Genomic DNA, 102150 nt, shown 5'->3' on the forward strand with positions numbered 1-102150 from the left:
GCGAGCAGGTCGGTGCCGGGCTCGACGCCGATGGTCAGCTCGGCCTGCCACGGCTGGCCGGAAGAGTCGTGGGAGTCGGTGAAGTCGACCGCGAGGCCGGGCAGTGTGCCGCGGCCTTGGGCTTCGTCGACGAACGCGGTCAGGATGTCGCCCGGGGACGCGGTCTCGAACCGGCGCCTGCCGTCGACCATGAACGCGTTGGGGTAGAGCAGCAGCTTGCGCAGCTGCCACGCCCACCCGGGGCAGTCGTAGGAGCGCGACTTGGCCCGGTCGATGGAGTCGCCGGACCGCTTGATGCGCAGGAACCGGCCGTTCAGCGGCTCGGTCCACGAGGTGCCGTCGACGGCGTACTCGACCGCGATCTCGCAGTGCTGCGCCAGCCGGTCAGCGCCGAGCGCGTTGCCGGAGTAGGACAGCTGCAGCGACGGCACGTCGTTGAGCGGCAGGCCTGCGTCGAACCCGAGGTGGCCGGGCAGCAGGCCGAGCCGTGCGCCATTCGGGGCGTAGGCGACCAGGCGCAGCCCGTACCGGGGCCGGTCAGGCGGGATGATCACCTGCATGGCTGCCCTCCTCCCCCGCGTGCATCTGGTCGACGGCGGCCTGCAGCATGGCGTTCTCGTAGATGAGCTGGTCGATCCTGCGCCGCAGGGCCGCGATGATCGCCTCGTTGGAAATCGGCAGCTCGCGCACAGGCCCCCTCTACGCGGGCCGCCAGGCCCAGATCGTGAACGTGATCGTCGGCGGAGTGCCCGACGCCGCGGCGGTCGGCGAGTAGAACTGCGCGTTGACCGTGTTGCGCGTGTACAGGTGCAGGTCCGTGGGCGCCTGCGCGAACGGAGCCGCCGCGCCGACGCGCGCCGACCACACCATGTGCGGGGTGGACGCCATCGTCGCGGGCCACGACACCACGTAGTAGGTCGCGCCGCGCGTCACCGTCGCCTCGAACATGATCAGCCCGGCGTTGCTGTTGGAGGCGTGCGTCCACCTGCCCAGGTGGGAGGTCGACGCCTCCGAGATGCGCAGCTGCTGGGTGCCGTTCGTCGGGTGCGTCCAGCCCAGCAGCGCCTGGCCCTCATCGAGCCTCAGGTATGCGCCGCGCTGGGCGTGGTCGGACGGGCGCAGCACCCACACCCGGTACTCCGAGGCGGCGTGCACGACCTGCGTGACCGCCGTGCCCCCGGTGTTCACGCCGGACTCCATGACCATGGTCGCCTCGCCGGGGTAGGTGAGCGCGTTGGAGTAGATCTTGGAGTAGTTGGTCGTCGCCGATGACGGGATGAACCGGATCTCCGGGAACGGCGAGCCGGGCGGGTTGATCAGGACACGGTCACCGGCCACGCCCGAGGCCAGGCTGCCGACGATCGACACCTGCCCGGTGGAGGAGATGTCGACGGTCTGCATGCCGCCCGCGTCGAAGGCCTCCAGGCCGCCCGCGTTCAGCTCGACCCGCGCGGCGCCCGGGTCGCCGGCGACCAGGCGCGTGGTGAGCGTCATCACGGCTTCGAGCTTGGCGGCGGTCACCTGCCCTGCGGCGATCTTGTCGGCGGTGACGGCGTTGGCCGCCAGGTGCCCGGTCTGGATCGAGGAGGCTGCCGCGTCGCCGGACACCAGCTGCACCGCGGCGATCGTCGCGACGGCCGAGGCCGCTGAGGTGTTGCCGGAGTGGTCCACGCTGATCAGTCGGAAGTCGCGGTCGGAGCCGTACGGCAGGCCGGGCACCACCAGCGCGCCCGCGGCCGGGAGCGTCCCGACCGGCGCCCAGCCGGGCGCGAGTGGGTCCTGCATCTCCACGATCACGTGCGAGAAGTCGGCCGGCATGCCCTCGCCGAGCGAGCCGAGCCCGTCCCATGCGACGTGCACGACGCCGAGCCGTGACTCGAGGCCGGGCGTCGACGGCGTGGGCGGCGCGTCCGGGTCGTCGGGGATGGCCACGGTCACCACGGACGAGAACGCCGACTTCTTGCCCAGGTAGACGGCGCGCACCTTGAACGCCCACGACTCCCCCACCGGCAGCGGGCCGCGCGCGGCGTCGGTGTCGCCTGCCTGCGTGGCCGCCAGCAGAAACCACGGCTGTCCGGGCACGTCGCGGCGGGCGAACAGCTCGTAGCCGTCCGGGTCCAGCGCCACCCCGCCGATGTCCTGCGTGACCGCGCCCCACGTCGCCACCACGAGGCCGCGGGCGTAGCCGTGCTCATCCAGGTAGGCGTCGGCGTCGACGACCAGGCCGGTCGGAGCGGCCGGGGTGCGCGGCGCGGGCGCGGGCGGCGCAGGCCTCGCTCCGGTTCCTCCGGACGCGGTCGACCCGCCGAGGATGCCCTGCGTGCGCCGGGCGAGCCGTACCGCGCGGTCGAGAAAGCGGTCGTGCAGGACGACGGAGCCGCCGAGCACGCCCTTGTCGTCGCGGGTCACGGTGACCTGGCGGACGCGCAGCGCCTGCTGCAGGCCGGCCTCGCCGGGCGCCGACAGGGTGTCACCGGGCCGGAAGTCGCGCCACGGCGCGAACCGGGCCTGCGGTCCGAGGAGGAGCCCGCGGGTGCGCTGCACCTTCTCCCGCGCGGAGCGGGCCAGCGTCGCCTGGGCGAGCACGCCCATGGTGACCGGGTCGGACACGCCACCCTGGCCGACGTGGATCTCCCACCGGCCCCACGGCGACGGGTTACCAGCGTCGACCCACTGCTGGGCGATGCCCTGGTCGCCGGTCACCAGCACGGCGTTGGCGGTGTCCTCCCACGTGCCTTCGTCCGGCGCTTCGACGACCTCGCGGCCCAGGCGCAGGTCGACGGCCGGGTCGAGCGTGGTCAGGTTGCGGTTGAGCATGCTGTCGGCGTTGAACACCTGCAGGGTGCGGCCGGTCATGCGGAAGTCGAGGACGCCCTGCTCGGCGAGGTTGATGAGCATGGTGAGGGCATCGATGCCGGGCTCGTAGTAGATGGTGAGCACCTTGGCCCAGGCCAGGCCGCCCGAGTCGAGGGTGGGCGAGAAGTCCCAGTCGAGCTCGGGCAGCACGCCGCGCGCCTGCCCTTCCTGCAACATCGTCTGCAGGATCGACCCAGGCGTGGCCGACAGGAACGGACGCTTGCCATCGACGAGGTCGGCGCTGCCCAGGTAGAGCAGCATCTTGCGCAGCAGCCACACGTAGCCGGGCAACTCCAGCGCCTGCACGGCGGCGCGGTCGGCGAGCTCGGAGCGCCGCTTGATGGACACGAACCGGCCGTCGTAGGCCTCGGTCCAGGTCTGGCCGTCGTCGTCGCTCCACTCGACACCGACCTCGCACGGCCCGCCCGCCAGCTGCGTCCCGGCCGCCGCCGAGAACGTCAGGCGGAGCGCGGGCACGTCGTTGAGCGGCTGCGCCACCTGCAGCCCGAGCGGGTACGGCAGCACGCCGGTCCGGGTGCCGTTCGGCTCGTAGATCGCCAACCGCAACACAAGCATCGAGACAGTACCCCCTTCATGCCTCTGGGCGATCAAGGGGCCTACGTCAGGTCAGCGCCATTGACCCGTGCCGCCTGCGCAGAACTGCCCGTATTAGTGATCTCCGCGTCCGAGCGAATTCGGCCGAAGAGGCCCGGCAGGTTGCAGGCGATGAAAAGAAAGGTAGGGTTATTTGCTACGGCCGCGCATGTGATCAACAAGCGGTCGAGAAGGGGGGTGATTGAAGATGGGGTCCAAGATGGAGTTACCCAGTGACGATGGAGCTGACCGTCTGCTGCTCTGCCAGCTGCTGCTGCTCGTCCTTGAATGGATCATGAGGAACGGGCCCCTCACCTAAGCGTAAGCCCAGGTGAGGGTACCGCCAACATAGAGACCTCCGCGTGAAGCTGACCGGCAAACGCGGGGGTCTCTCCTATTTCCCGTCCAGTCTATCAAGACTGCTGGATTCCACGAAGTTAACCGTGACTGGTTTCTTCCTTAGGATATCGCCGTCTGCATTCTTACGAACCTAACGTTCTAGATTATGTTCCTGCTGTTAGCAATCCCAGTTAGATTCCTAAGCGTCTTTCTCGTTAGCTAGTTAGCCGCCTAGGCGTGTGACTAGGCGGTCGCCTAGGTGTCTCAGTCGAGGGCGATGAGCGGGAGCAGTGCGTTGCTACCCAGCCATCCGGCCTCGGAGCCGAGCTCCAGCAGGGCCGGGGCATCCTTCATCCCGACGTTGACCCAGGAGTACATGAACTCGTACTCGTTGCTGGGCTTGTACATCTTCACCGCCGCGTACTCCACGTTGGCGACGACCACCACCGCGTACACCCTGCGCGGCTCCTCGGCGGGTTCGAGAGGCCGCACCAGCGCGGCGGTGGCCCAGGTCTGACCGTTTCCGACCGGGGCGCGGCCGGTGACGGCCACCGGCGTCAGCCGACCCTCGATCTTCTCGTAGAGGGCGCCGCGCCACCAGCCGGTGCTGTTGGGCATCGTCCGCAACGCCACCGCCATCGACGAACACACGCGGCCCGCCGGGATCGTCATCTCGACGGCGTACGCCGAGTAGGTGTCGCCGGGCGGGGTGATTGTTTCGAGGTTGATGAGCCAGGTGGGGAAGGTCTGGCAGATGCCGCGCTGGCCGAAGGGCGGGAGCTCGTTGGTGCTGGTCATCATGCTCCTGTCGTCAATTCTGAATGCGGGGGCCTGCAGTGGAGGCGGCGTTCACCACGCTGCCGCGCGATGGACGGCCGCCCTGGACAAGGTGGCGCGGTGCCCAAGGCCGTCGACGGCGGCGAGGACCTCCACCGCGCAGGTCGCCCAGCGGGTGCTCGTCGACACGCCGCCCGTCTGGATGTTGAAGCTCACCGCCGTGCCCGCTGAGGCGGTCGCGGAGGCCTTGCGCATCGCCATGCCGGACAGGTAGCCGGCGCCCGACTGGTTGAACGGCTCGTTGACGTCGGTGGAGGTCGGGGTGGCGGTCTGGTAGTCGTCGGCTGCGGCGCAGAACCCCCACGAATCGGCCTTGGTGGAGGTGTAGGCGTTGAACGTCCAGTTCTGCACGCCCAAGCTGGTCACGTCGCCGGTCGCGCCGATGGGGTTGCTGATGTCGACGCCGCCCAGCACGTTGACCTTGAGCGCGATGCCTTGCGAGTTGCCGGGACTGCCGATGAAGTCCATGGTGCCGGTGACGGTCATGGACTGGGCGATGGCGGGCGCGGTGTAGATGGCTGCGATGCCATTGGAGTTGATCGACTGGGCTCGCATGGTCCACGAAAGCGCCGACCCGGTGTTGGTCAGCGCCACCGACGCGTCGTACTTGCTCATCACGCACGCCACCAGGAACGCCCCTTCGGGAGGAGCGAAGGAGGCCGTGCTCACGCCGGTGGTGGTCATGGCGGAGACCAGGGACGGCGACGTCAGCATCGTGATCATTCGCGCTCCAGATCACAGGTAGGCGCGGCGCGCGCGGACCTCGACCTTGGATGCGCCCGTGGTCGAAGTGGCCGACGTCGTCAGCAGGACGGCGCGCGAGTGCGGGTCGCCCACGGCCATCGCCGGGGTGAGGTTCAGCCAGCGGAACGCCGAGCCGGGGCCGGTGGCGATGATGGAGCCGGTCACGTCCGTACCGGCGTTGATGTCCCAGGTGTCGGTGGTGACCTTGCTGGCGCGCATCGCGGCGCAGTCGATGATGAGCCGTTCGGAGGCGAGCAGGCCCGAGGCGCGGCTGATGGTGTCGCCGGTGGCCACGTCGACCAGCGTGGGCGTCACGGCCGGGCCGGTGTAGCGGATCAGCGCGTCCGTGACCGGCGCCGTACTGCCGGCGAGAGTTGTCACCGGCTGGTCGGCGGTGTTCGCGCTGCCGGTCCAGGTGGATTCGATCTCGTCGCGCCAGTAGACGCCGGGGACGCGGACGACGGCGGTCAGGCGGGCGCGCAGCGCTCCGATCTTCAGGTCGGGCTCGGAGGTGGCGGTGACGGTCACCTGGGCGACCCGGGTGAGGGTGCCCGCCACGTACTCCAGGGTCATCAGCCGGTGGCGGACCCCGAGCAGCGCCGACAGCGCCTCCAGGTTGGCCTCCAGCTGCTCGAACCCGCCGTCGCCCCCGGACGGGGTCCGCGACGTGATCTTGAACTCCAGGGCGAACTGGGTGGTCTCGTGGTCCAGGCCCATGATGGGCACCTCGCCCGCCCTGCCGGGCAGGGTGAGCTCGACTGAGCGCACGCCCGGCAGCGGGCGACGCCGGGTGCCGGGGGCGAGCTTCCAGCAGCCTGACGGGTGGTCGAGCTCGACGCCGTCGAGGATGTACGTCGGCACAACCACCCCCAGGGTGAAAGATGTCTGCGAGTAGACAGGTATGGCCCCGGGCATCTAACGTGTACGCCGTCAGACACCTTCGTGGAGGCGGGCATGCAACCCCGGCACATCACCGGCCCCGACGACCTGTACGGCGACAGCGACTCGGTGAGCTGGGTCGAAGAACCGATCTTCGACTTCCCCGACGAGGCCGCCGCGCTGGAGGTCCTCCGGCTGCTCGGCGACGACCTCGAGGCCGCCCGCCGCCAGGAGCAGGAGGTCATGCGCTGGCTGAAGGCCGCCGCCGAAGCCGCTCACCGCACGCCCGGCACGGCGGGCCGCGGCAAGGGGCCCACGGTGTCGAAGGAGGCGATCATCGCCAACTCCGGGTTGTCGCGCGACCTCATCTACCGGTGGCTCGGGCCGGCTGACGGCGCCCGCCCGGTTAGGCGACGCCGAGAGCCCCGGCCATCTGCAGGCCTCGATTGACCGTCTCGGACGTGGTCTCCGGCAGCGGGTTGACCGCCGTCACGTGAAAGATCATCGTCGGGCCGCGGCCCGGCGCCGACAGCCGTGCGCCCGTGGAGGCGACCGATCCCGACAGGTCGGGCGAGAACGAGCCCGACAGCCGGTCGGAGATGCGCTGCGCCGCCTGCAGGACCGGGCGCTGCCCGGCCAGCATGCCGTCACGCAGGCCGAGCATCGTGTACCGGCCGATCTGGGCGAACACGCGGCTCGGCGACTGGATGCCGAGCGCCTGCCGGACCCAGTCCGGCAGGATCGAGGAGAAGAAGCCGATGATCTGCGACTTGATCCAGTCATAGCCTGCGACCAGCCCGTTCCACAGGCCGGTCAGCAGCGCCCAGCCGAGATTGTCGACGACGCGCAGGAAGCCGAGCACGGCCTGGTCGGCGAAGCCGAGCGCTGAGGCGAAGTCGCCGCGCAGCAGCGTCGCGATCGAGCGCAGCAGGTCCAGCATCGGCGGCAACACCATGGTCACCAGGTCCAGCAGCGGCGGCAGGAGCGGAGCGACCGACAGCAGCAGATCCGCCAGCACGCTGGCCAGGTCGACCACGTACGGGGCGAGCTGGGTGACGATCAGGGCCGCGAGGTCGGCCAGCGTGGGCAGCAGCGGAGCCAGCTCCACCATGATCTGCGCCAAGGCGGTGCCGACCGGCTCCAGGGCGGGCGCAAGCGCCGCGAACACCTGGCCGACGTTGACGACGACCGCGATCAGGCCGGGCATCAGCGCGACGATCGCGGCGGCCAGCTCGTCGACGAACGGCGACGCGGCCACCATCGCCGCGGCGACGGCCTCACCGAGCAGCGTCAGCGACGGGCCGAGGACCTCCACCGCGCGCCCGACCGCCGACAAGATCGCGACGATGCCGGGCTCCAGCGACGCCAGCGCAGGCACCACAGCCTGAATCGCCGAGGTCAGGATCGGGCCGACAATCAAGGCAAGGCCGCCCAGGGCGGGCGCGAGCTGGCCGACCCCGACCACGAGCGCGGCCAGCACCGGCCCGAGCGCCTGACCGGCCTGGGCCAGGGCGACGAACACGGCGACGAGCGCCTGCTGCCCGGCGTCGGAGGTGACGAAGTCGGCCACCGACGACACCAGCGCCCCGAGCACGCCGAGGGCGTCACCGCCTGCCGTACGCATCGCCTCAAACAGCCCCGACAGGATCTGCCACACGTCGAGCGCGATACGGCCGAGCTGCCGCAGCGTCTCCACCGCGGCGACCATCCACGCCCACGCCCGGCCGTCAGCCGAAGCCTGCGACAGGAACACCCCGACGCGGGCAAGCGCCTGAGCGATCTCTGGGGCGAGCGACGCGGTGAACTGTGCGCCTACCACGGTCAGGTCGCGAAAACCGCCCAGAAGCGGCCACAGCGCCTGAGACAGGGCGATGATCGTGTGCCTGGTCGAGGCGAAAACCTGCTCGACCGCGCGCACCGAGTCGGAGGAGCGGACGAAGTCGACCACCGAGCGCGCCGCCGCCCCCAGGTCGGAGGCGACCCCCGACAGCCCGGCATGCAGCGGCCCCAGCAGCGCGGCGGCGAGCGCGGTCACCGCGCCGGCGAGCTGGCCGAAGAACGCCTCCTGCGAGGCGAGCCGTACGCCGTCGAGCGCGGGCCGCAGCTCGCGCACCTCCAGGATGGCCGCCCGGGCGGACTGCGACAGCTTCGCCAGCGCCTTGTCGAGCTTGTCCTGGTCGTCACCGAACGCGGCCGAGGTCGCATCCGCGATGCCGTACAGGGCCAGGCCGAGCGCCCCGAACCCGGCGACGCTGAGCGCGACCGCGCCCGGCACCGCCGCCAGGCCGCCCGCGAGCGGAGCCAGCCCGGCGCCGAGCGCGAGCACCGCGTGCGTCGCCCCGGCCGCCGCCGCTCCGAACAGCGACACCTTCGCGGCCGAGCTGGCCAGCCCCACCCCGATCCGCGCGGCCGAGGCGGTGATGCCGACCGCCATGGCCGCGCCCGAGGCGGTGACTGAGGCGGCCAGGCGCACGAACTGGTTGTCGATGCGGCTGGTGCGCCGCCCGATCGTGGACTCGGCGCGGCGCAGGCCCAGCAGGGTGGCCGCGAGCCGCAGCGTGAGCTGGTCGCGCAGCTCGATGGTGGCGAACAGCTGGCCCACGTTGATCGCCACGCCTCGACCTCCCCTTCAGCACGGGACGGGTCGAGAGGGTTTGGTATGGCTGCTCGGGGGCAAATCACCACGTACAGCACGCTGTTGGGAGTAGCTGCACTCTCATGGCTTCGGCGGCTGAGGTCGCCCTTCGGGGTGTCCGAGGATGGGACCCAAGCAGCAGGGAAAACTCAACATCGCGGCAGTCGCCAAGCCGGTCACGGTTGGGGCTGCCACTCTCGCGCCGACGGGGCTGGCCCTCCTGCACCCGATCGGCGTAGTTGTCGTGTGCGTCGAACTCGCCCTGGTGATCGTGATCATCGGGTGCCTGCTGTTCGGCTCCGACGAGACTGTCGAGCGGATCTTCCGGCTGTTGCGCTGGATCGCGAATCGGCCGGAGCCGCCCGCCCCCCGCGGTGGGAAGCGGTGAGCGGGCGGTCAGGTCAGGCCGAGGATCGCCGCGTACTGCAGGCCCTTGTTCACCGTCTTGCTGGTCGGCTCGGCCTGCGGGTAGTGGTTGGTGACGTTCACCGTGACCGGCGCGGACCCGCCCTTCGGCGTCACCCGGTAACCGGTGCTGCCGACGCCGAGGTCGGAGGCCATCGCCCCGGGAAGCGCGGTGGCCACCGAGCGGGCGGCGGCCAGAACCGGCGCCGTCCCGGCGATGAGTCCGCGCTGGAGTCCGGCCATCGCCTGCACGCCCAGCCCGGCCATCACCTGCGACGGCGACTTGATCTTCAGGCCCTTCTTGATGGCCGCGACCATCGACTTGGCGATGTCGAGCATCGCCTTCTCGATGTCCTTCTTGTTGTTCAGCAGACCCTTCAAAAAGCCCGCGCCGCCGTTCTTGCCCGCCTCGAACAGGGCGGCGGCGGCGTTCTTCCCGGCCTGCTTGGCGGCCTTGTCGATGGAGGCCTGCGTGTTGTTGATCGACTTGAAGGTGGAGGCGTCGGCCTCCAGCAGCGCCCGGCCGAGCTCCGTGCCGGCCTCGGGCCCGGCCTCGATGATCTGGGCGAGCAGCGCCTTGTTGAGGCCGCGCTTGGCGAGCTTCTTGATGACGGAGGCGAAGGCGCGGACCTGGGCGAGCTTGGCCTGCAGCCCGGCCTGGATGCCGCCCGCCGTGGGCGCGTTCTTCTGCCCCTGCTCGTTGGTGCCGAAGTCGAGGCTGGTCAGGTTCGCGAACGACTTCATCGCGTCGGCGACGGACTTCATCCGCTCGACGAACTTCTCCCGCTCGGCGGCCAGCGCGAGCAGGTCACGGTTGCCTGCCCGGATCATCTCGACCAGGCCGTCCTTGACGCCCTTGCTGATCTTGCCGTCCTTGAACGCGGCCAGGACGGTGTCGGCGAGCCTCTTCGTGGTGTCGCGGATCGTGGACTCTTCGCCGGTCATGCCAACGATGAGGCCCTTGATGACGTTGCCGCCGATGTCGGCCATCACCTTCGACGGCGACGCGATGCCGAAGATGTCCTTGACCCACTGGGGCAGCTGGCCGAACTTCTCCTTCACCCACGCCATAAAGCCGTTCCACAGCTTGGCGATGCCGTTCTTGATCCCGTTGACCAGCTCGGAGCCGAGGTCGAGGAGCTTGTTGAAGTTCTCCTTGATGCCGGTCACGAAGGTGGAGACAGCCTTCTTGATCGTCTCGAAGGCTCCGGACACGTCGCCGGACAGCAGCTTCACGAAAGCGTCGAGGACGCCCATGATCAGCGGCAGGACGCTCGTGCCGAGCTTGACCAGCGGCGGCAGGAACGGCGTCACCGCGCCGACGACCTTGGCGAAGACGTTCGCGAGCATGGTCAGGATCGGGGTCAGCGACTTGACCAGGGTGACCACGACCGGCAGCAGCGACGTGATCAGCTGCGAGATCGGCGGCAGGATCGGCATCAAAGCCATGACGACCTGCGAAAACACTTCGCCGAGGGCGGCCAGGACCGGCTGCAGCGCCACCAGGATGGGCTGCAGGGCGGTAGCCAGCGCCTGGACGATCAACGTCAGGACCGGCATGAGCGCGCTGGCCAGGGTGGCGGCCAACTGCAGGAAGGGCGGCAGCAGCGGGATCAAGGCGACGGCGATCTGCGCGAACTGGCCGATCAGCTGACCGATCAGCGGACCGAGCTGGACCAGCACCGGCGCCAGGTGCGTCGACAACGCCGCGGCGATCTGCTGCAGCCCGGCGAACAGCGGCCCGGCGACCTGCCCGGCCAGCTGCAGGAACGCGGCCAGCAGCGGTCCGAGCGCGGCGAGGAGTCCGCCGATGCCGGTGATCAAGGTGGCGATGAGGCCGCTGTTGGACGCCATCGCGGCCGACAGCGGAGCCAGGAAGGCGGCCAGCTGGCCACCGAAGACGCCCATGCTTCCCGCCAGCTGGGAGAACATCGGCACGACCGCGCCGACGATGCCCTGGATGGCGGGCAGCATCGGCCCCAGGAAGTCGCCGAGACCGGCCGTGAACTCGCCGATCAGCGGAGCGATCGAGGTGAACATGCCCTGCAGGGCGGGCGCGATCTGCGAGGAGAACAGGCCCTTCACCGACCCGGCCGCCTGCGCGAGCGGCTGCTCCAGCACCGACGCCGCGTTCGCCAGGTCGGCCTGGATGGAGGCCTTCATGTCGGCGAAGGCCGCCTTCACCTGCGCCGACTGGGCGGCGGCCTTGATGCCGATCATGGCGATTCCGGCGACCGCACCGGCGAACGCCATCGACAGCAGGCCGCCCGCGGCCACACCGGCCGCGCCGATCCCGGCCAGGAGCGCGCCGGACTTCGCGCCCGCAGAGGCGATCTTCGCGCCTGCGGACACCATCGCCCCGCCCGCGCGGACGGCGCCGGAGGCCAGGCTGCCCAGCGCCTTCACGGCGGTGATGCCGACCATGGCCATGGCGGCGTGGATGCCGGTCGCCTGCACCTTGACGCCTGCGACGGCCTTGCCCAGCGGGGTGGTCAGCTGGTTGCGCAGCTCCAGCGTCGCGTACAGCTCGCCGATCTTCAGCGCCACGGCTCACCTCCGGAGTGCTTGCGGTCGTCGGGAGTGAGCGCGCGGGAGATGCTCGAATCGCGGGCGAGCAGGCCGAGGATGCGGGTGCGCAGCCACCGCCAGCGGCGCTGCTGCAGCAGGCCGGGCTCGTCCAGGTCGATGCCGTACTCGGCGTGCAGGTCGCACTCGATCAGCGACCAGCGCTCCAGCAGCGCACCCCAGGTGACGGCGGTCCCGTCGACGGTCAAGCCGTCGTCGGGGTCGTACCAGTCGCGGAGCCCCGTCAGCTCGTCGAGCTCGCCGCCCGACCCTTCGTCGCTTCCGGGGCTGCTGCTTCCGGGCCTCGCTCCCAGAAGGTCGCGGCGGCCTCGTCGTTACCGGCGATCCAGAAGAACGCGGTGATCGCGGCGTGCTTGATGCGCGGCCACGAGACGCCGTCCGCGACCATCTCGTCCAGGACCGGGCCCAGGCACTTGCGGTACAGCTCCGACTCGCGGGCGTCGTCGAGCTCGGCCGCGCCTTCGTCCTGCTGGCCCTTGGCGGCGGCCATGCCGACCTCGGCCAGCCGCTGGCAGTACAGGCCCACCTCGGCGGAGGCGGGCGGCACCAGGTACGTCTTGCCCTTGATCGGCAGCTCAAGGCCGTCGTCAAGGAAGTCGTCGAGTTCCTTCAGCTTCACCATCAGGTCAGGCCGCCGGGTTCGTGATCGCGACGGGCTTGCCCTGGCCGGACAGCTCGGCCTCGAACGGCTCGAGGTCGGTCGTCTCGCCGCCGCCGCCCTTGTACTGGACGGCGACGGTGCCGGTGAAGGCGTCCGGGGAGCCGTCCTTGCGGTACCAGCGCACCTCGGCGGAGGCCTCCAGGCCGACCACGAGTCCCGCGGTCCGCAGCGCCTCCTGGCCGGCGTCGGGGACGAACCCGGCGCTGGCGGCGTCGCGCTTGCGGCGGCCTTCGACGGTCAGCTTGTACTTGCGCTGGGTGACGACGTCGGAGCCCCAGCCGTCGCTGTCGAAGTCGGAGTCGTCCTCGGTCTCCGACTCGATCTCGAAGCCCATCTTGGTGAGGCCCTTGACGGTGGTCCACGTCGGCGACGCCGTGGTGCCGGTGTTGATCTCCAGGGTCCAGTCCTTGGCGAGCATGCTGCGCAGCGCCATACGTGCCTCCTGTGGCATGCGGGATCAGTTCGCAGCGGGACCGCTACGAACTGGATTGGTGTGGGGTCAGGCGGGCCGGTGCGGGCTGGGCCGGTGCACCAGCAGCTCGTAGGAGTCGGCGCGCAGGTGGCGGCCGTTGGAGTCCTTGTCGAGCGGGGCGACGATCTTGCGGGAGGCGAGCAGCAGCAGCACGCCCGTGGGCAGGACCACGTCGGATGCGCCGTGCAGCGTGTCGAACAGCCCGTCCGCCAGGTCGTCGACGGTGCGTGGGTCGCCGGTGCCGCGGATGCGGAACTGCACCTGCATGCTGGAGTCGGGTTCGGCGATGTCGTCACCGGCCCGGCCCGTGCCGTACACCGCCGCTGAGATCGCCCGGTCCGGGCTGGGCGGCAGGCCGCCGATCGTGAGACCGACCTGGTTGGCGGTGTAGATCCCGGACGGGTTCCAGTGGCCGACGCCTGCGTCGGCCAGCACCTCGTGCAGGCCGGTGAGCAGGTCCAGGGAGAAGCTCACAGGCCCCCCTTTCCGAACAGCACCTTCTTGAGCTGGGCGGCGATGATGTCGCGCATCACCGTCGCCTGCTCGCGGTGCGGCTCCTCCAGGTACTTCCAGGTGCGGCCGGGGTCGTGGGTGTAGCTGCGGCCCTTCTCGTCGGTGTCCGGAGGTGGCGGCACCTCGTGCTGGATCAGCGCGTACGGCGTGTCGGCCGACACCGCGCCGATCAGCCGGGTCTCGTCCACCGACTCCTTGATCGAGCGCTCCAGGGTGCCTTGGTCGAGCGGCACCCGGTCACGGGCCGCCTTCACCAGGTGCTTGCCTGCCAGGCGCAGCCCGCGCACCGCCGCCGCCTTCACCGCGGCGTTGATCTGCGCGGCCGGGACGCCCTCCTTGAAGGTGCGCTTCACCATGCGGGCATCACTGGCACACCACCTCCAGATGGTCCGGGGTGGGCAGGCCGCCGCCGTCGCGCACGTAGGAGGCGATGACCGTGGTGGTGCGCCCGTTCACGGTCACCTCCGACCCTGCCGGGCACACCACGCCGGGCCGCATGTAGAGCGTGATCTCCGAGACGACCTCGGCGCCCTTCTCGTCGCGGACCATGCGCCGCTCGTCGTCGGCCAGGCACGGCTCCGTCGACGCGTCGCCGAAGACCGGCCCATAGGCGCCCGCCCCGAGGTGGGGGCGGATGACGGCGGTGTGACGCAGCAGCCAGTCAGGCAGCAGCATCACCACCACCCGCCCGTGTCCATGACGAAGCCCGGCAGCAGCCCGGCCGAGCGCAGGATCGAGTGCGCGTCCGGCGCATGCCGGGAGGTGCCGCCTTCGTTGGAGCCGCCGCGCGACAGCTTCACCGACCCGATGGCGACGTCCTTGAACGCCGACGCGACGCCGTACTCGTCGCCGTGCGCCGACGTCCACGCCGCCTGAGCGCACGTGGCCCGCCGTACCGCCTCGCGCACGGCGGGTTCGGTCGGCATGCCCGTGTCGTCGGTGCGGTAGTAGGCGGTCAGCAGCAGCTCGTCGATCCGCTCGGACGCCCGCTCCAGCCGCCTGTCGATGTCGGCGGGCAGGTCGGCCTGCCCGGTGTAGTCGGTGTAGTCGGCTGCGGATGCGTAGACGAGCACGACTCACCTCCTCCTGTTACGGGTGCTCGATGAGCTGCACGGTCAGGCCGGTCGGCGCGCTGTAGTCGAGGTGGACCTTGCCGTTGGGCTGCCGGTACACCGACGTGAACGGGCCGATGGTGACATCGCCGGTGTTGGCCGGGATGACGACCTCGCGATCGTCGACGGGCAGGCCGTCGACGGTGCCGGTCGTCGGGATCGTCACCGTCGCCGCCGAGGTGTGCGCGTTCTTGATGCGCACCAGCCGCTTGCCGTTGTCGGCGAACATGTGGCCGTCCGCGATGGCGGGAGTGCCCGTCCAGGCGAGGCCGGCGCGAGACGTGGCCGCAGGGACCAGGTCAGTGCGGGCCATCAGGCCCCCTTCCCGAAGGTGTCGATGAGGGCCTGCTTGGACAGGGCTCGTGCCTGCGCCTCAGGCATGCCGCGGGAGATGGCGTAGTCCGTCCACTCCTTCTTGGGCTCGTGGTCGGCCGGTCGGGTGACCGGCACCGCCACGGGGACGACCGGGTCGTCGGCCTCGGCCGCCTTGCCCTTCGGCGGAGGCGGCGAGGCGACGAGCTCCCAGTTGTCGAGCGCGTCGAGACGAGAGGACCGCTGCGCGTACTCCACCACCTGGCCGGTGTTCCGGTTGTAGTAGGAGTACGTGCCTGCCACGTCGGACGCGATGGTCTTGACCGCGCCGGTCGCGCCCATCGCGTTGACGTTCTCGGCTGCGGTCATCGCGCCCATGTGATCCACAGGGGTGCGCGGGCCGGGCATCAGAAGTTGGCGTCCTTCTGGATGTCGACCTGGATGATCAGGTCGGTAGGCGCGGTGCCGCCCGCCGTGACGACCTGCACCGCCAGGGTGTCGCCCTCGACGAAGCGGCGGGCGGCCACGGCGGCGAGCGAGGCGGCGGTCCAGGTCGTGGCGGTGGCCACCGACAGGTCGCCGGTGAGCATGGTCACGCCGTTCTTGTGGGCGTTGACGGTGGGGGCGGCGCCGGAGCCGCCGATGCGGTAGGCGCGGACGGCGACGACACGGCACGGGACCGGGGCCCGCCACAGGACGTGGGTGCCCGCGGCGACGTCGGCGCCCTTGAGCGTGATGGTCTTCTCAGTGATGCGGGGCTTGTAGCCCATCAAGGTCTCCTTGCAGGAAAGGAGCGGAACCGCTTCACAGCGGTTCCGCTAGGAATCGACTAGGCGACGTCGGCGTCCTTCACCAGGACCGCGCGGTTGGGGTCGAGCGTCTTGGTGCCGTACAGCGTGTCGATCGAGCACACGTCCTGCTTGAGGTCGATGTCGTAGTCGATCACGACGCGCAGCGAGAAGCCCTTGTAGTTGGCGACGGTCGCGCGGGCCGCGCCCTGCGGCAGCACCAGCGGCCGAGTGACGAGGCAGAACGCCGTCCGGTGGAAGGCGACGCCGACCTCGGACTTGGAGTTGCCGGAGACCTGCGCGGGCCGCTTGATGTTCTGCGTCGAGTACGGGTCGAACCCGAAGACGCGGCGGCCGAGCGAGGCCTCGCGCAGGCCGTCCGTGGTGCCCGAGGTGTCCACCTGGTGGAACAGCGGGTCGGACAGCCAGTTCGCCTTGATCTGCGGGCCGATCACCGCCGAGCGCTGCGTCGGGGCGACGTTGCGCTCGTTCAGGACGCGGTCGGCGTCGATGAGGACCTGCGGCTTGTCCCAGGTGTGGATGTTCGGGTCCAGGACGACGCCGACCTCCTGGGTGATGTCGTCGCGCAGCGCGAGCAGGTCGCGGTCGATCTTCTGCGCGATGGCCTCCATCGCCGGGGTGAGCAGCTGGGTCGCGAAGTCCTCGATCTCCAGCGTCAGCTCCTCCGTGGTGACGGCGAAGGAGACGTCGGCGAAGTGGTTCAGCGTGACCGGGATCGCCGTCTCGGTCGCGTTCTGGATCTGGATGCCCTGGCTGCGGTCGTACTCGTAGGCGTCGAACGTCGCGGGCTTGCGGACGTTCACGGTGTCGCCCTGCTTGCCCGCGAAGTCCTGGTCGAGGTCGCGGTGCACGAGCTGCGCCATGACGCAGGTCTCGTACAGCGTCGCCAGCGCGGCGCTGGCGATCTTCTGCGGGGTGAGGAACGTGTTAGCCATGTCGGCTACTCCTTCTTGGCGCGCCGCTTGGCGCGGAAGTCATCGACGGACGGTTCGTCCGATTCGCTGCGTCCGCCGGGCCCGCCGCCGAACTCGCCTCCGGATCGCTGAGCGGCCGGCGCCTGGGCGGCCGCGAACTTGGGGTTGTCGTTGACGGCCTGCGTGATCGCGGCGGTCAACGTGTCGTTGAAGCCAGCGGCGTCGGGGTCGAGGCCGTGGATGTTGCTCAGGAAGGACCGGGAGTCCAGGAGAGCGTCAGGGTCGGCGCCGGTCCGCGTGGAGATGCGGTGCACGGCCAGCTCGACCAGCGCCATGCGGTGCCGCTCGGCCGACTGCCGGGCCTGCGTGTCGGAGGCCTGCTTGTCGGCGGTCAGCTGCGCGATGACCTGCTCGGGGTCGGGCGGCGGAGCTTCCTCGCTGGTCGTGATGCCCAGGGCGTCGGCGATCTGCTTGGCGACGTCGTTGCGGACCTGGCTGGAGATCTCCTCCACGGAGGGGCCAGCAGGCGGCGTCTCGGCCTGCCGCTTCACGTCCGCCAGCTGGGTGCGGAAGTCCGCAGCCTCGGTGCGCAGGTCCTTGACGAGCTTCTGCGCCCACGTGGGCAGCTCGTCGACGCGCTTGGCGTTGGGGTTGGCAGGCGGATCATCCTCGACGGCGGGGCCCGCCGTACCAGCGGACGAAGCGCCAGCACCGGCAGCACCGGCAGGATCACCTGCGCCGCCCGCGCCGCCCTCGGGCGCACCTTCTGAACCTCCGCCGATCAGGCGGATCGGAGCGCCGCTCTTGCGGTATCCGATGATCGCGCCCGGCGTCATCGTCATCAGATCAGACATCGTGTGGCCCTCCTGGAGCCGGACATGCGAAAGGCCCGCCGCCAGGACGGGCCTTCAGGGGTTTGTGGGAGGACAGTCAGGGTGACTGGCCCGGACATGCGAAAGGCCCGCGCCAGGCGGGCCTTTCAAGAGTGATCAGGGTCTGGCTACGGGGCTGCGACCTCGAAACGCAGCACACCGTCCGACCACGGGCCGTTGTTACTGGGCCAGGTCTCGCCCAGCTCGCCGGCGAAGTAGGCGAACGTGTCGGCGTCGGTCCAGGAGAACAGCCGCTGCTTGCCGCGGACCAGCCGGTCGACGTGCGGCGACGATGACGACAGGACTCCGTCGTCGCTGAGGGACAGGACGCCGATGTCGTCGCCCTCGCCGATGTCCACGAGACGCATCGCTCTCATGGGGCCACGATAGAGGTCGTGCCGGTGGCGCGCCGCCCCACCTGGTTAAGCCAGTGCAGGCTGTAGTCCAGCCACTGTTCCCGGCCGAGCAGGGCGAAGTCGGGGCGCAACGCTTCCAGCCGTGTTCGCAGCACAGCGATGTCCTCCGGCGTGAATCGGTTGGTGTTCTTCAGCTCGAACGTGCGCCAGCTGAACAGCTGGCTCGCGAACGGGCCGCTGGGGTTGAGGTGGCTCAGCGGCAGCGGATCGTCGCCGAAGCCGCCTTCCCAGGCGAGGCCGTGGTCGATGCCCGCCAGCTCGCCGTTCTTGCCGATCATCCAGTTGTTGAGATGCCGGTCCGTGTTGGCGGTCAGGACGTCCAGCAGGCCGAGGAGCAGCCCTTCGCGGGAGGCGATAAGCCGCTCGCTCACTCCGTCTGGGTCAGGCCCGGTGTACTCGGCCGCGGTGTCGCCTTCCACCCAGTCGGTGTAGTACTCGGCCTCTCCTGTTCGGTAGACGCGAGGGACCGGAGCTCCGATGGCGCGCCCGAGCAGCGAGGACAGCTGCTCAGCGTCGGTGTCGCGGCGCCCACTCGTCTTCTTGCCTCGATCGTCCGTCGCCATCTGCTTGTGGAAGCCTTCGGTCCCGTTGACGAACTGCACCTTCGCCTTGACGCCTTGGATGCCCTTGGCGATGTTGCGGCGGCTCGCTTCGCCCGAATCCACGTTGGTCTTGATTGCGGACACCTCGCCCAGCCGGTGGTGCCAGGGTGTGTCGGGCCCTTCCTCGCGGGTGGGCTCTGCCTCTGCCACGTCGGAGGGGGTGTCGGAGCGGGCCGGCTCTGGCTGAGACGGAGGCTCGGTTCGCGCAGGAGGCGTCGCGGGCGGCGCTGCAGGAGACGGTGTCGCAGGAGACGGCGCTGCAGGGGGCGGCGCAGCCTCGGCGCGGTCAGCGGCCGGACTCTTCGGCTCTGCCGCCTGAGGCTTGGGCGGCTTCTTCTCGTACGGCGCGGGCATCGTCTCGTTGGCCATGAGCCGTTCCCGGCCGCGCTTGCGCCTCAACCCTTCGTCGGCCACGTGCGCGGCCAACGCCTGCTGCCAGGCCTCCACCTTGGCCTTGGCGACCTGCTTGGAGTGGTCGTCGACGGCGACGGCCTGCTTCTTCTTCCACTCGCGGACCTTGCGCTCCAGGGCGCGCTGTTTCTGCGTCGCCTCGTACGACGGCGCGTCCACGACCGGCGCGGGCGTGGTCACCCCGGGCAGGTACGCCGTCAGCGAGTGTCGGCAGTTCGGGTGCAGCAGCCCTGCGGCGCGGGCCTCGGACACCGTCGCCGCCACCTCGACGGTCACCATCTGGTCGGGGTCGAGGACGCTCTCCACCTGGCGCTGCCCGGCCGCCCCGCGGTGCGCCAGGACCTTGTTCTCCCAGCGGTCGCACACCGAGCACGACGACGGAGCCCGCGACACGATCACCAGCTCCAGGCCGGCGTCGCCCAGCGTGGCCAGCTCGCCCTCTACGGCCGCGCGGGCGGTCGCGGTGCGGGTGGCCATCTCGGCGTACTCGCGCATCCCCCAAGCGCGGCCTGCGGCGTCGACGAAGCCCTTGATGCCGCCCGCGGCGAACTGGTTCAGCGCGTCCTGGACGGCGTCGCGCAGCGTCCGCGACCCGGCCAGTACCGGCCCGGCCACCTGGCCGATCACCTTGCGGTAGATGTCGTCGGTGACGCGCAGCACGGCCAGGTGCAGCACGTCGAACTTGCCGACGATGTCCCCCGTGAGGTGCTCGGCCAGCTCCAGCACGCCCTGCCCCTGGTTGACCAGGCCTGAGGAGCCGAGCTTGCGGGCGTCGCGCATGACGCGCGCCAGCCGCTTCTTCAGCTTCTCGTCGTGGACCTGCTCGACAGCGCCGACGATCGCCTTGTCGACCCCGGCCTGCCACGCGGTGTTGACGGCGCCCTTCGCGGCGGCCTTGGCGGCCTTGTCGAGCCGGGCGACGATCCGCGCCGCCTCCTTGCGCAGCTGCTGGATGTCGGCCAGCCGCTTGGACGCCCAGAAGTCGGCGTCGTCGCTGCTGGTGTCCTTGGCGGCGTGCTTGGCGATCGCCTCCAGCAGGTCCAGCTCGGCCTGCTCGTAGATGCGGGCGACCTGCTCGGCCTGGGCCAGAGCTGCGGCGACCTGCTCGGTGACGGTGGCCACCCGCTACCCCCTTCGTGGAGGGGCGGCCGGGTCAGGCTGCCTTGGGAGCGTCGGGGATGTAGGTTTCGCGCAGCTTGGCCGGGTCTTCGACGAGCACGCCGAGCTCGGCGCGCAGCCGCTTGGTCTCCTCGCGCACCTGCGTGTCGTCCCACTCGGGGTGCAGCATGCGGATCTTCGTCTCCAGGGAGGCGACCTGTGCCCGGTTCAGGAAGTCGAGCGTGCGGGCCATCGCCTCCGGGTCCGGCATGACGCCGTCCGGCCATTCGACCTGGGCGCGGGCGGCGACGACCTTCGAGTTGAACACCTTCTGGTCGACCGTCAGCAGGCAGTCCGTCAGCCACGCCAGCGTCGGCGTCCAGTAGCCGGTCTTCCGGCCGCGGGTCGTGTACGACTTGTGGCGGCGCATGTGCATCTCGGTCGCGGTCGCCGCCTGCCCGGCGTTGTCGTCCTCGCCGAACGACTGCATCGAGTACCCGGCGCCGCGCAGGATCTGCGCCAGCAGCGACTTGGCCGACTCCTTGTGCTCGGCCACGCGGATGTCGAACTGCGAGATCGTGATCATGCTGCCCGCGTTGTTCGGCGACGGCAGCATGCCCAACCCGGAGAAGAACTCGCGGTCCGGGTCGAACGACGCGCCCTGGCCGCGGCCCCGGTTCTCCAGGTACACCTCGGGCAGGAAGACGCGGCCCTTGCCGAGCCGGATGTCGCGCATCCAGGACGTGTAGACCTCGTCGAGGCTGTCCATGAGCTGCTCAACCCCGGCGTAGTCGGAGCGGCCCAAACTGGTGCCGCGCAGCGTCCGGTGAGGACGCATGTTCGGCACGTAGGAGACGAGCAGCCCCTTGTATCCGGTGTCGAACCCGCCCGCCGCGTCGACCAGCTTGGCGAAGTCAGCGGTCTCCGGATGGTCGGCGAGCGGCTGCGCGTCACCGAGACGGTCCTCAGTGCCCTTGTACAGGCCGTGGAAGACGCGACCAGACTCGTGCCGCTCCAGGTGCCGCCAGACCGTCTTGTGGTCGTCTTCCAGCACCCGCCAGAACGTGACCGCCTTCAGCCGGCCGTTGGCGAACTCGGGCACGCCGGCGTCGGCGGGCACGAGGTCGACGATCGGGTAGTCGGCGACGTCGGTGTTGTAGCCGACGCGCACGTACACGCCGCCGTACCCGGCGCCGAGCTCGGCCCCTTCGAGCAGGACGCCGTACACGCCGCCCTCTTCGAGGATCTTCTCCAGGCGGGTCTGCGAGTCCTCACCCTGCACGCGCAGCGTCGGCGGCTCGGCGAACAGCAGGTCGGCGCTGGTGGAGGCGATGTCTCCGGCGACCGGGACGTGCAGCTTCGGGGTGAACGTCTGGCCGGGCAGCTGCTTGCGCGCCCAGAACATCGACGTGACCCGCCCCCACAGGCCGAGCGGGTTGACCTGCGGACGGTCCCAGCCCTTGGCGTCCAGGCCGTAGGCCGGGCTGCCGAATGCTCCGCCGTACACCTTCGCGAGCCGTTCAGGGTCTCCCGAGTACCACGCGCCGTGGATCTCGTACTGGTGCATCTCGGGCTTGATCTTCGGAGGCGGCCACTCCATGTCACGCTCAGGCAGCGGCATGGCATCCCTCCCCCGTGGGCAGTGCGTTGAACTGGGCGGACACGTCGGCCCTCTCGATGGTCAGATGATGGGGACGAGGCCGGACGGCAGGACGGGCTCGATGTCGGGGCGGGTGACGCGCACCCACGCCTGCCAGGTGCCTTCGGCCAAGGCGACAGCGTCAGGGCCTGGGCCGACCCGGACGCGGGCGTGCGCGCCCTCCAGAGTTCGGCCGCTCCACTCGGCGTCATGCCACTGGCCTTCGGCCGGCTCGACGCCGGGCACGGTGAAGGCGACCTCGACCGGCTCAGCGCCGGAGGCCCCCTCGACGTACAGCCACACGTACTCCCGAGACAGGCTGCTGATCGGCTGCACGCCACCGGCTCCTCTCGCATGAAGGCGGGCCGCCCACGAGCGCCTGGGCCGCCCGACACGCAGCAGCGGCCAGACGCGCCCGATACGGCCTGCAAGGGTGATCTCGTCGGCGCGGCCGACGACGACAACGAGGGACGCGCCCACGAAGATCGAGGCGCCGGAGGAGTGCTCGACGGCCAAGCCGACGAAGGCGGACTTGTTCGCCTCGATCGGCCAGCTGGCCGCAGACTCGGCCGCCGTTCGGACCAGCTGCTGCTTGGCGGCCCGGATGGGGCGCGGCAGCGTCATGTCGATGGCGCGGCCGATCGTCTGCGCCTTGACCGGGGTGATCGGCAACGCCATGTCGGCCTGCACCGCGGTGTAGAGGCGGGCCTTGGCCCGGATGATGCCGGCGCTGTCGTGCTCGTCGGCGCGGCCGACCAGAACCCGCTTGCGGGCGTCGGTGGTGGAGGCGGTGTCGGTCTCGCTGGCCTGCTTGACCAGGCCCGCCTTGACGGGCGAGACGTGGCCGGGCTCCGTCGACTCCAACGCCTTGCCGACCGGCACGACCTTGGCCGCCGCGATCGGGTGAGCGGTGTCGTGCTCTTCCACCTGGTGCGCGTACCGGCCGCGGGCGAAGGTGAAGGCGGTGGCCGAGTCGGTCTCGACGGCTTGTCGCGCCACCGGTGCGGCGAGGGGTCGGACGATGACGGGCCGGTTGGGATAGCTACGCCCTGGGCGGGCCATCGCTCACCTCCGCTACCAACTCGATGCTCGGTGCGTTGCAGCGCGGGCCGCGTGCACGATGCGCGGCGGCGAGGGCGCGTCGGGCGCGTTGAGGATTTCGATCGCGGCCCAATGCCAGTCGGCAGCGGCCGTGCCGGGGGCGTTCAGGTTGAACGTGACCGCCTGCCCGGCCGCCGTCGCAGGCGCCGCCTTGTGCAGGAACAGAGCCGACCCGGGGACACCCGGGCCGTGAAGGTCAGATTTGTAGTAGCGGTCGAAGATGTCGGTGGAGGTGGTTGGCGTCGCGGTCTCGGCGACTTGGTCGTCCTCGTAGCCAACGGCCAGGCCGAGCGTTCCGGCCCTGCTGCTGTTGTAGCCGGTGACGGTCGCGTTGTTGGTCGTCAGCGACCCGCTGCCGCCCTGGCCCACGGCCACCGGGGAGGCCTGGCCGGTCACGACCCATACCTTCATCCCGCCGACCATCTCCGCTGCGGGCATCTCGATCTCGAGCCCGGTCCGTGCTGCGGTCAGCGGAGCCGTCCAGAGCTGGGCGTACGTCCACAGCGGGGACTCTTGCTGGAGGGTGAAGGTGACGCCGTCGGCCAGCGGGGTCGACGACCCGTACCCGGCGAACCCCACGACGAGGAGAGCCCCCGCGGGGGTGTTGAACGGCCCGACCGACAGGGCGTCGTACGCGGTGGCCACGAGCGGCAGCGACGGATCAACCTCGACGGGCACCGTAACCTCCTCAGATGAACAGCGAGGCTCGGGGCTGGTCGAAGAAGGCGTCGGTGCGTCTGGTGAAGGAGCCGGTCATCGTGGCCTGCGCCCCCCGGTCAGGGTCCACGCTGCTGCGTGCCGTACTCGGCGGCCACAGCCGCCTGCACGCCCCGCACGAGATCCCGCTGGCCAAGATTTCCGCCGCCGCGTCCCCGCCCGCGCGGCTGGCGCTCGGCGACCTCGGCGGACAGGACGAGCTGGACTACCTGCTGTGGGACCAGCTGGCGCACCAGCTGCTCGCCCGGTCGGGCAAGGCCACGCTGGTGCACAAGAGCCCCACGGACGTGCCGCACTGGCGGCGGCTGGCCTCCTGCTGGCCCGATGCCCGCTGGATCTTCCTGCTGCGGCACCCGGGCAGCGTGCTCACCTCGTGGCTGGAAGCCACCCGGCACGGCCCCGCCGCCTCTGCCCGATACCTGCGCGGCTGCATGGACGCCGTCTCCGACGCCCGCGCCGCCCTGCCAGGCTGGACAGTCCGGTACGAGCAGCTGACCGCAGATCCGGAAGCGGTGCTGCAGGACGTGTGCGGCTTCCTCGGCGTCGACTTCGAGCCGGCCATGCTCCACTACGGGCCGCGCCACAGCGAGTGGCCGCGCGGCCTGGGAGACTGGCGCGACAAGATCCGCACCGGCGCTGTCCAGCCGCCTCGCCCGCTACCGGCCCCTGACCTTGTGCCGGAGCTGCTGCGGCCGGTCGCACGCGACTGGGGCTATCTGCCCTAGATGCGCTCGACCCACAGAGTGACCATCGCCGACACCGCCGCCGGGAACGTCGCGCGGATACCGAAGATCGACGACGGGGCGAAGTCGGGGCTGTCGCCGAGCGGCCAGTCGTACAGGACCAGGCCGCCGTTCGGCGAGAGCGGCCACGGGTCCAGCACGCTGATGCCGGTCGGCTCGCCCGTCAGCGTGTGCTGGGCGGTCAGTCCGTGCGCGATGGTCCTGCCGTACACCTGCTGCACGGTCGCGCTGGTGACGCTCGCCCCCGCCGCGGTCGCGGCGATGAGGTCGATGATGCCGGGCACCGCCGTGGCCGAGGTGCCGTTGAGCCCGACCCGGATCTTCTTGATCTCCAGCCCGAACGAGGACGGGAGCGTCACCTGCAGCAGCGTCTTACCGGCGCCACCGGCAGGGACGGCCGTCCACGGCGCCTGGATCGTGTAACCCGCCTTGGCCATGTCAGGCCGCCCGGTAGAAGCCGGTGGCGTCGATCTGCGCCACCACGTTGGTGCCGTCCGGCGAGACGACGAAGTCGTGGCCTGAGACGGGCACGATGTCGGCGTCGGCCGCGCCGGCCGTGGGCCGGTAGCAGACGAGCAGCTTGCCCCACGAGTCGCCTGTGGCGACGCTGTTCCACGTCTGGTCGGGGATGTCCAGGTCGGTGCGGTGGTTGGTGTCGTCCGGAGCCCAGGCGGCCAGGTCGGCCGCCACGAGCACCTTGCGGGCGTAGCCGACGTTGGTCACCTCGTTGGAGGAGCCGCCGAGGATGGCCGACAGCGTGTCGGCGATCCGCAGGTCGGCGTCGGTGGCGAGGCCGGTCTGCGCCAGCGCCACCACCACGAGCGCCGTACCGGCCGGGTCGGATGACTTGACGCGGTGGTAGAGCTCCACCCCGCGCCCCTTGGAGATGTTGAAAACGAAGTCCACGTGGCTCCTCACGCTGTTCCGATGGGTGGGGCTTGCGTTGTGGCCGCGCGCCGCCCCTCAACGGCGCGCGGCCACAGCCGCGCTCGACGCGCCCACGGGGACGGGGGCGCGGAGCGGGCCCGCCCCGCGGAGTAGGCGGGGCGGACGATCAGGGAGGTCAGGCGGGGAGGCGTTCCATCAGCGGCAGCCACGCCGCCTGCGTGGTGTGCAGCAGGTAGCGGCCGGCGTCGAGCGCGTGGTCGTCAAGCTTGATCGGCGAGTCTTCGCCCTTGTCGGCCTTGCGGTCGTCCCACGCGTACGAGCCGACCTCGTCCAGCCAGCCCTTGCAGGAGGCGTGGACGCGCAGCTGGTCGGCCGAGATGAGGTTCGCGACCGTGCGGATGCCGTCGTTGACGGAGTTGTCGGCCGGGACCGGCGACCAGCCGTCGCGGTACAGCTGCGTGATGAACGAGGCCGCGGACGGGTCGACGACCGTCCACTGCGGCTTCACCCCGTAGGTGCCGGGCCCGTACGTGTCCGGGATCTTGGCCAGCCACGCCGACAGCGCCTTGGAGTACTCGCCGTCCGTCAGCTGGCGGCGCTGCGCGCGAGCGTCCCACCGCCACTCGGCGGCGAAGTAGATGCGGCGCTGCCCCATCCGGTCCGGCACCGACACCCCGGCCAGCAGGGCGTTGAACGGGTTGGTGGTGCCGTAGTCGATGCCCAGGCCCAGCCACTTCTCCATGGGCGGCAGCGAGGTGACGACGTGGATGTCGGGGTCCCACATGTCGTAGATGGCGCCCTCGGCCATGACCCACAGGCCCTCGATGAAGCGCTTGTACCAAAGGCCGGTGAACTCGGCCTTCAGCGCCTTCACGTAGGCGGGGTCGAGGAACGGGTTGTCGTCGAGGGTGAAGTGCCAGTGCTTCAGGTCCAGCTCGTGAGAGCGGTCCAGGAAGTCCTTCTTGAACCAGTGGTTGGGCGCGTCCGGGTTCGTCGTGCAGAACAGCTGGGCGCCCTTCACCGACAGACGCGACAGCAGCATGTCCCAGAAGGGCCGCTCGATCAGCGTCGCCTCGTCGACGTACGCCCCGGCGCACGTCATGCCGCGCAGCCGGTTCTCCGAGCGGGCGTCGTTGGAGGAGATGATCTCGACGCGGCGGCCCATGATGTTCGCGGTCGGCGCCCCGCGCGTGTAGATGATGCGGCGCGAAATCGGCCCCATGATCGCCGGGTCCATGAGCACGTCGAAGATGTTGCGGCTGATCGTGTCCGCCGTCTTGCCGACGATCACCAGGGAGCCGCCGCGCGGCGCGTTGGCGATGTAGGCGACCCACCTGATCAGCGAGGCGACGGTCTTGCCGGAGCGGATGGCGCCGTGGAAGCAGTTCAGGCGGGCGGTGGAGTCGGCGATGGCGAACTCCTGCTTGGGCGACAGCAGCGGCCCGTCGACGACCGCTGTCACGCCTCGATCTCCGCGATCACCTCGGCCTCGATAATGGCGTCCACGTTCGGCTGCGCGGGCAGGTGCTTGGCCTGCAGCTGGGCGAGCATGTTGCCGAGCAGCGAGGCCATGTCGGTGTCGCCGACGCCGTTGCGGTTGATCAGGTCGAGGCCGAGCAGGGAGCTGCGCCGGTTGATCGTCTTCAAGATCGTCTCGCAGGACTGGACGTCGCCCTTGAGCGCCTTGGGCCACAGCGCGGCCATGACCCGGTCGAGCCGGTCGATCTCCAGCTTCAGCAGGTGCTCGGAGGCCATGTGCTCCTGCGCGGCGGCCCTCTGCAAAGACCGATCGATGTCCTTCGACACCGACGCGGGCCCGGAGTAGCCGAGACGCTCGGAGATGATGGCGAGCGGCACCCCGGCGATGCGCATCTGCACCGCCTGGTAGCGGCGCTGGGCGAGCTCCACCTCGCGGGCCTTGTTGACCTTCGGCATGAGGGGATGTCCTTCCTAGCGATTCCGCTACGTTCTGGCGTGCGTGCGCAGCGCCGCGAGCACCAGCTGAGGCAACGACAGGTCGCCGTCCCGCTCACGGATGACGGCCATGAGCTGGAACGCTTCGGCGTGCTCGTCGGCGGTGAGCGGCACGATCAGCTCAGCGGTCTGTCCGCTTCTGGGCCGTGGCGGCTCGGCGGGGGCTGGCTCGTCCCCGTCGTCCAGGGCCTCGTCGAGATCGTCATCGTCGTCCTCCTCGGACTCGGCGTCGTCCTCGGCGTGAGCCGGTCGAGGAGGAGGCGAGGAGGATCGGCCCGTGCCCGGCTCGTCGGCGACGATCTCGATCTCGTCGTCGAGGGAGTCGAGCAGGTCGGCCAGGTCGTCGTCGGTCCAGCCGGTGCCGTCCAGGCCAGGCAGCGACTGCAGCAGCGCGACCAGCTGCTCCTCGTCGTACTCGCTGTGCTCGCTGGTCCTGTTGTCGGCCAGCATGATCCGCTTGGCGGTCTCGTCGTCGACGTCCACCACCACGGCGGGAAACTCGGCCAGGCCCTTGGCGCGGGCGCCGCGCCACCGGTGCTCGCCGGCGATGACCCGCATGCGGGACTTCTGCACGACGACGACGCCGTAGAAGCCGTTCGTCTCGATCGACTCGGCGATGAGGTCGACGTTGCCCCGGTTGGCGTTGTCCGGGTGCGGGGTGACCGCATCCACCGGCAGCAGCACGTACTCCTGGTCATTGATGCGCGCCATCACCACCCCCGCTTCTGATCGGTGTAGGCCAGCGGCCGGAAGGTGAACTCCCAGATGACGAGCCCGCTCATCGCCTGGTTGGAGCGCTGGACCCGGGCGAGCGCGTACGCGTCGCTCTTCGAGCGGTTCATGATCGCCCACGAGTGGCGGAGGGAGGCCTTCAGCAGCCAGTGCGGCGCCCACGTCCGCGCGGAGAACCGCATCACGATCGGCGTGTTCACCATGTTGCCGGACCGGCTCGACAGGCTGCGGACGACGCCGCGACGGTGCGCAGCGTTGAGGAGCCAGGCAGGGATGTTCACGCCTGCCTCCGGTAGTCGCTGCGGTCGCGGCGCTCGTTGATCTGGTGTGCGGCGCGCGCCGCGGCGGTCAGGTCCCACATGCCGTTCTCGACCGACACCTCGGGCACGTCCACCCAGCCGTTGCTGAGCGTCTTGCCGTCGCCGACCGGGATGGGCGCGTCGGCCTTCCACTCCACCGTCCAGCTGTACTTCGCCCGCCACTCCAGCCGGGGCCGGCCGAGCCGCTGCTTGTGGAGCTTCAGCTGCACCTGGTGGAGCTCGCCGTGATTGAGGCGCACCCACTGGTAGGTGGGACCTTCGACCGGCTTGTAGGAGTAGCGCTTCGGGCCGAACAGCTTCTGCGCCAGGTCGAGGGAGATGAAGCCCTGCATCCAGCGCGGCTCGCCGGCCGACCAGGCGTCGCGGCGGGCCCACAGCTTCCAGCCGATCCGCCACTCGCCGACGTTGAGGCTGATCACGCGCGACTCGTATCCGTCCGGGTTCAGGCGGCGCTGCAGCCAGGTGCCGTGCGAGCCGAAGCCGAGGTAGATGGCACCGATCGGCCACATCCGCAGGTGCGCCCCGATCTTGTTGTCACTGCCGCAGTTGCCGACCTTCAGCTCGGCCGAGAAGACGCCCCACGTCTGGCCGACGACCACTTCGGCGTGCATGTCGCCGGTCGGCTTCACCGGCCACGGACCCGGCGGGCGCCGGTGGCCGCCGGACTCGCGGAACTCCGTGATGAAGACCACGTTGTCGAGTCGCCCGGTGTACGGCTCGCCGATCGCGTACCGCTCGGGGTCGAGGCTGCCCTGTGGGTCAGGCCGGACACCGCACCGGTCGCACACCACCCATCGGGCCGCGCTGAGCGCCTCGCCGATCGGGCCGTGCCCGTCCACGACGGGCTTGTGGCCGAAGAGGCGGCAGCGCAGCATCAGCCTCGGTGTCTCGTACAGGGAGTAGCGGCGGTGCGCCAGCATGCCCTTGGTCGGGCCGTCCTGCTTCAGGTAGTTGGTCGAGTGCCACCACATGGCGAACTCCAGAGGGTGAGGGGAATCCCGCTCGCGCGAGGGGCGCGCGGTGGGAGCATGAGGCCGTGAGCGAGCGACAGTGCGAGTGCGACGAGCACGTCCGTCAGCGTGACGAGCAGCAGGAGACCGGCAAGCAGCGGAGCCTGATCCAGGAGATGATCGACGAGCGGCACGAACGGCTCGTCGGGCTGCTACGACACGGAATCGCTTCACCTCGCTACATCGCGCCCGGCTGCGAGTTTCAGCAGCAGGTGGAGCGGGCTCGCTGGTTCAGCGGTTGACCCACACCGACTCGACGGCATGCCGCCGCTCGTCGGAGGCGGCGTTCCGCACCCGGAAGTCGATGCGCCGCCACCCGGGCAGCATGTCGTCGTACAGGTCGGACCGGTAGCCGGACAGCACCACCGCGCCCTCGCACGCGGCGAGGATCTTCAGCAGCGGAACGTGCTGGTGCTCCTTGTCCATCTCCTTGACGTAGTGGCCCGACCCGAACTCGTTGCGGGTGGAGCGCAGGTACGGCGGGTCGACGTAGAACGCCGTCGTCGGCGAGTCCATACGCTGGATCAGCTCCAGCGCGTCGCACTGCTCGATGAACGCCTCCCGCAGCCGCGCCGCATGCCAGCGCAGCGACGTTGACGCCCGCTTCGCCCCGGCCGGGTTGTTCACCCGCGTCCTCGAGGTCGGCCGGCGCCAGGACGCGCCGGCTTCGCCGGAGCGGGACTGGGTGCATTGGATCCACCAGCGGCGGGCGCGCTCCAGGTCGGTCGCGGTGGCGTCGCCGAGCTTGGCCTGTTGGTGCTCGGCGCGGGCGTACGGCGTGAACTGCACCGCCCGGATCAGCGCCTTGGGCTGGTCGCGCAGGGTGCGCATGAACGCGATCAGGTCGCCGTTGAGGTCGTTGATCGTCTCGATCTTGGCGGGCTTCTTCGCGAAGAACACCGCGGCGGACCCGGCGAACGGCTCGACATACACCTCGTGCGGCGGCAGTAGGCTCGCCAGGAACGGGGCCAGCTTGCCCTTCGCGCCGTAGTACTGGAACGGAGGGCGCAGCCCCATGGCGGTCCCCGATCGATCGTGAGGAGTGATGTGAACGACGAACCGACCAGCGAATACAAGGCGTTCGCCAAGGCCATGGCGGACATGCAGAAGGCCTTCGTGACGGTGGGCCGCACCTTCGCCGCGCAGGGCGCGATGGGGTGGGCGTACCGGGGCGACGTGCAGGGCCTGACGGCCACGCTCGACGCGATGGACGCCGAGCTGCTCACCGAGCTGTCGGCCGCCGCGCAGCTGCTCGGCTCCGAAGCCGACCAGGCGCTTGCCAGGAAAGCAGCCTGAAGTAGAGCCGCTCGTTTGGGGCCCATGACACGTTTCTTACGGGGACCCCAAGTACGCGGTGACGATTGCGCAACTTAAGGCTCTTGGTGTCCTTTTCCCGAGCGTGGCCCCAGCCCCAAAGTGGAGGACCACCGCAGGTCACGGGGCATGCGTGCCGGACAGCGCAGGTTCTGAGTGGTCAAGGGCTACCCGGCGGCTGGGGCCACGCTCGGCAGAATGACGCCGATGGGCCGCGTGATCCGGCTCACACTCCCGCGACCCGCGTCACGGTCCGGTTGCTGGATTCCTCTCATGGCTGACAGCAATATCCGCGAAGGGAATCACCATGCGACGTCATGTCACCGCGCTGCTCAGCGCACTAACGCTGGGAGCGGCCGGGCTCATCGGAACCGGATCACCCGCGCTCGCCGACACGGCGGGAACCGCTGCCACTCGCTCCTTCAGCTGTGAGTGGGAGCCGGGAAGCATCAACTTCTCGTGGGAACGTGGACTGACCAACACCCGGATCTACGTCAACAACCACTGCAGTGCCGTCAGATACTTCACGGTGACGCTCACCGACGCAGTCGGTGGCTGGAACGAGTGCTGGCGCGTCCCCACGGGGAAGAGCAGCAAGCAGTTCCATCACGCGCTCACTGGCCGCGTCGTGTCGATCCTGAGGCACTGCTGAGGGGATATCGCCATCCGGGTTGCGTGACGCCCGCCTGATTCTGCGGGTGACCCACTCGGCCAACGGCACCGGGACGGCGTTGCCCATCTGCCGGTAGCGGGCGGCGTCCGAGCAGCCGGGCACGTCGGTCCAGCCGTCCGGGAAGCCCTGCAGCCGCTCGCACTCGGTCGGGGTCAGCCTCCTGACCCCGACCCCTGCAGGAACGATGTGCCAGGCCTGGGCGGTGTTGTCATCGACTCCACCCCCGGCTCCGGCCATGTTCGAGGTGAGCGCCGACGCCACGATCGGCCCGGTGATCGGCTCGACCACGGGCAGGAACGTCATCCGGTCGAGGTCGTTGCACCAGCCACGACTGCCAGTGCCTCCGCCAAGGGTTCCGGCAACGTCCTGCGCCGCCTGGCCGCCCGGCGCAGGATCGACGCCGCGGCGGCCGGGCTCAAGAAGTACTTCGCGGGGACCGTCCGGTGATCCTCCAGCATGTCCGACAACGAGCAGACGACGGCGTCGCTGGGCCACTCCGAAGTATCGAGCGTCGAACACCCTCCAGGCGAACCCCATCCCGAGCTCGGCCAGGTCGTCGACAATCTGCGCGAAGTCCGTGCCCTGGTTGACCGAGAGGAGCCCGCGGACGTTCTCCCCGATGAACCAGGCCGGGCGCAGCTCGGCGAGCAGCCGCCGCACCTCCGACCACAGGCCGGAGCCGTCGTCGTCGAGGCCTCGCCGGCGACCGGCGACGCTGTTGCCGGTGCAGGGCCAACCTGCGGTGACGATCCCCTGCTCGGGGGTAAAGCCGGTTGCGAGGAGGCGGCCACCGGTCACCTCCCGCACATCGGAGAACAGCACGGTGTCGGGGAAGCGGGCGGCCAGCACCCGACGCGCGGCCTTGTCGATCTCGACGGCGGCCGTCACCCGGACGCCCGCGCGCTGCAGGGCGAGGTCGAAGCCGCCGACCCCGGCGAATAAGGAGATGGCGGTCAGCAAATCCCCGCGCACTCCTTAATGTACCTAGGTACGATAGAGGCATGGCAGGGATCGAACGGGTCACCGGACCCACCCTCGACGTCCTGGAAGCGCTCCTCCGAGCGCACCAGCAGAACGAAGAGCTGCACGGCTGGGCCATCATCAAGGCCACCAAGCGCAACGGCCCCACGGTCTACCGCGCCCTCGACCGGCTCCACGAAGCCGGATGGATCGAACGACGCTGGGAAGAGCTCGAACCCGACAACCCCGGCCCCCGCCGCCGCTACTACTCGCTCACCGGCGAAGGCATCCCCGCCGCTCGTGCACTGCTCACGCAGCGCCGTCCCGCAGCGCTGACGCCAAGGCCGACCCTGGGATTTGCGCCACTGACGTGGCTGCTCGGCCTCCTGGCTGGCGGTACCCGTTGAGTAGCCGAGAGATCATCCTCGGAGTCGTGCTCGGGCTGATCGTCAACGAGAGCTGCGACATCTCGCCCTGGTTGGCCCGCAAGCTGATACGGCGCGCCGCCTACCTGCAATCCTGCGATCCCGACGACGCTGCCGGTCGCGCGGAAGAGTGGATCGCGCTGATCAACGACCGGCCCGGCAAGCTCTTCAAGCTGGCCACAGCCATCGGATTTCTCGTGTGCGGGGTCGCGGTGCTGACAGGCAGGCGGGCCCGCCACACCTGGGCGGCCATGAGGCAGAAGCTGCGTCTGTTCCGATCTCTAGAATCGGTTCCTGAGCCAACTCCCGCAGATACCGGGCATCACGTACCGTCCCGCGAGTGGGTCTCGATCGACAGGATCCTGCTTCTGGATCGGGATAAGTTCACCGCCGATCACGACGTGTTCCGTACATGGCAGACCCAGGTGACAGTCAACGAGCTCCACAGGATGCTGAGAGAGGTGCGAACCATGCCTCCGGACAAGAGGCGAGCCATGGGTCCACTTTTCGCGCCTTGCCCAAGCCACCTAGAACAGCTTCTGTCTCGGCTAGAGAAGGCCTTGGCCGAGTAGCAGAGGCGCGAAAGCATGTTCGATAATGGCCGGATGCGTTACTCGGCAGCGTGTTCGCGGTGGCACCGGTTCGCCCGCCCGATGCTGGAGGACGCCAGCGGCGGCACCGGAGAGCAGAAGGCCGTCAACCCGCGCCAGGTCGTAGATGTGCTCTACGAAGACGGCCAGGTCAGGCACGCGATCCTGCGGGTGTGGCGGCGGCCGCCAGGAGGCGAATGGGAGTGCCTGATCGAGTGGCACTCCCCGACTGGATGCACAACCACCAGTCCTGGTTCCGCTACAACCCGATCTCGATGCGGACCTGCGGCGACGGGTGTCCCGTCCCTGACCCGCTCGACTTCTCCACCTGACGCAGACGCTCCAGCTCGGCCTTCGCCGCGGCGTGGTCGCGGCCGGCCCGCTCGGCCTGGCCGACGTAGCCGAAGGTGCTGGTGCCTCGGTCGCCGCACGAGCAGGCCCAGCGGAAGAACGGGGTATGGGCGTCCATCTTGCGGGCGGGCAGCGTGGAGACCACGTGCTCAGTCACCGTGCCCGCCCCTCCGGTATTCCTCCAGCTCGCGGCGCATCGTGTCCATGATGACTTCCCTGGCGTCGAGGGCGACCTGTACGCCCGGAGGAATCGGGTCACCGGCTGATGCGGCCCTGTCGGCGGCGATGGCGGCGCGGAGGGCCGTGCGAGCGTTCTCGCACGCTGCCGCGTCGAGAACGGCGTGGTTCGGGTCCCATTCGCCGTCGCGCTCGACACGAAGGATGGCCTCGCCTGGACGCAGAGCGACGGTGAGCACCAGTTCCTCGTCGCCATCGCCATCGAGGAGGATCGAGCCGCCGGGGTGCCCGGTGTCGAGGTTGTCGAGGACCGCCGCCAGGTTCGACACATCGACGCGTCGAAGGTGGAGGGACCAGTCGGCGACCTCGATCTCGGCGAGGTAGCCAGGCAGGCGTGGGGGCGAGACGATCAGGGTGTCGCTCATGATCTTTGTCCGATTCGCGAGGGGACATTCGATCGTGACCGTACCACCGCAATCCGTAGGCTTAGCCTCGATTACGACCAGAGATCAACGCCCTTCACGATCATGCTTATCCGGCAGGATGGCGGGCATGCCGACGCCCCAGCCCCCGCCTCCTCCGCTCAAGTTCACGCTTCGCTCGCTTGCTGGCATTGGCGCAGGCATGCTGCTCGCCATACCAGTCCTCTTTGCCTTGGGGCTCTTAATCACGGTGACTCCGGATTGGGTGGAGTGGGCGACCCTCGCTGCCATAGTCGTGGGAGGTCTCACACTCATCATCCGCGACAACTACCGGTCGCAGCGCTCGGCATACGAGGATGCCGTCAAGGTCCTTGCGGGTGTTCCCGGAGTGCGCCTGCGCGACCTGAGCTCCAAGATCACAACGTCTCTGCAGCAAACTGCAGAGCTGATGGACGAACTGACTCGTGAACTACACGCACAGCAGGTGGCCAACGAGGAGCTGGCTCGACGTTCTGCCGAACAGCAGCGCATGCTTGAAGTGAACCAAGAACAGGCTGAGAAGATCCAAGCCCTCATGGCCGGGGCGGCCCAGACGGTCATCGACGCCAACGTCGCGGCCGGGAAGCGCCAGCAGTGGACGTTCTTCGCCTTCGGCGTGCTGGTGTCCATCCCGATCGGCGTGGCGATCAACCTGCTCGTGCCGTGATCGTCTGTCCGGTTTGTTGCCGTTCGCGATCATCCCGTGTAGCGTCCGGGCATCACGTAACTGGCTCAGAGTTCGTGCGAGCGAAGCCCCGGCCCCTCACGGGTTCGGGGCTTTCCGCTTTACTGGCTCGCCACCGCACTGCGCGTGCCGCCGTGGCCGCGCACCTCGGCCTCGGCCTCGCGCAGCAGCTGGTGGACGAAGCCGTACGAGCGGCCGATCGCCGTGGCGATGTCGCGGATCGTCTGCCCGGCTTCGTACTGCTCGCGGACGGCCTGGGCGAGAGCGACGCGCTCGGCACCGGCGATGCGGACCTGTCTCTTCACGTGGATCATGAGGGGTTCCTTCGAGTCAGTTGTATGGGCATGACGAGCCCAGCGCTATACCAGACAGAATGCAGGGACTGTCTGGTGTGAGCCGAGACGTTTGCCCAGGTCAGCGCAAGGGTGGCGGTCGATACCTAATTCGGTCCCATGCTTGGCGTGGTCAGCCGCAACCGAAACCCTTGCCTCACGCAGCCCTGAACGATCTCGGCTCGGTCATGCTGCTGCCTCCCAGACAAGCTGGGCGCGTAGGTCGTCGCGGTCCGCGGGCGTCGGTGGGACCGGTTCGCCCCGCCAGATGCACGCCTCGATCGACGCCAGGTCGGCGTAGTCGTAGACGGTCTCCCGGCCGGCGCGGCCGAGCTGGCGGGCGCCATACCTGATCGCCCACTGGCGGATCGTGGCGGGCGTCCGCTCGAGCCGTTCGGCGGCCTGGGCGGCGGTGACGGGCGTCGGGTGCGGCGGGATCGCCTCACCTCGCATTCCGTGCGAAAGCACTCGTATGAGGCGATTCCGGACCTGACAGGACCTTGAAGCGGAGCGCTGTAGTCCACGCTGTGACGCGATCAGAACCGCGTGAAGGTGATCGGATAGGCGCGCGAATCGACGTCTCAGAATGGATCTCAGCGCTTCGCTTCGCTGGAAGGCGGTGGGGAGCCGCCCTCGCGCGAACGGCTCTCCCGCCTTACCCCAGGTCAGCGGCCTGCCGGAAGACACACGGGGACCGCTGGCAGGAAGTGTGACACACCTGCTGACCTGGCGCAACACCTAGCGGAAACGCTACGTCTGATCGCGGGCAGTGGCTCGCTCATCGCCACTCGTCCTTGAACCCGGGCAGGCGCTCATACCTGGCCGCCAGCCTGCGCACCGTACGGCACGGCCACTCGCCCCCGCACTCGCGGCACTCCTCCCAGAACAGGGAGTCGTCCTCGGTCACGGCCTCGGCCTGCGTCATACGGTGGTCGGCGAGGATCTGCCGCCTCGACGCGACGTCCGCCAGCACCGCGGGCGGGTCATGCCGTGCGATGTGCTGCGCCAGCTCCTTCGGGAGCTGTCGCAGCACCCGCTCGACAGGCACCGTCACCTGCTCGCCCCCGGTCAGCATGCGCGCCGGCAGGAGAGCGGCCATGGCTAGTCCCGCGTCGCGCTCCTCCTCGTCAAGCTGGTCCCGCAGGAAGCCGACGAGGTCACTCACCGCGCTGGCCCTCGGCCTGCAGGTACGGCGCGGCCAGCTGCTCCAACCACCGTTCCAACAGCGCCACCTCGCGCACTGCGTTCTCCCACACCATGAAGTCCCTCGTCATCGGACCCTCTTCAACGTCCTCCACCCGGGCCGCGGCCTCGTCGCGCAGCCTCACCGTGTGCTCGTAGTCGGCGAGCAGCTTCCGCTTCGCCGCCACTTCACGCAGCACGCGCGCGGGGTCGTGGACGGCGATGTGCTCGACCAGGCCGCCGAGGTCGCGAGCGACCATGATGCGATCCCAGCCGAGGAAGCCGTCCCCGGCGACATCGATGACGCGGAAGTTCTCCGAGCGGCCGTTGCTGTAGCGGATCGTGCTCTTGCCGCCCACCGCCTTCCAGGTTCGCTGGTCCTCCGGCCACGCCAGCGCCGCCCGCTCCTCCTCGTCGAGGCGGACCTTCATGAACTCCACCAGCTCGTTCACCGCTTCCCGCCCTTCGCGATCTCCGCCAGCACGAGGTCGCTCGTACCGAACTGGCCCCACATGAACAGGTCCTCGTGGCCGTGGCGGCACCGCATCACGGCCTCGAACCGGACGTACTCGCAGCCGTACGGGCAGTCGCACTCCCAGAAGCCGTCGCTGATCTGCATCTCTGTCGCCCGGAGCTGGTCGCATGCCATCAGGTGCGCGTCCTTGCCTTCCTTGCGGTAGCGGCGCCGGGTCAGCGTGTGCACGCGGCGCGTCGGCGTGATGGTCACCGAGGTCCTCCTACTCCAGGCCCAGCAGGCGACTTTGCCGCTGTCGCTCCACCCACGTCTCGTCGCACCCGCCCGAGTGCGCGTCAAGCTCGTAGCGTCCGGCGTCGGCCGTGCTGCACGCCGGGCAGCAGAACAGCACGTTCACCGGCACCGCCCGGTCGCAGTCCGGCTTCCGGCACTCGTGCAGCCACGTGCCGCCGAGATGGAGCGACCCGGCTTCGAGCAGGATGCGCCACCGCGGCCGCGCCGGCGTCGAGCTCGCGTCGGCGATCACGGGTCTGTCGTCGTTCGGGTTCATCCGACCTCCTCATAGGCGTCGACGAACTTCTCGTCGACCATCACGTCCGCCTGGCCGTCGCCGTCGACCATGACCCACTCCCCCACGTCGAGCCACCAGGTGACGCCGCTGCAGTAGGTGATCACCAGGCCTGGCCGTCCGGTCCATGACCGCTCGGCGGCGACGTTGTGCTCGGCCAGCCAGGCGATGACGTCGTCGTGGTTGTCGGTGGCGAGCCGTACCGCGCGCACCGTCGTGGAGCGCTTGACGTACACGCGAGGGAGCATGTCTCTCCTTCAACGGTCTCGGAGATGATCTATGTCCTAGACTGCGATAATGACTGTTATCAAGGGTTAGAAGGCCCTCAGGCCTACCTTTTCAAGATCACAGAAGTTACTTGCGAGAATCAGTAGTTCCTGCAAGTCATCAGGCACTTACAGAACAAAAATCTGGAAAGCGAGCGTGTCACCGACCGACCGACGCGACTCGGCCCGCACGCGCGATGGAACGCCGACCTCACCACCAACTCGAACTTAGCCGGGGTCTCCTCGATCATCTTCCTGCGGCCAGTCAGTCAGCTTGAGCATCATGGACATATGCCACATCCGCGCCTCGCTCGGATCTTCCGCCACCTCGCCAACCAGCTCGACCCCGTTTCCGAACCCGCCCCACCCGCGCAGAAACCGGAGACACGTCTACGGCCCGCCCGAGTTCGCCTGCAGCCGCCGAGATCTTCGCCGAAGAGTACGCGGTTAGCGGCCGAACGCGCCTATCGGAAACGTCGTCGAGCAGACGAGCATCGTCGGCCTCGTGAAGGGCGAGCGATCCGATGGGGCACGATCATTACCGCGCTCGCCACCGTCGCCGCAGTGATCGTCGCCACATTGGCATACTCCGCTTCGGAGAAAGCTGCCCAGATCGACGAACAACAGCGCATGGACCACCTCGTGCAGTTCGCTCGCCGAGTGACATCGTCCGCGCCGAGGTCAAGAGGGCGCGGCCCGTATCTCTTCACCATCAGAAACGCGAACACACTTTCCACCATGGCCGTCGCCCAATTCACCAGCATTCCGAGCGAGGGTGCAGGAAGGATCATGCACGTGAGCTATTGGTTAGAACTCCCCCCCTGCTCGGAAGGTGAATTCCGGGTAGAGCTCATCGCCTTCGAAGACAACCCCCCGGACTTCAGCCTCGAGCTGCGGCACAGCCATCCTCTCGACGATCAACTCTGGAGCATTGAGAGAGGAGGCGAGCCTGCCCGCCGTGTGTCATTCAACGAATGGGGGGCTGAGGTGCTCGACTACGGAGTTTGGTTCTCCCAGGAAACTGAGAGCCGGAAGGTCGCCGAGTGCGTGTGACCTACCCGGCCTCCTCAACGACCAGGCCGCGCTCCTCCACCTCCGACACGTGCCGACCGCACTCGCCGCACACGAAGAACCCCACCTTCGCGTCCCAGGCGAGATGCCGCGCCCCGCACACGCACCGCGCCGGCGACCACCCCGGCGTCTCCCCCAGCGCCCGCCGCAACTTCGACTCCCAGCCGAGCGCCGCCACCACCAGCGGCTCCGCGACCGCCTCCACCGCGAGCACCACCTCCAGGCGGCCCTCCTCCACCAGCCACGAGATCGCCCTCGACCTGGCCAGCGCACCACGAGCACCAGGAGCACGACCCGCCACGCCCAGCCCGGCGCGAGCCTCGTCCTCCAACCACAACAGCTCGCCCGTCAGCTCATCCAGCAGATCCCCCACCGGCGACACCACAGGCTTAGGCCTCGACCCCGACACCCGCGACTGCCTCGTCTGAGCCCCCAGACCCTCCGACTCCGCACGCAACCGCGCCGCCAACACATCCACCTCAAGCAGCGCCCGCCGCACCGACCCCCGACACCGCCCACACACCAGCGGCTCACCCACCCGCCACTCCACAGCAGGCTCCACCGGCTCAGCAGGAATCGAACCCCGACAACCCCCACCCACCCACCGATCAACAGCCCCCGCATGCACCTCGCGAGCCCCCAAAAACACCGCCCACGCCTCACGCGACACCCTGTTACACGGGCCAACACACACACAACCAGACACAACACCTCCCCCGCACACCCTAACAAGATCAAAAACTTTCGCGGACAAAGAAGAGCGGGGCGGCCCCTGCCGGCCGCCAGGCAGGGGGGTACCCCCGGCATGCGGAAGCCGCGCGACCGGGGTTCGGTCGCGCGGCTTCGGGGCGGTCACTCAGCGCGTGACAGGCGGTCCATCTTGTCGGCCTGGATTCTCAGCCGTTGAGCCGCGCCCGCGATTTTGGCGAACGTGGCCGGTGATGTGGACACGCGCGCCAGGGCGGGCAGGCGCGTGGCCATGCTGTGGAGCGATGCCCAGTACTGGCGCGCCCACTCCGGCGCGTCCTGCGACAGCTCTCCGATCATCACCTGCACGTCAACGCCGACCCCGTCAGGGAGCCACCGCGCGGTCAGGGTGGCGCGTACGCCGCACTTCCGGAGCGCCGACTGTAGGGCGAACGCCGTCGAGCGCACGGCCGAGATGCGCTCATGCTCGCCTACTCCGTCGCGCGGCGTGACGTCCTCGACCAGGGCAAGCCGCGCGAACCCGCCCTCCAGCGCTTCGAGCCGGTAGCCCTCCGAAGGTGCCCTACTCGACAGGCCCCGAACGGTCCACTTGCCCAGCCGGTAGTAGACGGGCGTGCCCGGAGGCAGGTAGGCCGTGAGCGTGTCACGCGCTTGGCTCTCCAGCCTCGACACGGTGTCCAGAATGATCTTTCCCAGAGGGCACGCCTGAGAACGGTTGGCCCGGTGCGCGCACTTGGGGCACGCGTCGTGGTGCGCGTTTCGGGTCTCCCGCGCGTTGGCTGCGTCCTTGGCTGCCTGGATTGCCTGCGGATGCTTGGCAGTGATCAGCATGGTTGCTCCCTGCTAGGTACGATCGGGGGAAGTGGGGCCGGTACCCGCCTGTTTCGGTCGGGCGGGTACCGGCCTCAGGCGTTACGCCTGGTCGTTCTGCTGGTCGGCCTGCGCGGCTTCAGCGGCGGCCCTGATCGCGGCCTTAGCGTCCTTCGAGGCACGTCGCGCCTTGTAGACCTCTTGCGCTTCGGCGGTCAGCGAGTCGAGTCCCGAAGCGTGCATCGGGTGGTCGACGGGCAGTCCGAGCAGGGCCTTGATGGTCTGCTGTTCTGCGTCCGACAGGGTCACCTTGGGACCGGACTCGGCCTTGACCTTGGGTGCCAGGGCGGCAACCAGGGTCGCGACAGGGTTGGCCACGTCATCGCGGCTCGCCTGCCAGAGCGCACCGATCAGCGCCCCATCGGTGTGGCCGGTGCTGGTCAGGATGTCGAGCGTGAACGGCTCCACTTCGGTGCCGTAGACCAGGGCCAACAGCCCTGCGGCCTCGACCTCACCAGCGGAGAGACGACCGATGACCGGCCACGACTTCGCGGCCATGGTCCAGCCGTGACGCTGCGCGCCGACCATGCCCGCGATGGACACGCGGGCACCGTCGCACCGGTAGGCGAGTCGCTGTGGGCTGTTCTTGCTGCCGTCCGCCGTGAGCCCGGAAGGGAGCATGACGGGAGACTTCACGGTGCCGTCGGCCATGGTGCAGAGCCACGACAGGAAGCCGATGAACACGGCCTTGATCTCCGCCACGGTGAGCCGCGCGGGCACGGCGGGGGTCGGCTCCACGGGGGCGGGCTTGCTGGTGGTGGGCTTGCTCTTGGGGGGCATGTCAGATCTCCTTGGTGTCGTCGCCAACGGCGGGGGTGCCGTCAGCAGGGTTGGTAGCGGAACCGCTAGGAATCGTCGCCTGACGGGCATGGTTCGCGCGCCGGTGCTTCAGCGCGACAGCGGTGGCGATGGCCAGCAGGACCAGGCCGATGCCCCCGCCTGCCACGGGCGCGACGGGGAAGCCCGACGACGTGTTGCGGGTGTCGCCCATGCCGGTGTCGGTGGGGGTGTTCGTGGGGGTGTTGGCGGGGTCGCGTCGGGTGCTGGCCGAGTCGGTACCGGCGCGCCCTGGGTCGCCCTTCGGACCGGGGGAGCCAGCGGGGCCGACAGCGCCAGCGGGGCCGGTAGGCCCCACGTCGCCACGGTCGCCCTTCGGACCGGGGGAACCGCTGGGACCGGGCGTACCCGGCTTGCCTGCGGGGCCGGTGGGACCGGTCTCCCCGCGTTCGCCCCTCTCCCCCTTGGGGCCAGGCGACCCGATAGGGCCAGCGGGGCCGGTGGGGCCGGTGCTTCCCTGCGGACCGGTGGGACCGGGGGTGCCGGTGGGTCCAGCGGGGCCGCGAAGGGACTCCAGCCATTCCGACAGGTTGCCGGTGTAGCCCTGCTGCACGGCCAGGTCGTAGGCCGACAGGCCAGGGGCTCCAGCGGGGCCGGTGGCTCCGGCAGGACCGGGGGGACCGGGGATGCACACGATCCCCGGTGTCTCACACGTGGGGTCCACGGTGAGAGCGAAAGCGCCTGCCGTGCTGACCGCTAGGGCCAGTGCGGCGAGTGCGCCTCGCGTGTTCTGTGTGATGGACATGGAGCGATCATGACGCACGTCAAGGGGATATAGGTATACGCGATAGTGAAAGTTAGCTGATCGTTATAAAGCCTGGCCAGAGGCTATGTCGCCGCCCGTTCCAAGATCGTTCGGCAGGGCGCCGGCGGGGACGCGCGCCGGCGACGGCACAGCCTCACCCCTCCCCCAAATCCCCTAACCGGACTACGGTCTACTTTGCTCGGATCTTCTGTGCGTCCCTGTAGTGCCTCTGTGACCGCCTTGGGTGCGTTCTGGTCTCACTGTACCGACCTTGCCCTGTTCGTCCGCCTGTGACCCCTTGCAGCTCCTTCTAGGGGCACTGCTGTGGCACTGTTGCGTCCGCCTGCAACGGTGTCTGTGGTGAAAGGCAGCAGCGACGAGGGGTACGGCGGGGGCCTGCGTGGGGTGTCGGGGGGTGCCCGCTTCTGCGCTTCCCGCGTTTGTGCTGGTCAGCGGCCCTGTGGCTGGTGGTGGGGTACGCCAACTACCTGCGCTTGCGGCGGTATGCGGTCTTGATGGCGGCGAGGCGGGGCTGGTCGCGTACGGCGTCGGCGCGGTTGCGGACCCAGGCGTGATGGAGGCCGTGGAGTTCGCGGCGGCCGAGGCGGGTCATGGTCTGTTCGTAGGCCCAGGAGTAGAACTGGCCGCGGTGGAAGAGCGGGTGCGTCATCGGGTTCGGCCGAGGAGGACGTCGAGGAAGGTGCGCTGGACCCGGGGCGAGTGGTCGGGGCAGTGGTCGCGGTCGTCTGCGCAGCGGGTCCAGCCTTGGGCGGCGGCGTAGGCGCGGAGGTCGTCGAGGTTGTTGTCGAAGTTGGCGGCGCCGAGGGGGCAGCCTTCGGTGTCGCAGGTGATGGCGTAGGCGGTGACGCGTCCCATGGTCATCTGTCCGGTTCTCCACAGGTTCGAGGCGTGATCATCTCCCCCTTACAGCTGTAGGTGGTCGGCGGGATCTTTCTCTGGATATCAGTGAAGGGAGGTTGTTACGGACAGGGGCTACGGTCTGGGCGTGGCCTAACAGGGGGTTAGGGTACGGTCGCAGCGTGGAGTACGGGCCACGCTCTCACCGTGACCTAACTCATGATCGTCTAGGAGGTATCCACAGGTCTTGCCCTCGGTCGACCCCCGTGTCGCCAATCAGGGCCGCGCTGTGGGAGAGCAGGTTCCGCTCACTCTGCGCCCGGTTGTACAGCTTCCGCCAGTGGTCGCGGCGCAGTGGGTCTACCTCACTGTCCACACCGACCCCGGTCCCGACCCGCTCCAGCATCTCCATCACAGGCTCGACGGCCTCGAACTTGCGCGGCATTCCGCGGCCAGTGAGCCATTCAGCCAGCCCGCCCCTGGAGATTCGCTGGATTCCCTGCCTGTCAGCTTCGTCCATGATCGCGCGCAGGCTCGGGTTCCCGGCATCAGCTCGCAGACGCCGCAGCTCCGACGCCCATTCATACATGGCGAGCAGCCCTTGCTGACGAAGGAAGGAAAGGTCATAGGCAAGGTCCGTGACAGGGCGAGACTCCGCAGGTTGCTGCTGTTGTGCATTGCGGGTGCGCTCGATCTGGTCCTCGTGAGCTGCGGTGTACGCCGCTCCGATCGCCTCCCGCTCCTCCTGTGAGCACTTCAGAGCCCTAAGCAGGCGATCCAGGAGATCAACACTCGGGAGCCTTGGTCCGACGAGGTGCCGGTGAAGCACGGCCTTGCTGCGATGCGTCGCCAGGGCGAGCTGGTCCAGAGATGGATCGTCGTGCCGCCGGACGGTGCGCTGCAGCAAGTCGAAGAAGTCGTACTGGGGTCCGGGCGGGGCCTTGGGCCGGCCGAGGGGCTTCTTGGGCATGTGTGAATGCTTCCTATTTGACCCGGGCGGAATCCCGGCGTACTCCAGATATCTCCCACTTGTCACCCTAGTGGGTCGTTGTCCGGTGCGCGCCGCATCCCAGCGTCATCAGGGGTTTTTAATGGATTCAGTGTCCGGAGAATCCGGACACTGTCCGGACTGCTGCCGCTCTGGCTCGCGACCTTCAGGCAGCAGCCTCGGACAGATGCCGACCGAAAGTGAGCACGTCACATGCGTTTCTTCCGGTTCATCATCCAGTGTGCCTCATGGCTGGTCGCGACGCGGCAGCGTCGGATCATCCTGGCCCTCGTGGCCGCCGCCGTGCTGGGTGTGCTGGTGCCGAACGACCGCGTCGCCTCCGCCGCGGCGGTCGTCGCGGTCGTCGCGGTCATCATCGAGCTGCTGTTCCCCGGCAGGGGCAACTCGAAGGGCGCGGCCGAGGTTGACGAGCGCGACGACCAGGCCGTCGAGGAGCGCCACGAAGACCCTGATCAGGATGGCGAGGAGCCTCCGAAGCTGGCCGCTTAGGGTACGGCCGGAGCGTGGCCTGTCCTCGGCGGCATCTGGACCGAGGCGGGCAGCTCCGGCAGCCGGTAGTCGACCGCGTGCCCGCGCCGGGCGAACACCACTCGCCCCGACGCGTCGGTGCCGATCGCGATCCGCACCTCGAGCCCGCGGGCGGCGAGCCGCTGCAGGACTTCGTTGAGTCCGCGGGGGCCGAGGCCGGCCCGCAGGCAGATGGTTTCGGTGAGGGTGATCTTCTTGCCGTCGTCGTCGCGGTCGCCGCGGTGCCACAGCATGCGGCGTGTCTCCTTCTTCGACCGCTCGGCGATGATGAACAGCACGACCCGCTCAGCCTGCGTCATCCCTCTCGCTGCTGGGGTTCCGAGCCACGCGGCGACCTCCCCGACGAGTTCTGCAGCCACACCACTCCCCTCAAGATCCTCCTGGCGGCCCTTGAGGGAAGGGCGTCAGCACAAACCGTAGACGGCGCCGCCCGCCGCCCCCGACCACGCGGAGGGCGACGGGCGGCACGCATCGGCCAACGGTGCCGTACCAGGCCGGTCACCTGATCGGCACCTGCTCCCCCGACGCGGTCACCTCGGCGACCGCGACCAGCGGGCAGACGTGGCACGTGCAGTTCGGGCACACCATCTCGCCGAGCGCTGCGGCCTGGACGTGGAACTGGCAGACCGGGGTGAGGCCGATGTGCTCGTGCAGACACCCCATCAGCAGCACGATCACCGACTCCCGACCGCACGGCTCGACGTCGGGCACGAACTCCTCGGTGGAGTCGACGTGGCACAGCGCCAGCTCCTTCGCGGGCGGCAGCACAAGGACCTCGCTCACGCCAGCCCCAGCTTCTTCAGACCGTCCTCGACGACCTTCCACTCGGCGAGCTCAGCCCGCGCCCCATCGAGCAGGCCGCGCGTCTCCCGCAGCTCGGCAGCCAGCTCGGCCGACTTCTTCCGCTCGGCGACGAGCGCCGCGGACAGACGCTCGGCGCGGGCCGCAGACTTCTCGGCCGTTGCCAGACGGTCGGCGAGCCCCTTCACCCTGTCGAGGGCGACCGCCGACGCGATGGGCAGCTGCTCCTGCGTGTCCTGCCCATCGGCAGGCGGCTTCGGGCGGACCACGATCAGGTCGCTGCTCCAGGCCGGGGCGATCCACCACTTGGTGTGGTGGCCATGGCTGAGGTTGCGGATGTGCCGCGTGTTCTTCAGGTACTCGGCCACCTCCCGCATGTAATCGTTGGCCCAGGAGGGGGCTTCGGTGGCCACGAAATGCTTCAGCGCACCCTTCCAGACCAGCCCGAGCACGCCGAACTGCTTCTGCGGTGCGAGGCCCTGCTTCTTGGCTTCGTCCAGGAGCCTGCGGTACAGCAGCTCGGCGTCTTCGGTGATGTCGCGCACGTGGATGTCGTCTCCTATCGATGGATCGGCTTCTGGCTCGGGGGCAGGGTCAGGCTGGGGGTCGGGCTGGTCGGCGGACTGGTCGGCGGGCTCTGCGCCCCGGGGCGGGGCGAGGTGGTTGATGACCTCCTGCTCGCGCGCCATCAGCAGGTCGCGCCAGCCGGGCAGCACGTCGAGCGGGCCGGCCACGTTGAGCATGCCGCCGGCGACGTACACCTGGATGCCGTCAGCGCGGGCGCCCTCGACGAGCGTCTCCACCGAATCGCGGCCAGCCGCAGCGGCGGCCATCACCGGCACCAGCTTGCTCAGCACGTGCTGGTCGGCTTCCCTGGCCAGGCGGCGCATCTGGGCGCGCTGGTTGTAGAACTCGCTGCCGCCCAGCCGGTACGGCACGACGTGGACGCGGCCGGTCGGGTGGTGGACGGAGGTGACCGCCCAACCGCTGTCGACGCGCTCGACCCGCAACGCGAGCCGGTTGGCTTCTTCGTGGACCATCTTCGTCACGTCTCGGGTCTTGCTCATGAACCGCTTCCTCCTCGTCCTCCGAAGCCGCCTCGGACAACGGTTGTGCCTGACCTGGTGGTGATCGTCACGCCTGTGGGCCGCACGAGGGTGCCGCCGCGCGCGTAACGGCCTGAGCTGGTTGCGCCGTACACGTACTGGTAGGAGGAGCCGTTGACCACCACCACGGTCGAGCTCGAACCGCAGTAGCTGTCCGGCACCACCAGATGGCTGCCGTCCGGTTGGGGTGTGGCCTCGACGCAGTCGGCGACCACCTCCGGATCGTCCGGGTAGGTGACCACGGCGATCAGGATGGCGGCCGCGGTGACGGTGAAGGCGGCGCCCAGGACGATGCTTCTGCTGGATTTGCGCCTCACTCGGGCCTGCCTGCTGGTCTGCGCCACACGGGCAGGCCGAGCGCCGCGGCGTAGGCGGCGGTCCCGGCCGAGCCTGTCGAGCCGTCCTTCAGGTGGGCGAGCACGCCGACGCGTCCGCCGTCGATCTGGCGTGCCATGGCCAGGCCGAGCATGAGCCCGTTGCGGTAGAGGCCCGCGGTCTTGGCCAGCTCGGGCACCTGCCACAGGGCTGGCCAGCACTCGACGGTCAGGCCGTGCTCGACGGCGTACTCGTGGGCGTGCCGGTCGCCGCCGCGCGGCTGTCGGCGCTCGGGGTCGTAGCCGACGATGAGGTGGAAGTCGCCGTTCCGCTTGTGCAGCAGCGCCAGGTCGGCGCGGACGCGGTCGCGGTCGGCGTCGCGGGAGCCGGTGTAGGCGATCGTGGGCAGCTCACTCACCTGACGTCTCCCGCCTGCGTGCCCGCTCGGCCTGGGCGCGGGCCCGGTTGATCTCGCCGTGGTAGAGGCACGACCACTCGGTGCAGCCGCCCGTGTCTGGCCACTCCTGCTCGTCGGTTGGCTGGTCAGACACGGTCGGCCTCCTCGGCGAAGAGCTGGTCGAGCATGCCGGTGGCGGCCCCGATCGCCTGGTCGATCATTGCCCGCGTCTCCAGCTCCACCAGCTGGTCGAAGCGGGCGCGGTGCTCGCGGATCAGCCGCTCCGTGGCGTGCTTGATCCCGTGGCGGGCGATGACGGTCGTGCCTGCGCTGCCAGGAACGTGCAGGAGGCAGAGCGTGCCGGTGCGCCGCTCGCGCTCGCGGGACCCCAGCCAGAGGATCGTGAGCGACACCACGGCGGGCGGAAGGCACGGGATGACGCCCTTCCGGCCGGCGTTCGAGCAGTGGTCGGCGTCGCCGGGCGCCCAGCGGCGCACGAATATCTGCCTGCCGACGCCGCGGTAGAACAGGACGAACCCGTCCGGCACCTTCGGCTCGGGCTGCCACGGCGACTTAAACGCCATCGGAGCCTCCCTGCAGGGCTTGGGCGGTACGGCACGGCCACGGCTGCTTGCACTCCTCGCAGACCTGCACCGGCCGCTCGGCGCACATGCCGCAGTACGACTGCTTCGCGAAGTACGTGAGGTGCTCCTCACACGGCACCCACTTTTCGACCTCGCCCTGCCGGTGCAACCCGAGCACCGCTGCGATCTTCTTGTCGGCCGCGTCGCGGCGGGCGTCAGCCGCGTAGCAGCGGTCCAGGAGCTTGGCGCACCCGAGACATGTGGTGTCCCAGCAGATGCCGTTCTCGTAGCCGGCCACCCTCTTCTGCAGCTCGTCTCGCTCGGCCGTGACCTCCTGAACCTTGTGGTTGAGTTGCCGCGCCACGTCGCCCGCGTACGCCTCCCAGTTGGTGGCGCGCATCTCCGCCAGGCGCAGATCCCGGGCGGTCTTCTCCAGCTGTTCCTGCGCAGCCTGGCCGCGCGTCAGCCTGGCTTCCGCGATCAGCGCGTCGCGTTCCATCCGGGCGGCGGTCAGCTGTCGCCGTACAGCGGTCAGCTCGGTGTCGGCGCGGTCGCGGTCGACGCTGGCCTGTCGGCACGCCTTCGAGGTGATGCAGTGCTCGGCTGCGGGGACCACGAGCAGGTCGTGCTCGTCGAGCACGTCGAGGGCGCGCTGCGCGGCTTCGGCGTTCGTGCGCGAGCGTGACTCTGGGCCGCGCACGAGGTCGCGGACGGGGAAGACGAGCCCGGTTTCGGTGAGGAGCTGCAGGGCTCGGGCGTGCGGGGTGGTCATTCTTCTCCTCGCAGGTGGCGCTCGCCGTGGGCGCGGACGAGGCGGGCGGCCACGGGCCGGCCGGTCTCGCGGACATAAGGGGCGACCATCGACCAGCCGCACGCGCACGCGATCCCGGCGACGCCGCCACCGGCCGGGTTGGGCAGGTCGGACGGTTCGCCCAGCTGGCAGTTGGCTGAGGCGTTCATGACGTCAGCACCGTGACGTTCTCGATGATCGTGAGGGTGACGGGCTTGAGGTCGACCTTCTCGAAGACCATGTGGCCGTCGTCGTCGTAGACGTAGTCGCCGTTCTCGTCACGGGCGGCGCGGGAGTCGCTGCGGTAGAAGTCGCGGCTGCCGCGCCCGTTGGGCTGGATCTTCACTCGCATCTCGCGGTCCCGGCCGGTGACGGCCTGGTGCGCGAGCTTGTCGGGATTGGCGCGGACCCACTTGTAGAGCTTGCGGTCGTAGACGGCTTCCCAGATGTCGACGACGACGCCCTCGCAGATCTCGCAGCTGCGGCCGGACATGCGCGGGTAGAGCACCGTGGTGCCGACCGTGTACGGGTTGCCGCGCCAGTCGGTGAGGGTCATCTGCTCGCTCACGCGGTCACCGCCTCGGCGGGCCCGTGGAAGCGGATCCCGAAGTTTTCGCCGCGCTTGCGGACCGTCCACTGGCCGGTGACGGTGCCCTGGTTGATGACGGCGTCGCGGACCAGGTCGGCGACGTCGGTCATGAACATCGGGTAGGTGCGCCCTTCGGCGTCCGCCCAGATGAAGTAGGCGGCCGAGCGTCCCCGCCTGGTCGAGGCCATCGTGAGGGTGGCCACGAACGGCTCGTTGGGCCGCCACTCGTGCGCCTGGTAGTAGGCGGCCTGGCCGTGGTAGGGCTTCCTCGCGTAGTGCATCAGGTTGCCGCCAGCGTCGAACGGCGCCTCGTAGTCAGGCATCGGGGTGCTCCTTGCGTTCTGCGTTGAGGGTGAGGAGGGTCAGCAGCCAGCCGAACGCGAGCACGCCGACGAACAGCGCGTTCCACGCGAACGGCGTCTCGGGGTCGACGAACGAGTCGGCGACCTGGGAGATCTGGAAGAACACGAGCCCGGCCAGCAGCACCAGGCCGGAGTCGAGCTCGCCGAGCAGGCGCAGCGATTTAGACATCGCGCTCCTCCCGCCCGGGGCCGTGGATCTCGACGCGGAGCAGCTCGGCCCATTCCTGCTCCGACAGGGCCGCGTCGTCGTTGGTGTGCCACGCCTTGGCGAGCGCGGCCAGGTCGTACGGCGGAAGCGCGCCCGCGCCGTAGGCGTGATCGAGAGGGAAGCCGACCTGCTGCAGCCACTCCGCCCACCGGCCGGTCAGCTGCGCGGCGACGGCGGTCACCTCGGCCTCGGCGACCTCGAGCCGCTCGGCCATGCAGCCGGGGCAGAAGTCCGGGTGCGACGGCTCGCCAGGCGTGCCGTCCGCGCCGAGCACGCGGGTCTCGATGTGGCCGGAGTTCTCGTAGAAGTCGAAGACGCGACGCAGCGCCCGCAGCTCGGTGTGCAGGCTGTCGATCTCGGCGGCCAGGCTGGGGGCCAGGTCGCGCAGCCGGGCGAGGGTGCCGTCGTGCAGGGCGCGCAGCTGCGCCGGAGCCATGTCGTCCCTGAGCTCGGGGCCGTCGATGCCGCTGGTCACGACAGCTGCCCCATCCGCTGGAACAGGCGCAGGTCCATCTGCGTGTACTGCAGGGCCCGCTTGCGGTCGTAGTACTGGATGCCGTACAACTCGTGCTTCTCGTGCTTGGTGACGACCGGGCTGGACACGCCGATCCAGGGGCCGTCCATCCAGCCGAGCTCGATGAGCGGCTGGCGTTGGACGGTGTAGACCAGCTCCGACACCCCCATGTGGAAGGTGTTGCCGTCGCCGTCGTAGAGGACGTGCACCGGCTCGACGCGGCCCTTGGTCGGGTCGCCCAGGCGTAGCCGCCGCTCGAACGGTTCGGCCTTCTCGTAGCGGACGAGCGGCTTCACCTCATCGGGCAGCAGCCGCACGTCGCGCGGGATGCTGCCCTCCACCCAGGGGATCTGCACGTCAGGTCGAGCCATGCTCTTGCTCCCATCGCTGCTTGTTGCGGTCGCGGATCTGCTCCGCCTCCTGGCGGAGCTGCTGGGCCCGGCTGTAGTCGGGCGGAGCCGTTCGGCGGGCCGGGGCCGGCTTGTCGGGGACGGTCCGGCGCCAGTGGTGGCCGAGGAGCGACGTCATGAACTCGATCGCCCACGCGTTCGGGTCGGCGCGGTCCTCGGGCGGCTGCTTGTCGCGCTCGTGGACGCGGTGCGCCAGCGCCCGCACCGCGTCGTCGAAGTGGGGCCGCTGCTGCTCGTCGAGGTAGCTCACGCCCCCTCCCGCGCCTCGGCGCGCCGCTTGGCGGTGCGCATCATGCGGCGGCGGTAGGCGACGCGCTCGTCCTCGTTCATTCCGGCGGCGTAGCCGTACTGCTGGCCGCGCCCGAGCGCCAGCTGTGCGGTCAAGCACTCGTCGAGGACCTCGCACTGGTCGCAGAACCGTTTGGCGCGGGCCTCACGCTTCGCCTTCTGGCTGGGGGTCTCGCGCGGCCCTCGGCCGGTGTCGTCGTCGTCGCGGGGCGGGCCGTAGAACAGCTCCAGCGGCTGGCCACGGCAGGCGGCGCGCAGCCGCCACGAGGCGATCCTCATGACGGGCTCGCCCCGCTCATGCTGTGCTGCAGCTGCTGGGTGGGCGGCAGGAGGCCGAGGACGAGCGCGGCGCTGTGGTAGCGCTGCAGGGTGCGCACGCCCTTGCCGGTGCACGCCTCGATCGCGTCCAGCGGCACGTCCTTGCGGACAAGCTCCACGTAGGCGTTGACGGCCCGATGCCCTTCCGGGGTGCGGGGCAGCCATCCGGTGTAGTCGGTCGCGGGCGCCGTCAAGGTGAAGCCGGCCTCGTGCAGGGCGGCCAGCACGCTGGCCGGGGTGTGGCGGGCGGTGGCCAGCTCCGAGGACACGACCTGGAGCGCGGTCAGCGCAGGGTCCGACGTGCGCGCCTGGACGGCGACGTGCGCCGACACGTGCCGGGCGGCGACCCGCGGCGGGTAGTGGTGCAGCGACGCGTTGGCCCGGTGGTAGGCGCGGCAGGGTGAGCACAGGTTCCGCTGGTACAGCTTGCGCTCCCATCCGCAGGAGGCGCACGGGCCCGCCAGGTTCGAGACCATCACTGCCCGCTCGCCGGCGTGCCGCCGTAGGCGAGGGCGCGGGCCGCGGCGATGGTGTCCGGGTCGTCGTGGTGGTCTCCTTCGACGACGGCGATCACCCGGGTTCCGTCTTCGGACCAGATCACGGTCCGCTTGCCGTACTTCGGGCGGCCGACCTTGCGCTTGCGTGCAACGGTGCGAACATCATCGGGAGTGATCAACAGAGGGGTTCCTTCCAAAAGGTCAGTCGGTCAGGCGGGTGCGGCGAACAGGGATGCTTGGTGGCCCTGCAGGGAGCCGCTCGGGGTGTAGACGGGTTCGCCGATGCTGCGGCAGGGGCAGGGGCACAGCCACCGGCAGGTGCGGTCGGCGAGCCACACCTGCGCCACGTTGGTGCGGGCCGGGCCGGTCGCGGACACGTTGCTCGGGTGCGTGTAGTAGTCCGGCAGGTAGAGGGCACGCCCCCGCCTGTCGGTGATCATGGTTTCGGTGCGGCGCAGCGCGTAGCCGCGGCTGCAGTGCCGGTGTTTTCCGTCGCGGCAGCTGACGCACTCGCCGTACTGGCAGGAGCAGCTGGAGTAGTAGGCCGGGGTGTCCTTCCAGCACCTGCGCATCGCCTGCGTCCACGCGTGCTTACGCACCCACGAGGCTTCGACGGGCGTCATCCGGCACCTCCGGACAGGAGGAACGCCCCGGCCATGAGGACGACGATGAGCGCCAGGGCCGCGCCGAAGATGCCCGCCGAGTGCTTCCATCCGATGGTCCACACCGACAGCCCGAACAGGACGAGGAACACCAGCGCGATCAGGGCAGCGCCGACCAGCCGCGGGCCGGTCACGGCGCTGCCACCTTCCAGATGCGGATGACGGCGCCGGGCTGGTCGAGCGCGTGGGGTTCGCGCGGGTCGCCGACGTACATCTCGACCACGTCGCGGTAGCGGACCACGCGCCCGTCGTCGGCCCAAACTCCGGCGTCGGTCAGTGCGTCCTCTGTGGAGCGCACCAGCTTGGACAGGTCGGGGCGGCTGGCCGGGTACCACCACAGGTGCCTCGACCACGGCTCGGACGGCGGCCACCAGGACGGCTTCGACGTCGGCTTGGCGCGCATGGTGAACGCCATCGACGCCTCCAGCTGGCCGTCCAGGCGCAGCATCGACACCTGGCCGACGCCGCCGTAGCGCTGGACGCTGAGCGCCCGCAGCTGCGCGGTGGCGTCGCGGACCACGCTGGCACGCCACGGCTTGACGCCCTTGACCTGCTCGATCATGCGGCCATTGCCGACGTGCCGCTTCGACCCCTGCGGCGCTGGCTTGCCGTACACCGTGATGGTGATCTCCGGCTCTGTCACTTTCTGTCCTTCAGGTCGTGGAGTTCGGGGTGGTCGTCGAGCAGCGCGTCGAACACCGGGTCTGGCTGTCGAGGCTGCTGGGCGAGGGAGGAGGGGTGCCGGGCCTTGGCGGCCTGCCGTGCGGCGGCGCGGGCGACCCGCCTGGAGCGGTGCTGCCGCCACCAGGCGTAGGTGAAGCCGATCACCAGCCAGGCCAGCGTCAGCCATCCGAGGATGCTCGCGATGATCGCGATCACCGACCCGATGGCCGCCCACGCCGCCGCGATCACGCGTGTGCTCCGGCGAGGATTTCGAGGATGTGGTCACCCATGAGCGCTTCGACCACCTGCGGGAACGTGCGCTCCTTGTGGTCGTTCCAGTTCGCCAGCCAGTCCTGCGCCGAGATCGACGTGCTCTTCGGCCGCCCCAGCTCCGCGGCCACCACGCCGATGGTGGCTTCGGCGGCGCGCAGCTGCTCGGGGTAGGTGTCGCGGATGTGCTGCTTGGGCCGGTCGCCGGTCAGGGCGAGCGGCGGCAGGCCGGCGCCCCGGCCGATCGACTCGACCAGGCAGCAGGCCCCGCCGTCGTTGCGGGTGGCGGCGTAGCGGCGCTGGATCCAGCCGACGCGGCCCAGGTGCGCCACGGCGTTGGCGCGGACGGCCCAGGTGGGCGCGCTGTCGTCGGTCACGCCTGGGCCTCCGCACGCAGCCGCAGGGTGCGGTTGTAGTCCTTGAACCGCAGCTTCGCCTTGGTACGGCGGTCCGCCGACGACAGCACGATGCCCTCGGCCGCGCCCGGCTCGCCGGCGATGCCCGCCTGCGTGGTGGCGTACGGCTGCAGCAGCGCCAGGGCGTCGTCGATGCTGCGCGGCAGGGACGCGCCGGGCGTCTCGAACAGGTACGGCACCTGCGACACGCTGTGCTGGAGGGCGTAGGAAGCCAGGTCGTCCACGTTGAGCCATTCCTGGCCGCCGTGGTCGCGCCAGGAGGCGATCCGGTCCAGGTCCCGGTCGAGCACCCTGACCGGGACGAGGCTGACGTCGAACAGGCGGGCCGACACCTGCTTGCCGTCGCCGTAGCTCTGCCAGGCCGGGGTGCGGCGGTCGCCGTACACCTCCAGGTAGGCAGTCATGATCGCGTAGCCCAGCGGGTTCGTCAGCTCCTTGGCCAGGCTCTCCAGGGCCTCGACGATCCGCAGCGACGGGTTGTGCAGCAGGTCGCCCTGCACGGCGAGGAGCTCGTCGCGTGAGCCGATCAGCCAGCCAGCCGAGTGCGGCAGGACGATGATGCGGGCGTTGGAGCCGTCGACCTTCTCGTAGGCGTAGGCGGTGCCGGTGAAGGAGATCGGGTTGTCCTCGAGGAGACGGCCCTTGCCGCGCGGGTGCTCGTCGATCGTGTGGTAGGTCGGGATGGACGGGTACTTCGTTGCCGAGTCGAGCTTGCGCAGCATGTCGCCGCTGGCCAGATGGGACAGTTGCAACGTCATGAGGGGTCAGTCCTTGTCTTTGGTGAGGAAGTGCCAGACGATGCAGAACCCCGCCCAGGCCACGAGGACCAGGACGAGGATCTGCACGAGCGGGGTCCAGTCGGTCACTGGAGAGAGCCGCCCTTGGGCGCCACGTTCAGGGCGCCGTTGCCAGCGACGTACACCTGCAGCTGGCCGCGCTCGACGGCCTTCATCAGCACCTCGGCCTGCAGCTGCGCGGCCTTCCACGCGACCGCTCCGTCGCGGCCGAGGATCTCGACGAGCTTCTTGATCTGCTCGCTCTCGGTGGCGGCGCGGGTGTTCTCGGCGATCTGCGCCTCGTTGCGCTGGGCGGCGACCTCCTTGGCCGTCTTGGCGTCCTGCAGACTGGCCGGAGGCACCGGCATCTGCAGCGTCAGCTTGAAGTTCGTGAAGTACTCCGCGCCGGTCTGCTCCTTGACGAACTCCTGCGCGAGCCTGGCGACTTCCTTCTCCCACGCCTGCTTGATGTTGTTGTCGCCGGACAGCTGCTCCCACGTGTACGGCTTGGCGGCGGCGTCCATCGCCCGGTCGAGCGGCTGCTGGACGACGACGCCGAGCATGCGCCGCCACCCTTCGGGGGTGTCGGCGGCGTACTTGCGGCCGACCTTGCGCCAGAAGGCGTCCAGGGTGTCGCAGTTGGTGGTGAGGTCGAACGCGGCGACGCCGCTGACCAACATCGTGATGTTGCCCGCGGCCGACACGGTGATGGGTCCGGCTTCGGCGCCCTCCTTGACGAGGAAGCCGCCCGGGCGGCCGGCGTCGGGGGTGCCCGCGAACTCGAAGGTGCGGGTGTCGGCGGGCAGGACCACGCCGTAGTCGTTGACGTCGAGCCATGAGCGCTGGCCGGGGGCGACGCACGACTCCTTCTCCGTGGTGCCGGAGAACATGTCGTAGTCGTAGTCGATGGCCTGCTCGTTGGTCTCGGTCTCCACCGAGCAGCCGGTCAGGACGACAGCGCCGAGGAACGCGGCGGCGAGGGTCTTGCGGTTCAATTCTTGCCTCTCTGAGGGGTGCGAGGCCGGGCCTCGAAGGTGCGGACGGCCTCCATGACGAGGGCCGCGGAGGTGTCACCGACCCGCTCGCCCTGTCCGGCGAGCTCGGTGATGGAGCGGACGAGCTGTCGGTGCTCGTCGAGCTCGCCGGTGGTGTCGCGCAGAGCGGTGCGCAGGTGGGCGAGCCTGCTGTCGCGGCGGTCGCCGACCCAGACGACCAGGAAGGGTGTCGCGCAGATCAGCAGGACCGTGATCACGACGGCGAGACCAGCCATCAGCACGCGCCCCTGGCGCGCTCGCGGAGCGCCTTCTCGCCGCCGTCCTTCAGCACCTGGTGCGCGGCGACGTAGCCGCCGTACTCGGCGGCCAGCTTCAGCCGGTCGCTGGCGCTGGCGGCGTCGATGGCGAGCAGCAGCAGCGGCACGAACGGCGACGACGGCGGGACGCCGTCGTCGATGCCTTCGCTCCACAGCAGGTGCCCGGCGATCTCCGGGGTGATGAGGTCGATGGCGGGGGTGGCGATGGGCATGGTCATGCTCCGTTCTGGAACTCGGTGGGGGTGGTGGAGACCGGGGGCTGGTCGCTGGATGGAGGCGCGGGGGCACGGTTGGACTCGGCCTTGTCGATGAGCTGCCGGACCTGCTGCTCGTAGTTGTCGTAGGAGTCCAGAAGCGTCTGGGCGTGCCTAGTCGCTGCGTGGGACTGCGCGATGACGCCGTGCTGCTCCTTCCGCGCGACCTCGATCCGGTCGATGATGCGGCGCAGCTCGCCGATGACCTCCTCGGTGTACGGCACCTCGTGCGAGGGCTGGGGCTGAGGCGTGGGCTGGTAGTTGGTGGTCATGCGGGGCCTCTCAGAGGGATGAGGTTGGGTCCGTCCGGGCACCCGGCCTCGAGTTGCACCGGGTGGGTGCGCGCAGGTGCCCGGACGGCGATCATGGTTCGTAGCGGTGCCGCTACGTTCTAGAACTCGGGCTCGTCCTGGTGCAGGCGCTCGCCGGGCTTGACCTTGTCGTCGGCGAGCTTCTTCAGGAACGTGGCGTACTTGCTGTTGGACGCGCTGGCCACGTCGGGAACCTTCATCTCGCGGCAGAACACTGCCGACAGCTGCTCCGGCGTGCCGTCCATGTCGGTCCAGACGTTGATGATGCGCTGGCGCAGGTCCTCGCGCCGCTGAGCGGTGAGCGGAGTCAGGCGGATGATGGCCTCGGTGGCCTGCTCCGGGGTGAGGTCGCTGGTGGAGGACACCTGAGCGATGCCCTGCTCGGCGAGCCAGGCGAAGCGGGCGTCCTTGTCGATTCCGGCCTCGGTGAGCCAGGTGTTGACCTCGGCCGCCTTCGACTTGGACAGCTTCGCGGCTTCCGGCTGCCCTGCCGCTGCCTGGGCCTCGTCGGGTTCGCCCCCGCCGTCGACCGGCTGCAGGTGGTCGCCCCGGTGGAGGGCGGCGAGCACCTGCTCGGCCTGGGCGGCGGTGAGGTCGCCGCTGGACTCGAAGGTGTGGTCGGGGTGCACCAGGTGGAGGTAGCCGAGCTTGTCGGTGACGCCGAGTTCGTCCATTTTGCGGGCGAGCAGGTGCCGCTTCTCCTTGGAGACCATCACGGTCGCCGAAGCCCCGGCCTTGGCCTGGGCCGCTTCCCGGACGGTCTGCGGGGGAGCCTGTGAGACCTCCTCGTCGTCGACCAGGTGCTCCATCTCCTCGTGGGTGTACAGGTCGCCGAGGTCCTCCGGGAACGCCTTGCGCAGCGCCTGGGCTTCGGCGCACTTGGCGGTCATGCCGGCCGGGTCGGTCTTCCACCGGTTCTTCGGCTTGCCGTCGCGGTCGGTGTCGGCGTAGGAGGCGAAGTTGGCGACGCCGGAGAAGCGCTGCCCGTTCACTACGACGGTGATCTTCGCGGCTGCGGGCGGCCGGTCGTTCCACAGCCACACCTCGTGCTTGGAGCCGTCCGGGGCGAACCAGATGGTGTCCTCGTAGCCGTACTTCACGCCCGCGCGGTGGGCGGCGCGCTGGGCGAGTACGCGGTAGCCGTCGATGCCGGTCTGCGGCGTGTAGACGGTCCGGTAGCTGTTGTCCTGCTGCCGCTGGCGGCGGCCGATCAGGTACACCTGCTTGAGGAACGGGTCCAGGCCGCGCCGCTGGCACAGGTGCAGGTATCCGGCCAGGACGGCGTTGGGGCAGTCCTCGGCGACGCCGAGCTGGGCCAGGACGTGTCGCTGCTCGGCGGTCCACATCGTCTGGTCGGCCTGGATGGCCAGCGCGCCGTTCGCCTGGACGGCGGGCAGGTTGTCGGTAGCAGTCGTCATGCTGCTGCGGCTCCTTGCGGTTCGGGGGCGGGAGGAAGGGCGGAGTCGACGACGAGGTACGGCAGGCCGCCCTTCTTGGCCTGCCGCCTGGCGAAGTTCGTGTCGGCGTAGCGGGCGGTCGCCCGGGTGCCCATGGCGTCGAGCAGTTCGGCGCGGGCCTTGGCCGCCCGCTCTTTGGCCTGCTTGAGGTCCTGCTCGGCGCCCTTCTCTGCCTCCAGCACGGGGATCACCCGGGTGGCCAGGTCGTCGGGCACGTCGAAGAACGTCTTGGGGTCGATGAGCGGGTGCCGCCTGCGGATCGAGGTGACCGTGGCCCGGTGGCCGTCGATGGGCGGCATCTCGCCCCAGGCGATCGACAGCAGGAACTCCTCGGCTTCGGCGCGAAGGTATTCGGCGTCGTCGACGTCGTAGTCGACGATGTACTCGCGGAACTCCAGGCGGCCGGTGATGAGCCCGAGCCGGGTCCTGTGCACGCCCAGCACGTCCATCTGGACCTGCACCTGCACCCGGTAGTAGATCGGGATCTCGTCGGTGCCGGGCTCGCCCCATTCCTCGCCGTTGGCGTCGCTCTTCACCTCGACCAGCTCGGCCACGCGCCCGTCGACGCAGAACAGCCGGTCGGGCGAGGCGAGATACCAGGGGTGTTCGCGGCTGACCCAGGAGCCGCCCGGCCGCATCTCATACTCGGGGTGCTGGTCGGCCAGCCACGCGGCCACGGCCGGTTCGAGGTAGTGGCCGCGCCGCTGCTGGTCGGTCTCCGGCGCCGGGTCGAGCAGGCCCGACATGACGCACCACATCGAGTACTTCGACTCCCACGGGTTCAGCCCGACCACAGCCGCGATCTTGGACGCGGACATGTAGCGCAGCCACTCCGGCGAGCCCGGCTCGACCGTGGGCACCTGGTCGGCCGTCAGGCCGGCGAGTTCGGCGAGGGTGCTCATTCGCCGTCCTCGGTGAGGCTGGCGGCGCGGTGGATGAGGGTCCAGTCGCCGGGCTTGCTCTGGAGGAGGTCGTCGAGTTCACCGGGCCACTCCATGCCCCGGTGGTTGATCATCCGGGTGCACGGGTGGTCGTAGAGCGGGCGGTCGACGGCGAACCACGGCTCGCCGTCGTGCTCCCAGGTGTCGCCGGGCCGGGGCGGCCACTCGGCGGGCGCGAGCAGCTCGACGGTGACATGCGGGTCGTCCAGCAGCACGCAGGAGAACCTGCCAGCCCGCTCTGGGCTCCTGTAGTCGCCGGTGCCGTTTCGGATGCACAGGTGTCCGGGCCGCTCGATGTCATCGTGTGAGGCGATGGTGCCGATGATGACGGCCCTGACGTGGTCGCCCACGCGGAACTGTTGTGTGCTCACTTGCCGCCTCGCGTCTTCTTCGCGGTGTCGGCGATGAGCTGCTCGGCCTGTGCGGCGATCTTGTCCTCCATCGCGGCGACGGCCTTCTGTACGGCGTCGGCGACCAGCTTCTGGACGACGTGCTTCACCTCGGCGCGGATGGCCTGCTCCAGGAGGGTGCCGTCCTCCCTGCGGTACTGGTTGGCTGGCGCGGTCAGCCAGGCGCGGGCCTCGTCCGAGATCAGCTCGGAGAGGGTGGTCTCCTGGCCGATGCGCTCGCCGTACCCGTTCGTCTTGAAGATCGGGCGGTTGAGCGCGGTGTCGATGGTGGGGCGCAAGGCCTCCCGGATCTGCTCCTTGCGGATCTCCATGACCTGCTCGCGCATCCGGGGCCAGTGGTCATCTCGGGTGAGGCGCTCGACGATCTGGGCGGCGACGAGGTCGGCGACGGTCTTCTCGCCCGAGATGATGGCGTCGCCTTCTTCGTCGTAGGCGATCGTGTCGGCGACGACGGTCGCGAGGCTGATCTCGTCGACGCTGATGGTGATGTTCATGAGCTGGGGATCTCCGTACCGGGGTTGTGCTGATGGGGTGTCGGTGTCGCGGTCACTGGCTGCGCTCCATGTAGGCGTCGAGCTCGGCGTAGTAGCCGAGGGCGGGGCCGCCGCGCCACGGGATGAGGCGTTCCTCGCCGTACGGGTCGCGAGCCTTCAGGTAGGTGATCATCGTCTCGATGTCGGTCTCGGCGACCTCGCCGAACAGCTTCCGGTACTTCACTGGTCCTCACCTTCGGGCAGGTCGACGGCGGCGAGGAGCGCGGTGACCACGGCCACGAGCGTGATGGCGAACCCGTCCAGACGGACGCGGGCCAGCAGGAGCACCGCCGCGGTCAGGGCCGCGAACGCCAGCGCGACGGCGATCACTGGGTCACCACCGCGGCGACGGCGAGCGGGTGGGTGACGCCGCCGTGCGGGCGCAAGGTGCCGCTGGTCATCGTCTCGTCGATGACGACCTCGCCGGGCAGGGAGAGGAAGCGCTCGGCGTAGGCGGCGATCTGGTGGCCGAGGTGGTCGGCGCCGGTGCCGGTGAAGACGAGCGGGTTGTCGAACAGGTCGCTCATCACGGAGTAGGCGGGCAGGTCGGTGGCGGCCATGACGGCGGCGTTGATCATGCTGTCGGCGGTGTAGTCGTCATCGTCGAGCAGGGCGATGAGGGCGCCGCGCAGGTGGGGGCCGTGCTCGCAGTCGCGGCATTCGGCGACGCGCAGGGCCAGGTAGTCGGCGACCTTGTCGCGGTGGTCCTCGCCGTCGTCGGCGAGGCAGGGGTTGACCGTGCTGGTGGGGGTCACGGGCGCTCCTACATGTAGCGGTGCCGCTAGGTATTGCTGGCGGAACCTGGAGTTGGCGCGGGTCGGGAGTTGCTGGTCGGACGCTCACACTTCAAGATCGTTTGTCTTCGTGCGCATGTCGCGACACAGACGACACTACACCCTCTGTTGCATTTGGTCCACAACACTGCAACACCAGCTTTCACCAGGCTGAAAGCCTCTGAGATGCACGCAAACAAGATCAACAACAGAGGTCCGAAACCTGTGACCTAACAGAGAGATCGCAGCCTCAGACAGCGTTTCACCGCTTCGACTTGGTACTGTTGCGACACACGCCACACTGCGCCACACCCGGAGCAACCCACCATGCCCACCGCATCAGCCATACCCAACGAACCCACCGGGCCCCCACGCGGCCCCCACCACAGCGCCGCCGCAGACCTGATCGCCCAACACCGGGAGAACCCGCCTGGAGGCCAGAAACTCTCCCTCCGAGGCGCCGCCCGGCTCATGAGCGACCTCTTCGGCGACCGCGCCGAGATGACCGACATGAAGTGGGCCCGGAGCGAACAGGGACGACGCGCCATCCCCGACGACGAGCTCGCCATGATGGCCTACACGGTGGGCATCGAGCCCGAGCAGCTCGCCGCCGTCGACCAGGGCGCAGCCGCCGAACTGCTCGCCGGCCTCCTTCAGAAGTATCCGCGGCCGGACCCGGAGCAGGTCGACCCCGACCAGCCGGCGCGGGACGCGCTCTACGAGGCGCTGTCCGGCCTGACGCACGAGTCCGTACGCGCCGAGCTGGAGCGCGAGATCCGCCAGATCCGCAACCTGCGAGGCATCCCCGAGGAGGAGCGCGAGAAGGCCATCCAGTTCCTGCTTGCCCAGGTACGGCTGGCGATCCAGCAGAGCCACAACACGGTGAACCTGCTCAAGTCCCGCTGAGTCCTGGTGAGACACCCCAGCCCCGGGGTCAGGCCGGAGCGCCCCATCGGGTGTCAGTCGAGCCAGCCGTTCTTGGTGACGTGGACAGCCAGCTTGATCGGGTTGTTCCCCTTGATGCCTGCCAGCTTGCACAGCTTCGTGATCCGGTTATAGACCGTCTTGGCCTGCACGCCGAGAGCCCGAGCCATGAAGTCCTGCGTCTCCCCGTTGACCAGCATGCCGAGCAGCTTGAGCTCCTCGTCGCTGAGTTGGACGTGTCTGCTGCGGTGGCCACCCAGCGGAGTGGAGCGCTCCCAGTAGTACTCGAACGTCATCATGTGGGCCGTGACGAGCACGTTGTGCTCGGCGATGTGAAGCGCCGACACTTGATCCTCATGCCCCCGCGGATAGCGAGATGACAGCGCTGCCACGCCGTCGCGGATCACGAGCTTGTACGGCAGGAAGTCGATGACGCGAACGGACGCTCCCCCGGGAAGGTTTAACGCTTTGCGCATGCCGTCCAGAGCGGCGGCGCTCTCTGCCAGCACGCGCCGCTCGTAGATCAGCCGCTGGTGCGGAGCGCGTACCTGACCGTCGGCTTCCATGCGCCGCTCGTCGTCGGCCGGATGAGCATGGCTCGGGTGGAACGGCCAGGTGATGAACTGCAGGATCTCGGTGCGGGCGCTCAACGTGAGCTCATCCCGGCAAGCGGTGGCCTGCTCCCGGCTGGAGATCGCGATCACCGGTGGTGAGGTCTCGCGGTGGGAAGCGATGTAGCGCTCCTGCATCTCGGCCACAGCCAGCTGCGCCACGTTCAGCTGGTGCGCCCGCTCTGCCAGGAGCCTTGCAAAGGCATGGTCGGGCCGCCGCGCGTCAGGGGGATCGCCGATGGTCAGACCGATCGAGCGCAGCTCTTCAACAGCATTAATGGCCACAGGCCCGAACTCCTCGGCGAGGATCGCCAAGGGGGTCGGGCCGCGGTCGTTCAGATATCGGTAGACGTTTTCGGCGGGCGGGCTGATGCCCAGGTCCTCGAATCGCACAGCTTCCAGCGTCTCCCTGGTCACCGCGCCGAGTGGTTCAGCATCGCTTGGACGCTGGCACGCTCCACAACCGCGATCAGGTCGGCGAGCCGTTGCGCACGGCGGGCGGCCGACTTGTGCTCCTGGTGCTTGGCGTGCAGCTCCTCGACCAGGCGCGCGATGCCAGCGGCTGGAAGCAGGAGCCAGGCCGTGACCAGTGTGAGCGGCGTTTCCATCTGGATGAGGAGGTAGGTCGTCAGCGCTCCCGTAGCCGACGCCGTCGCCGCAGCGAGCAGAAGGTGAGTCATGTGGTTCTTCCCCTTGCTTGGTGGCTGGTGCGGGCGGTTACCAGCCGCCGGTGTTGTCGTTAGTGCTCGCCGGGGGCGGCGCGGTGGTGACGGTCACCTTGACCGTGGACTGCGTGACCGTGGTGGTGATCGTCCTGGTCCCGTTGGGGTTGGTGACGGTCTTGGTCACGGTCTCTTTGACGCTCTTGGTGCCGTCCGGGTTGGTAACGGTCTCGACCACGGTCACGGTGCGCACGGTGGAGGTTGAGCCGTCCGGGTTGGTGACGGTGGTCTCCGACTTCGTGGTCACGACGGTGGTCGCCGGGTTGGCGGTCGACGCGGCACTGGGCGTGGCGCTCAGGCTCGGGCTGGCCGTCGCGCTGGGAGTCTCACTCGGCGTGGGGTCAGGGGTTTCGGTGGAGGCCGGTTCCGTCTCCGAGCTCGTCGGGGTCGGGGACAGCGTTGGCTCTGCGGGATCGGCGAAAGCTGCGCCGCCGCAGGCGAGAAGAAGCGCCGCCACCAGGGCGGGCACGAACAAGCGTTGCTTGATGGTCACAGTGAGTAACTCTCTATCTGGGCGTTCCAGTCGCGACGGCCACAAGCGCACGAAAAGATCATCGCGGGGAAGAAAGGGCGATAATTGGTGCAGATGGGCCGTGAGTGAAATTTGTAAACCGGTCCAACCGGAAAAGCAAGCACCGGCTTGCTACCGAATTCGGTCATGACCGATCCCGGTAATGTCAAGACGGCCGAGGCTGTCACAGGCCTCTCAACACCCGTAACGATCGGGCATCCGGGCCTGCCACCTACCGGAAAGTAACTGGCACTCTTGACCGGGCCACGACGCCTTGTCGGGCCGAAATCCAAGGGGGAGAGCAGTGACAGGAAACCGACGCCGGTCCCAGGTGATCGCGGCAGCAGCGTTCGTCGGCGCGGTCGCGCTCGTCATCGCAATCGCCGTCGCTACGCTTCGCGACCAGCACCCGGCGCCCGTCGTCGCCGTGGCGGTGCTCGGGGGACTCAGCGTCGCCGGCGTCGCGGCTCTTCTGCGTCACCGTCCGCGCCGTAAGGGGTGGTCGGAGCAGTACCAGGCCGCCTACCGCGACGCCCGGGACGAAGAGCGCTCCTAGCCGATCGGCGGCTCGTCGGCGACGAACAGGCCCAGCGGCGGCGAGGACACGATCCAGCCGCCGTCCTTCAGCTCGGAGATCGCCCGCAGCACGGTGATGCGGGAAACCCCGTACGTGGCCATGAGCTCGTCCACCTTGGGCAGCCGATCCCCTGGCCGCAGACGGCTGGTGCTGATGTCGTCGACGACGTCCTCGACGATGCGCTCGATGGCGAACGGGGCGCGGCCCTGGGCGGCGGTGCGGGGGCCGACGAACCGGCCGCGGCGGCCCTCGGAGTAGACCAGGCCCTCGTCGGTGAGGACCTTGAACGCGTTGCGCACGGTGGGCAGAGACGCGCCGAACCGCTGAACCCAGTGCCCCTCGGGGGGAAGCTGGTCGCCCGGCTGCAGCTCACCCGAGGCGACGCGGCGCCGTACGTCGTCGATGATCTGGGTCTTGAGCGGGACGGGGCCGCGGGCGGGGATAGTGCTCACTCCCCCACTATAGAGGTAACAGATACCGTTATGCGGGCCTGTCGGAGCCGGTGACGTACGTGCCCTTGCCCGGAACCGTCATCAACAGGCCCCGATCGCGCAGCACCCGGATGGCGCGACGGATCGTCGACACCGACACGTCGTAGTGGTCGCCCAGGTGCACCTCGGACGGCAGCGGCGCATCCGGCCGCCACTCCCCCGCCGTGACCCGCTCCTCGAGGTCGACGGCGATGGCGGCGTACCGGTCGCGTGAGCGCGGCCGCCGCGGCGTGCCGGCCGGTCCCACGTAGGTGCCTTTGCCCTGCTCGGTGGTGACCAGGCCGCGCTCGCGCAGGACCTCGATGGCCTTGCGTGCCGTTCCGCGCGCCACCCCGTAGGCGGCGACCAGGTCCGCCTCGGACGGCACGGGGTCGCCGGGCACGAGCTCGCCGGCGTCGATCCGCGCCTGTACGAGGTCGGCGACCTGCCGATAGAGCGGCACGGGCGAGGTGGGGCTGACCATGGACAGGACGCTAGGAGGCCATGCTCGCGCCCCCTTGGCTAAGTACGCATGGATATCGGTTCATGGACAAAACGACACGGTCTATAGACGTGACGTAGCCGTCTATGAACAAGTTAGGTAGCGTCGCAGGTGGAAGCCCCTCGCGAACGGGAGTACCCCATGGCTGACCGCCTCTACTTTGCAGGACCTGAAGACTCCTACCTCCTGGCAGGCCTGACGCCAGGAGCGTGGGCCCGTGGCGACGAGCTCGACGACGAGCCCGACGAGCACCTTGCCATCCAGCGCACCCAGCACAAGTGGGTGAACACGTCCGAGGAGCCCGGCTTTCGTACCGGCGCAGTCCGCTCATGAGCGAGGCGCTCCAGCCTGAGACGGTCGCCTACTACGACGACCCGGATCACGCTGCCTCCATGTGCCAGCTGCTGGAGCGCGCACATCCAGGCTGGCACGTGTGGCGGGACGTCGACCGTTCGTGGAAGGCGAGGCACGAGACCTGGGCGGGGGACCGCAAGCCTCTGTCGAGCACGATCGCTGGGCTGCTCAACCAGCAGCTCACCGAGCGCGGCGAGGATCTGTCGTGAACCGCCGATTGCCGCCGGGGCAGATCGGCGAGGCGATGCAGCGAGTTATCTTCGATCGCAAACCCATCGCGGCCTCTGCGCGAGCAGTGGGAGTCCCTGAAGAGCAGCTCCGTGCGGCTCTCAACGACTTCTACGGCTCGAAACGACGACTGCGGGCCGTGCAGCTGCTGCGCGACGGAGGAGATCCGGCCAAGATCGCCCGCTCGTATCGCACGTCCGTCCCGCAGCTGAAGAAGTGGCTGGATGCCTTCTACGACGACAACCCGGAGCTGTACTACCTCGACCAGGCCCCGCACCTGGCCCTGGAGACGTCCAGCGTGCTGGAGGGCGAGACGCCGGTTCCAACGCCTGAGCCGGACCCCAAGCCTCCGTGGGAAGTGGTGATGGATGCCTGGTCGGGCGAGGACGACGGGTCATGCCCTGAAGTGTCCGTGCACCCGATGCCCGCCAAGTCAGGCACCGGAGGGATCACGTGGCGCCGCGACGCCCCGCAGAAGATCCGCATCGTCCAGCACACGTGCGCCTTCCACCCGGTCTCGTACGAGTGGTGCGGCGTCGCCGGTCTCTACCTCGTCCGCCGCACACGGCTCTTGGTGCCCGAGGAGGGCGACCCGGTCGCCGTTCTCGACTACACCGACGCCGTCCGTCATGCCGACAGCCATCAGATCTGGCTTGGGCTGCTGGCGGGCATGCTCCGTTAAAGCTCGGCGCCCGCAGGCGGGCTGGATTCTCATGAGTGCCCGTGAGAATTGAACTTAGCGGTTTCGACCCAGCGGAGGATCGCATCCGTCGTCCTCGTTTTCACGCCATAGTGTCCCTCCCTCCAAGACCACGCAGGTGGCGTTCCGGCACATGGCCAGCGGACGCGCTTGCCCATTCACGCTGAACTGCTCGCTCGCGCTGAACTCTCAGAGGAGCTTGACGAGCTGATCATTGCCCTTCTCGTCCCGGATGATCAGGCGCCCGCCCGAGCGAAGTTCGGTCTCAATGAACTCGTACAAGATCAATCCTCGGTTGACGATGTCAACCTTCTTCAGGCCCGTGTCTCGCTGCAGCCGTACTAGTGCTTGAGCGGCTTCAGCGACCAAAGCGACATTGATGCGATCGACGATCGGGGGTAGATCGTCGGCCGGCTTGGCCTCTGGCATGTCACGTACCTCCACAGTTGCCTCTGGTGATCCTTCCTAAGCTTCGATTGTGCCAGGTCGAACACAGAAAAGACACACTTTAAGTGGTGTGCGCGCGTGTTTTCGGCAGAAAAATCGGCGGAGAACGGTGCGTAATCGGCTCAGGTGCTGTAGTGTCCCGTAGCACGGAAGCCCTTTACCACACATGGCTTCTGTCACACGAAAGCTGCTGAAGCGGCTAGACAGGAGGTAATTGATGATCTTCATCGACCGCATCCACCGAACGGCTCTTGCCATGTAGGCGCGCGCTGATGAGCCGTTGGTCGAGAACTGCCGATCGAGCAGATCGGTGGTGATCCATTCCCGCTTGGCCGCCTAGCGGAAGTGGATCTCGACTCTTGGATGCGGGTCTTCGCGTCCGCCAGAGGCGCGAGGATCGGAAAGCCTCGTCGGGGGCTCAAACAGACCTACCATCCCGGGTAGGCCGGTCACCCGACGTGGAGGAAGGCGCCGCTGTGGCTAGTGGTGTCCTGAAAAAGGCGCTGGAACTCATCCAGCGCAAGGCGGGGTCGCAGGAAGTGGATCCTCCCACCAACGCGGCCAAATGGAAGATCACCAAGTCTGCGAAGGATCTCAAGTCCGAAGTGGAAGTGCCAGGGGTGCACACACGCCCCATGTTGCAGACCATGACGTACGTGGGTTGTATCACCGGAGCAGTACTTGGCCCGATTGGAACGCTGAAGGTGCTCCCCCCGGGTACACCTGACACAGTAGCAATCGTCGCGATCGTCGGTCAGTTCTTCATCATGGCTCTCGTCGCGGTGTGCGTGACGATCTCTCGGAACAAGCGCAACGACAACCATAGTTAGCGGTCTTGGGGGGCCGAGGAGCTTTCGGGTGCGGCGAGGCGAAGGCCTAGCCGCACCTTCACTTGTGCGTCCACCCGCTCCTCAAGAGAAGGCGGACGTTCTACAGACGAAAGTGCGGCAGACGGCACGGCCCACCGCAGCCAGGAAGCTAGTGGCGGGTGGCGTTGCGGTCGTCGTCGGTGAAGCGCTCGCCGGTGGAGGTGGCCCGCCCGGCGCGGGTCAGCGTCTCCTTGGTGCTCGCGGTGCCGTAGTGGAGGGTGCTGGCCCGGTCGAAGCCGAGCCCGCCCGCGACGGTGAAGGTGTCGGGTGCGGCGCCGAGGAAGATGAAGCGCCAGCCGATCCCGGTCTGGTGCTCGACGAGCTTGCGCACGCTGTCGATGGTGGTCAGCTCGCGCGAGCGGTTCTCCTGGCCGTCCGTGAGGACGACGATCGTCACCTCGCCCGGCTGGTCATCGTCCGGGAGGCTGTCGATGTGCTCGGTGGTGCGGCTGATGCCGAAACCGATCGCGTCGAACAGCGCCGTCATGCCGCTCGGGCGGAGCGTGAACGAGGGGACGTCGGCTAGCGGCAGCGCCTCGTAGAGCATCTCGGGGGAGTCGCTGAACTGGTAGAGCGACACCAGCGTCTCGGCCGGGTTGGTGTGCTGCTCGGCGAGGAAGGCGGCCAGGCCGCCCTCTGTGTCGTCCTTGACGGCCAGCATGCTGCCGGAGCGGTCGAGGATGACCGCGATCAGGCGGCGGTTCGGGTTCGGCATGTCCTACTCCTGGTTGGTGTTGGGGATGACGGTCAGGTGGTCGGTGGTTCCGCAGGCGGGGCAGACGTGGATGCCGTCGCGGATGGACGACTGCTGCTCGCGGCGGGTGACGTGGCAGTAGATGGTCTTCGCGACGCGGCTGTCGGCGACCGGGCCGCTTTCGCGGACGAGCTCGTCCAGGTGGTTCGCGAGGATGCGCACCCATTCGGTGGGTACGGCGGAGCCGATCGCCTTGCGGTAGGCCGTGTGGTCGCCGGGGAAGCTGTCGCCGTTGTAGGCGCTGACGGCCCGCATCGACTCCTCGGCGAGCTCGTGCAGGTGCGCGCGGAACGACTTCCAGTTGCCGCGATCGAGCGCGGCCAGGGCGCGGCCGAGGTGCTCGATCGTGGCGGCGACCTGCCGGGCGGAACGCGCGTCCCGCCCCGCCTGCGCTGGCTGACGGCTCACGACAGCGCGGTCCGCGAGCCAGAGCCGAGGCGGCTCCCGCCGATGTCGGCGCGGCGGCCGGCCTCTTGTCCTCCGAGGTAGCCGAGTCCGTCCACTGAGCGCTTGGACTTGCGGGTCCTGGGGAACATCTGCCGGGCCAGCGCCTCGACCTTCTCGGCTCGGCTGACGAGGACCAGGTCGGTGCTGGTGCCGGTCGACGTAGGGGTCTGCTGCGCGGCGCGCTGTTCGGCTTCGCGGATACGTCGGGCGGCCTCGTCGGCGAAGCCAATCAGGAATGCCCGCTGGAACCTCTTCGGGCTGGGGTGTCCCGCAGGTACACGGGTCGTGAAGAGTCCACGGAACATCTGGATCAGGAGGCTGGTGTAGAGCATCTCGGCGCGTTCCATGTCGGACTCGAAGCCCATGATGGCTACGCCCGGCTCGACTCCGCCGCGCCCGGTCCCGGTGACGATGCACTTGCAGCGCAGCGCCTCGGCGACGTGGTAGATGAGGTTGATCTGCTCGTTGGCCCAGGGGTTCGGCGCGGTGATGTTGCGGTGGCCGGGCTTGTCGGTCTCGGGGTGAAGCGCTCCGAGGTGCGCTCGCTCGATGCCGTACTTGGCCATGAGGTTCTGGGCAGCTTCCATGAAGGTCTGCCGCTCGTGCTCGTGGGTGGTGCCTTCGGCTTGGGCGAGGAGTTTGCGGATGCGGTCGAGGGTCTTGTCGGCAGGGGCTTCGGCCACGGCGGGCATCTCCATTGAGTAGCGGTTCCGCTAGGTATTGTCTCGGAGGGTTCAAGATCATCTTGATTTCGAGATCGGTTCAGCCTATAGCTATAAGCGACGTTTGTAAAGGTAACTGATACTATGACTCTGCGTCACGCGCGACAAATCCGCGACGAAGCCATAACGTGAGACCCGGCACCACCAGGCCAACCCACCGGAGTCCCGTCACCATGCCCCGCCGCGAGCCCAGCCCGAACCCGAACGAACCGCAGGAGAACGTAGCGGAAGCGCGACCAACCCCCCGCACCCGAACCGCCCGCTGGACCAAGCTCCTGCAGAGCGCCTTCACCCTGACCATCGACACCGACCAGCGGCTCAGCGCCGCCATCGCCGAGACCGGCCAAGGCCCGCAGGACATCTTCCAGCACGTCATCAACCAGCTGTGCGACGACCTCGCCATCCCCCAGCAGATGCACCCCGACGACCCGGTCAACCCGACCGCACGCCGGCGCACGAGCACCTGGGGCGAAGGCCTCGCCCGGGTCGAGCTGGTGGTGCGTCTGGACCGCAACACCAAGCAGCGCCTGGCCGCCGCCTGCGACAAGGAGGAGATCTCCCGGCTGGAGCTGGTGGAGACGGCGTTGAACGACTACTTCGACGAGCTGGGCATTCCCCACGCATAGCCAGCAACCCGACACTCCCACCAGCGGGGGATTGCGACACAGACGACATGCTCCTCTGGCAAAGTGGTGCCCTGTCCGAAGTACCAGCCAGGTGGCTGGGAAGCATACGGAGAAGGAGCCTGTCCCATGGGCCACAGAGCCAGGGTGCGTGCCGTCGTCAATCAAAAGGGCGGCATCGGCAAGTCGACCACCACGTTCAACCTCGCCGCCGTCACCGCCGATACCTCCGGTGAACAAGCAGAGACCGTCGTCGTCTCCATCGACCCGCAAGACTCAGTCGGCTGGTGGGCCAACAACGTCCTCGAGGCCGGCCGGGCGTTGCCGTTCGACTTCGTCCAGATTGGGCCTGACGATCTGGACGACTTGGACGGCCTCCACGACCTGCCCGGCATCAAGAACGTGTGGGTGGACACGCCCGGTTGGAAACCCACCACGCGCCCTGGCCACAGGGACCCGTTCGAGGACTCCAGCTTCAGTGAGGCGCTGCGCCGCGTCCTGGCCGTCACCGACGAGGTGATCGTGCCCATCGAGCCGGAGTCGCTCGGGTTCGAGCCGACGTACAACACCATCGAAGAGGTCATCAAGCCTCGCGGCCTGCCGTACCTGGTGTTCGTCAACAACTGGGAGCCGCGCGACGGCGACAAAGAGAAGAACGAGACCATCGAATTCATCAAGGCGCACGGCTGGAACATGGCCAAGACCGCCGTCCGGCACTACAAGGTCCACACCCGTGCCCCCGCTGACGGACTGGTCGTCACCCAGTATCCGCGCAACCGGACCAGTGTCGAGGCGCGCGAGGACTACTACAAGCTGGCCCTGGAGGTCGAGCGGCTGAAGGGCGTCCGGGTATGACCGTCGCCGCAGCTTCGGGCCAGAAGCGCTCCCTGGCTGATCTCAAGATGGGCAACCGCAACAAGCCCCAGTGGCCGGACAAGGTCCACGTCGACCAGATGGCCGACAACCCGGACAACCCGCCCAGCCGCGCCGCCCACTCCGACGAGCTGCAGGAGCTGGCCGACAGCATCCGCGAGTCCGGCCTGCTCCAGCGGATCGTGCTCGTCCCAACGCCCGCCTGGCTGGAGGCCCGGCCCGAGCACCGCGGCCTCGTCGACGAGGCAAAGCCGTACGTCATCGCCTTCGGCCACCGGCGCCGGTACGCCTGCGAGCTGGCCGGGCTTGTCGAGCCGCCCGTCGATGTCCGCCAGAGCGCAGACCAGTCGCTTCAGAACGCCCTGATCGAGAACATCCAGCGGCTCGCCATGGAGCCTCTGGACGAGGCCGAAGCCATCCGCAAGCTGATGGAGAAGGCCGAGCTGTCGCAGGGCGGAGCCGCCAAGGCGCTCGGAAAGACGCCAGCGTGGGTGTCGCAGCGGCTGTCGCTGCTCGGGCTCATCCCCGAGATGCGGGAGGCCTTGAAGGACGGCCGGTTGAAGCTGGAGGACGCGCGCCGGATCGGGCGGCTTCCCGCCGATGAACAGCGGCTTCCTGAGCCTGCCCCGGCCGCCAGTCCGTCCCCGAACCCGGTCCCTGCTCCCGCGCCGGCACCCGACCGGCAGACCGCGACCGGGTCAGGCGGGCAGCAGCCGCCGCGGCGCGAACCCTCGGCGCCCACGAACGCGGACACCACGCAGGGCGGGGGAGCGGGGGAGGGGCGCACCAGCCGTGTCGACGGTGATCACTTCGACGAGGCGATGCGTGTCGAGGGGGCGCTGGTCCAGGCGGCCTCTCAGGCGGGCAACCTGCGCGCTCTGCGCCGCGTGGCCAAGGACCAGCCGGACATCGCGCGCCGGATCTTGGGCGTGATCGATGTGGCGATCGACAAGCTCCACGTGGCGGCGGCCGAGCTTCGCGCCGATCTTGAAGAAGACGCGGGGGAGTAGGCCCTGTTAACGGCGTTAATACTCTGCTCAACGATCTATTCGTGAAGCGGAGTATTAACGCCGTTAACGCGTGGCAGTATCCGAAGAGGCGGGCAGCTGTCGGGAGCCATCACCCATCGGAGTCGCCGTTCCACCAGGCTTCGAGTTTCTTCCGAAGCCGGGCCACGACTTCGTACAACACCGCAATGGCAGAGACGACGACGACTACGGCCGCGGCTGGACCCGTGTCGGCCACTGTCTCGATGCCTGCGATAAGGAGAAGAAACCCAAGAGGGACCCACGTGCGAACCTTCGAGCGCAGGCACCAGAGCAGCAGTAGCGGCGGAACCCCGAGGGCGAGGCGGCCGAGGCGGACTGTTATGTCGCCAGCTGTACCGACTGCTTCAGAGAAGGTCCATGGTGGAGGAGGTTTGCCTCGGTACCCGCCCTCACGATGCCGCCTTCTGAGATATCTGTTTCGTGCGCGCCATTGCGGGCCGCCCTTCGGCATTCTGGTGGCCACGTCAGCGCTCCCACGCCGAGCGTCTGGATGTCCAATGATCAGGCGAGGTCGTCAGCCTGGCATGGACAAACCGCACATCCATCTCGATGCCTCACCGCGTGGGCTGGAGCTGACTGTGGAAAAGCGGGTGCTTCCGCCGTACAGCACGGTATCGGAGCGAGCCGGCCAACGCGACAGCCCTCGCAAGACTCCCAATGCGGGCGGAGCCGGTCCCGCGCTCCTCCGCCTGAGTCGGAGGGCGTCGGGGGATCACTGCGGCGCCCGGTGGTAGTCGCCGGGCGGCCAGTCGGCCAGCAGCGTCAGCCGCCCCTGCGGCGCGCCGCCGTACTCGGGGCCGACGTGGGTGACGGCCTGCTCCTGGTCGCCGGGCCGGCCGGGGCCGACCGAGGGGACGACGGTGACGATGAGGTTGTCGGGCAGGTCCCTGGTGAGCTCGCGGAGCTGGCCGAGGGTCAGCGGGGCCACCTGGTGGTGGATCAGGTCGGGTGCGTCGCCCATGGTGCGCCCTTTCGCGAGGGGATGAGTGCAGCGGACGCTACCCCTGTGGGTGGAGTTTGTCCCGGGAACCGCCAGGGGCGAGCCGGTCGGCTCGTTGGTTGAGGTGCACCGGCTCGTTCAGTTGGGTGCGTCCGGCCGCTACAGTGGCGCCATGGTCGCCAGGGGCGGTCGATGGATTGGGGTTGCTCTCGCGATGGTGCTCGTCTCGGCCTGCAGCGGTTTGTGGACGAGTACAGCTCGTGTAGATCCCGGTCTCGTGGCCGAGTTACGGACGCTGGGAAGAGTTGTCGCAGAAACGACGGATGAGTGGTACTACGACGGCGAGCACGACATTTCTGTGGTCCTCATCCTCGACGGCGGATCTGCAGAAGGTGACGCGTTCGGCCAGGTCGTCGAGGCACTGGAGCGACGCGGCTGGAAGGACAGCGGGCCTACCGGCTTTGTGAGCATGGAGTCGGCCCACAGACCCGAGACCATCTACGTTGAGCCGTTTTCGTCAGCCATGAAGCCAAGCTCTGACGGGTTTAACCCGAAGCTGGACTCGGCCAACGAAGCCTTGTTCGACAGGTTGCGCCTGGAGCGCGGGGCGGCTGGGTACGTGGTGCTGAAGGTGGAGCCGAACCGGTGACGGGGCAGGGCGACGGTCACAGGACTCTCTAGCCTCGCGCTGGCTTGGCTCGTTCGTACCAGGGGGCGTGAGCCGTCCGCGCCAGCGCTGTGCTGGCGGTACGGCTCACGCCCCGCGAAGGCGCGCTCGAGCTACTGGCCGTTGACGGCGGCCACGAAGCCCTTGCCGGGCCGCAGGGTGGGGCGCCTGCGCTGAGGCACCTGGACTTCGACCCCGGTCCTCGGGTTACGGGCCGTGCCCGCCTTGTGGGTGGTGGCGGTGAACTTCCCCCAGTTCTGGATGGACACCTCGCCGCCCGCGGCCACGGTGTTCTGGATCGTGTCGAACAGGTCGGACACGATCGCCTGCATCGCGGGCTTGGGAAGGTTGTGGCGCGCGGCGAGTTCGGCGACGAGCTGTGTCTGGTTCAAGGGTCTCCTCTCGGCCTTCTGTCTGTCTTGATAGACGGTAAGAAAAACCTAGCGGTTCCGCTACTTTCTCTTCTTGTTGAGCTGGAGGAGGCGTTCGATGAGGCCGTCCGCGTCGTCCCACTGCTCGATGGTGGTCTCCTCGCTCGCCTTGCTGGGGACGTTGAGCAGCGCGAAGGAGGCCAGGCCGGTGGTGCCGGGGGTGACGGTCACGATCATCGGTTCCTTGCCCACGGTGAAGTGCAGGCGGGCGCTGTGCTCGCCGAACGCCACGGCGGTGGACGTGATGCCGTGCAGCTGCAGACGCTCCTCCAGCATGTCGACGCCCGTCAGCCAGCTGCGGGCGATCAGGCCCTGGCCGATGTGCACCAGGACCGGCGCGTCGAGCTCGCCGGCGAGCTTGTCCGCCTGGTCGGGGTCGCTGGCCCAGGCGAGCACCTGCCAGGGGCCGCTGTCGCTGCGGCGGACGACGGCCCACTCGGCGTAGACGGCGCGGCCCTCGTAGTCGTCGCTGCCGATCGGCCCGGCCGGGCGGTAGCGCTTGGTGCCGTCCGGGAGGGTGACGTGGGCGACCCGGTGGGGCATGCAGCAGTCGGCCCAGAAGCGGCCCGAGGTCGCGCCGCCGTCGCCCTCGGAGGCGCTGCCGCTCCATTCGCCGGTCGGCTGGCTGGAGACGGTCGGGCAGGCGGGAACGTGCAGGTTGGTGCGCTTGCCGCGCCGGGTGGTGGCGTAGGTGTGGGCGGCGTCGGGGTCGGTGTAGACGGCGGAGTTGAGCAGCTCGACGGGGAGCTGGGCGTTGAGCGTGATGGACATGCGGGGTCTTCTCCTTGGTGGGGTCGGCTCCGCCGTACGGCGGAGCCGATATGTAGACGATCTACTGGTATTAACGGCGTTAACGGTTGGGCGTGCTCTCGGCGCGACGCGCCAGGACCTGCTTCACCTCCTTCAGGCACAGCTCCCCGAAGTTGCGGATGTCGAGCAGCCCCTCGTCGTCGGCGCGCTGCAGGTGCTCCAGGGTGGTGATGTCGTTTCGGGCCAGGCAGTTGCGGGCGCGGGTGCCGTTGCCGCCTTCGATCGCGTCGAGCACGTCGTTGACGTGCAGGCTCAGGGGCAACCCGGTCGCCTTGACGAGCTCGGCGACGGTCTGCTTGCCGGTGGCGTCCATCGGTGTCCTTTCAGGTCTTCGTGGTAGCGGAGTACGGCTCGCGCTCGCTGCGCGAGCCGTACGATCAGGGACGGGTCGAGCCCGATACGGCCGGGCTCGACCCCTCACACCGCGGCGGCGGCGTTCTCGTCGTCCTCGGCGGCCTTCTCGGCGGCCAGCAGGGCGCGCTGCGCGGCGGCCTTCTCCTGCGCGTCGAGCAGCTTGGCGCCGTACTCCTCGGCCAGGGCGCGCATCTTCTCCGCCTCGTGCTCGTGGTTGGCCAGCCGGTGCGGCGCGTGGAAACGGTCGTGGGCCGCCCTGACCTTGTCGAGGTCGGGCCGCTCCCGCCACAGCTTCACCAGCTGGGCGACGATCTGCCGGGCCGCCTTCTCCGTCTTGTCCGGCACGCGCCCGGTGCCATACCGTCCCGGCCGCCCGACGCTCACCCAGAAGCCGGGGTCGTCGGCCTCATCAGCGTTGGCCACGCCGTAGCCGGCGAGGGTGACGCCGTTGATGACGGGCGCGTACGGGCGTGCCTTCTCTCCGTGGTTCATCGCCCAGCGGTGCTCATCTCCGGGCTCGGGGTCGTCGCCGTACTGGACGCGCACGCTGGTGCCGCGCCGGTTCTGGTCGTAGGCGAGCTCGTCGAGCGAGATCCAGAACACGCCGACCTTCAGGACGGCGTACCGGATGCGGCCCTTGTCGTCGGGGCCGGTCACGTGCACGCGGCGGGTGGTCTTCCTGCCGTTGCTCATGGTGACCTTGATCAGCTCCAGGGTGGTGCCGTCCACCTGGTCTCCTTCCTCGTAGGCGTCGGGCCCGAGCTGGGCGAGCGTTCCTTCGACGTCGACGCCGCCGTACTCCTTGAGCACGTCGAATATCTCCAGCAGCACCTGCATGCGGCTCGGGATGCGGCCACGCTCGCTCAGGTAGATGCCGCAGTAGGGCGGGCACGGCTCGCCTGCTGGGGTGGTGCACACCATGCAGCCGCGGCCTTTGGTGTCGGGCACGGGCACGGTCTGGGTGATGTCGTAGACCTGCTGCGGGACGACCGCCCGGTACTGCGCCTCGACCTGCTCGGTCTCGCCGGTCCGCTTGTCGGTGACCTCCTTGGTGCGCTTGCCCGTGTAGAGGGCGTCCACCCACAGGGGCGCGGCGCCTTCGACGACCTGGCGGCCCTCGCGCAGCCACCACTTGTCGCCCTGGACGCGGGTGGCGCGCGGGTCCTGGCCGAACAGCCGCAGCTTGTTGCGCAGGTTGTAGTGCGAGAACTGGGCGGCGTACAGGCGGAAGACGTCGATCAGGTGCGGGTTGGCGGCCAGGTGGAAGGCGGTGCCCGCCGCGTAGCCGAGCACGCTCAGCGCGCCGGTCGTCTGCTCCTCGCGCCAGGCCGCGTATTCGTCGTCGGTCATGGCCGCCGCGCGGCCCGTCGTGGGCTTGATCGCGGGCGGGGTCTTCACGGTGCCGTACATCGACAGCCTTTCTGCGTAGCGGTTGCGCTAGGTATAGGCGCTGGTCCCCGCTCGGGCGGGGACCAGCTCAGGACGGGGTTAGGCGGGGGCGAGGATGGAGCTGGAGATCGCGTCCAGCACGCCCGGCTCCACGGGCGGCAGGACGTTCGGGTCGACGAACCCGACCACCTGGCCGTCGTCGCCTGCGCGGACCGCCAGCGGCATGCACGGGTCGATGCCGTACAACACCAGGCCCGGATAGGTGCGGTGGACGCGGCTCAGCCACGCGTCGTTCACGGCGACGGGCGCGTACTGCAGGACGCCGACCCTGGAGCCGTCGCGGCTCCACGTCGACCAGTCGATGCGGGCGTAGTACTCGACCTCCCGCAGGTGGTCGCCGTACATCTCGCTCCACGCGGAGGCCAGGTCGTAGCGGCCGGTCTGCTCCAGGAGGCGCGGGCGCAGCTCCCGATGCCACATCCAGGTGCCGTCACCCACCATCGTCTCCACGCCCGGCAGCCGGCCGGTCGGCTCCTCGTCCTCTTCGGGGATGTCGGGAAGGGCGGCCAGGTCCCACACGACGCGGGCGTCGCCGACGAGGATGCGGCTCCGGTCTCGTCGGACGGTGACGCTGTCGAGGTCGGCCACGAGCGAGCCGATGACCTGTGACACGATGAAGTCGATCATCACGCCACCGGGCTTTCCGTCGTGCCCGTCGTGCTCCCCGTCGTGCTCGGCTTCGTGCTCGCGGGACGCGGGCCGTACGTGCGCTCCACCTTCTGCAGCAGGTCGTCGAGCCGGTTGCTGCCCGAGAACAGGTCGTGGGCGTCGCCGTCGTCGTCGAGGCCGAGCAGCCTGCTGGCCCGATTGTGCGCCGTGATCACGCGGTGGCCGCTGCGGTCGCGGATGGCGAGCGGGTTGTCGTCGGGTTCGGCCAGCAGGTAGGACTCGGCCTCATGGTCCAGGTCGAAGTAGCTGGCAGGGGCCCCGGCGATCAGCGGATGGCCCAAGGGGTCGATGGTGAACAGCCACCGGCCGCCGTTGAGGTCGCACACGGTTCCGGCCAGGCACAGCGACGTCCTGCAGCGGGCCCGCTCCTCCGGCGCCAGAACGTAGGTGTCTGAGGCGTTGGAAGGGAAGATGTCCACCTCGGCGTCGTCGATGTGCGTGGGCCCGGCCAGGTGTGCGACGTCATCGGCACGCACGAAGGATCGGTAGGTGTCCTGCACCCACAGGACGCGCGACTCGGCGATGGCGTCGTAGGCGGCCCAGGCGCGGGCGGCCTCCGGCGTGCCGTACAGCGGCGGCAGCTCGATGGTCATGGGGTTGCTCCTTCGCAGGTGGCGCGGGTGACGTAGGGGGTGATGGTTTTGCCGTTGTCGAGCAGGACGGTCAGCCGGACCGGCAGCGGGTGCCGGTCGCGGAACGGCTCGGGGGTGATGTCGGTGACGTGGCCGCGCTCGTCGTCGACGATGACGCCGTCGCCGATCCGGAACAGCGCCATGTCGGCGCGGTTGCCGTGGAGGTAGGTGGTGACCTGGTTCAGCGGCAGCGGGGCCGGGCCGTCCGCACCCGGCTTGACGATGGTCGCCTCCTGCGGGGCCTCTCCCCCGCCGCGCGAGAAGACGACGGTGATCGTCCAGTCGTCGCGGGCGATGTGCACGGAGTGCCAGGTGCTGACGTCCTGGACGGTCCAGCCGCAGGCCGGGGCGCGCAGCCGTAACGTGCTGGGCTTCATGGCTTGTCCCGGTCGGGCGACGGGTGGATGACGACGATCGAGCCGAGGGCCGACCGGCCCGGGTTCCCGGCCAGTTCCACGGTCATCGACGTGTCGGTCGGCTCCTGGAAGCCGAGGTGCTCCCGGATGTCGACCATCGCGTCGTAGGGGTACGGCTTGCCGGCGGCCGGGCGGGCGGCACCGGTGATCTCCCAGGTGTAGGTGCGGCTCGGCTTGCCCGGCCTGGCGCTCGTGGTGAACTCCAGCCGGTCGCCCGGCACCAGCTCCGCCCAGGTGGGGTTGTCCGGCAGCGGCGGGTACAGGCTCATGACGCCTCCTTGCGGGGTTGGGTGAGGATGGCGGGCTGCCAGCCCCAGCGGGTGGTCTGGCCGATCAGGGCTCGGATGTCGTGGGCGCCCTCGGCGTGCCGTTCGTCGAGGCCGCGAGTGGAGCCGGCGTACGGGTGCCAGAGCAGCGAGATGCGCAGGGCCCGCCCCTTGGCCGCCGACACCTGGAGCACGCCGAGCCAGCAGGTTTCGCGGGCCAGGCGAACCGCCCACACCGACCGGTGAGGGGCGTCGGGCGGGGTGCAGGTCCAGCCGTCCTCTTCCAGGCGGCGCAGGATCGAGCGGGCGGCCTGGTTGGGCGTGAACTGCGGCATCTACTGCTCCTGCAGCACGGGCAACACGATCCGGCTGGCGTCGATCACCAGCAGGCAGGAGTTGCACCGCCAGATGCCGCCCCAGCTGTCGTCCGGCTCGCAGCGGGTGCCGTCCTTGCGCGCGGTCTCGAAGCCGGAGGCCTCCGGCGAGTTCCCGCACGAGCACGTCAGCGCCCCGCCGTCGTCCATGACGGCGCCCTCGGCCGGCCGCCCGGGGTTGCTTCCGGCGGCGTGGACGGCCTGGACGAGCGGGCGCTTGCCGACGATGAGCCGGTACTGGTCGGGGTCGCTGTTGAGCAGCTCCCAGAACTTGGCCTGCTTGCCGACCCAGCCGTCGACGTGGCCGAGGTACTCGCGCAGCACGCTGTCGTCGGCGCCGTGCACGAACCAGCGGTGCAGGTTGCGGTAGACGTGGCGGCGCACGGTGGCCGTCTGGAACGACGAGCCGGGCGACGACTGCAGCACGTACCAGCTGCAGCCGGTCTCTTCGCAGTAGGTGATGTCCACGGGCGGGCTCCTTCGGTGGGTTGGGCGGGAGTGAGGGAGTGCAGGGAGGTCAGGGGGTGCGGCGGGTCCGTCCCGGCCAAAGGACGGACCCGCCGCGCGGGGAGATGGTCAGGCGTACTTCTTGCGGCAGACGGGGCCGATCCCGAGCGCGACGGACTTCGGGTCGGTCAGCAGCGCGTAGCAGCAGATGCAGTAGCCGGTCTGCTTGCCCCAGGCCGCGGCCTCCTCGATCGACAGCCGGTCGTCGTCGGTGAGGGTGGCGATCACGCCCTTGGCGTAGCGGCGATCCAGCTTCTGGCCGCCGTCCTCGGGCAGATGCAGCGTGAACGCCATCCGGCGCTTGTTGTGCGGGTTCTCACGCACCTCGCACACGCCGCTCTCACCGTCCTGGGTGTAGCGGTAGAAGCCCGGGGCGACGAACGTGCGCGCGTTCTTCCACGGCATGCCCTGGAGCGAGTCGATCATCAGGCGCATGGTCGCGGCGGGCAGCTCGCCGCGCTCGATCGCCTCCCGGACGGGCGCCAGGGTCTCCTCCGTGAACGGGTGCGTCCGGCTCTCCAGCAGCTTCTCCCAGAACTTGATCTGCGGCTCGGTCGCGGGCTTGAACGTGGTGGTGGCCACTGCTGCCTCCTGAAGGGCGGACTTTTGCGGGCGTATGAGGGGTTCTGGGTGCGTTAGGGTTGATCACGTACCGACCCCCTTCGCGGGGGCATGGGCTACGGGGTAGTTGCTGTGGGCCGGACGCTGGTGGGCGTCCGGCCCTTCGCGTAGTGAAAACGTAGTGTTACCGCTAGGTTTTAGAACGGCGGGCACGCGTACACGCGGGCCGCCGCGAGCATCTCGGCCGCCTCCTCCTCGGCCAGGTTGTCGAAGGTGAAGCCGTCGTCGAGGTTGTGGCGGGTGTGGTCGGCCACCCAGGTCCGCGCGAAGGCGACCCGGTCCCGGAACTCCCCGGCCACGATCGCGAACGGGTCGATCCGCTCCACCTCGACGTCGTCCTGCTGCTGCAGGTGCTCGATGCAGTCGGAGGCCTTCGCCGTGACGATGTGGCCCAGCCGGACGGTCACGGTGTCGGCGCCCGCCTCACGTGCGAGGTCGAAGAGGGTGCAGTCGAACAGGTTGGCCTGCAGCTCGTCGACGGCGTTCTCCGCGATCTCCTCCCAGGTGGCACCGTGCGCGAGGTCGACCGGCGCGCCTTCCTTCAGCCCTTCGGTGATCCACGACTGGACCTGCTCGACCGGGATGTACGGGTGGTGGGCGACCTGCATGTGCTGGGCGAGCGCCCAGCACAGCGCCTCGACGACGTGGTCGACGCTGGCGCCCGCCAAGAGCGCGTCCTCGGCGACGGTCAAGGGAGCCAGGTGGTCGTCGGGCCCGATGCGCAGGTCAGCCGACAGGATGATCACGCTGTTCAGGAAGCCGGGCCGGTCCTCGCTGGTGATGTCGTCGAAGGTGGCGTCGTCCGCGTAGCGCTGCGGGCCACCTGCCGGGCGGGCCAGCTCGCAGTAGAGGAACGATGCCGTGTCGACGATGCCAGCGTGGTTGCTGTCGTAGTCGCTGACGTCGTCGTCGGCGAAGGTGGGGCTGGGCGACTGCGGCACGTGGAAGGTGCCGCCGGTGTGCGCGGTGTAGGTCCAGACGATGGCGTCGAGGGCGTGCTGGACGGTCGGCGCGTCGGCCGCGACCTGGCGCGGGGTGGGGATGACGCCAGCCGGAAGGCGACCCTTGGTGTCGCTCGCGGTGGTGCTGGTCATGTCCGCTCCTGATCTTCGATCGGTGATCTTGGTTACTTCCTAAGAGCATCCTATAGATATAGGCGACCATACACAATATGCCTGATCACGTCGCACATTCGACGCTCCAGAACGCTCCCTGAGACGCTTTCGCGCCTACACCTATACCTAGAGTCCCCTGCGGACCTTCGACCGCTCTCGGAGCGCCTCAGCCTCACCAGGCGTGATCTCTGTCGGTGACTCGTACACGCGTTCGCACAGGACCGACAGACAGCGCATGTTCGGGATGTTTCGCATATACGCCGTAAAGGGCAACGCCTGGCTCAGCCTGGCTTTTCGCCGCTCCCCCGCGGACGGCACCACCGGCTACAGCCCTCGACGACGGTGAAGAGCACCCCGACCAGGGGGAGCACCAGTGGGAGGGGCCGCAACACCATGTCCGGCCGAAGCTGTGCGGTCCGCCGCCCTTTACGAGGTAAATGCGAAACATCCCGAACATGTCGCGTGTGTCGCTTCACCGGCTGCTGCCAGCGTGCATCTCCCGGTAGTGCTGGGAGAACGCCGCCATCGCCTCCGGCCCCGAGCGCGCCCGCTGCCGCTTGCCCTTCGTGTAGCAGCCCGGCACAAGGCACCGCCACCCCGGACCTAACTCGCCGCCCGTCGCCGTTCGCCGGCGAGGAGGTGGCGGCGGCGGTTCCCCCGCCACCTGCCGGCTCGGCGCGACGTCGAGCTCCACGCGTTCGCAGCGGCGGCCGCGACCGCTCGTCTTGCACAGGAAGGCCACGCCGCTCAGCCCGCTCACGCCGAGCTCCGGGAGGGTGCGCTGCTCGGCCATCACGCGCTTCTGGCCCAGCGGGAGGCGATGGCGTTGACGGTGGGCAGGCCGCGCTCGGTCAGCAGCTGGCGCGCCAGCGACGCTCCCCTGCCGGTCGCCTCCTGCAGCGCCTGCTCGTCGACGGACGCGGCCGGTGACCAGGCCGGGGCGGTGGCCAGCGCCTCCTGCCTGCTCATGCGAGGCGCCTGGAGGCGCGGGCCCGCGGCCGAGGCCTCCGCCATGGCGTTGTTGAGGTCGGCCCAGGCGCGCTGCTGCGCACGCTGCGCGTCGCGAAGCGCAGCCGCCTGCTGCGACTTCGACGGCAGCGGGATCCCGCGCTCCAGCCACGCCGACAGCCGGAAGCGCATCCAGCCGGGCAGGTGCCGCAGCTGCGAGGCGGTGCTCCAGGTGTAGGTCCACCGGCTGTCGTCGCCCTTGACGTCCAGGGCGTGCAGCACGTCGGCGGGTGTCCAGCCTGCGACGAAGAAGGCCTTGAGCAGCCATCGGAGATACCAGGCTGACAGGCGTGCCAGGGTCGACGACTCGGTGCGCAGCCGCTGGGCTGCTGCCAGCATGTCGCGTTTCGTCCTGGGCGTGACGTGCAGGCCCCAGGTCGGCGAGATGCGTTCAGGATCACGCCTGCGAGGACGATCCTCGCGCGTCCGCGTTGGATTACTCGCACCACCACCAAAGGGAAACCCAGAAGGAGGGTCACTTGTGCATCCGCCCTGGTCAGCGCCCTGGTCAGCGCCCTGAGCCGGAGTGAGCTCCGGACTGCTTCCGGGGTCGACGCCCGGGTCTGTCGCACCTTCGGAGTCGGGTACGCACAGCACCCACAACGCGGCGCGCTTGGCGAGCTTGGAGCCCTTCTCGACGGTGCCGAGATGGCCGTGCTCGCGCAGCCAGCGCACCCGCCGCTTCACTGTCGACAGGCTCAGGCCGAGCTGGTCGGCCAGGCGCTCCTCCGTGGGGCGCGAGCACAAGGTGGTCCAGTCGGCCCAGTCGGCGATCTTTCCGGCGACACGCAGGAGGCTGTCGTAGGCGTCGCAGCGCAGCGCGAGCGCGGCCGGGTTCTCCTTCACGGCCCGCTTGAACTCCAGCTGCGAACGGGTACGGCGCATCCCGGAAGGGACGGCCTTCAGGATTTTCAGGCGCTTGACCTGCTCCTCCATGCTGGGGAGCGTCTCGGCGCCTGCGGTGTCGGGCGGCCTAGGCATGAGGCCGCCCGAGGGGCGTTTTGGGCGCGACTGTCCGACACGCCGCAGAAGCTGAGTCCGGGCATGCTGGGATCGCCGCAGGGCGGCGTGTTATGGTGACATCACCTTTCTCGTGTGGGAGGCAGCACAAAGCCGCCCTCCGCGCAGGGGTCCGTCTCCGCAGACGGGTGCATAACAAGGGCCGACAAGGCAGCCAGCCTCGTCGGTGAATATCGCCGGACGATCGTCTTCGTCGCTCAGCTCTCTCCGCCGGCCAAAGCATCTGGGAGCCGAACGATCTAGTGGATCGTCACGTCCTCGGGGAGCCGCGCACTGCGCGGCTTTTCCTTTTGTCTAGGGGTTCTCCTCCTCCGGTCGCGCCTGCCGTACGGCTAGGCGGCCACGGTGCTCTCGTCGAGCGGAAGCTGCTGGGGTACGGTCATCGGCTCGCGCTCCAGGAGGGCCTGGGCGCACACGCGCTCGACGACGTGGCTGAAGGGGATGCCCCAGGCGTCCTGGAGACTCTTCAGCGCGTTGTACAGCTCGGGGTCGGACCAAGACTGCGGGTGCTTGGCGATGACCACCTTGGGCGGCCCAGGGACTCCCCGGCCGCTGCTCCTGCGAATACGTCCGCTCATGGTCGCTAATCATGGCGCATGGCAGATCCCGGAATCTAGGATCACGCGGGCGTGTCGCGTGAATACTCGGAGCGCATCTGATCATCGCATCGCGCCCCTTCCTTGCCCCGTCATCGTGACCCGTGGGGTTGGTGTTGCCGCGTGGCCGTGAACCGGAGGGGTTCCAGCGGCACGACTCACCCCTTGTCGCGCCTGTCGCGCTGTTGCGCGGTACTGCAACAGCAACACCGTAGCGCACGTTTCGGACCGTGCGTAGTCCAGACACGCATCGCGTCAAAACGTCTGTTCGACAAGTCCGCTCGGTGACGACGCGGCTCGCCCCCGTGCTTACCCCCGCGCTCACCTGACCACCACAGTCCGCCACGCGAGCGCCACCACCAGCGCCAACGCCGCCAGCGCGGCAAGGCCGGGCCCGCTCCAGGCCACGGCCGTCAACCGCAGCGACAGGTACAGCAGCCCGATCAGCGGGCCCACCGAAACCCGCGAGCGGGTCACCGCCCACGCCAGGGGGCCGACGACCGCCCACAACACCGGCACCACCACGGCCTCCGACAGGTGCCCGGCGAACAGCGGCGAGAGCGCCAGCGCGGCTCCCAGCCACGCCAGCACGCCCAACCACGACGTCAGCGTCTTCACCGCAGCCGGATCCCGGTCTCGTCCCGCCACGACTCCCACGCGCGGTGCAGCTCGCTGCCGCACGCCGCCCGGCCCGACTCGGCCAGCACGTCGACCGCCAGCTGGGCGAGCACCGCGTGCCCCAGGCCGGCCAGCGCGAGCGCCACCGGGCGGGCGTGCGCGCCCTCCGGCAACTGCTCGGCGGCGCGCTCCGCCTCCTGCAGGAGCTCGCGCGCCTGGCGCAGGTCGGCGCACCCGTCAGCCCTGGCCACCGGGCACCTCCTGGCCGGTCGTCGACGGCAGGAGCTCGCGGACGACGATCGCCGCCCGGTAGCGGAAGTTCGCCGAGGTGCTGCGCCGGGCGGTGTAGCACGGGTTCAGCCACAAGGTCACGCTGTCGCCGAAGAAGTCGGCGGCCTGGCGCATCGCCTCCGCCTCCAGGCCTTCGCGGCTGTGCGCCTCGACGACGGCGGTGAAGCTCGATCCGAGCAGCGGCTTGTCGCACCGATGGGGTTTGCCGGTGGCGATCACGATGTGCATCCGAGGGTCCTCTCTGGTGAAGGGGGTTGCGGGGTCAGCGGGGTCAGCGGGGTCAGCGGGGTCAGCGGGGTCAGCGGGGTCAGCGGGGTCAGCGTGGTCAGAACGCATGGGGGTCACTGGGTCACGGTGGTGACGGTGGCGACGGACGTGAACGTCTCCGCGCCGCCGCTTGTCGAGCGCCAGACCCGGCCGTCCTCCGACAGCCGGTTCAAGGCCGACAGCACTTCGCCGGGCGGCGCGGTCGGCCGAGCTTGCAACACCGCCTGCATCACCTCGCCGACCTCGAGCGGCCGGCCTGCGGCGGTCAGCGCGTCGAGCACCGCGGCTTTGGCGTCGCCTGCGGTCATCGGCGTCTGCCCGGAGCCTGCGGTGCGCTGGGTTGCGCGGCCCTTCTTGCTGTCGAGGTAGTCGTGCATGAACCCGAGGGTGATCGGGTGCAGCTGCGCGCCTGCGGGCTGGCGGGCGATCAGCTTCGGCTTGGCCAGGTACAGCCAGCGCATCATCGTGGCCCGCTGGTCGACGCCGTTGAGGTAGGCGAGGCCTTGGGCGGGGGTGCCGTCCTTGAAGTACGGCGGCAGCGTCGACGGGTCGTGCGGGATGCCCATCTGGTAGGCCGCACCTGGCGTCGTCGTGCGCAGCGCGCACGCGTTCTTCTGCAGCTGCGCGCGCAGGGTGACGCTGCCGCCGAGCTCGCGGGAGTCAGGCGCCTGCGCAACGACGATGATGCCGCCGCCGCCCTTACGCCACGTCTTGGCCCCACCTGACAGCTTGGCGACGGCCCGCTTGCCGTGCACTTCGTGCATCAGCAGCTCGGGAGCTTCCTCGAAGATCAGCAGCACGCCCGGCATGCCGCCGAGGTCGGGATCTCCAGGCAGCAAGCAGTTCTTGCCGCGCCGTTCGTCGCCGTCCTCGTCGACCCACGGGACGCGCGCGATGTGCTGCACCTGCTTGCGCAGCACGTAGTCCCACAGGCACAACTCCTCGTAGGCCTCGTCCTCGCCCAGCGCGGAGCGCAGCACGTCGTTCCACACCGGCATCGACCCGCCCTGAGGATCGATGATCACCGGCACCAGGTACTCCGACTGGTGCGCGAGCGCCGTCAGGGACTCCACCGACCGCGACTTGCCCATGTCGCTGTCGCCGGAGAAGATGCCGTGCCGTACCCCGCCCGAGGCGGTGAAGAAGCTCCAGTGCGCGGGCTGCAGGTCGTAGAAGTAGCCGATGTGCGCCCGGCCGTCCGGCTGGATGCGCGGCTGCACGTCCTCGAAGCGCCGCACCTGCGCCAGGGTGTCGTCGCGCAGCCAGGTCGCCATCACGCGCGAGTCGTTGCCGTAGGCGACCTGCTCCAGCACGGCCAGCTGCGTGGTGGTCTCGTACGCGGAGGCGAACTTGCCGCCCTGGGCGAGCAGCTCCTTGAACGTCTTCTCGCCCGGCACCGCGTGGATCTCCGCCCGGTACCCGGCCGCGATCGGCTCCGGCCGGGTGAGGGCGGTCCCGGCCAGCGCCTTGCCCGGCGCGGACAGCCGCTGCGTGAACAGCTCCTGCAGATGCCGAATCTCCTGCGCCTGGCGGGCCCGCGCCTCCGCCTCCGGATCGAGCTCGGGCGTGAGGTCCGGCTGCGCGGGCGGCGCTTCGGGCGCGGGCGGCGCGGCGGAGTGCTCGACGGGCAGCACGCGGCGGGCGCGCCACCAGGCGCTGGACCACCACCACCAGCCCGCCACTCCCCCGGCCAGCACCACCCCGTCAGGCCCGGCCGAGGCGGCGACCGCCAGCCACACCAGCGCGAACAGCGCACGCACGACGCCGCGGCCCAGCCGTACGGCGGCCACCAGCGGCCACGCCGCGACGCCGGCGGCCACCAGCGCGGCCAGCGAGGCAGGCAGCGGCAGCAGCGCCAGCGTCCAGGCCAGCGGCAGGAACAGCAGCCACGCGAAGGGGACCACCATGGTCAGCTCGTGCGCGTGCTGCCCGGCCCACAGGCTCAGGCGCTCGCGCACCCCGTAGACCGGGGCGGCGGGCTCGACAGCTGTCTCGGGCGTCGAGTCCTGAGCGGACGGCGCGTCGGTGGCGACCATGATGATCCTCTCCTCGGGGATGACGCAGGTCAGGCGGTCTCGTAGACGTCCTTGTCGGCGACGTTGTCGGCGCCGCCCACGTTCGCGTGGGACTCGATGACGACTATCTGCTCCTCGGCGAGGGAGACGATCTCGTCGTGGACGACGGCCAGGTCCCGGTAGGCCTGCATCGCCTTGGTCAGGCACCCGTACATGGAGCTGTTGCCCATGGACTTGGAGGCGAGGCTGGCCATCAGGGCCTCGCAGTCGGCGGCCAGGCCGTTGAGGTCGGTGGAGTGGGCGGAGTGGTCGGAGGCCAGCTGGGGGAAGCTGACGAATTCGGGGGCGAAGCTCATCTCGGAGGTCCTTTCCAGGGAGGGGTCGGCGACAGGCTGGGGAGCCTGCGGCGTGGTGGCGTGCTCAGGGTCGTGCTCAGGGTCGGGCTGGGGGGCGGACGGAAGGTCGGGCTCGGGGCGGGGATCAGGCTTGGGCGGATCTGGCGGTAAGGGCGGCTCGTACGTCCGGGGCGTCTCAGGCGGGACGGGCGGATCGGTGGGGATGCCGCCGCTGAAGGTGCTCTTCCAGCCCTTCCAGGCGTTGCGGCCCCGCTCCCACCACGGGACGTGCTGGTCGTCGAGCACGTCGGCGTCGATCGGCTGCGCCGCTTTCCACTCGGCGTGCGCCTGGTGGGCGCCCTTCCCGGCCTCGACCAGGATGTGGGCCAGCATGGCGAGACCGACCAGCGGGAACGCGGTCACCGACAGGGCCGCGACGCCTACGCCATACAGCAGCGCCATCGCGGCCGCCAGCCACCGGCGCGGCTCCTTCCATGACGGGTTTCCGTCGAGGAGTTCGCGGCGTTTGGCCTGGTAGCCGCCGCGCACGACCCGGTAGGCAGCCTTACCATCGGCCGCCGCGGTGGTACGGCCGGCCCGCCACGCGCCCGAGGCAGCGGCCCGCGCGGCGGGCCGCTTCCACAGCAGGGCGCACACGGCGCTGGTGACGGCGAGAACCAGCAGGACGGAGATCATCACAGCCCCCGGAAGCTCATCGTGGCCTGCACCTGGTCCAGCACCGGGCGCGTGTCGATCCCGAACGCCGACACGAGGAAGATCACGAAGAACAGGGGGATGAAGGGCGCCACGATGGCCGTGCTGCGGCCGACGTGGTTCTTCCCCTTGACGTCGGCGATCCAGATGCCGAGGGTGACGCCCAGCCCGATGACCGGGATGCTCCAGTGGACGCGAGACAGGGTGGTCAGCACCGTGTGCAGGAACGTGCCGAGCAGGCCGAAGCCGACGAAGAGCATCAGGTAGGCGGTGAAGGTCGGGAAGACCTTCTTGGCGATGAACACGATCCCGACGGTGAGCGACAGGATGGTGATCGCGCCCATGCCTGCGAGCAGGCCGTTCATGAGGGGTCCTTTCACACGAGGAAGAGAAGAATGAGGGCGGCGATGATCGCGGCGGCCAGCAGCTCCGGCAGGACCAGCACCATCGACGGCAGGTAGAGCAGCGTGTACAGCGCGGCGCGCAGCAGGAGCAGCACCCGGTGCGACCACAGCAGGAACCCGGCCTTCTTACGCGACCACGACGGCGTCCACCGCTCGGCCACGAACCGCACGGGCGGAGCCAGGTAGGAGGGCCGGTCCCGGCCGACCCACAGCGCGACCGGCCCGGCCACGAACGTCAGCGCCCGAGCGGGCAGGCCGGGGCCGCGCTCGGCCGGAGCCGGCGTGCCGGGGCGCAGGTGGTAGACGTCGGCGACCTGCTCGTCCGGCTCGGCGCCGGTCTTGGGCGTGGTCTTGGCCGTGGTCTCGGCGTCGTCAGCGAACAGCTGCTTCGGGTCCATATCCAGCTTCCTCAGCGGCTGCATCGCCGACACTCCTCAGGTACGTGGCCAAGCGCTCGCGGGCTCTGCTGGCCTTGGCGGGGTCGATGTCGTGCAGGTCCGACAGCCAGGCGCGCACGCGCTGCCACTCCACGTCCAGCGCAGCCTTCGGGTCGCCCGCCGCCGCCCGGTCCGAGGCGAACCGGGCCTCCCTGGCGGCTCGCCGAGAGGTGGTCTGTGGCATGACCTGCGTCCTTTCCGTGATTACGGAGCGTCGGGTATGGTGGGCCTCGCGCGCCCATGGGCGCACACGCGCCCGCGCGTTGGGCCCCGGTTTGCGGGGTGTTGCCGGTGTCGGCGAGGGCCGTCCGGCGTCTGTGTCGGTTACGGGGTGTGAGATTCGCCGGGCGTGGTCAGGGTCAACAGCTGGTGCTCGACGTCCCAGCCGTCGAAGCGTTCGTGACCCCCGTCGACCACGGTGTAGGTGCGCTCGAGGAACAGGCCCAAGCCGCTGTCGTCGAGCCGGTATTCGCCGCTGACGAGGCCGTCGCGGGTGAGCTTCCACACCAGGTAGCCGGGCTCTTCGTCGGGGTAGCCGACCAGATTCGGGCCCGGGGTCTCGCGCCGCCAGTCGACGGCGAGCACGACCTGGACCGTCATGCGCTCCAGCTCGTCGCGGCCGTACAGCAGCGGGCCGACGTCCTCGATCTCGACGGTGACGAACCACGGGTCGTCCGCCGTCCAGGACAGCAGGCAGTCCACGGGTGCGCCGGTCGCCAGCTCGGTGATCGTGATCCGCTGCTCGATCGGGCGCGGGGCGTGAGTGAGCGTTGTCATGTCAAAGTCCTTCGGTGTCACGGGGGTCGTTGTCATCGCCGGTCGTCGCCGGGCCGTTGTCATCGGCAGTGTCATCGGCAGTGTCATCGGCAGTGTCATCGGCAGTGTCATCGGCAGTGTCACTGGCGCTGCCATCGGTGTTGTCATCGGCGCCGGTGGCGGAGTTCTTGTCAGCGCCGTCACGCGGGATGCCAGCCTTTTCCAGGACTCGGTAGGCCGTGCGCGCGCTGATGGCGTACCTCTGCTGCAGGACTGACAGCAGCTCTGCCACGGGCTCATCCGGAGCGGTGTCACGCCGCTTGATCAGCCAGTTGACACGTTCGTCGGTCGTGCCACGTGGCATCCGCCCGTTGTCACGAGCGGATGGCGAAGGGGATGGCAGAGGTGCCGGACGGTTGTCAGCCGAGGCCTTGCCATTGACAGGCTGAGCGTTGCCACCGGCGTTGTCACCGGTCTTGCCACCCGCTCCGCCACCTCGGTTGTCACCGCGACCGTTGTCACGCGGCCCGTTGCCACCGCCGTTGCCACCGCCGTTGTCACTGGGCGGAAGCGCGGGCATGGGCGGCAGGGAAGGACCGCCCAGACCTCTGTCACCATCCCGGCCGGAGCCGCCAGGGCTCATCAGCGCCGCGGCGGAGTGGTCGACAACGCGCTGGTGGATCTCGCCCGCGTTCACGCCCGCCAGCACCCCCATGTGGTGCTCGGCGAGCTTGCGCCGCTCCTCGGCCTGCGGGTCGAGCTTGGCCACCCACGGGGTGCGCGGGTCGGCGTCGACCAGGGCCTCGGTGTTGTAGAGCGCGGCGATCTGCTGCAGCAGCTGCTCCTGCCGCTCGGGGTCGCTGGCCAGCCCGGCGTACTCCACCGCCCGATCCATCACCTTGTCCAGGCGGGCCAGCGCCGCGCGGATCTTGCGCTCGGACGCCTCGCTCTGGCGGAGCCTGCGCACCTTCTTGGCGGCCAGGGCGACGCGGGTCAGGAGCCGGTAGGTGGCCACCTCGACCACGGTCCGGTCCTTCGGCTCGGCCAAGCCCAGCCGGACCAGGAGGCGTTCGGGGGTGAGCCGCCAGTTGATGCGGCCGGTCCCGCGGATGCGGTGCCGCTCGATGGCCATTCCGCGCTCCCACAGCCACGCGGCGACCAGCGGCGCGGCCAGGCGGAAGATGGCTTCGGCCACGCTGTGGGCGTCGAGCGACGACAGGACGGCGGTCAGCGCGGTCAGCGCCCACACGGCCATCCCGTCCAGGCCCGCGGAGTAGTTGTCGCGCATGTTCCTGCGCGCCCGCACCGCGCTGGTGACGATGGCGACCTCGATGAAGGCGAACAGCAGCAGCCGCAACGGGCCGTCGAGGCCGAGCACGTCGCCGGAGAAACGCCACATGCCCTGCGCGGAGACGCCGGTGGCGATCGAGGCGGCCACGATGGTGAGCACGTCCTCGATCGGGCGCGGCACGACGTACCGCACGAAGGCCTTCGCCGCAGTCCGGCTCAGCGTCCGCAGCAGCCGTACCGCCAGGACCAGGCCGACGAGGCCGCCCACCGCGATCACCACGGCGGCGACCAGGTTGGCCCGCGCCCAGGCGCTGACGTCGGCGACCAGGTCGGCGATCGTCTGGATCATGGAGATCACCGCAGCCGCCCTTCGTGCATCTGCCGCTGAAGGTCCGACAGCGGGTAGTAGAGGTACGGCTGGTCACGGAAGACCAGCGCGGCCGAGCCGTCGTCGAGGGTGATGACCTTGTACGTCGTGCGCCGCTTGCGCACGACCACCACCACGGCGGCCACCACGACCAGGCCGACGACGACGACCGAGCCCGCGTTGGCGACCAGCAGGTCGAGCAGCAGGTCGAACGGGGTGTTCCACGCGTTCACGCCGCGACCCCGCTCTCGCGCAGCAACCGGCGCCGGTCAGCGGGCGTGGTGGCGGCGATGATCCCGTAGAAGTCGGCCGGCTGCAGCAGGGACCGCTCCCAGCACATGCCGTTCTCCAGCAGGGGGCAGCCGCCGCACAGGAAAGCGGCGGCGATCTGGAGGTCGGCCTCGTTCGTGGTGAGGGGGTACCAGTCGTCGGGGTTGGCGCCGGGCTGCTGGCAGTGGCCGAGGCCCTTGGACACGCCCCGGTTCAGGGTGGCCAGGCGCTGGCTGTCGGCTATGCCGTCGTCCTGGGGAGCGCCAGCGGCGTGGATGGCGCGGGATTTCCGCACCGTGGCAGCAGGTGCCATGATGTGGGGACCAGCCTTTCTCTTTTCGCGAGGGGAAATGGGTTTGGGATATGCGGCCTTCGGCACCAGTGCTGGAATCACTGGAAATGTCGGGGGCCGCATTTTTGCTTGGTTATCTATGACATGCTTCAATTGTCTTACGTAAGACGAAGCATTGCCGATCAGGACCCTGGTGTCAACCCTTCCGCGCGGCCTGCGCCTTTTGCGGTACGTAAGACCATTAGGATCGTGACCCGTGAAGCCGACCGCCCGCAGCGCCTACCAGGAGGTGGCCGCCCTCATCCGCAGCCGGATCGAGGACGGCACATACCCGCGCGGTAGCCGACTGCCCACTGAAGAGCAGTGGGCCGACGAATTCGGCTACACCCGCGTCACCATCAACGCCGCCTTGCGCGTCCTGGCCAACGAAGGCCTCGTCATCCGCGCCCGCAAGCGCGGCACCTTCGTCCGGCCGATCGACCCGATCGTGCGCCGCTCGGGCGCCCGCCACCTCAAGCAGGCCCGCGAGCTCGGCGGCGCACACGGCGCGTTCGACGCCGAGCTCGCCGAACGGGGCTACACCTACCGTCCGGCGGACACCGACATCCGGCGCGACCGGCCTCCTGCGCTCGTCGCCGAGCTGCTGGACGTCCCTGCCGACGAAGCCTCAACGGTCGTGCGCGACCGGCGCATGTCGATCATCTACGCCCACAACCAGCCAGCCGTGCCGTACCAGATCGCCACCACCTGGATCCCGCTCGACATCGCCGGCGACACGGCGATCGAGCAGCAGGACCCCGGAGTCGGCGGCATCTCCAGCCGCCTTGAAGAGCTCGGCTTCGAGCAGGTCCGCTTCCCCGAGCGCATCCGCACCCGGCCGCCGACGAGCGCCGAGGCGCACTTCCTGGAGATCAGCGAGGAGCAGCTGGTCGACGAGATCCTGCACCGCGGCGTCACCGCCGAGGGCCGCGTGGTGAAGGTGACGATCTTCGTGATCCCGACGCACCTGGTCATCCACGAGATCGAGTAGAAACCCCTGGCCGCGAACACACGAGACGCGCCGCCAGGGCGTCCTCCCTAGGATGGCCCGCGCAAGGTAGTGAGATCACCTTCGCGGGCTTGTGAGCCTGATATCACAGTGCAGACCAAAGTGGTCACGATTCGTGTGCAACCCCCACCCGTGGGCCATGCGGATGGTCACGCTATAGGTGTGAACAGACGCAGGATCGGCTGGCGCATCCCGCTCGCCATCGTGGCCATCCTCGCCGCTGGCGCGCTGGCGATCGCGGTATGGCGAGCGTGGACACCCACCGCCGAGGTCAACCTCGGTGACGTTGCCGCTGTGGCTCTAGCTGCCGCAACCGCGATCGTCCTCGTGTGGGTATGGGCGTGGGGGCGTCGCTCACCCACGGGCCCCGTCCCATCTGGCACGGACGTTGACGCCGCCGCTGATGTGCTGGCCGGACTGGTGGAACGGCAGTGGCTCGCCGAAGCCAGCAACCGGTCTCTGACCGATCCCGGACCGATCCCCGTCCGATGGCAGCTGACCAGTGACGAGACGGTGATGAGCCACCCCAGCCTGATCTCCGCTGCAGACGAGCTGACCTTTACTGGCCAAGCAGACGACATCGCGGCCCTGGCCCACGCTTTCCGCAACCTGAGACGGCGCCGCCTGGTCATCACCGGCGGGCCAGGCATGGGCAAGACCAGCCTGGCGGTGCAGCTACTGCTACAGCTGCTGTCCACCCGACAAGCCGACAAGGCCAGCCAGGCCGCTGGAGAGAACGAGATCGTGCCCGTGCCGGTGCTCCTGCCGGTCTCCGGCTGGGACACCCGCGCACACCCCCGCCTGCACGATTGGCTCGCCGCCAGGCTCGCCGCTGACTACCCCGCCCTGAAAGCCCCACAACTCGGCGCCGACGCCGCCGCCGCGCTGGCCAACGGCGGCTACATCCTGCCCGTCCTGGACGGGCTGGATGAAATCTCCGACATCGCCCGCGTCCACGTCATCGCCGCGCTCAACGCCTCCCTGACCACTCGCGATCAGCTGATCCTCACCAGCCGCACCATCGAGTTCAGTACCGCGGTCGGCGACGCTGGCCGACCGCTGACAGCCGCCGCAGTCATCATCCCCAAGAGCCTGTCTCCCGAGGTGGCAGCCGACTACTTGGCCGACTGCCTGTCCGCTGAGCTGCCGCCGCTGTGGGCCGCGGTTCTGTCCATGCTGCGTTCTCGCGCCGCCCCAGGTCTGATCGCGCTCACCGCGACTCCGCTGGGCCTGTGGCTGATTCGCACCGTCTACCTGACCCCGGGAACAGACCCCACCCCGCTGACCGGCCCCCTCTCCGGCGACGCCATGGCATTGCGAGCTCACCTGCTCGACCACCTCATCGGCGCCCTGATCGCCACGCGCCCACCCAGCACAAACCCAGCCCATCACGATCGGCCTCGTCACCAGCTCAACCCCGACGCCACCCACCGCTATCTGAGTCACCTGGCCCGCGCCTTCCCCCCGGCCACCACCCGAGACATCTCCTGGTGGCACATCGCCCGCACCACCCCCCACATCCGCCCTCTGATCGGGCTCGCGGTCGGGCTCGCGGTCGGGCTCGCGGTCGGGCTCGCGGTCGGGCTCGCGGTCGGGCTCGTGTTCGGGCTCGTGTCCGGGCTCGTGTCCGGGCTCGTGACCGGGCTCGGAGCCGGGTACCTAGGATCGTCGTGGCATGAGGAGACACCCGGCTACGCCAGTCTCCGTGAACCAGCTCTCTTCCTCCACCTTGTCAAGGACAGGCTCAAGGACAGGCTCAAGGACATGCTCGTGCCCGGGCTCGTGTCCGGGCTCGTGTCCGGACTCGGAGCCGGGCTCGGAGCCGGGCTCGTGTCCGGGCTCGTGTCCGGGCTCGTGTTTGGGCTCGTGTTCGGGCTCGTGATCGGGCTCGGGTTTGGGCTCTGGTTTGGGCTCGTGGGCCTTTTGTTCGAGTGGATAGAACAGCCCACCCTTACTTCAACGAGCACCCCCCGCTCCAGTTGGCGGTCTGACAGAACGCTCACACTTCTCCGAATGATCGTGTCCGGGCTCGTGTCCGGGCTCGTGTTCGGGCTCGTGTTCGGGCTCGTGACCGGGCTCGTGACCGGGCTCGGAGCCGGGCTCGTGTCCGGGCTCGTGACCGGGCTCGTGATCGGGCTCATGACCGGGCTCGTGTCCGGGAACCATCACGCGTGGCTGGCGTGCACCATCGCGATAGCCCGGCTGGCCTTAGCCCGGCAGCTTCCCCGGCGGCTCATGGATTTCCTCGACGACGTCCACCGTCTGGGACTGCTGCGTGCCGTCGGGCCGATCTACCAATTCCGGCACGCCGCGCTACACGATCATCTCGCGGCTGCACCGCCCAAGGCGAGCGCTGGTGATACAGACCCGAGCCGCTCAGTTCAAGGTGACAGCGCGCAACGGTAAGACTGGGCCGCGCGCGGCAGAAAGACGGCCGTCAGGTGTCGACGCGGATGCGCCAGATGCTGACGGTCTGGGCCTCGACGGTGTAGAGCACGAGCAGCCCGGCGATGGACAGCTCGTAGGCGTTCGGGATGCCACCGAAGGGGTGGGCACCCAGCGGGGTGGGGTCGATGGCCAGCAGCTCGAAGATGGCCACAGCGTTCTCGCGAAGCATCACAGGGAGACGCTCAAGTTCTGCGTGGACTTCTTCGGCCGGGAGGACCCGGCGGCGGCTCACGCCGTCTTCGAGGAGAGCAGCAACCGCAGCGCGGCAGCCTTCCGGTGCACGACAGCAGGGTCGACGCCGTACCGCTCGGCCATCTGCTCCGCTGAGGTGAAGCCGCCCGCATGCGCGGACATGCCGCCCGTCTCCGCGGACGTCTCGGTGCTCGCCCCGGCCATCCGCTCGGCGGCGATGCGCCAGTCCTCCCGCGTGTCGTGCTCCATGTCTTCCACTGTAGCGCGGGCCCTGCAGGTGAGAGAAGCGGATGAACACAGGCGCCCATCCGCCCACTCGGACTAATGGGTCGCGAACGCCGCAAACAGCGCGATACCGCTGGCGGCCGATGCTCCGATTGGACTCACTGGCCTGTGGGCGATGACGCCCTCAATCACAGATCCGCGTCCGGCGACGAGCTCTGAGTCCCAGAGCTTGCGGACTCAGAGCCCCTGGGGAGACTGCCTTTCATCGCTGCTATACAGGTTGGTACTACTGTGGCTCTCCCGATAGCGGTTTGTCTCGCTCAAATCTCCGCCTGCAAACGAGACGTAGAGTGACGTCATGGCTCGCCTTCTTCGCGCCGCTATATTGATCACAATGCTTTTGCGAGTGCTATCAGGCAGGGTGCCAAACCACCCCACCTCTCGATGCGACAATCATCGAGACGATGGCGTAAGGCCCGCAGGAGGGCGCGAGAAGCGGGGCACCGCAGCTTTATGGTGGACGATGGTATGCACCCTGCTTGCGGCCATGGCTGCTGCTGGCGCTTGGCGGACATCGATACAGACGCTGGAGTTCCAGGAAGCCGAGCGTGATCAACGGCTAGCGCAGCATGTGACCTGGTGGTTTCAGCCGGCATCCTCGCGAGGCGGCCTACCTTTCGGAATCATTCAAAATAGCAGTTTCGAGCCAGTCAATGCCGTGTTTCGCTTGAAGTACACCGTTTACCAGCGCTACTACGAACAAGATTTCGAGATGGGGACCATTCCTCCCTGCACTAAGGCAACTTTTTCTCGCCAGCTTTGGTTTGACGGTTCCACCCCGCCTTGGAAGGCAGATCTCATTTTTCGCGACACACGTAGCCAGGTCTGGGTGCGTGATGAGTCTGGGTTGCTTCGCCAGGCAACTGCCGGAGAAGCGGCGACCCCGAAACTTGACCAACTGCGGAGTGTTGTGCCCGAGGAAGACACATACATCCTGGGGTGGGCTGTTGTTCTTGGCCCGGCACCGGGGTGTGGCATCACCTAGCTCGACGTGGGCGGGCCGCACCCACGCCTCGCAGGCCCTGGACGACTACCGACGCACGGTGGCCGGGCACGCCCGCGTCGTCGTGGCGTCGATGACGGCGGCCGGGCACACGATCAGCGACCCGAGGGACGCCGGCGTGCTGAACATGGCCGGGATCGACGCCTCGCTGCCGATGGTCGTGGGCGGCTTCATCCGCAGCTAGCTCCCGGAGTGTCCGGGCGGTGAACATCTCACACCGATGAGATCTCGCCCCGTTTCCTGCGGAACGGGGCCCTTACACACTCGGGGCATGAGCGACGCCACATCGTCCGGCCGGACAGGGCGGATCAGGCTCCTGCTGGCCGCCGCCGTCGGCGCGGGTCTGCCCTTTCTGGCCTACGGGATCGGCCTCGTCGCCTTCAGCGGGCCGGTGAGCGGGGCGCTCTGCCCGACAGCAGGACTGGAATGCCTGCCCTTTCTGGGCGGGCTCACCGCGGGCGCCACCTTCGCCCTGTCGTGGGCGCTGCTCGCGCTGACGGGAGTGCGCCCGTCCGGGCGGGTGGCGCTGGCCGGGAGCTGCGCGACGGTGACCGTCGCCGTGGCCGCCGTCGCCCTGGTCACGATGCTGCGCGTCACGCTGGGCCCTCTGCTGCCGCTGGCCATCGTGCCGGTGACCGTCGCCGGGTTCGTGATCGCCGCAGCGGTGATCAAACCGGGCCGCACCTGACCCCGGGGTGGCGGGTGCGGAGGGCCGGGGAACCAGCCTCCGAAACGCACGCTGGCCCCGCACACGCGCGTACGTGCGTGATATAGGCAACTCAGGGCAGCGGTGCGACTGCTGACCTTCGACCCCGCCATGGTGTGACGGGCTTCCTGGACGACCAGCTGCCGGTTGACGCGGCGGTAGGTCCGGCTCACCCTCGTCGGGATCGCCTAGCGTGGAGATGACTCAGCAGCATGCCCTTTCTCCATAATTCCGTGCACACCCCCGCCAGGACGCCTACGAGGAGAAGGCCAAGGAGATGTGTGAAATGCGCGAAGGGAAGGCCGCTGTCCAGAACGCTACCCTCGGGGTCGGACGGTAGGTAGAGAATCTGACGACGTTCCCCCGCAGCCGGACTACCACTCCATCGGTGCCAGCCCACCGTGGTGTGGATCGTGTCGCCCTCGGCAGTGACGAACACCACTCGCGGCTCATCAGGCAGGCGCCGCCTGTCGTGCACGGACTCGACCACGGCCATGGCGGCGATGCCATCGTCTTGGATCGTGCGCACGCTGCGGAAGTCATCAATCGTGGCGACGGCGATGATCACTATCGCGATGATCGCCACCAGCCCGAGCGTGCCCGGCGCTGTCCCAAGCCGTTCTCCGACCGAAAGCTCCTGCCACCCACGAGAAGGCTGAATGGTGGATAACACCTGACGCGTGCGTCTACGCTGCCGTTTCCCCAACGTTCCCCTTCCCCTGAATACGGAACGGACGATTCGATGGCGCGGTTCCCGACGGGAGAGCGCGGAGAGGCCGCCTGTTCTGACCAGGGGCGCCGTGGAGATCACGTCGGCTCCGGCGGGGACGTCTTGGACCTCCGGGACGCTGGGAAGGACATCGCGGAATCGCCCAACTCATCAGCCTGTACCGGGGCGGTGGGCGGCTCGGTGAGGACGCTGTGACTAAATTTCTGACGCTGGAGTGCGCCAACGAACCCCGAGGCGGATGACCACCGGCCAGCTGGGGCTGCGCCGCACCGCACAGGTGCGCGCCGCGATCTATGGGCACGAACTGATCGAGCAGTCCGCGCGCGGCCAGCGCCAGCACGCCGCCAACGGCTACCGCCACGGCATGGCCTGCTACGGCTACATCGCCGTCGTCGACCCCGACGCGCCGCCGGCGGCCAACCGGTTCGGCGGCGGCCGCCCCAAGATGAGGTTGGCCCTGCACCCCGACCGGCGCAGGGCCGACACCGTGGCCGCGGTGTTCACCGCCAGACGGATGGAGCGCAAGCGGGACGCCGAGATCGCTCGCATGCTCGCCGCCGACCCCGACCGGTACCCACCGGAAGAAGGGCGCCGCTGGACCCAGGGGCGGGTGCTCCGCATGCTCGCCCAGCCCAAGTACAGCGGCTACGCGGTGTACAACATGCGCGCGGCCCGCACGAACCGGGAGCGCCTCAACCCGATCACCGACTGGGTGTGGTCACGGCAGCTTGCACACCCGGTGATCGTGCCCATCGAGGAGTGGTACGAGACGCAGCTGGTGACCGCACAGATGCGCGAGCGGCGGATCTCCGGATGGGAGCGGGTCAACGACGTCGCCGCCCGGCTCGGAGTCGAGATCGCCACGGTGCGGGAGAACAACACCCACCTCCTGTGCCGGGCGGGCGCCCGCGAATTCGTCGTCCCCCGTGGCACGCTGCCCGCCGCCGTGGCCGACGAGGTCATCGCGATCCTGGAGGCAGTCAGGTGAGCGGCCACGACGCGGACGCCGAGGAGCGCGTGATCGTGCTGTCGGCCGCCCGGCTGGACGGGCAATGGGTCACACGTGCCGACGAGCACGGCGTCGTGGTGCACGGGCGGACGCTGCGCGCGGTCGCGGCCAGCGCCGAGCAGGCGGCAGCGCTTCGCGCCGGCACCACGACGACTCCGCCCGTGCAGGTGCGTCCCGTGGCCGCCGAACTCGACCAGCTCGACGAGGCGCGCCAGCAGTACGAGGCCGCGCTGCGAGCAGCGGTTCGCCACCTTCGGGAATCCGGCTGCAGCTGGAGCGACGTCGCGCTGGCCTGCCAGGTCCGCGCCGCCGAGGCGCAGGCCATCGCCATGCCTGACCTTGACGTCTCCTTCGACTGACTCGGCCGCCGAGACAGAGGACGATGAGAAGCCCCGCCCGCCTCCCGAAGGAGATGGCCGGGGCCTCCGTCATCTATGTGAGCCGGGACCAACCCGGTGAGTCCGCGTCATGAGGGTCAAGGGCGACGCGAGCCCTGGCCGATCGAGGTCAGACCTTGATCGCCTTGAGGATGGCGATGATCGGGGACGGGTCGAACCCGCCCGAGATCAGCCAGGCCGCGAGCGCGATTGCGACCAGGACGGCCAGGCCGCGCATGATCGCCTTGATGGCCTCGGTCGTGATCCCGCAGAATGGCGGGCGGGACGGGTCGTTGTCAGGCATCTTCTACCTCCCGGTAGGTCCGATGAATGATCGTCGGACCTCACGGCAAGGCGGCCCCGAGCTGGAATTTTGTATCCAGCTGGCGACCGCAAACCCTTGACGGTGGTAGCCTGCCAGTGAGAGCTAGCATGTACTTAGTCGTCAAGGGAGCCCGTGAGGATCCCACGTCGTGCTAAGAGCTACGAATCAAGGTTCGGTGGATCTGGGCGGCAACCCGGGTTGATCGAACCTTTTTTCGTAGCCTCTAACCTTACTCACCTCGCCGACGCAACGCACGCACACCCGATGGAGGGGGCTTGGCGTCCGCGAGGCTGCTGCTAAGAGAGAGCGTAGCCAGGAGGCCGACGCCGCGGGCTCAAGGCGACTTTACTTTCTCCAACACTTCCGCCCCTGAGGGCGGAAGTTCTGCACCATAGCCATCTTCCGCCGCAGCCCACATCCCCCGGCCTGCCATCGACGCCCGGGTAGAGCAGCAGGTCAAGTAGGGTGCGGCACACCCTGAAGCATTGGCATAGATCAGCCACCTCATTGCCTCGCCGATCTTCCCCCCGGTCGCGCAGCGGGTACACCGCGCTCCGCTCCACATCGAGGAAGCACGCCTGGACAACGAAGAACGCCCCCTGCCTGGCACAGGCCAGGCAGGGGGCGTAGTTGCGGATATGGCCGCGCGGACGGTACGGACCTTGCGCTCGATGTCGTGGTCCGGCTTATCGCACGCGGTGGGAGAACAGACCGAAGTACATATTCAGGAGAGTCTGGGCCTCTCGTTCCCGTAGAACTTCCGATCACCGAGCAGAAGGTAGAGCTCGCATAGGCCCATCAGGGCGAAGACGTTGGCGGTGAAGACCCTGGCCGGGCCGAAGATGGCCGGGATGGAGTCGAGAGCGAACAGCAGGTCCGGCAGCTCCTTGCGAAATACCTCCGCACGGTAGCGGTCCGGGAAGTCGCGGCTGCTGATACCTAAGTTACGCCTGGACCTTGTGTTACTCGTACCCCCCCGCGAGGCCTAGGACCTTGTTCCGTGGGTCGATCGGTGAAATATCCACCGTAGGCGTCCTCGAACTCCCTTAGGTGTCGACGGAGCCGAAGTTTCGCGTGTAGCCGGGGTGCTGCTACAGGTCGTAGCGGCCCACGGGGACGAGCTGGTTGCCGGCGTTGTCGCGAGGGTCCGCGACGGGGGTGACGTGGCGCCGGGCGGAGAACCAGGCCCAGGCGAAGACGAGGGCATCGAAGCCCTGCTCGACGCGGGCCTCGTCGACCGCCCACTCGGCCGGGATGACGCCGAGCGCGACCGCGACCCGCGCCACGGCGACGACGAGCAGCGCGAGGCCGGCCCGCAGAAGCAGCGGGTTCCGTACGGAGAACTTGGACACGGAGAGCCTCCAGACATGTGAACGGCCAGCCGCTCGGGCTGGCCGGAACTATGAGATCGACTGGGTCAGTGGGGTCGCCGAGGTTCGCACAATCGGTTACGGTCCGGACATGGACGCCCCCGAGGAGCCACCGACACGGCCGGTCAACCAATCGAATGTGCGCAACGCAGGGGTGCCGCGAAAGCAAGTGGTGAAAGTCATGCGCGGGCTCTCACGCTCGGCAGCGGCGATCCCGTCTCCCTCGTCTACGACTCCTCAGCGGCGCAAGCGCCGATGGTTTGCGCGACGAGCGCGCATCACGGCTCCCACGCAGGCCGAACTGGATTCGTTGCCAGTTGAGAAACGCCAGGAATTGCACGAAGTGCGCCGCCAGCGCCCTTGGCAACACCTTACTTCCGCAGGCGTCTTATTAAGCCTGCTGCTCGCTGGGGGTGGCCTCTACTTCACTAGCAAGACGTGGGAAACGGGGCAAAAAACTCTCGATTCTTCCATTCAGGGCCAAATTACGGATCGATACACTAAGGCAATTGAACAATTGGGTTCAGATAAGTCGGTAGAGGTTCGGACGGGAGGCATCTATGCTCTTGCGCGTATCGCTCGAGATTCGCCAGTGGATGCTGGTGCAATTGTCGATGTGCTGGCGGCGTTTCTTGAGGAGCACGATTACAAGCCGACAAAAAAGGCGCGCACCCCCCAGAAATCGTGGGTTCCCGGGTCGGACGCCGTAGCGGCGATCCGGGTGCTTGGAAGGGTTCTCAAGGTACATAAGAGTCGCGGGGGAGATCCGGAGGTCTGGCTGTCCAAGACGCAATTCTCCCATGCAGATTGGGAGGATATTAATCTGAGTGATGGCTACCTGGCTGGAGCCAACCTGAGCAAAGCAAATTTGGACGGCGCCATCCTGAATCGCATAGATTTGAGTGTTTCAGATCTATCCAATGCGACTATGGCGGTCGCAGAATTAGATGATGCCGATCTGAGCTATGCGGACTTGACGAGTGCAGACTTAAGCCTTTCGGCGCTGACTGGCGCTGACCTAATTGGAGCAAAGCTAGGCCTATCCGTTTTGGACGGGGCGGATCTCTCAAGCGCAGATCTAACTAATGCTGTGCTTGCTGGTGCCGACCT

Annotated in this window: 154 protein-coding genes and 2 pseudogenes (1 of these 156 only partly in view); 28 read left to right on the forward strand and 128 right to left on the reverse strand. The window is 69.0% G+C overall.

The features are described 5' to 3' along the window. The 6 genes and pseudogenes from ACIBH1_RS45040 to ACIBH1_RS45065 all read right to left on the reverse strand — a co-directional run. A pseudogene (locus tag ACIBH1_RS45040) lies at window positions 1-560 on the reverse strand (hypothetical protein); the annotation flags it as partial. After that, on the reverse strand, window positions 538-690 hold the full coding sequence (locus ACIBH1_RS45045) for a hypothetical protein (protein ID WP_397320259.1): 153 nt from the start codon (window positions 688-690) through the stop codon (window positions 538-540). The gene ACIBH1_RS45045 and the pseudogene ACIBH1_RS45040, both read right to left, overlap by 23 nt. A 9-nt stretch (window positions 691-699) precedes the next feature. Beyond that, the gene (locus tag ACIBH1_RS45050; protein WP_397320260.1) at window positions 700-3432 is read right to left on the reverse strand and encodes a hypothetical protein; all 2733 of its coding nucleotides are present in this window, start codon (window positions 3430-3432) and stop codon (window positions 700-702) included. A gap of 621 nt (window positions 3433-4053) precedes the next feature. After that, entirely contained in the window at window positions 4054-4587 is a 534-nt protein-coding gene (locus ACIBH1_RS45055) for a hypothetical protein (RefSeq protein WP_397320261.1), read from the reverse strand. Window positions 4588-4638: 51 nt separating this feature from the next. Next, window positions 4639-5349 (reverse strand): hypothetical protein, encoded by a 711-nt coding sequence (locus ACIBH1_RS45060; RefSeq protein WP_397320262.1) that lies wholly within the window; start codon window positions 5347-5349, stop codon window positions 4639-4641. A 12-nt stretch (window positions 5350-5361) separates the two neighbouring features. After that, window positions 5362-6231 (reverse strand): hypothetical protein, encoded by an 870-nt coding sequence (locus tag ACIBH1_RS45065; protein WP_397320263.1) that lies wholly within the window; start codon window positions 6229-6231, stop codon window positions 5362-5364. 93 nt (window positions 6232-6324) lie between these two features. Between ACIBH1_RS45065 and ACIBH1_RS45070 the strand changes: the two genes are divergently transcribed. Beyond that, a complete protein-coding gene (locus ACIBH1_RS45070) occupies window positions 6325-6699 on the forward strand; it encodes a hypothetical protein (protein ID WP_397320264.1) in 375 nt (124 codons plus the stop codon). Here ACIBH1_RS45070 and ACIBH1_RS45075 read toward each other — a convergent pair. Beyond that, window positions 6656-8863, reverse strand: a complete 2208-nt coding sequence (locus ACIBH1_RS45075) for a hypothetical protein (RefSeq protein WP_397320265.1) — start codon at window positions 8861-8863, stop codon at window positions 6656-6658. The genes ACIBH1_RS45070 and ACIBH1_RS45075 overlap by 44 nt on opposite strands. Window positions 8864-9008: 145 nt before the next feature. Between ACIBH1_RS45075 and ACIBH1_RS45080 the strand changes: the two genes are divergently transcribed. Then, window positions 9009-9272, forward strand: a complete 264-nt coding sequence (locus ACIBH1_RS45080; protein WP_397320266.1) for a hypothetical protein — start codon at window positions 9009-9011, stop codon at window positions 9270-9272. A gap of 8 nt (window positions 9273-9280) precedes the next feature. Here ACIBH1_RS45080 and ACIBH1_RS45085 read toward each other — a convergent pair whose 3' ends face one another. The 18 genes from ACIBH1_RS45085 to ACIBH1_RS45170 form a co-directional block, all read right to left on the reverse strand. Continuing rightward, entirely contained in the window at window positions 9281-11836 is a 2556-nt protein-coding gene (locus tag ACIBH1_RS45085; protein WP_397320267.1) for a hypothetical protein, read from the reverse strand. Then, on the reverse strand, window positions 11827-12063 hold the full coding sequence (locus ACIBH1_RS45090) for a hypothetical protein (protein ID WP_397320268.1): 237 nt from the start codon (window positions 12061-12063) through the stop codon (window positions 11827-11829). The genes ACIBH1_RS45085 and ACIBH1_RS45090 overlap by 10 nt, the downstream gene beginning before the upstream one ends. Before the next feature lie 35 nt (window positions 12064-12098). Further along, window positions 12099-12497, reverse strand: coding sequence for a hypothetical protein (locus ACIBH1_RS45095; protein WP_397320269.1), 399 nt, complete (start codon window positions 12495-12497; stop codon window positions 12099-12101). A 4-nt stretch (window positions 12498-12501) separates the two neighbouring features. Beyond that, window positions 12502-12969, reverse strand: coding sequence for a phage tail tube protein (locus ACIBH1_RS45100; RefSeq protein ID WP_397320270.1), 468 nt, complete (start codon window positions 12967-12969; stop codon window positions 12502-12504). Between the two features lie 66 nt (window positions 12970-13035). Continuing rightward, window positions 13036-13482, reverse strand: a complete 447-nt coding sequence (locus tag ACIBH1_RS45105; protein WP_397320271.1) for a minor capsid protein — start codon at window positions 13480-13482, stop codon at window positions 13036-13038. Beyond that, window positions 13479-13877 (reverse strand): hypothetical protein, encoded by a 399-nt coding sequence (locus ACIBH1_RS45110; RefSeq protein ID WP_397320272.1) that lies wholly within the window; start codon window positions 13875-13877, stop codon window positions 13479-13481. The genes ACIBH1_RS45105 and ACIBH1_RS45110 overlap by 4 nt, the downstream gene beginning before the upstream one ends. Before the next feature lie 7 nt (window positions 13878-13884). Further along, window positions 13885-14196: a hypothetical protein gene (locus ACIBH1_RS45115; RefSeq protein ID WP_397320273.1), complete on the reverse strand. Its 312-nt coding sequence runs from the start codon at window positions 14194-14196 to the stop codon at window positions 13885-13887. Further along, window positions 14196-14594, reverse strand: a complete 399-nt coding sequence (locus ACIBH1_RS45120; RefSeq protein WP_397320274.1) for a hypothetical protein — start codon at window positions 14592-14594, stop codon at window positions 14196-14198. The genes ACIBH1_RS45115 and ACIBH1_RS45120 overlap by 1 nt, the downstream gene beginning before the upstream one ends. A gap of 16 nt (window positions 14595-14610) precedes the next feature. After that, complete coding sequence (locus ACIBH1_RS45125) at window positions 14611-14946, reverse strand: hypothetical protein (protein ID WP_397320275.1); 336 nt, start codon at window positions 14944-14946, stop codon at window positions 14611-14613. Beyond that, a complete protein-coding gene (locus ACIBH1_RS45130; RefSeq protein ID WP_397320276.1) occupies window positions 14946-15314 on the reverse strand; it encodes a hypothetical protein in 369 nt (122 codons plus the stop codon). Before ACIBH1_RS45130 ends, ACIBH1_RS45125 begins: the two co-directional genes overlap by 1 nt. A gap of 38 nt (window positions 15315-15352) precedes the next feature. Continuing rightward, a complete protein-coding gene (locus tag ACIBH1_RS45135; RefSeq protein WP_397320277.1) occupies window positions 15353-15715 on the reverse strand; it encodes a hypothetical protein in 363 nt (120 codons plus the stop codon). A gap of 59 nt (window positions 15716-15774) precedes the next feature. Continuing rightward, window positions 15775-16689: a P22 phage major capsid protein family protein gene (locus tag ACIBH1_RS45140; RefSeq protein ID WP_397320278.1), complete on the reverse strand. Its 915-nt coding sequence runs from the start codon at window positions 16687-16689 to the stop codon at window positions 15775-15777. Between the two features lie 5 nt (window positions 16690-16694). Continuing rightward, window positions 16695-17522 carry a hypothetical protein gene (locus ACIBH1_RS45145; protein WP_397320279.1) on the reverse strand — a complete coding sequence of 276 codons (828 nt, stop codon included), beginning with the start codon at window positions 17520-17522 and terminating at the stop codon, window positions 16695-16697. 146 nt (window positions 17523-17668) lie between these two features. Continuing rightward, on the reverse strand, window positions 17669-17917 hold the full coding sequence (locus ACIBH1_RS45150) for a hypothetical protein (RefSeq protein ID WP_397320280.1): 249 nt from the start codon (window positions 17915-17917) through the stop codon (window positions 17669-17671). Then, window positions 17914-20091 (reverse strand): phage minor capsid protein, encoded by a 2178-nt coding sequence (locus ACIBH1_RS45155; RefSeq protein ID WP_397320281.1) that lies wholly within the window; start codon window positions 20089-20091, stop codon window positions 17914-17916. Before ACIBH1_RS45155 ends, ACIBH1_RS45150 begins: the two co-directional genes overlap by 4 nt. Before the next feature lie 31 nt (window positions 20092-20122). After that, a complete protein-coding gene (locus tag ACIBH1_RS45160) occupies window positions 20123-21688 on the reverse strand; it encodes a phage portal protein (protein ID WP_397320282.1) in 1566 nt (521 codons plus the stop codon). Between the two features lie 60 nt (window positions 21689-21748). Next, on the reverse strand, window positions 21749-22705 hold the full coding sequence (locus ACIBH1_RS45165) for a hypothetical protein (protein WP_397320283.1): 957 nt from the start codon (window positions 22703-22705) through the stop codon (window positions 21749-21751). Between the two features lie 75 nt (window positions 22706-22780). Then, window positions 22781-23485 (reverse strand): hypothetical protein, encoded by a 705-nt coding sequence (locus tag ACIBH1_RS45170; RefSeq protein WP_397320284.1) that lies wholly within the window; start codon window positions 23483-23485, stop codon window positions 22781-22783. A gap of 14 nt (window positions 23486-23499) precedes the next feature. Here ACIBH1_RS45170 and ACIBH1_RS45175 point away from each other — a divergent pair, with 14 nt between their 5' ends. Beyond that, entirely contained in the window at window positions 23500-24249 is a 750-nt protein-coding gene (locus ACIBH1_RS45175; protein ID WP_397320285.1) for a sulfotransferase family protein, read from the forward strand. Here the strand turns inward: ACIBH1_RS45175 and ACIBH1_RS45180 are convergent. From ACIBH1_RS45180 to ACIBH1_RS45210, 7 genes are all read right to left on the reverse strand, one after another. Beyond that, the gene (locus ACIBH1_RS45180; RefSeq protein ID WP_397320286.1) at window positions 24246-24704 is read right to left on the reverse strand and encodes a hypothetical protein; all 459 of its coding nucleotides are present in this window, start codon (window positions 24702-24704) and stop codon (window positions 24246-24248) included. The genes ACIBH1_RS45175 and ACIBH1_RS45180 overlap by 4 nt on opposite strands. A gap of 1 nt (window position 24705) precedes the next feature. Then, window positions 24706-25173 carry a hypothetical protein gene (locus ACIBH1_RS45185; protein WP_397320287.1) on the reverse strand — a complete coding sequence of 156 codons (468 nt, stop codon included), beginning with the start codon at window positions 25171-25173 and terminating at the stop codon, window positions 24706-24708. Window positions 25174-25330: 157 nt separating this feature from the next. After that, complete coding sequence (locus ACIBH1_RS45190) at window positions 25331-26617, reverse strand: PBSX family phage terminase large subunit (protein WP_397320288.1); 1287 nt, start codon at window positions 26615-26617, stop codon at window positions 25331-25333. Continuing rightward, window positions 26614-27090, reverse strand: coding sequence for a hypothetical protein (locus ACIBH1_RS45195; protein ID WP_397320289.1), 477 nt, complete (start codon window positions 27088-27090; stop codon window positions 26614-26616). Before ACIBH1_RS45195 ends, ACIBH1_RS45190 begins: the two co-directional genes overlap by 4 nt. A gap of 27 nt (window positions 27091-27117) precedes the next feature. Beyond that, window positions 27118-27840: a ParB/RepB/Spo0J family partition protein gene (locus tag ACIBH1_RS45200; RefSeq protein ID WP_397320290.1), complete on the reverse strand. Its 723-nt coding sequence runs from the start codon at window positions 27838-27840 to the stop codon at window positions 27118-27120. Beyond that, complete coding sequence (locus ACIBH1_RS45205) at window positions 27840-28142, reverse strand: hypothetical protein (protein WP_397320291.1); 303 nt, start codon at window positions 28140-28142, stop codon at window positions 27840-27842. Before ACIBH1_RS45205 ends, ACIBH1_RS45200 begins: the two co-directional genes overlap by 1 nt. Continuing rightward, entirely contained in the window at window positions 28139-29152 is a 1014-nt protein-coding gene (locus ACIBH1_RS45210; protein ID WP_397320292.1) for a hypothetical protein, read from the reverse strand. Before ACIBH1_RS45210 ends, ACIBH1_RS45205 begins: the two co-directional genes overlap by 4 nt. A gap of 65 nt (window positions 29153-29217) precedes the next feature. Between ACIBH1_RS45210 and ACIBH1_RS45215 the strand changes: the two genes are divergently transcribed. Further along, the gene (locus tag ACIBH1_RS45215) at window positions 29218-29433 is read left to right on the forward strand and encodes a hypothetical protein (RefSeq protein ID WP_397320293.1); all 216 of its coding nucleotides are present in this window, start codon (window positions 29218-29220) and stop codon (window positions 29431-29433) included. Here ACIBH1_RS45215 and ACIBH1_RS45220 read toward each other — a convergent pair. Next, a complete protein-coding gene (locus ACIBH1_RS45220; RefSeq protein ID WP_397320294.1) occupies window positions 29423-30208 on the reverse strand; it encodes a DNA adenine methylase in 786 nt (261 codons plus the stop codon). The two genes, ACIBH1_RS45215 and ACIBH1_RS45220, sit on opposite strands and share 11 nt — an antisense overlap. 30 nt (window positions 30209-30238) lie before the next feature. Here ACIBH1_RS45220 and ACIBH1_RS45225 point away from each other — a divergent pair, with 30 nt between their 5' ends. Next, window positions 30239-30487 (forward strand): hypothetical protein, encoded by a 249-nt coding sequence (locus tag ACIBH1_RS45225; protein WP_397320295.1) that lies wholly within the window; start codon window positions 30239-30241, stop codon window positions 30485-30487. A 394-nt stretch (window positions 30488-30881) separates the two neighbouring features. Here ACIBH1_RS45225 and ACIBH1_RS45230 read toward each other — a convergent pair whose 3' ends face one another. Continuing rightward, window positions 30882-32138 carry a DNA cytosine methyltransferase gene (locus ACIBH1_RS45230; protein WP_397320296.1) on the reverse strand — a complete coding sequence of 419 codons (1257 nt, stop codon included), beginning with the start codon at window positions 32136-32138 and terminating at the stop codon, window positions 30882-30884. A gap of 41 nt (window positions 32139-32179) precedes the next feature. On the opposite strand from ACIBH1_RS45230, the gene ACIBH1_RS45235 reads away from it, so the two are divergent. Together ACIBH1_RS45235 and ACIBH1_RS45240 are read left to right on the forward strand one after the other, a co-directional pair. Then, window positions 32180-32545: a PadR family transcriptional regulator gene (locus ACIBH1_RS45235; protein ID WP_397320297.1), complete on the forward strand. Its 366-nt coding sequence runs from the start codon at window positions 32180-32182 to the stop codon at window positions 32543-32545. 26 nt (window positions 32546-32571) lie between these two features. Beyond that, window positions 32572-33135 (forward strand): hypothetical protein, encoded by a 564-nt coding sequence (locus ACIBH1_RS45240; protein WP_397320298.1) that lies wholly within the window; start codon window positions 32572-32574, stop codon window positions 33133-33135. A gap of 277 nt (window positions 33136-33412) precedes the next feature. On the opposite strand, the gene ACIBH1_RS45245 is transcribed toward ACIBH1_RS45240, so the two are convergent. Both ACIBH1_RS45245 and ACIBH1_RS45250 read right to left on the reverse strand, forming a co-directional pair. Next, complete coding sequence (locus ACIBH1_RS45245) at window positions 33413-33661, reverse strand: hypothetical protein (RefSeq protein ID WP_397320299.1); 249 nt, start codon at window positions 33659-33661, stop codon at window positions 33413-33415. Continuing rightward, a complete protein-coding gene (locus ACIBH1_RS45250) occupies window positions 33654-34106 on the reverse strand; it encodes a hypothetical protein (protein ID WP_397320300.1) in 453 nt (150 codons plus the stop codon). The genes ACIBH1_RS45245 and ACIBH1_RS45250 overlap by 8 nt, the downstream gene beginning before the upstream one ends. A gap of 127 nt (window positions 34107-34233) precedes the next feature. On the opposite strand from ACIBH1_RS45250, the gene ACIBH1_RS45255 reads away from it, so the two are divergent. Continuing rightward, window positions 34234-34809, forward strand: coding sequence for a hypothetical protein (locus ACIBH1_RS45255; protein WP_397320301.1), 576 nt, complete (start codon window positions 34234-34236; stop codon window positions 34807-34809). A gap of 119 nt (window positions 34810-34928) precedes the next feature. On the opposite strand, the gene ACIBH1_RS45260 is transcribed toward ACIBH1_RS45255, so the two are convergent. The 7 genes from ACIBH1_RS45260 to ACIBH1_RS45290 all read right to left on the reverse strand — a co-directional run bounded on the left by ACIBH1_RS45260 (window position 34929) and on the right by ACIBH1_RS45290 (window position 37632). After that, window positions 34929-35141 carry a helix-turn-helix domain-containing protein gene (locus ACIBH1_RS45260; protein ID WP_397320302.1) on the reverse strand — a complete coding sequence of 71 codons (213 nt, stop codon included), beginning with the start codon at window positions 35139-35141 and terminating at the stop codon, window positions 34929-34931. Window positions 35142-35345: 204 nt separating this feature from the next. Further along, on the reverse strand, window positions 35346-35627 hold the full coding sequence (locus ACIBH1_RS45265; protein ID WP_397320303.1) for a hypothetical protein: 282 nt from the start codon (window positions 35625-35627) through the stop codon (window positions 35346-35348). A gap of 310 nt (window positions 35628-35937) precedes the next feature. Further along, on the reverse strand, window positions 35938-36324 hold the full coding sequence (locus tag ACIBH1_RS45270) for a DUF6221 family protein (protein ID WP_397320304.1): 387 nt from the start codon (window positions 36322-36324) through the stop codon (window positions 35938-35940). After that, a complete protein-coding gene (locus ACIBH1_RS45275; protein WP_397320305.1) occupies window positions 36317-36793 on the reverse strand; it encodes a DUF6221 family protein in 477 nt (158 codons plus the stop codon). Before ACIBH1_RS45275 ends, ACIBH1_RS45270 begins: the two co-directional genes overlap by 8 nt. Continuing rightward, window positions 36790-37068: a hypothetical protein gene (locus ACIBH1_RS45280; protein WP_397320306.1), complete on the reverse strand. Its 279-nt coding sequence runs from the start codon at window positions 37066-37068 to the stop codon at window positions 36790-36792. Before ACIBH1_RS45280 ends, ACIBH1_RS45275 begins: the two co-directional genes overlap by 4 nt. A 10-nt stretch (window positions 37069-37078) precedes the next feature. Then, complete coding sequence (locus ACIBH1_RS45285) at window positions 37079-37366, reverse strand: hypothetical protein (protein WP_397320307.1); 288 nt, start codon at window positions 37364-37366, stop codon at window positions 37079-37081. Next, window positions 37363-37632: a hypothetical protein gene (locus ACIBH1_RS45290; RefSeq protein WP_397320308.1), complete on the reverse strand. Its 270-nt coding sequence runs from the start codon at window positions 37630-37632 to the stop codon at window positions 37363-37365. Before ACIBH1_RS45290 ends, ACIBH1_RS45285 begins: the two co-directional genes overlap by 4 nt. A 582-nt stretch (window positions 37633-38214) precedes the next feature. Between ACIBH1_RS45290 and ACIBH1_RS45295 the strand changes: the two genes are divergently transcribed. After that, window positions 38215-38703: a hypothetical protein gene (locus ACIBH1_RS45295; protein ID WP_397320309.1), complete on the forward strand. Its 489-nt coding sequence runs from the start codon at window positions 38215-38217 to the stop codon at window positions 38701-38703. Window position 38704: 1 nt separating this feature from the next. Here ACIBH1_RS45295 and ACIBH1_RS45300 read toward each other — a convergent pair whose 3' ends face one another. The 7 genes from ACIBH1_RS45300 to ACIBH1_RS45330 all read right to left on the reverse strand — a co-directional run bounded on the left by ACIBH1_RS45300 (window position 38705) and on the right by ACIBH1_RS45330 (window position 43709). Beyond that, complete coding sequence (locus ACIBH1_RS45300; RefSeq protein WP_397320310.1) at window positions 38705-39094, reverse strand: hypothetical protein; 390 nt, start codon at window positions 39092-39094, stop codon at window positions 38705-38707. Window positions 39095-39573: 479 nt separating this feature from the next. Then, a complete protein-coding gene (locus tag ACIBH1_RS45305) occupies window positions 39574-40260 on the reverse strand; it encodes a hypothetical protein (protein WP_397320311.1) in 687 nt (228 codons plus the stop codon). 81 nt (window positions 40261-40341) lie between these two features. Further along, complete coding sequence (locus ACIBH1_RS45310; RefSeq protein WP_397320312.1) at window positions 40342-41079, reverse strand: hypothetical protein; 738 nt, start codon at window positions 41077-41079, stop codon at window positions 40342-40344. Window position 41080: 1 nt separating this feature from the next. Beyond that, complete coding sequence (locus ACIBH1_RS45315; RefSeq protein WP_397320313.1) at window positions 41081-41881, reverse strand: hypothetical protein; 801 nt, start codon at window positions 41879-41881, stop codon at window positions 41081-41083. A gap of 484 nt (window positions 41882-42365) precedes the next feature. Beyond that, window positions 42366-42551, reverse strand: a complete 186-nt coding sequence (locus ACIBH1_RS45320; protein WP_397320314.1) for a hypothetical protein — start codon at window positions 42549-42551, stop codon at window positions 42366-42368. Further along, window positions 42548-42763, reverse strand: a complete 216-nt coding sequence (locus ACIBH1_RS45325; RefSeq protein WP_397320315.1) for a hypothetical protein — start codon at window positions 42761-42763, stop codon at window positions 42548-42550. The genes ACIBH1_RS45320 and ACIBH1_RS45325 overlap by 4 nt, the downstream gene beginning before the upstream one ends. 193 nt (window positions 42764-42956) lie before the next feature. Next, on the reverse strand, window positions 42957-43709 hold the full coding sequence (locus ACIBH1_RS45330; RefSeq protein ID WP_397320316.1) for a hypothetical protein: 753 nt from the start codon (window positions 43707-43709) through the stop codon (window positions 42957-42959). A gap of 231 nt (window positions 43710-43940) precedes the next feature. Here ACIBH1_RS45330 and ACIBH1_RS45335 point away from each other — a divergent pair, with 231 nt between their 5' ends. Beyond that, entirely contained in the window at window positions 43941-44237 is a 297-nt protein-coding gene (locus ACIBH1_RS45335) for a hypothetical protein (protein WP_397320317.1), read from the forward strand. Here the strand turns inward: ACIBH1_RS45335 and ACIBH1_RS45340 are convergent. The 35 genes from ACIBH1_RS45340 to ACIBH1_RS45510 all read right to left on the reverse strand — a co-directional run bounded on the left by ACIBH1_RS45340 (window position 44234) and on the right by ACIBH1_RS45510 (window position 60215). Then, window positions 44234-44575, reverse strand: coding sequence for a hypothetical protein (locus ACIBH1_RS45340; RefSeq protein ID WP_397320318.1), 342 nt, complete (start codon window positions 44573-44575; stop codon window positions 44234-44236). The two genes, ACIBH1_RS45335 and ACIBH1_RS45340, sit on opposite strands and share 4 nt — an antisense overlap. 199 nt (window positions 44576-44774) lie before the next feature. Next, the gene (locus ACIBH1_RS45345; protein ID WP_397320319.1) at window positions 44775-45059 is read right to left on the reverse strand and encodes a hypothetical protein; all 285 of its coding nucleotides are present in this window, start codon (window positions 45057-45059) and stop codon (window positions 44775-44777) included. Then, the gene (locus ACIBH1_RS45350) at window positions 45056-46144 is read right to left on the reverse strand and encodes a hypothetical protein (RefSeq protein WP_397320320.1); all 1089 of its coding nucleotides are present in this window, start codon (window positions 46142-46144) and stop codon (window positions 45056-45058) included. The genes ACIBH1_RS45345 and ACIBH1_RS45350 overlap by 4 nt, the downstream gene beginning before the upstream one ends. Then, a complete protein-coding gene (locus ACIBH1_RS45355; protein ID WP_397320321.1) occupies window positions 46141-46500 on the reverse strand; it encodes a hypothetical protein in 360 nt (119 codons plus the stop codon). The genes ACIBH1_RS45350 and ACIBH1_RS45355 overlap by 4 nt, the downstream gene beginning before the upstream one ends. Further along, entirely contained in the window at window positions 46497-46916 is a 420-nt protein-coding gene (locus ACIBH1_RS45360) for a hypothetical protein (RefSeq protein ID WP_397320322.1), read from the reverse strand. The genes ACIBH1_RS45355 and ACIBH1_RS45360 overlap by 4 nt, the downstream gene beginning before the upstream one ends. Continuing rightward, the gene (locus ACIBH1_RS45365; RefSeq protein ID WP_397320323.1) at window positions 46909-47049 is read right to left on the reverse strand and encodes a hypothetical protein; all 141 of its coding nucleotides are present in this window, start codon (window positions 47047-47049) and stop codon (window positions 46909-46911) included. The genes ACIBH1_RS45360 and ACIBH1_RS45365 overlap by 8 nt, the downstream gene beginning before the upstream one ends. After that, window positions 47042-47479 (reverse strand): hypothetical protein, encoded by a 438-nt coding sequence (locus ACIBH1_RS45370; RefSeq protein WP_397320324.1) that lies wholly within the window; start codon window positions 47477-47479, stop codon window positions 47042-47044. Before ACIBH1_RS45370 ends, ACIBH1_RS45365 begins: the two co-directional genes overlap by 8 nt. Continuing rightward, the gene (locus ACIBH1_RS45375) at window positions 47469-48251 is read right to left on the reverse strand and encodes a hypothetical protein (protein WP_397320325.1); all 783 of its coding nucleotides are present in this window, start codon (window positions 48249-48251) and stop codon (window positions 47469-47471) included. Before ACIBH1_RS45375 ends, ACIBH1_RS45370 begins: the two co-directional genes overlap by 11 nt. Beyond that, window positions 48248-48439, reverse strand: a complete 192-nt coding sequence (locus ACIBH1_RS45380; protein ID WP_397320326.1) for a hypothetical protein — start codon at window positions 48437-48439, stop codon at window positions 48248-48250. Before ACIBH1_RS45380 ends, ACIBH1_RS45375 begins: the two co-directional genes overlap by 4 nt. Continuing rightward, window positions 48436-48837: a hypothetical protein gene (locus ACIBH1_RS45385; protein ID WP_397320327.1), complete on the reverse strand. Its 402-nt coding sequence runs from the start codon at window positions 48835-48837 to the stop codon at window positions 48436-48438. The genes ACIBH1_RS45380 and ACIBH1_RS45385 overlap by 4 nt, the downstream gene beginning before the upstream one ends. Next, complete coding sequence (locus tag ACIBH1_RS45390) at window positions 48834-49181, reverse strand: hypothetical protein (protein ID WP_397320328.1); 348 nt, start codon at window positions 49179-49181, stop codon at window positions 48834-48836. Before ACIBH1_RS45390 ends, ACIBH1_RS45385 begins: the two co-directional genes overlap by 4 nt. Beyond that, window positions 49174-49389 carry a hypothetical protein gene (locus ACIBH1_RS45395; RefSeq protein ID WP_397320329.1) on the reverse strand — a complete coding sequence of 72 codons (216 nt, stop codon included), beginning with the start codon at window positions 49387-49389 and terminating at the stop codon, window positions 49174-49176. The genes ACIBH1_RS45390 and ACIBH1_RS45395 overlap by 8 nt, the downstream gene beginning before the upstream one ends. Continuing rightward, window positions 49382-49903 carry a hypothetical protein gene (locus tag ACIBH1_RS45400; protein WP_397320330.1) on the reverse strand — a complete coding sequence of 174 codons (522 nt, stop codon included), beginning with the start codon at window positions 49901-49903 and terminating at the stop codon, window positions 49382-49384. The genes ACIBH1_RS45395 and ACIBH1_RS45400 overlap by 8 nt, the downstream gene beginning before the upstream one ends. Then, window positions 49900-50313 (reverse strand): hypothetical protein, encoded by a 414-nt coding sequence (locus ACIBH1_RS45405; protein ID WP_397320331.1) that lies wholly within the window; start codon window positions 50311-50313, stop codon window positions 49900-49902. The genes ACIBH1_RS45400 and ACIBH1_RS45405 overlap by 4 nt, the downstream gene beginning before the upstream one ends. Next, a complete protein-coding gene (locus ACIBH1_RS45410) occupies window positions 50300-50602 on the reverse strand; it encodes a hypothetical protein (RefSeq protein WP_397320333.1) in 303 nt (100 codons plus the stop codon). The genes ACIBH1_RS45405 and ACIBH1_RS45410 overlap by 14 nt, the downstream gene beginning before the upstream one ends. Beyond that, complete coding sequence (locus tag ACIBH1_RS45415) at window positions 50599-50919, reverse strand: WhiB family transcriptional regulator (protein WP_397320334.1); 321 nt, start codon at window positions 50917-50919, stop codon at window positions 50599-50601. Before ACIBH1_RS45415 ends, ACIBH1_RS45410 begins: the two co-directional genes overlap by 4 nt. Then, window positions 50916-51434, reverse strand: a complete 519-nt coding sequence (locus ACIBH1_RS45420) for a hypothetical protein (protein WP_397320335.1) — start codon at window positions 51432-51434, stop codon at window positions 50916-50918. The genes ACIBH1_RS45415 and ACIBH1_RS45420 overlap by 4 nt, the downstream gene beginning before the upstream one ends. Next, window positions 51434-51634: a hypothetical protein gene (locus ACIBH1_RS45425; protein WP_397320336.1), complete on the reverse strand. Its 201-nt coding sequence runs from the start codon at window positions 51632-51634 to the stop codon at window positions 51434-51436. The genes ACIBH1_RS45420 and ACIBH1_RS45425 overlap by 1 nt, the downstream gene beginning before the upstream one ends. 30 nt (window positions 51635-51664) lie before the next feature. Then, window positions 51665-52078, reverse strand: a complete 414-nt coding sequence (locus ACIBH1_RS45430) for a DUF6248 family natural product biosynthesis protein (protein WP_397320337.1) — start codon at window positions 52076-52078, stop codon at window positions 51665-51667. Continuing rightward, window positions 52075-52251 (reverse strand): hypothetical protein, encoded by a 177-nt coding sequence (locus ACIBH1_RS45435; RefSeq protein WP_397320338.1) that lies wholly within the window; start codon window positions 52249-52251, stop codon window positions 52075-52077. Before ACIBH1_RS45435 ends, ACIBH1_RS45430 begins: the two co-directional genes overlap by 4 nt. Continuing rightward, complete coding sequence (locus ACIBH1_RS45440; protein WP_397320339.1) at window positions 52248-52760, reverse strand: RusA family crossover junction endodeoxyribonuclease; 513 nt, start codon at window positions 52758-52760, stop codon at window positions 52248-52250. Before ACIBH1_RS45440 ends, ACIBH1_RS45435 begins: the two co-directional genes overlap by 4 nt. After that, the gene (locus tag ACIBH1_RS45445; RefSeq protein ID WP_397320340.1) at window positions 52757-53029 is read right to left on the reverse strand and encodes a hypothetical protein; all 273 of its coding nucleotides are present in this window, start codon (window positions 53027-53029) and stop codon (window positions 52757-52759) included. Before ACIBH1_RS45445 ends, ACIBH1_RS45440 begins: the two co-directional genes overlap by 4 nt. After that, window positions 53026-53427, reverse strand: coding sequence for a hypothetical protein (locus ACIBH1_RS45450; protein WP_397320341.1), 402 nt, complete (start codon window positions 53425-53427; stop codon window positions 53026-53028). Before ACIBH1_RS45450 ends, ACIBH1_RS45445 begins: the two co-directional genes overlap by 4 nt. Beyond that, complete coding sequence (locus tag ACIBH1_RS45455; protein WP_397320342.1) at window positions 53424-54224, reverse strand: RNA ligase family protein; 801 nt, start codon at window positions 54222-54224, stop codon at window positions 53424-53426. Before ACIBH1_RS45455 ends, ACIBH1_RS45450 begins: the two co-directional genes overlap by 4 nt. A gap of 104 nt (window positions 54225-54328) precedes the next feature. Then, window positions 54329-55237, reverse strand: a complete 909-nt coding sequence (locus tag ACIBH1_RS45460) for a hypothetical protein (RefSeq protein WP_397320343.1) — start codon at window positions 55235-55237, stop codon at window positions 54329-54331. Further along, window positions 55234-55512 carry a hypothetical protein gene (locus ACIBH1_RS45465; protein ID WP_397320344.1) on the reverse strand — a complete coding sequence of 93 codons (279 nt, stop codon included), beginning with the start codon at window positions 55510-55512 and terminating at the stop codon, window positions 55234-55236. The genes ACIBH1_RS45460 and ACIBH1_RS45465 overlap by 4 nt, the downstream gene beginning before the upstream one ends. Continuing rightward, window positions 55512-55766 (reverse strand): hypothetical protein, encoded by a 255-nt coding sequence (locus ACIBH1_RS45470; protein ID WP_397320345.1) that lies wholly within the window; start codon window positions 55764-55766, stop codon window positions 55512-55514. The genes ACIBH1_RS45465 and ACIBH1_RS45470 overlap by 1 nt, the downstream gene beginning before the upstream one ends. Window positions 55767-55768: 2 nt before the next feature. Further along, window positions 55769-56080: a hypothetical protein gene (locus tag ACIBH1_RS45475; protein WP_397320346.1), complete on the reverse strand. Its 312-nt coding sequence runs from the start codon at window positions 56078-56080 to the stop codon at window positions 55769-55771. 119 nt (window positions 56081-56199) lie between these two features. After that, window positions 56200-57537 (reverse strand): phage recombination protein Bet, encoded by a 1338-nt coding sequence (gene bet / locus ACIBH1_RS45480; RefSeq protein ID WP_397320347.1) that lies wholly within the window; start codon window positions 57535-57537, stop codon window positions 56200-56202. Then, on the reverse strand, window positions 57534-58478 hold the full coding sequence (locus tag ACIBH1_RS45485; RefSeq protein ID WP_397320348.1) for a lambda-exonuclease family protein: 945 nt from the start codon (window positions 58476-58478) through the stop codon (window positions 57534-57536). The genes bet and ACIBH1_RS45485 overlap by 4 nt, the downstream gene beginning before the upstream one ends. After that, entirely contained in the window at window positions 58475-58888 is a 414-nt protein-coding gene (locus tag ACIBH1_RS45490) for a hypothetical protein (RefSeq protein WP_397320349.1), read from the reverse strand. Before ACIBH1_RS45490 ends, ACIBH1_RS45485 begins: the two co-directional genes overlap by 4 nt. Then, complete coding sequence (locus ACIBH1_RS45495) at window positions 58885-59421, reverse strand: hypothetical protein (protein WP_397320350.1); 537 nt, start codon at window positions 59419-59421, stop codon at window positions 58885-58887. Before ACIBH1_RS45495 ends, ACIBH1_RS45490 begins: the two co-directional genes overlap by 4 nt. Before the next feature lie 52 nt (window positions 59422-59473). Next, a complete protein-coding gene (locus ACIBH1_RS45500) occupies window positions 59474-59644 on the reverse strand; it encodes a hypothetical protein (protein WP_397320351.1) in 171 nt (56 codons plus the stop codon). Continuing rightward, complete coding sequence (locus ACIBH1_RS45505) at window positions 59641-59790, reverse strand: hypothetical protein (RefSeq protein WP_397320352.1); 150 nt, start codon at window positions 59788-59790, stop codon at window positions 59641-59643. The genes ACIBH1_RS45500 and ACIBH1_RS45505 overlap by 4 nt, the downstream gene beginning before the upstream one ends. Then, window positions 59787-60215: a hypothetical protein gene (locus tag ACIBH1_RS45510; protein ID WP_397320353.1), complete on the reverse strand. Its 429-nt coding sequence runs from the start codon at window positions 60213-60215 to the stop codon at window positions 59787-59789. The genes ACIBH1_RS45505 and ACIBH1_RS45510 overlap by 4 nt, the downstream gene beginning before the upstream one ends. Before the next feature lie 489 nt (window positions 60216-60704). Here ACIBH1_RS45510 and ACIBH1_RS45515 point away from each other — a divergent pair, with 489 nt between their 5' ends. Then, the gene (locus ACIBH1_RS45515) at window positions 60705-61139 is read left to right on the forward strand and encodes a hypothetical protein (RefSeq protein ID WP_397320354.1); all 435 of its coding nucleotides are present in this window, start codon (window positions 60705-60707) and stop codon (window positions 61137-61139) included. A 53-nt stretch (window positions 61140-61192) separates the two neighbouring features. On the opposite strand, the gene ACIBH1_RS45520 is transcribed toward ACIBH1_RS45515, so the two are convergent. The 3 genes from ACIBH1_RS45520 to ACIBH1_RS45530 are packed head-to-tail and all read right to left on the reverse strand — an operon-like array spanning window position 61193 to window position 62983. Further along, window positions 61193-62161: a hypothetical protein gene (locus tag ACIBH1_RS45520; protein WP_397320355.1), complete on the reverse strand. Its 969-nt coding sequence runs from the start codon at window positions 62159-62161 to the stop codon at window positions 61193-61195. 20 nt (window positions 62162-62181) lie between these two features. Continuing rightward, window positions 62182-62448, reverse strand: a complete 267-nt coding sequence (locus ACIBH1_RS45525) for a hypothetical protein (RefSeq protein ID WP_397320356.1) — start codon at window positions 62446-62448, stop codon at window positions 62182-62184. Window positions 62449-62485: 37 nt separating this feature from the next. Next, entirely contained in the window at window positions 62486-62983 is a 498-nt protein-coding gene (locus ACIBH1_RS45530) for a hypothetical protein (protein ID WP_397320357.1), read from the reverse strand. Window positions 62984-63305: 322 nt separating this feature from the next. Between ACIBH1_RS45530 and ACIBH1_RS45535 the strand changes: the two genes are divergently transcribed. Continuing rightward, complete coding sequence (locus tag ACIBH1_RS45535) at window positions 63306-63557, forward strand: hypothetical protein (protein WP_397320358.1); 252 nt, start codon at window positions 63306-63308, stop codon at window positions 63555-63557. Here the strand turns inward: ACIBH1_RS45535 and ACIBH1_RS45540 are convergent. Together ACIBH1_RS45540 and ACIBH1_RS45545 are read right to left on the reverse strand one after the other, a co-directional pair. Continuing rightward, window positions 63554-64030, reverse strand: a complete 477-nt coding sequence (locus ACIBH1_RS45540) for a winged helix-turn-helix domain-containing protein (RefSeq protein ID WP_397320359.1) — start codon at window positions 64028-64030, stop codon at window positions 63554-63556. The two genes, ACIBH1_RS45535 and ACIBH1_RS45540, sit on opposite strands and share 4 nt — an antisense overlap. Before the next feature lie 28 nt (window positions 64031-64058). Next, complete coding sequence (locus tag ACIBH1_RS45545; protein ID WP_397320360.1) at window positions 64059-64532, reverse strand: GntR family transcriptional regulator; 474 nt, start codon at window positions 64530-64532, stop codon at window positions 64059-64061. A gap of 159 nt (window positions 64533-64691) precedes the next feature. Here ACIBH1_RS45545 and ACIBH1_RS45550 point away from each other — a divergent pair, with 159 nt between their 5' ends. The 3 genes from ACIBH1_RS45550 to ACIBH1_RS45560 are packed head-to-tail and all read left to right on the forward strand — an operon-like array spanning window position 64692 to window position 65814. Further along, window positions 64692-64883, forward strand: coding sequence for a hypothetical protein (locus ACIBH1_RS45550; protein ID WP_397320361.1), 192 nt, complete (start codon window positions 64692-64694; stop codon window positions 64881-64883). Then, a complete protein-coding gene (locus ACIBH1_RS45555) occupies window positions 64880-65113 on the forward strand; it encodes a hypothetical protein (protein ID WP_397320362.1) in 234 nt (77 codons plus the stop codon). The genes ACIBH1_RS45550 and ACIBH1_RS45555 overlap by 4 nt, the downstream gene beginning before the upstream one ends. Continuing rightward, window positions 65110-65814, forward strand: coding sequence for a helix-turn-helix domain-containing protein (locus tag ACIBH1_RS45560; RefSeq protein WP_397320363.1), 705 nt, complete (start codon window positions 65110-65112; stop codon window positions 65812-65814). The genes ACIBH1_RS45555 and ACIBH1_RS45560 overlap by 4 nt, the downstream gene beginning before the upstream one ends. 207 nt (window positions 65815-66021) lie before the next feature. Here ACIBH1_RS45560 and ACIBH1_RS45565 read toward each other — a convergent pair whose 3' ends face one another. Continuing rightward, entirely contained in the window at window positions 66022-66261 is a 240-nt protein-coding gene (locus ACIBH1_RS45565) for a hypothetical protein (protein WP_397320364.1), read from the reverse strand. A 476-nt stretch (window positions 66262-66737) separates the two neighbouring features. Between ACIBH1_RS45565 and ACIBH1_RS45570 the strand changes: the two genes are divergently transcribed. After that, complete coding sequence (locus ACIBH1_RS45570) at window positions 66738-67109, forward strand: hypothetical protein (RefSeq protein WP_397320365.1); 372 nt, start codon at window positions 66738-66740, stop codon at window positions 67107-67109. Window positions 67110-67257: 148 nt separating this feature from the next. Here ACIBH1_RS45570 and ACIBH1_RS45575 read toward each other — a convergent pair whose 3' ends face one another. The 3 genes from ACIBH1_RS45575 to ACIBH1_RS45585 are packed head-to-tail and all read right to left on the reverse strand — an operon-like array spanning window position 67258 to window position 69032. Beyond that, on the reverse strand, window positions 67258-67863 hold the full coding sequence (locus ACIBH1_RS45575) for a hypothetical protein (RefSeq protein ID WP_397320366.1): 606 nt from the start codon (window positions 67861-67863) through the stop codon (window positions 67258-67260). 3 nt (window positions 67864-67866) lie between these two features. Then, window positions 67867-68310 (reverse strand): hypothetical protein, encoded by a 444-nt coding sequence (locus ACIBH1_RS45580; protein ID WP_397320367.1) that lies wholly within the window; start codon window positions 68308-68310, stop codon window positions 67867-67869. Next, complete coding sequence (locus ACIBH1_RS45585) at window positions 68307-69032, reverse strand: DUF2786 domain-containing protein (RefSeq protein ID WP_397320368.1); 726 nt, start codon at window positions 69030-69032, stop codon at window positions 68307-68309. Before ACIBH1_RS45585 ends, ACIBH1_RS45580 begins: the two co-directional genes overlap by 4 nt. 212 nt (window positions 69033-69244) lie before the next feature. On the opposite strand from ACIBH1_RS45585, the gene ACIBH1_RS45590 reads away from it, so the two are divergent. The 3 genes from ACIBH1_RS45590 (at window position 69245) to ACIBH1_RS45600 (ending at window position 71577) form a co-directional block, all read left to right on the forward strand. Then, complete coding sequence (locus ACIBH1_RS45590) at window positions 69245-69697, forward strand: hypothetical protein (protein WP_397320369.1); 453 nt, start codon at window positions 69245-69247, stop codon at window positions 69695-69697. Window positions 69698-69841: 144 nt separating this feature from the next. After that, the gene (locus ACIBH1_RS45595) at window positions 69842-70549 is read left to right on the forward strand and encodes a ParA family protein (protein WP_397320370.1); all 708 of its coding nucleotides are present in this window, start codon (window positions 69842-69844) and stop codon (window positions 70547-70549) included. Further along, window positions 70546-71577, forward strand: coding sequence for a ParB/RepB/Spo0J family partition protein (locus ACIBH1_RS45600; protein WP_397320371.1), 1032 nt, complete (start codon window positions 70546-70548; stop codon window positions 71575-71577). Before ACIBH1_RS45595 ends, ACIBH1_RS45600 begins: the two co-directional genes overlap by 4 nt. 751 nt (window positions 71578-72328) lie before the next feature. Here the strand turns inward: ACIBH1_RS45600 and ACIBH1_RS45605 are convergent. Continuing rightward, window positions 72329-72577, reverse strand: a complete 249-nt coding sequence (locus tag ACIBH1_RS45605; protein ID WP_397320372.1) for a hypothetical protein — start codon at window positions 72575-72577, stop codon at window positions 72329-72331. A 151-nt stretch (window positions 72578-72728) separates the two neighbouring features. Between ACIBH1_RS45605 and ACIBH1_RS45610 the strand changes: the two genes are divergently transcribed. Continuing rightward, window positions 72729-73205, forward strand: a complete 477-nt coding sequence (locus tag ACIBH1_RS45610; RefSeq protein WP_397320373.1) for a hypothetical protein — start codon at window positions 72729-72731, stop codon at window positions 73203-73205. Between the two features lie 131 nt (window positions 73206-73336). Here ACIBH1_RS45610 and ACIBH1_RS45615 read toward each other — a convergent pair whose 3' ends face one another. From ACIBH1_RS45615 to ACIBH1_RS45745, 27 genes are all read right to left on the reverse strand, one after another. Then, entirely contained in the window at window positions 73337-73615 is a 279-nt protein-coding gene (locus ACIBH1_RS45615; RefSeq protein WP_397320374.1) for an HU family DNA-binding protein, read from the reverse strand. A 60-nt stretch (window positions 73616-73675) separates the two neighbouring features. Next, entirely contained in the window at window positions 73676-74425 is a 750-nt protein-coding gene (locus ACIBH1_RS45620) for a hypothetical protein (protein WP_397320375.1), read from the reverse strand. A gap of 79 nt (window positions 74426-74504) precedes the next feature. Beyond that, complete coding sequence (locus ACIBH1_RS45625) at window positions 74505-74777, reverse strand: DNA-directed RNA polymerase subunit alpha C-terminal domain-containing protein (RefSeq protein WP_397320376.1); 273 nt, start codon at window positions 74775-74777, stop codon at window positions 74505-74507. A 104-nt stretch (window positions 74778-74881) separates the two neighbouring features. After that, on the reverse strand, window positions 74882-76228 hold the full coding sequence (locus ACIBH1_RS45630) for a hypothetical protein (protein WP_397320377.1): 1347 nt from the start codon (window positions 76226-76228) through the stop codon (window positions 74882-74884). A gap of 78 nt (window positions 76229-76306) precedes the next feature. Then, window positions 76307-76894 (reverse strand): hypothetical protein, encoded by a 588-nt coding sequence (locus tag ACIBH1_RS45635; RefSeq protein WP_397320378.1) that lies wholly within the window; start codon window positions 76892-76894, stop codon window positions 76307-76309. Further along, window positions 76894-77529, reverse strand: a complete 636-nt coding sequence (locus ACIBH1_RS45640; RefSeq protein WP_397320379.1) for a hypothetical protein — start codon at window positions 77527-77529, stop codon at window positions 76894-76896. The genes ACIBH1_RS45635 and ACIBH1_RS45640 overlap by 1 nt, the downstream gene beginning before the upstream one ends. Further along, complete coding sequence (locus ACIBH1_RS45645; protein ID WP_397320380.1) at window positions 77526-77945, reverse strand: hypothetical protein; 420 nt, start codon at window positions 77943-77945, stop codon at window positions 77526-77528. Before ACIBH1_RS45645 ends, ACIBH1_RS45640 begins: the two co-directional genes overlap by 4 nt. Next, a complete protein-coding gene (locus ACIBH1_RS45650; protein WP_397320381.1) occupies window positions 77942-78253 on the reverse strand; it encodes a hypothetical protein in 312 nt (103 codons plus the stop codon). The genes ACIBH1_RS45645 and ACIBH1_RS45650 overlap by 4 nt, the downstream gene beginning before the upstream one ends. Further along, window positions 78250-78585, reverse strand: coding sequence for a hypothetical protein (locus tag ACIBH1_RS45655; protein ID WP_397320382.1), 336 nt, complete (start codon window positions 78583-78585; stop codon window positions 78250-78252). The genes ACIBH1_RS45650 and ACIBH1_RS45655 overlap by 4 nt, the downstream gene beginning before the upstream one ends. Then, the gene (locus tag ACIBH1_RS45660; protein WP_397320383.1) at window positions 78586-79092 is read right to left on the reverse strand and encodes a hypothetical protein; all 507 of its coding nucleotides are present in this window, start codon (window positions 79090-79092) and stop codon (window positions 78586-78588) included. 108 nt (window positions 79093-79200) lie between these two features. Continuing rightward, the gene (locus tag ACIBH1_RS45665) at window positions 79201-79713 is read right to left on the reverse strand and encodes a DUF6011 domain-containing protein (protein WP_397320384.1); all 513 of its coding nucleotides are present in this window, start codon (window positions 79711-79713) and stop codon (window positions 79201-79203) included. A 176-nt stretch (window positions 79714-79889) separates the two neighbouring features. After that, the gene (locus ACIBH1_RS45670; protein ID WP_397320385.1) at window positions 79890-80846 is read right to left on the reverse strand and encodes a hypothetical protein; all 957 of its coding nucleotides are present in this window, start codon (window positions 80844-80846) and stop codon (window positions 79890-79892) included. Between the two features lie 493 nt (window positions 80847-81339). Further along, on the reverse strand, window positions 81340-81660 hold the full coding sequence (locus tag ACIBH1_RS45675) for a hypothetical protein (RefSeq protein WP_397320386.1): 321 nt from the start codon (window positions 81658-81660) through the stop codon (window positions 81340-81342). Beyond that, window positions 81660-82856, reverse strand: coding sequence for a hypothetical protein (locus ACIBH1_RS45680; protein WP_397320387.1), 1197 nt, complete (start codon window positions 82854-82856; stop codon window positions 81660-81662). The genes ACIBH1_RS45675 and ACIBH1_RS45680 overlap by 1 nt, the downstream gene beginning before the upstream one ends. Window positions 82857-83227: 371 nt before the next feature. Continuing rightward, a complete protein-coding gene (locus ACIBH1_RS45685; RefSeq protein WP_397320388.1) occupies window positions 83228-83473 on the reverse strand; it encodes a hypothetical protein in 246 nt (81 codons plus the stop codon). Between the two features lie 339 nt (window positions 83474-83812). Continuing rightward, entirely contained in the window at window positions 83813-84109 is a 297-nt protein-coding gene (locus tag ACIBH1_RS45690; protein ID WP_397320389.1) for a hypothetical protein, read from the reverse strand. Beyond that, window positions 84106-84360, reverse strand: coding sequence for a hypothetical protein (locus ACIBH1_RS45695; RefSeq protein ID WP_397320390.1), 255 nt, complete (start codon window positions 84358-84360; stop codon window positions 84106-84108). The genes ACIBH1_RS45690 and ACIBH1_RS45695 overlap by 4 nt, the downstream gene beginning before the upstream one ends. Next, window positions 84347-84628: a hypothetical protein gene (locus ACIBH1_RS45700; RefSeq protein WP_397320391.1), complete on the reverse strand. Its 282-nt coding sequence runs from the start codon at window positions 84626-84628 to the stop codon at window positions 84347-84349. Before ACIBH1_RS45700 ends, ACIBH1_RS45695 begins: the two co-directional genes overlap by 14 nt. Before the next feature lie 113 nt (window positions 84629-84741). After that, entirely contained in the window at window positions 84742-86703 is a 1962-nt protein-coding gene (locus ACIBH1_RS45705; protein ID WP_397320392.1) for a hypothetical protein, read from the reverse strand. 29 nt (window positions 86704-86732) lie between these two features. Continuing rightward, on the reverse strand, window positions 86733-87713 hold the full coding sequence (locus ACIBH1_RS45710; protein ID WP_397320393.1) for a hypothetical protein: 981 nt from the start codon (window positions 87711-87713) through the stop codon (window positions 86733-86735). Beyond that, a complete protein-coding gene (locus ACIBH1_RS45715) occupies window positions 87713-88096 on the reverse strand; it encodes a hypothetical protein (protein ID WP_397320394.1) in 384 nt (127 codons plus the stop codon). Before ACIBH1_RS45715 ends, ACIBH1_RS45710 begins: the two co-directional genes overlap by 1 nt. A gap of 11 nt (window positions 88097-88107) precedes the next feature. Beyond that, window positions 88108-88533 (reverse strand): hypothetical protein, encoded by a 426-nt coding sequence (locus tag ACIBH1_RS45720; protein ID WP_397320395.1) that lies wholly within the window; start codon window positions 88531-88533, stop codon window positions 88108-88110. After that, window positions 88508-88756 (reverse strand): hypothetical protein, encoded by a 249-nt coding sequence (locus ACIBH1_RS45725; RefSeq protein WP_397320396.1) that lies wholly within the window; start codon window positions 88754-88756, stop codon window positions 88508-88510. Before ACIBH1_RS45725 ends, ACIBH1_RS45720 begins: the two co-directional genes overlap by 26 nt. 140 nt (window positions 88757-88896) lie before the next feature. Beyond that, window positions 88897-89349, reverse strand: a complete 453-nt coding sequence (locus tag ACIBH1_RS45730) for a hypothetical protein (protein WP_397320397.1) — start codon at window positions 89347-89349, stop codon at window positions 88897-88899. A gap of 1 nt (window position 89350) precedes the next feature. Next, window positions 89351-90967 carry a hypothetical protein gene (locus ACIBH1_RS45735; protein WP_397320398.1) on the reverse strand — a complete coding sequence of 539 codons (1617 nt, stop codon included), beginning with the start codon at window positions 90965-90967 and terminating at the stop codon, window positions 89351-89353. 5 nt (window positions 90968-90972) lie between these two features. After that, on the reverse strand, window positions 90973-91218 hold the full coding sequence (locus tag ACIBH1_RS45740; protein ID WP_397320399.1) for a hypothetical protein: 246 nt from the start codon (window positions 91216-91218) through the stop codon (window positions 90973-90975). Beyond that, on the reverse strand, window positions 91215-91568 hold the full coding sequence (locus ACIBH1_RS45745) for a hypothetical protein (protein WP_397320400.1): 354 nt from the start codon (window positions 91566-91568) through the stop codon (window positions 91215-91217). The genes ACIBH1_RS45740 and ACIBH1_RS45745 overlap by 4 nt, the downstream gene beginning before the upstream one ends. A 235-nt stretch (window positions 91569-91803) precedes the next feature. On the opposite strand from ACIBH1_RS45745, the gene ACIBH1_RS45750 reads away from it, so the two are divergent. Both ACIBH1_RS45750 and ACIBH1_RS45755 read left to right on the forward strand, forming a co-directional pair. Beyond that, window positions 91804-92577 (forward strand): GntR family transcriptional regulator, encoded by a 774-nt coding sequence (locus ACIBH1_RS45750; protein ID WP_397320401.1) that lies wholly within the window; start codon window positions 91804-91806, stop codon window positions 92575-92577. A gap of 180 nt (window positions 92578-92757) precedes the next feature. After that, on the forward strand, window positions 92758-95001 hold the full coding sequence (locus tag ACIBH1_RS45755; protein WP_397320402.1) for a hypothetical protein: 2244 nt from the start codon (window positions 92758-92760) through the stop codon (window positions 94999-95001). A gap of 31 nt (window positions 95002-95032) precedes the next feature. On the opposite strand, the gene ACIBH1_RS45760 is transcribed toward ACIBH1_RS45755, so the two are convergent. Both ACIBH1_RS45760 and ACIBH1_RS45765 read right to left on the reverse strand, forming a co-directional pair. After that, window positions 95033-95215, reverse strand: a complete 183-nt coding sequence (locus ACIBH1_RS45760; RefSeq protein WP_397320403.1) for a hypothetical protein — start codon at window positions 95213-95215, stop codon at window positions 95033-95035. A gap of 56 nt (window positions 95216-95271) precedes the next feature. Further along, window positions 95272-95484: a hypothetical protein gene (locus ACIBH1_RS45765; RefSeq protein WP_397320404.1), complete on the reverse strand. Its 213-nt coding sequence runs from the start codon at window positions 95482-95484 to the stop codon at window positions 95272-95274. A 499-nt stretch (window positions 95485-95983) separates the two neighbouring features. Between ACIBH1_RS45765 and ACIBH1_RS45770 the strand changes: the two genes are divergently transcribed. From ACIBH1_RS45770 to ACIBH1_RS45780, 3 genes are all read left to right on the forward strand, one after another. After that, window positions 95984-96505, forward strand: coding sequence for a hypothetical protein (locus tag ACIBH1_RS45770; protein ID WP_397320405.1), 522 nt, complete (start codon window positions 95984-95986; stop codon window positions 96503-96505). Continuing rightward, window positions 96492-96707: a hypothetical protein gene (locus ACIBH1_RS45775; RefSeq protein ID WP_397320406.1), complete on the forward strand. Its 216-nt coding sequence runs from the start codon at window positions 96492-96494 to the stop codon at window positions 96705-96707. Before ACIBH1_RS45770 ends, ACIBH1_RS45775 begins: the two co-directional genes overlap by 14 nt. 87 nt (window positions 96708-96794) lie before the next feature. Continuing rightward, window positions 96795-97211 carry a hypothetical protein gene (locus ACIBH1_RS45780; RefSeq protein WP_397320407.1) on the forward strand — a complete coding sequence of 139 codons (417 nt, stop codon included), beginning with the start codon at window positions 96795-96797 and terminating at the stop codon, window positions 97209-97211. 187 nt (window positions 97212-97398) lie between these two features. Here the strand turns inward: ACIBH1_RS45780 and ACIBH1_RS45785 are convergent, their stop codons facing one another. Further along, the gene (locus tag ACIBH1_RS45785) at window positions 97399-97815 is read right to left on the reverse strand and encodes a DUF3592 domain-containing protein (RefSeq protein ID WP_397320408.1); all 417 of its coding nucleotides are present in this window, start codon (window positions 97813-97815) and stop codon (window positions 97399-97401) included. Between the two features lie 382 nt (window positions 97816-98197). Between ACIBH1_RS45785 and ACIBH1_RS45790 the strand changes: the two genes are divergently transcribed. Together ACIBH1_RS45790 and ACIBH1_RS45795 are read left to right on the forward strand one after the other, a co-directional pair. Continuing rightward, entirely contained in the window at window positions 98198-98947 is a 750-nt protein-coding gene (locus ACIBH1_RS45790) for a recombinase family protein (RefSeq protein WP_397320409.1), read from the forward strand. Beyond that, a complete protein-coding gene (locus tag ACIBH1_RS45795; RefSeq protein WP_397320410.1) occupies window positions 98944-99327 on the forward strand; it encodes a hypothetical protein in 384 nt (127 codons plus the stop codon). The genes ACIBH1_RS45790 and ACIBH1_RS45795 overlap by 4 nt, the downstream gene beginning before the upstream one ends. Before the next feature lie 148 nt (window positions 99328-99475). Here ACIBH1_RS45795 and ACIBH1_RS45800 read toward each other — a convergent pair whose 3' ends face one another. The 3 genes and pseudogenes from ACIBH1_RS45800 to ACIBH1_RS45810 all read right to left on the reverse strand — a co-directional run bounded on the left by ACIBH1_RS45800 (window position 99476) and on the right by ACIBH1_RS45810 (window position 101022). Next, complete coding sequence (locus tag ACIBH1_RS45800) at window positions 99476-99649, reverse strand: hypothetical protein (RefSeq protein ID WP_397320411.1); 174 nt, start codon at window positions 99647-99649, stop codon at window positions 99476-99478. Window positions 99650-100436: 787 nt separating this feature from the next. After that, window positions 100437-100547: pseudogene (locus tag ACIBH1_RS45805) on the reverse strand (TerC family protein); the annotation flags it as partial. Window positions 100548-100761: 214 nt separating this feature from the next. Continuing rightward, a complete protein-coding gene (locus tag ACIBH1_RS45810; protein WP_397320412.1) occupies window positions 100762-101022 on the reverse strand; it encodes a hypothetical protein in 261 nt (86 codons plus the stop codon). 109 nt (window positions 101023-101131) lie between these two features. Here ACIBH1_RS45810 and ACIBH1_RS45815 point away from each other — a divergent pair, with 109 nt between their 5' ends. Then, a protein-coding gene (locus ACIBH1_RS45815; RefSeq protein ID WP_397320413.1) for a pentapeptide repeat-containing protein crosses the window boundary here: on the forward strand, window positions 101132-102150 show its 5' portion. Its footprint extends 208 nt past the window's final position; the window shows 1019 of its 1227 coding nt (coding positions 1-1019); it begins with the start codon at window positions 101132-101134; the stop codon falls past the right edge of the window.

The organism is Nonomuraea sp. NPDC050663, assembly GCF_044456985.1.
Classification (GTDB): domain Bacteria; phylum Actinomycetota; class Actinomycetes; order Streptosporangiales; family Streptosporangiaceae; genus Nonomuraea.

What these genes read in the sequence shown, in the direction of transcription:
- ACIBH1_RS45050 (WP_397320260.1), bottom strand. Translation starts at nt 3,432, where the DNA reads ATGCTTGTGTTGCGGTTGGCGATCTACGAGCCGAACGGCACCCGGACC.
- ACIBH1_RS45055 (WP_397320261.1), bottom strand. Translation starts at nt 4,587, where the DNA reads ATGACCAGCACCAACGAGCTCCCGCCCTTCGGCCAGCGCGGCATCTGC.
- ACIBH1_RS45060 (WP_397320262.1), bottom strand. Translation starts at nt 5,349, where the DNA reads ATGATCACGATGCTGACGTCGCCGTCCCTGGTCTCCGCCATGACCACC.
- ACIBH1_RS45070 (WP_397320264.1), top strand. Translation starts at nt 6,325, where the DNA reads ATGCAACCCCGGCACATCACCGGCCCCGACGACCTGTACGGCGACAGC.
- ACIBH1_RS45080 (WP_397320266.1), top strand. Translation starts at nt 9,009, where the DNA reads ATGGGACCCAAGCAGCAGGGAAAACTCAACATCGCGGCAGTCGCCAAG.
- ACIBH1_RS45095 (WP_397320269.1), bottom strand. Translation starts at nt 12,497, where the DNA reads ATGGTGAAGCTGAAGGAACTCGACGACTTCCTTGACGACGGCCTTGAG.
- ACIBH1_RS45100 (WP_397320270.1), bottom strand. Translation starts at nt 12,969, where the DNA reads ATGGCGCTGCGCAGCATGCTCGCCAAGGACTGGACCCTGGAGATCAAC.
- ACIBH1_RS45110 (WP_397320272.1), bottom strand. Translation starts at nt 13,877, where the DNA reads ATGGTGAAGCGCACCTTCAAGGAGGGCGTCCCGGCCGCGCAGATCAAC.
- ACIBH1_RS45115 (WP_397320273.1), bottom strand. Translation starts at nt 14,196, where the DNA reads ATGCTGCTGCCTGACTGGCTGCTGCGTCACACCGCCGTCATCCGCCCC.
- ACIBH1_RS45125 (WP_397320275.1), bottom strand. Translation starts at nt 14,946, where the DNA reads ATGGCCCGCACTGACCTGGTCCCTGCGGCCACGTCTCGCGCCGGCCTC.
- ACIBH1_RS45130 (WP_397320276.1), bottom strand. Translation starts at nt 15,314, where the DNA reads ATGACCGCAGCCGAGAACGTCAACGCGATGGGCGCGACCGGCGCGGTC.
- ACIBH1_RS45135 (WP_397320277.1), bottom strand. Translation starts at nt 15,715, where the DNA reads ATGGGCTACAAGCCCCGCATCACTGAGAAGACCATCACGCTCAAGGGC.
- ACIBH1_RS45140 (WP_397320278.1), bottom strand. Translation starts at nt 16,689, where the DNA reads ATGGCTAACACGTTCCTCACCCCGCAGAAGATCGCCAGCGCCGCGCTG.
- ACIBH1_RS45145 (WP_397320279.1), bottom strand. Translation starts at nt 17,522, where the DNA reads ATGTCTGATCTGATGACGATGACGCCGGGCGCGATCATCGGATACCGC.
- ACIBH1_RS45150 (WP_397320280.1), bottom strand. Translation starts at nt 17,917, where the DNA reads ATGAGAGCGATGCGTCTCGTGGACATCGGCGAGGGCGACGACATCGGC.
- ACIBH1_RS45160 (WP_397320282.1), bottom strand. Translation starts at nt 21,688, where the DNA reads ATGCCGCTGCCTGAGCGTGACATGGAGTGGCCGCCTCCGAAGATCAAG.
- ACIBH1_RS45175 (WP_397320285.1), top strand. Translation starts at nt 23,500, where the DNA reads ATGAACAGCGAGGCTCGGGGCTGGTCGAAGAAGGCGTCGGTGCGTCTG.
- ACIBH1_RS45180 (WP_397320286.1), bottom strand. Translation starts at nt 24,704, where the DNA reads ATGGCCAAGGCGGGTTACACGATCCAGGCGCCGTGGACGGCCGTCCCT.
- ACIBH1_RS45195 (WP_397320289.1), bottom strand. Translation starts at nt 27,090, where the DNA reads ATGCCGAAGGTCAACAAGGCCCGCGAGGTGGAGCTCGCCCAGCGCCGC.
- ACIBH1_RS45200 (WP_397320290.1), bottom strand. Translation starts at nt 27,840, where the DNA reads ATGGCGCGCATCAATGACCAGGAGTACGTGCTGCTGCCGGTGGATGCG.
- ACIBH1_RS45210 (WP_397320292.1), bottom strand. Translation starts at nt 29,152, where the DNA reads ATGTGGTGGCACTCGACCAACTACCTGAAGCAGGACGGCCCGACCAAG.
- ACIBH1_RS45220 (WP_397320294.1), bottom strand. Translation starts at nt 30,208, where the DNA reads ATGGGGCTGCGCCCTCCGTTCCAGTACTACGGCGCGAAGGGCAAGCTG.
- ACIBH1_RS45235 (WP_397320297.1), top strand. Translation starts at nt 32,180, where the DNA reads ATGGCAGGGATCGAACGGGTCACCGGACCCACCCTCGACGTCCTGGAA.
- ACIBH1_RS45250 (WP_397320300.1), bottom strand. Translation starts at nt 34,106, where the DNA reads ATGAGCGACACCCTGATCGTCTCGCCCCCACGCCTGCCTGGCTACCTC.
- ACIBH1_RS45255 (WP_397320301.1), top strand. Translation starts at nt 34,234, where the DNA reads ATGCCGACGCCCCAGCCCCCGCCTCCTCCGCTCAAGTTCACGCTTCGC.
- ACIBH1_RS45260 (WP_397320302.1), bottom strand. Translation starts at nt 35,141, where the DNA reads ATGATCCACGTGAAGAGACAGGTCCGCATCGCCGGTGCCGAGCGCGTC.
- ACIBH1_RS45285 (WP_397320307.1), bottom strand. Translation starts at nt 37,366, where the DNA reads ATGAACCCGAACGACGACAGACCCGTGATCGCCGACGCGAGCTCGACG.
- ACIBH1_RS45290 (WP_397320308.1), bottom strand. Translation starts at nt 37,632, where the DNA reads ATGCTCCCTCGCGTGTACGTCAAGCGCTCCACGACGGTGCGCGCGGTA.
- ACIBH1_RS45305 (WP_397320311.1), bottom strand. Translation starts at nt 40,260, where the DNA reads ATGCTGATCACTGCCAAGCATCCGCAGGCAATCCAGGCAGCCAAGGAC.
- ACIBH1_RS45310 (WP_397320312.1), bottom strand. Translation starts at nt 41,079, where the DNA reads ATGCCCCCCAAGAGCAAGCCCACCACCAGCAAGCCCGCCCCCGTGGAG.
- ACIBH1_RS45315 (WP_397320313.1), bottom strand. Translation starts at nt 41,881, where the DNA reads ATGTCCATCACACAGAACACGCGAGGCGCACTCGCCGCACTGGCCCTA.
- ACIBH1_RS45320 (WP_397320314.1), bottom strand. Translation starts at nt 42,551, where the DNA reads ATGACGCACCCGCTCTTCCACCGCGGCCAGTTCTACTCCTGGGCCTAC.
- ACIBH1_RS45325 (WP_397320315.1), bottom strand. Translation starts at nt 42,763, where the DNA reads ATGACCATGGGACGCGTCACCGCCTACGCCATCACCTGCGACACCGAA.
- ACIBH1_RS45330 (WP_397320316.1), bottom strand. Translation starts at nt 43,709, where the DNA reads ATGCCCAAGAAGCCCCTCGGCCGGCCCAAGGCCCCGCCCGGACCCCAG.
- ACIBH1_RS45335 (WP_397320317.1), top strand. Translation starts at nt 43,941, where the DNA reads ATGCGTTTCTTCCGGTTCATCATCCAGTGTGCCTCATGGCTGGTCGCG.
- ACIBH1_RS45340 (WP_397320318.1), bottom strand. Translation starts at nt 44,575, where the DNA reads ATGACGCAGGCTGAGCGGGTCGTGCTGTTCATCATCGCCGAGCGGTCG.
- ACIBH1_RS45350 (WP_397320320.1), bottom strand. Translation starts at nt 46,144, where the DNA reads ATGAGCAAGACCCGAGACGTGACGAAGATGGTCCACGAAGAAGCCAAC.
- ACIBH1_RS45370 (WP_397320324.1), bottom strand. Translation starts at nt 47,479, where the DNA reads ATGGCGTTTAAGTCGCCGTGGCAGCCCGAGCCGAAGGTGCCGGACGGG.
- ACIBH1_RS45375 (WP_397320325.1), bottom strand. Translation starts at nt 48,251, where the DNA reads ATGACCACCCCGCACGCCCGAGCCCTGCAGCTCCTCACCGAAACCGGG.
- ACIBH1_RS45380 (WP_397320326.1), bottom strand. Translation starts at nt 48,439, where the DNA reads ATGAACGCCTCAGCCAACTGCCAGCTGGGCGAACCGTCCGACCTGCCC.
- ACIBH1_RS45390 (WP_397320328.1), bottom strand. Translation starts at nt 49,181, where the DNA reads ATGCCTGACTACGAGGCGCCGTTCGACGCTGGCGGCAACCTGATGCAC.
- ACIBH1_RS45395 (WP_397320329.1), bottom strand. Translation starts at nt 49,389, where the DNA reads ATGTCTAAATCGCTGCGCCTGCTCGGCGAGCTCGACTCCGGCCTGGTG.
- ACIBH1_RS45405 (WP_397320331.1), bottom strand. Translation starts at nt 50,313, where the DNA reads ATGGCTCGACCTGACGTGCAGATCCCCTGGGTGGAGGGCAGCATCCCG.
- ACIBH1_RS45415 (WP_397320334.1), bottom strand. Translation starts at nt 50,919, where the DNA reads ATGAGGATCGCCTCGTGGCGGCTGCGCGCCGCCTGCCGTGGCCAGCCG.
- ACIBH1_RS45420 (WP_397320335.1), bottom strand. Translation starts at nt 51,434, where the DNA reads ATGGTCTCGAACCTGGCGGGCCCGTGCGCCTCCTGCGGATGGGAGCGC.
- ACIBH1_RS45430 (WP_397320337.1), bottom strand. Translation starts at nt 52,078, where the DNA reads ATGACGCCCGTCGAAGCCTCGTGGGTGCGTAAGCACGCGTGGACGCAG.
- ACIBH1_RS45455 (WP_397320342.1), bottom strand. Translation starts at nt 54,224, where the DNA reads ATGACGTTGCAACTGTCCCATCTGGCCAGCGGCGACATGCTGCGCAAG.
- ACIBH1_RS45465 (WP_397320344.1), bottom strand. Translation starts at nt 55,512, where the DNA reads ATGGCTGGTCTCGCCGTCGTGATCACGGTCCTGCTGATCTGCGCGACA.
- ACIBH1_RS45470 (WP_397320345.1), bottom strand. Translation starts at nt 55,766, where the DNA reads ATGCCCATCGCCACCCCCGCCATCGACCTCATCACCCCGGAGATCGCC.
- ACIBH1_RS45475 (WP_397320346.1), bottom strand. Translation starts at nt 56,080, where the DNA reads ATGACCACCAACTACCAGCCCACGCCTCAGCCCCAGCCCTCGCACGAG.
- bet (WP_397320347.1), bottom strand. Translation starts at nt 57,537, where the DNA reads ATGACGACTGCTACCGACAACCTGCCCGCCGTCCAGGCGAACGGCGCG.
- ACIBH1_RS45485 (WP_397320348.1), bottom strand. Translation starts at nt 58,478, where the DNA reads ATGAGCACCCTCGCCGAACTCGCCGGCCTGACGGCCGACCAGGTGCCC.
- ACIBH1_RS45495 (WP_397320350.1), bottom strand. Translation starts at nt 59,421, where the DNA reads ATGAACATCACCATCAGCGTCGACGAGATCAGCCTCGCGACCGTCGTC.
- ACIBH1_RS45515 (WP_397320354.1), top strand. Translation starts at nt 60,705, where the DNA reads ATGAGCGACCTCTTCGGCGACCGCGCCGAGATGACCGACATGAAGTGG.
- ACIBH1_RS45525 (WP_397320356.1), bottom strand. Translation starts at nt 62,448, where the DNA reads ATGACTCACCTTCTGCTCGCTGCGGCGACGGCGTCGGCTACGGGAGCG.
- ACIBH1_RS45545 (WP_397320360.1), bottom strand. Translation starts at nt 64,532, where the DNA reads ATGGTCAGCCCCACCTCGCCCGTGCCGCTCTATCGGCAGGTCGCCGAC.
- ACIBH1_RS45550 (WP_397320361.1), top strand. Translation starts at nt 64,692, where the DNA reads ATGGCTGACCGCCTCTACTTTGCAGGACCTGAAGACTCCTACCTCCTG.
- ACIBH1_RS45555 (WP_397320362.1), top strand. Translation starts at nt 64,880, where the DNA reads ATGAGCGAGGCGCTCCAGCCTGAGACGGTCGCCTACTACGACGACCCG.
- ACIBH1_RS45565 (WP_397320364.1), bottom strand. Translation starts at nt 66,261, where the DNA reads ATGCCAGAGGCCAAGCCGGCCGACGATCTACCCCCGATCGTCGATCGC.
- ACIBH1_RS45575 (WP_397320366.1), bottom strand. Translation starts at nt 67,863, where the DNA reads ATGCCGAACCCGAACCGCCGCCTGATCGCGGTCATCCTCGACCGCTCC.
- ACIBH1_RS45590 (WP_397320369.1), top strand. Translation starts at nt 69,245, where the DNA reads ATGCCCCGCCGCGAGCCCAGCCCGAACCCGAACGAACCGCAGGAGAAC.
- ACIBH1_RS45600 (WP_397320371.1), top strand. Translation starts at nt 70,546, where the DNA reads ATGACCGTCGCCGCAGCTTCGGGCCAGAAGCGCTCCCTGGCTGATCTC.
- ACIBH1_RS45605 (WP_397320372.1), bottom strand. Translation starts at nt 72,577, where the DNA reads ATGGGCGACGCACCCGACCTGATCCACCACCAGGTGGCCCCGCTGACC.
- ACIBH1_RS45610 (WP_397320373.1), top strand. Translation starts at nt 72,729, where the DNA reads ATGGTCGCCAGGGGCGGTCGATGGATTGGGGTTGCTCTCGCGATGGTG.
- ACIBH1_RS45620 (WP_397320375.1), bottom strand. Translation starts at nt 74,425, where the DNA reads ATGTCCATCACGCTCAACGCCCAGCTCCCCGTCGAGCTGCTCAACTCC.
- ACIBH1_RS45625 (WP_397320376.1), bottom strand. Translation starts at nt 74,777, where the DNA reads ATGGACGCCACCGGCAAGCAGACCGTCGCCGAGCTCGTCAAGGCGACC.
- ACIBH1_RS45630 (WP_397320377.1), bottom strand. Translation starts at nt 76,228, where the DNA reads ATGTACGGCACCGTGAAGACCCCGCCCGCGATCAAGCCCACGACGGGC.
- ACIBH1_RS45635 (WP_397320378.1), bottom strand. Translation starts at nt 76,894, where the DNA reads ATGATCGACTTCATCGTGTCACAGGTCATCGGCTCGCTCGTGGCCGAC.
- ACIBH1_RS45640 (WP_397320379.1), bottom strand. Translation starts at nt 77,529, where the DNA reads ATGACCATCGAGCTGCCGCCGCTGTACGGCACGCCGGAGGCCGCCCGC.
- ACIBH1_RS45645 (WP_397320380.1), bottom strand. Translation starts at nt 77,945, where the DNA reads ATGAAGCCCAGCACGTTACGGCTGCGCGCCCCGGCCTGCGGCTGGACC.
- ACIBH1_RS45650 (WP_397320381.1), bottom strand. Translation starts at nt 78,253, where the DNA reads ATGAGCCTGTACCCGCCGCTGCCGGACAACCCCACCTGGGCGGAGCTG.
- ACIBH1_RS45655 (WP_397320382.1), bottom strand. Translation starts at nt 78,585, where the DNA reads ATGCCGCAGTTCACGCCCAACCAGGCCGCCCGCTCGATCCTGCGCCGC.
- ACIBH1_RS45670 (WP_397320385.1), bottom strand. Translation starts at nt 80,846, where the DNA reads ATGACCAGCACCACCGCGAGCGACACCAAGGGTCGCCTTCCGGCTGGC.
- ACIBH1_RS45675 (WP_397320386.1), bottom strand. Translation starts at nt 81,660, where the DNA reads ATGGCCGAGCAGCGCACCCTCCCGGAGCTCGGCGTGAGCGGGCTGAGC.
- ACIBH1_RS45680 (WP_397320387.1), bottom strand. Translation starts at nt 82,856, where the DNA reads ATGCCTAGGCCGCCCGACACCGCAGGCGCCGAGACGCTCCCCAGCATG.
- ACIBH1_RS45685 (WP_397320388.1), bottom strand. Translation starts at nt 83,473, where the DNA reads ATGAGCGGACGTATTCGCAGGAGCAGCGGCCGGGGAGTCCCTGGGCCG.
- ACIBH1_RS45700 (WP_397320391.1), bottom strand. Translation starts at nt 84,628, where the DNA reads ATGCACATCGTGATCGCCACCGGCAAACCCCATCGGTGCGACAAGCCG.
- ACIBH1_RS45705 (WP_397320392.1), bottom strand. Translation starts at nt 86,703, where the DNA reads ATGGTCGCCACCGACGCGCCGTCCGCTCAGGACTCGACGCCCGAGACA.
- ACIBH1_RS45710 (WP_397320393.1), bottom strand. Translation starts at nt 87,713, where the DNA reads ATGATCTCCGTCCTGCTGGTTCTCGCCGTCACCAGCGCCGTGTGCGCC.
- ACIBH1_RS45715 (WP_397320394.1), bottom strand. Translation starts at nt 88,096, where the DNA reads ATGAACGGCCTGCTCGCAGGCATGGGCGCGATCACCATCCTGTCGCTC.
- ACIBH1_RS45720 (WP_397320395.1), bottom strand. Translation starts at nt 88,533, where the DNA reads ATGGACCCGAAGCAGCTGTTCGCTGACGACGCCGAGACCACGGCCAAG.
- ACIBH1_RS45725 (WP_397320396.1), bottom strand. Translation starts at nt 88,756, where the DNA reads ATGCCACAGACCACCTCTCGGCGAGCCGCCAGGGAGGCCCGGTTCGCC.
- ACIBH1_RS45730 (WP_397320397.1), bottom strand. Translation starts at nt 89,349, where the DNA reads ATGACAACGCTCACTCACGCCCCGCGCCCGATCGAGCAGCGGATCACG.
- ACIBH1_RS45735 (WP_397320398.1), bottom strand. Translation starts at nt 90,967, where the DNA reads ATGATCCAGACGATCGCCGACCTGGTCGCCGACGTCAGCGCCTGGGCG.
- ACIBH1_RS45745 (WP_397320400.1), bottom strand. Translation starts at nt 91,568, where the DNA reads ATGGCACCTGCTGCCACGGTGCGGAAATCCCGCGCCATCCACGCCGCT.
- ACIBH1_RS45765 (WP_397320404.1), bottom strand. Translation starts at nt 95,484, where the DNA reads ATGGAGCACGACACGCGGGAGGACTGGCGCATCGCCGCCGAGCGGATG.
- ACIBH1_RS45770 (WP_397320405.1), top strand. Translation starts at nt 95,984, where the DNA reads ATGGTATGCACCCTGCTTGCGGCCATGGCTGCTGCTGGCGCTTGGCGG.
- ACIBH1_RS45780 (WP_397320407.1), top strand. Translation starts at nt 96,795, where the DNA reads ATGAGCGACGCCACATCGTCCGGCCGGACAGGGCGGATCAGGCTCCTG.
- ACIBH1_RS45790 (WP_397320409.1), top strand. Translation starts at nt 98,198, where the DNA reads ATGACCACCGGCCAGCTGGGGCTGCGCCGCACCGCACAGGTGCGCGCC.
- ACIBH1_RS45800 (WP_397320411.1), bottom strand. Translation starts at nt 99,649, where the DNA reads ATGCCTGACAACGACCCGTCCCGCCCGCCATTCTGCGGGATCACGACC.